This window comes from Nocardia sp. NPDC003726 (genome assembly GCF_053586955.1).
On sequence record NZ_JBSFNF010000001.1, the window covers coordinates 54,851 to 165,701 of the forward strand.

Sequence of the window (110,851 nt, forward strand, 5' to 3'; positions counted from 1 at the left end):
GTTGCAGTTGGATCCGGCCACCTCCGCGCCGCCTTCCGCCTCCGTCGAGGCGGTGACCGAGAGCTCGTTCCCGTTCGCTCGCAGGCTGATCGGCTTGGCGCGGGCTTCTTCCGGTTTGGTCTTGGCGGTGATCATCTGGCAGCTGGGCGCTCGATCCTGGCTGGGGGCGACCACTCCCGCGCCGACGGAGGTGCTCGAGGCGGGGTGGGAGCTGATCAGGTCGGGGGAGTTGTGGCAGCATCTGGCGGCCTCCGGGCGCCGGGTCGCGGTCGGGTTGGCCATCGGCATCGGCATCGGTCTGGTGTGCGGGGTGGCGGCGGGGTTGTTCCGTGTCGCCGAGGATCTGGTTAACGGTCCGCTGCAGGCGTTGCGGATGTTGCCGACGCTGGCTTTGGTGCCGGTGTTCATCATCTGGTTCGGTATCGGCGATTCGTTCAAGATCGCGCTGATCATCGTCGCGCCGATCTTCCCGATCTATCTGAACGTGCTGGCGGGGATCCGGGGCGTGGACCGGCGGCTGGTGGAGGCGGCGGAGTCGCTGGGGCTCAACAGGTTCGAGTTGACCACGAAGATCATCCTGCCCGGAGCGTTGCCGCAGATCTTCGTCGGTTTGCGGCAGGCGCTCGGCATCGGCTGGCTGACCTTGGTGGTCGCGGAGATGCAGACGACGCCGGTCGGTCTCGGGTTCTTGATGAACGATGCCAAGGAGTTCCTGCGGACCGACCAGATCTTCCTGGTCCTGGTGATCTACGCGGTGCTTGGGTTGCTCACCGATCTGTTCGTGCGCGTGCTGGAACATCGGTTCCTGGCGTGGCGCACCGGATACGAGGGGAAGTAGATGACCGCCACCATCGGAACCGGTGTCCGCATCCGCGGGGCGGCGCGTGCCTTCGGCGGGCGCACGGTACTGCGCGGGGTGGATCTGGATATCGCGCCGGGTGAATTCGTCGCGCTGCTCGGTGCCAGCGGCTCGGGCAAGAGCACGCTGCTGCGTGGAATCGGTGGTCTCGACCGCGGCTTCAGCGGGTTGTTCGAGGTGCCCGGTTCGAAGGCGATCGTGTTCCAGGAGCATCGGCTGATTCCGTGGATCAACGTGTGGCGCAACGTCGTTCTCGGCGTCCACGGGGCCGGTAAGGCGCGGGCGTTGACGGCGCTGGAGGAAGTGGGGCTCACCGCGAAAGCGGATGCGTGGCCCGCGACGCTGTCGGGTGGGGAAGCGCAGCGTGTCGCACTGGCCAGGGCGCTGGTCCGCAATCCGGAGCTGCTGCTGCTCGACGAGCCGTTCGGTGCTCTCGACGCGCTGACCCGGTTGAAAGTGCAGGCTCTGGTGGCGCGTCTGTGGACGCTGCACCGGCAGTCGGTGCTGCTGGTGACTCATGACGTGGAAGAGGCGCTGCTGCTGGCGGATCGTGCGCTCGTGCTGCGTGCGGGCCGCATCGCCGAATCCTTCGCTATCACCGTCGCCCGCCCGCGTTCGGTGGTCGACCCCGAATTCTCCGACCTTCGCCGCCGGTTGCTGCTCGCACTCGGCGTGAACCCCGAGGCACCGACAGGAGCAGACGCATGAGTGAACCGTTGCAGATCAGTACCGACGTCTTGGTGATCGGCGGCGGGCCCGCCGCCTGCTGGGCGGCGATCCATGCCCGCGAGGCCGGCGCCGAGGTGACGTTGGTGGACAAGGGCTACTGCGGGACCAGCGGCGCCACCGCCCCTTCCGGCACCGGCGTGTGGTACGTGGCGCCGGAGGCGACCGCGCGGGCGAACGCGAAGGCCAGCCGGGAGGCGTTGGGCGGGCATCTGGCCGACCACTATTGGATGGACCGGGTACTCGATCAGACGTACGCGAACATGAATCGGCTCGCGGTGGAGGGGCGGTATCCGTTCCCCGTCGATCCCGCTACGGGTGAGCAGATCCGCACCGGTGTGCAGGGGCCGGAGTACATGCGGCGGATGCGGGCGTGGGTGAAGCGTGCCGGGGTGCGCGTCCTCGATCACTCGCCCGCGCTGGAATTGCTGGTGGACGGCGACGGTGTGGTGCGCGGCGCCGCGGGCTACCAGCGTCAGGCCGACCGGGACTACCGCGTGGTGGCCGGTGCGGTGGTGCTGGCCACCGGCGGTTGCGCGTTCCTGTCCCGTGCGCTGGGCACCAATGTCGATACCGGTGACGGCGCGCTGATGGCGGCCGAGGTGGGTGCGCGGTTCTCGGGGATGGAATTCTCCAACGCTTATGCGATCGTGCCGAAGGGCTCGACGATCACCAAGACCGCCTACTACGGGTATGCGACGTTCTTCCACGAGGACGGGCGGGTGCTGGAGGGGGCGGGCTCGACCAAGGGCCGTTCGGTGATCGCGCGGACTCTGTTGCGGGAGAGGGTGTTCGCGCGGCTGGATCGGGCCGATGCGGCGGTGCAGGCGCAGATGCGGCTGGGTCAGCCGAATTTCTTCCTGCAGTTCGATCGGCGCGGGATCAATCCGTTCACCGATCGGTTCGAGGTGGACCTGCTCGCCGAGGGCACCGTCCGCGGCACCGGCGGCATCGATGTCGTCGACGACGACTGCGCCACCACGGTGCCGGGACTGTACGCCGCGGGTGACGCGGCGACCAGGGAACGGATTTGCGGTGGTTTCACCGGTGGGGGCAGCCACAATTCGGCGTGGGCGATGTCGTCGGGCAGTTGGGCGGGCCGTGGCGCGGCGTTGTTCGCGTTGGGGGCGGGTCGGGTCGGGAGTGCCGATGTGCGGGGCGCGGGGCGTACCGGGTTGCGGCCGGAGCACGCGGAGTCGGTGTCGGCCGCGGATGTGGTGGCGGCGGCGCAGCAAGAGGTGATTCCGTTCGAAAAGAACTACTTGCGCCATGGTGACCGGATCCGGCCCGCGGTGGAGCGGCTGGACGATGTGTGGGCCGACGCCAGCCGTGGTTTGGGCGGCGGTACGGGAGACGAGCGGGTGCGTGCTCGGCAGGCGGCGGCCATGACCGCCGTGGGGCGGCTGATGTATCGGTCGACGCTGGCGCGCACCGAGACGCGGGGGATGAGCAAACGCGCGGATCACCCGGATCTGGACCCCAAGCAGCACCATCACATCCTGTCCGGCGGGCTCGACGAGGTGTGGACGGCGACGTCGGCGGCGGCCACCACCCTGGCGGTGGCGTGATGATCGAAATCCTGCGCGCGGGTGACTGCATCGCCTGCGACAAGTGCGTGGAGGTGTGCCCGACGAATGTGTTCGACCGCACCGACAGCGGCATTCCGGTCATCGCGCGGCAATCGGATTGCCAGACCTGTTTCATGTGCGAGGCCTACTGCCCGACGGACGCGCTGTACGTCGATCCGGAGGCGACGCCGCTGGCCGATCACGACGCCGTGCGCGGCGAGCACATCGGCCGCTACCGCAAGGAGATCGGCTGGGGCCGCGGCCGTAAACCGGGCAGTCTGGTCGCGGTGGGACCGCGTCTGCCGCACGGCACTGCGCCGCCGCGGTTGTCGGAACTGTGAACTACGAAAGCGAATCATGCGCAAACTTCGGCTGATGGTGCCTGCTGTCGCGTCCGCCTTGCTGCTGGTCCTCACCGGCTGTGGGTCGGACGACGCGGGTTCGGCGACTCGCGCCGAGATCAAGACCCTCCGTATCGGCACGATCGGCACCGGCAACGTGCTGACCGGGCCGGTCGGCTTCGCTCATCAGCGTGGCGCTGTGCTGCCCGCGCTGAAGCCGCTGGGGGTGGACGCCGTCGAGGTCTACAGCTTCCCCAACGGGCCGGACTTGAACCAGGCTCTGGTCGGTGGGCGCCTCGATGTCGCCACCTACGGTGACACCCCTGCGCTGGTGGGCGCGGCAGCGGGTTGAAGACGCGGTTGCTGGCCATCGCGGCGGTGAACTACAACGCCGGTGTGGTGGCCAAGGATCCGGCGATCCGTACGCTGAAGGATCTGGCGGGCAGGAAGATCGGTGTGCAGTCGGGTTCGTATATCGATCGCTATCTGCAGGGTGCGCTGAAGGCAGAGGGTATTCAGGCGCAGCTGGTGCATCTGCTGGCCACCGACGCGGAGGCGCCACTCAACGGCGGTGACGTCGCGGCGGTCGCGTTGCCGGATGTGAACCCGTCGTCGTTCTTCCACGCGTTCTTGGCCAAGGGTTTCCACCAGGTCGACTCGATTCACGACAATCATCCCGATCTGGCCGGCACCAGCTCTTCGGTGAGCAGCCAGGACTTTCTCGACAGTCATCCTCGGTTCGGTGCCGCGTGGCAGTCGGTGATCGCCGAGGCCAACCGGTATGCCAAGCAGCACTGGGACGAATACGTGAACTACGAGGTGTCGCAGTCGAAATCGCCGGAAGCGGTGGTGCGTGCGACCGCGCGGCAAAGCTACATTCCCGACGAGATCTTCGCGCCGCAGGGCGTCCAGTTGCTGACGGGTACCAAACAGTTCCTCGTGGAGCAGAAGAAGATCCGGGAGGATTTCGGTGTGGAGGAGTGGTTCTACCGGCCGGAGCGGCCCGGACAGGGCTGAGCCGATCCGGGCCGGCATCGTCCGGAAGTATCGACCGGGGTCGCGTCGCGGTGGCCACCGAGCTCGACAGCAGCGCGGTGGTGCCGGTTTCGACCGACGGAGCGTTCGTCGATGCCGCAAGGTGACACCGAAGCGGTCGGTGTCAGCGGTGGGGTGCGATCAGTCCGATCGCTGATTCGACCGCCACGTCGACGATGCTCGCGATGTCGTCGCCGTCTTCCACGGTGGTGGCGATGAGTTCGCGGAAGCCGCCGAAGAGGATCGTGGCCACCTGGCGCGATGGCGGCCGCAGTCCGGCGGCCGCGAATTCCGGTGTGTCGGCGAGTTTCTGGATGAGCGTCACGAATGCCGCGCCGACCTCGCGCTGCAGCTGCCGCGTGTCGTCCCCGAGAGCGGGGATGACACGGATCCAGCTGAGGGTGAGGGAGGGTTCTTGTTCCGCGGTGCGGATCCAGGCTTCGATGGCCTGGCGTACTTGGGTGCGCCAGGGCAGGTGCGGGTCGACGGCGGCCTCGATCCGTTGGATCATGTCCTTGTTGTGCTCGGTGAGCAGGGCGATGAAGCAGTCCTGTTTGCTGGTGAAGTGCTCGTAGAAGGTGCGGCGCGAGGTGCGGGCGTAGCGGACCACGTCGGCGACGGTGGAGTCCTGGTAGCCGCGCTCGCGCACCGCGGTGGCCATGGCGTCGAGCAGGCGGCGGCGGAACCCCGGATCCTGGCCGTTGTCGGCGGCGGTGCGGGGTACGGGCGCGGCGCGGGTCACGAGAATCAGGGTAGTTACTCCCTTCGGTTCGCCGCGTCCGGCCCGAGCGTCGCAGGGCGGTGGTCGGGCCGTGCATTGCCCAGCACCGGGTCGCGATGTCTTGGCCTTTCCCGTGGTCGGGCAGAGCGCCGCCACGGGGGACGCGATGGTGCCGTCATCGGTGCGACCGTAGCGCAGGGCGTGCACGTCGTGGGCGTGGCTCGTGCACAGCCGCCTGGGGGCGGGTCGATGTCACGCAGTACGTAGCCGCCGACCGGCTGGCAGGTGGGCGCGGCGACGATAAGGACGTCGAGATGTGCGCTCATGCCGTGGCCTCGACGGCGCGCTCGAGCGCTTGCCCGCTGGGTGTCCGGCGATGCACCACGGCGCGGCCCTTCTGCGCCGGGACCAGTGCGACGCCGCGGAAGTGGGTGCGCTCGTCGCGGGCGGTGGTGGGTTCGAGTGTGAAATCGCGCAGCAGCGTGCGCAGGACGACGTTCATCTCCAAGGTGGCGAAGGCGGCGCCGATACAGCGGCGGCTGCCGCCGCCGAACGGGATCCAGCTGAACGTGCCGGGACGGACACCGACGAACCGGTCGGGGTGGAAGGCGCGGGCGTCGGGGAAGAGTTCCTCGTTGTCGTGCATCAGCCGGATGTTGGCCACGATCTTCTGCCCGCGCGGCAGGGTCCAGCGGCCCAGCTGCACGGTTTCGGCCCGAACCTGGCGGAACGTCGCGTCGATCACAGGCCGCACTCGCTGCACCTCCAGCAGCGTGGCTTCGCGCAGTTGCGAACCCCCGGCGTCGGCTTCGGCGACCAAGCGGCGCAGCACGTCCGGGTGCCTGCGCAGCCGCTCGATCGTCCACGCCAGCGTCGTGGCGGTGGTCTCGTGCCCGGCGGTGAGCAGGGTCAGCAGTTCGTCGGCGATCTCACCGCGCGACATGGCCGAGCCGTCGTCGTAGCGGGCTTGCAGCATCATCGCCAGCACGTCGTCGCGCTCATCGATGCGGTTCTCGGCTGCGGCGCGGTCGATGAGCTGGCCGACGATCTCGTCGTAGCGGCGGCGGTGGGCCGCGAAGCGCGCCCAGGGGCCGAATCTGCCCAGCGTCCGCTGGGGGACCGGGACGGCGGCGAGGGCGGAGGCGATCAGGACCAGTTTGGGCAGTAGTCGGCGTAGTTCCTCGAACTCCGCTCCCTCGGCGCCGAAGACCGCGCGCAGGATCACGTTGAGGGTGATGCGCATCATCGAGTCCATGGTCGCGAACTCCCGGCCCGAGGGCCAGGAGGACATCTCACGGACCGCTTCGTCTTCGATGAGCGCTTCGTACACCGTGAGTCTGCGGCCGTGGAAGGGTGGGGTGAGCAGTTTGCGCTGCTTGCGGTGTTCGGCGCCGCTGAGGGCGAACAGTGAACCGGGGCCGAGGAACTGGCCGAGGTTGACGTCGATGTTGTCGACGAGGTCGGCGCTCGTGGTGAACAGGGCTTTGATCTCGGCGGGGTCGGCGAGCACGACGGCGCGTCCGAATCGGGGCATGTGGATGGTGAAGGCCGATCCGTAACGGTCGTGCAGGCGCCGCCATGTCCGGGTGCGTCCGGTCAGGACCTGCAGGTTCTGCACGATCGGCGGGGTGGATGGCCCGTCGGGAAGTCGCACAGCGGGCATGCGCCCACCTCCTCGTGTGGTACTTCGATGTACCACCCGTACGGTACGCGTACGTACCACGCTGTGGCAAGGATTACACACCGTCGTCACGAGATGTCCCACAACCGGGCACTGGGGGCGGCGAGCGCGGCGGCGATGCGGTCGAGTGCTTCGGCGGCGGGCAGCGAGCCCGGGCGGCGGCCATCGCGCAGCCGCAACGCCACCTCACCTGCGGCGACCTCCTGCGCGCCGATGACCGCCTGATACGGCACGAGCCGGTGTTCGCGGATACGCGCGGCGAGGCTGCCGCGATCGGCCGGCGAGATCGCCACCCGTAGCCCGCGGTCACGGCAGCGGCTTTCCCACCGCGCGGCCTCCGGATGCTGAGCCTCGGTCACCGGCAGCACAACCACCTGGGTGGGCGCCAGCCAGGCCGGGAACCGCCCGCCGTGACATTCGATCAGGTGGGCCACCGCCCGCTCCAAGCTGCCGATGACGCTGCGGTGCACCATGACCGGCCGGTGCGCGGCGCCGTCGGCGCCGGTGTAGCGCAGATCGAACTGCTCGGGTTGATGGAAATCGACCTGCACGGTGGACAAGGTGGATTCGCGTCCCGCGCTGTCGCGCAGCTGCACGTCGATCTTCGGGCCGTAGAACGCGGCTTCGCCCTCCACCGCGTCGTAATCAAGGCCGCAGTCGTCGAGGACAGTGGTGAGCAAGGTGATCGAGCGCTCCCACAAGCGCGCGGCGGCGGCATATTTCCCGCCGGTGCCGGGCAGCGACAACCGATAGCGGGCGGCGCGGATACCCATCGCGGCGTAGGCGTCGGCGATCATCGCCAGCGCCCCGGCGACTTCGGCTTCGGCTTGCTCGAGGGTGCAGAAGATGTGCGCGTCGTTGAGTTGGATCGCGCGCACCCGGGTCAGCCCGCCCAGCACGCCCGACAGTTCCGAGCGGTACATGCCGCCCAATTCCGCGATGCGCAAGGGCAGTTCGCGATAGCTGCGCGCCCGCGAACGGAACAGCAGCGCGTGGTGCGGGCACAGGCTCGGGCGCAGCAGCACTTGCTCACCGCCGAGAATTATCGGCGGAAACATTTCCTCCCGGTAATGCCGCCAGTGTCCGGACAATTCGTAGAGCTCACGCTTGCCGAGTACCGGCGAATACACGTGCTGGTAGCCCGCGCGGCGTTCGGCGGTGCGCAGGTAGTCCTCCAGGGCTTGGCGCACGGCCGCGCCGTCGGGTAGCCAGAACGGCAGTCCCGCGCCGATGAGCGGGTCGGTGTCGAACAGATTCAGCGCACGGCCGAGGATGCGATGGTCGGGCATGGTGGTCTCCTCGTCGAGGGGGCGAGTGACCACGAGAAGAAGGCCCGGGGCACTCGCCCCGGGGCTGGCATGAACGTGGATCAGCGCGCCGGGACGAATTCCGGCGTCGTCGTCACAGCAGCGCGCTCCATGCCGGCGACGGTAGCAGAGGCAGCCGCGCCGGCGCACCGGAGTTTTCCAAGACGCCCCCGGCGTGACGATTCCGGCGCATAATCGAGTCCGTCTGGAACACAAGGACATCGGGGGTCGATGGGGACACGCAGAGCGGTGCTGCAAGCGGGTATGGTTCTCCCGCTGGCCGCCGCGTGCGCGCCGGAGCTGTTGCTGGGCAGTTCGGACGCGGTGCGCGTCGGTGTGTCCTGGAGCGGGCAGGAACTCGCGGCCTTCCACGCCGTTCTGGACGGGCTCGACCTCGAGTTCGAGGTCGAGGTGATCCCGCTGGGCGACAACACCGACACCGCGTTCACCGCAGGTGGCCGGTCCGCGCCGGACGTGGTGTTGCTTCCGCAGGCCGGGCGGGTGCGGGAACTCGCCGAAGCGGGCAAGCTGCGGCCCGTCGACGAGACGGTGTGGGCCGACGAATCCGGCAGCCGCTACGCCCAACCCTGGCAGCTGTTGCTGCGCCACGAGAGTCGGCTCTACGGTGTGCCGTTCAAGGCGGCGGACAAATCGCTGGTCTGGTTCGACCGGCAGCAGTTCGCCGCCCACGGCTTGGGCGAACCGGCGGCATGGACGCTCGGTGGCTGGGTCGACCGGATGGAGGTGCTCGCGCAGACGCCGATCCGCCTGCTGGCGCTGGCCGCGGCCGACGGCTGGGTGCTCACCGACTTCTTCGAGAACGTGCTGCTCGCCGAATCACCGCGCATCTACGACGATCTGGCCTCCAAGGACAAGCCGGAGTGGGACAACCCGGCGGTGCGGGCCGCCTTCGGGCATCTGGGCGTGCTGTGGGGGCAGCGTCACGCGTTTCCCGGCGGGGTCGGCGTCGCGTTGACCAGGCAGTTCTCCGACGCCGTCCGGGAGGTGTTCCAGCATCGCCGTGCCGCGGCGGTCGTCGCGCCCGACTTCGCCGAACCGATCGTGCGCAGCGCCGTCCGCGCGTCCGGGCGAGCGATCGCCGACGCTGTCGGGGTGGTGGCCTTCCCGCCGGTGAACGCCGCGTCGCTGCCGCCGAAGATCGTCGGCGGCGACGTGATCGTGGTGACCAAACAGGCGAACCCGCGCGCCGAGGACCTGGTCGAGAAACTGGCCGGCGCCCGCGCCCCTCTGCCGTGGATCGAGCGCTACGGCGGTTTCCTCGCCCCGAACCTGCGCACCGAGGCGGACTACTCGCCGTTGCTGGCGCCCTCGGCGCGGGAGCTGGCCGCCCGCAGCACCTTCGATCTGTCCGACCGGATCGGGCCGGTGGGCGGCCGGGAAGGATTGTGGCGGGTGCTGACGGAATTCCTCATCGCGATCGGCGACGGCGCGCAAGCGGGAACGACCGCGGCCACCGACCGCGCGATCGCCGCGCTGGACGACGCGGACCGGCGGCGCCGATGACGCGGCAGGATTTCGACGTCAACGGTCTGCGCATCGAGTTGGCCACCCGCCGCATGCGCGGGCCGCTGGTCGCCGGCGGCAGGCCACGACGCTGGCTGGGCCGGCTGGCGGGACTGCCTGCGACTCTGCTGACGGTGGCGCTGCTGGTGCTACCGGCCGGGTGGACCGTGCTGATCGCCGCCAGGGCCAGCCCGTTGTCGGTGCTCGGCTGCGCGGTCGCCGCGACCGGTGCATTGCTGCCCGCCGCGCTGCGCAGGCGGCTGGGTGTGCCGTGGATCCGGATCCTGGTGTGGCCTGCGTCGATCGGCGCCACGATCGGCGGGCTGTCGCTGCTGGCAGGCACCATGAGCGCCGACGGGCGCGGTGCGTACCTGCGCACGCTGCTGTGGGTGGCGTTCGGGATCGGGCTGCTGCTGGTGGCGCTGACGATCGCCTGGTGGGGGCGGGCGGCGCGCTGGCTGTGGCTGCCGCTGATCGTGCCGTTCGGGGTGTCGGCGTTCGTGTCAGGGGTGGCGTTCCGGGTGATCTTCGGCAACGGCGCGCGATGGCTGGACATCGAGGACGTCACGCTCTACCGATGGTGGCTGGCGGCGATGCTGGGGTCGGCGTTCCTGTGGACCTGGCTGGGTTTCCTCACGGCGCTGTTCCGCGCGGGAATCCATGCGATCGAAGCCGATCCGGCGCGCGCCGGGTACCTGTATCGCGACGACGGCAGGCCGCTGGCGATCCGGCTGTACGAGTTGCTGCGGCCGGTGCTGTTGATCGCCGGACTGGCCGTCGGCGTCGCGGCGGCGCGGGTGTTCGATGTGGTGTTGATCGGAGTGCCGGGCGCCCTCGAGTACCAGGTCGACAGCGCGACCGTGCACTGGTGGCGGCTGGCGGGCGACGCCGAACCCGGCGTCGCGGCCGCCTACGCGCTGCCGTTGGCGGTACTGGTCGGCGCGGTCGCCTGGCTGCTGCAAGTCGACGTACGCCGCCACCGCGCGAGTTGGTCCGCGGTTCGGGTGTTCTCGGTGGCGGGACGACGGCGCATCGGTCCGGTGCGGGCGGCGGGCATCGTGCTGGTCTCGGTGCTGGTGCTGTACCCGATCGGCGTGCTGGCCTACACCGGATTGCGCGGGCACGACGGCTTCGGCTTCTCGGCGCTCGCGCTGGTGTGGGGCGACGACGGACTGTGGCGTTCGCTGCAGACCACCGCCTGGGTCGCGGGGATCGTCACCGTGGTCGTGGTGACCGCCGCCGCTCCCGTGGCCTACCGGTTGGCCGCGCTGCGGCCCAACGGCACCGCCGCCCGGCTGGCCGTCGCCGCGCTGGTGGTGCTCGCGGTGATCCCGGCGCAGACCTACCTCGGACCGATCGACGGTCTCATCGACGCCTATGAGCTGTCGGGCACCAGGATTCCCCTGATCCTGGTGCACGCGGCCGCCGGACTGCCGATCGCCATCCTCGTGCTGCGCGGCGCGATGCTCGCCCCGCCGGGCAGCGCCGCCGCGGACGCCCTGCACGGTCTGGCCAGTCCTGGCACCATCGCCCAGCGCGTGCTGGCCTCCTCCGGGCCCGCGCTGGGTGCGGTGGCGGTGCTCGAATTCGTCCAGGTGTGGAACGACTTCTTCCTCGGCCTGGTGGTCAGCGGAGCGGGAGCGAGCCCGTGGTCGCTGCTGCTGTGGGGCGAAGCCAGGCAGTTCGGCGAGAACAGCGCGCAACTGGCCGCGGGATCGCTGCTGTCGGCCGTGTTGCCGGTGGCGCTGCTGCTGGTGACCTGGCGGCGCTGGGTGGTGCCGGGCCTCACCGGCGGAGTGCTGCGATGACCAGGGCCGGTGGCCGCGAGAGAGGACTCGGGTGAGCACATCGACCGACCACACCGAACCGGTGGGGCAGACCGCCACACCCAGATCCTCGATCTGGATCGGGTTCCTGGGCACCGCGTCGCTGGTCGCCTACACGGTGCTGTTCGAGTTGGTGCGCACCCTGGTGGTGAACTCGTTCGGCGAGAACGCCGTCGTGCAGTTCTTCAACGGGCCGCTGCGCTGGTTGTCGGTGCTGTTCATCGCCGCGGCGGCGACCTACGCGCTGTACCGGTTCGCGCGCGGGTACCGCACCAAGGTGCGCACCGCCCGCGAAATGGACCTCATCGCCGGACTCATCGAGCCGGGCCCCGCGCTCGCCGACCGCGGACCGCGGCAAGCCGCGCCGCCACCGCGGCCGGTCGCGGAGCTGAACGGGCATCTGATCGCCGCCGTGCTGCGCGACCTGCCGGTGCACGACTACGAAACCGTCGCGCTGCTGGCGGTGCTCAACGCCATCCGGGACACGCCGGGCCGGTTGCCGCTGGCACGGGAACCCTCGGCGCGCACCGCGGCGAAGCTGCTGGAAGGCCTGCTGCGCCGCGGGATTGTCGCCCAGGACGGCGCCCAGCGGTGGAGCGTGCGGCAGGTGCCGAGGCTGCCGGATCGAGCGACGGTGACAGACGGACCGCAGTGGGCGGCGGCGCTGACCGCGCTGTTGCACCATTACGCCGACCGTGCGCGCCGCTGGGCCATCGCGCTGGAGTCACGGCGCTTCGCCGTGGGCGCTCGCCGGTGGTTCGAAAGCGAGGAACCGTACCTGCGCGCTCTGGTGGCCGCGTGCGCGAATCCCGGCGTGGATTTTCCCCCGGCGGCGGTCGCATACCTGATTCGCCTCGGCAACGCCCTGGACGTGTGGTACGCGCGTATCGGGCTGGGGGAGAACGAGCGCGGTGTGGCCGACGACCTGTGCTCCCTTCCGGGAATCGACGAACTGAACCGGGATCTTGTGCGGCTGCGAGCAGGACGGCTGACCGAACGGCCACGCGGCTACCGGCCACGGCGGTTGTCGACGAGTCTGGCCGCCCGCTGGGAGCATCAGGCGGCGCTGCGGAAACTGGACGCCGCGTCGCCGCCGCTGGAGGAGGTGGCCGACCAGCTGGAGGCCGCGTGGTGGCTGCTGCCGCGTGACGACGTCGCCGGTGAGGTGTGCGCCCTGATCAACCTCGCCGTCGTGCACATCCGGCAAGGACGACCAGACGCCGCGCAGGACCGTCTCGAACTCGCCGAATCCCTCACCCGCACCGGCCTCGATCCCGACGGACGCGCGCAGACCCACGAGACCATGGGCACGATGTGGTGGGCTCGCGGCGAACCCCGCCGAGCCCTGCGCTGCTGGCAACTCGCCCTCACCGCCTACCGAGCCATCGACGACGACCTCGGCATCGGCCGCTGCCTGCAGCACCTCGGCTCCGCGATTGTCGCCGACCCAGGCCACGCCACGCTGCTGCTGCCCACCGACCCGCCCCTCACCCGCACCGAAGCCCTCCGCCAAGCCAGCGGATGGCTCGCAGAAGCCCGGCGCAGGCATCCAACGGCTCGCCATGCCGGACACTACGCGGCGCGAGCGCGTACGGACCTCCGCGCCGATCGCGGCGTGCGTGATCTCCTCACGCCCCGCCGCCGCACCCCACTGACTCGCATAGATCAGTGGCCCGCGTCCGTCGAAGACCACGCCCACCGCCCGCAACCCACCCGCTGATACCCCGCCGCCCGCCCGCTCGAGTTCGCAACCGCGGCAGTGGAAGTACCGAACCCGACCGCGCAGCCCGCGCGTTGTCGCGAAGTTCGTTGTGCGACACTGCGACACCGTGCCGGAACTTCGCGTCGCGGTGATCGCCTCCCACGCCGGATCCGATCCGCGCGCGCTGCACCGCGCTTCCCTCCTCGCGGACGCACGCTTCCGCATCGTGCTCGTCATCAGCAACAACAGCGACTCCGGGGCGCTGCGCTACGCCCGCGACAACGCGATTCCCGCCCGGCACCTGGCCGGGCGCACCCACCACGACCCGGATGAAGCCATCCGCGCCGCAGTCGTCGAACACTCCACCATGTGCACCGAGCCGTCCTCGACGCCGGAGATCCCGTCAGCGGCGCATCCGTCCACTTCGTCTCCGGCGATTGCGACACGGGGCAGGTCATGGGCCAGGTCGAGGTACCGGTCCGGCCGGGTGACACCCCACCGTTGCCGTACACACCGAGTACGGGGCTCTTGTGCTGGGCCGGGCGCGAATTCGGGTGTTCCGGCAAGGCAGGCCGCTGAGTGGCGCCGATGACCGTGCGATCCACCCTCGTTCTGGTCCGTCATGCCGAGCCCTTCATCCCTCGCGCCGGTGGGCCGGGTGACTACGAGCGGTCCCTGACCGCAGCGGGCGGACAGCAAGCCGAGCGGCTGGTCACCGAACTGGCCGCCCTGCAGCCCGCGGCGATCTTCTCCAGCCCGTTCCTGCGCGCCGTGCAAACGGTCCTACCGCTCGCACGCCGCACCGGCCTGCGCATCGAAACCCACCCCGACCTGCGCGAGTGGCAGTCCGGGATCGGCCCGAGACCCGACTATGCGCGCTACTACCGCGAGAGCTGGGCCGCCCCCTCGCTCGCCAGGCCCGGCGGTGAGAGTCTGCGGCAGGTGTCCGACCGAGCCGCGGCGATCCTGACGACGCTGGCGCACCGGCACCGCGGCCGGACCGTCGTCATCGGCAGCCACGGGACGTTCGTCTCCCGGGCTCTGGTCGCGTTCGGCCGCAGCGAGGTCGACTGGGCATTCAGCCACGCGATGCCGATGCCCGCGGTCTACCGGCTGGATGTCGAGGGCGACCGCGTCCAGGCCACGGGTCCCGGGTTGCGAACGTGAGTTGTTGCGGCGGGGTCACTTCGAGTGGTGTCCACCTCGCGTTGGGCGGGCCCGGCCCTGAGGCACCGCCGTATCCGCGGTGCGTCTGATCCTATGAAGGAACCTTCGCGTCATGCGGAGACTTGTCGGGGCGCAGGCCGCGCCAGCTGGGGTGGCGTAGACCCTCGGAGGTGACCTCGCGATACTCGATATCGCCGACGAGGACCGGCTCGACCCAGTGGGCGGAGGCGGCGAGCGCCCGCGGCGGCGGAACGTCGAAGGGCGTGTCAGGACGGGACAGCTCGTTGAGGCGAACTTGCAGCGAACGGCGGTCGTGCATGGTCCAGCCGGTGCCGACATTGCCCACGTGCACCAGCTGGTCTTCGTCGTCGTAGGCGCCGAGCGCCAGCGAGCCGAAGGTCGCCGAGAAACGGCCCGTACCGGGCAGCCAGCCCGCGACGACGACCTCGGTCGTCTTGCGCAGCGGCGTCTTGATCCACAACGGAGAGCGACGCCCGGGGTAGTAGGCCGAATCGAGCCGCTTGGCGACGATGCCCTCCAGGCCGTGTTCGCCGGCGATGCGCAGCAGCGTGTCGGCGTCGATGTCGCGGTAGAACGGCGGCGTCCGCACGAGCGGCCGGTCCAGCGCCAGTTCGGCCAAACGCTCCCTGCGCTCGGTGTAGGGCAGAGTCATGATGGATGCGCCGCCGACCGCCAGCAGATCGAACGCGAGATACTGCGCCGGGAATCCGCGCAGCAATTCCGCGCTGGGCGCGACCACATGCATCCGCCGCTGCAGGCGACCGAACGACGGCGCCCCCGTCTTCGGGTCCGGTGCCACGATCTCCCCGTCCAGAATCAGCTCACCGGCCTCGGCCAGTTCCGCCAGGACCGCCGTGAGTTCGGGAAACGAACCGCTGAGATCCCGATTGTTGCGACTGTAGAACCGGCATTCCCCCGGCCGGCAAAGCGCGATGGCGCGGATGCCGTCCCATTTCATCTCCAACGCCCACCGGCCACGCTCCCGCGGTGGCCGTCCGGAGACGGCCAGCATCGGCGCCGGCGCTGACAGCACACGATCAGCATATCCTCAGCTTCTCGGCGCTCCCCCATTACGCACGAGCTTGAGCAGGCTCTATTCCATACCGGCGTGAAGATTGGTCGCTCATAAATCAGCACTGGCAATTCTTCAGCTGACTCGGATCTGGCTGCCGTCCCTGGTGGTCGACGGGTCGACCAACGGGCGGTGACCCCGTCGAACGTAGTGAAATGGCGATCACGTGCGTTCGAGGGGTCGCCCACGATGCTGAGCTACTCGGCGTGGCGGCTGGTGAAGTCGAAGGATCCGCCGTCGATACCCCAGGAGATGACCCGTTCGGGGTGGATCCGGATGACCGCGCGTTCTTGAGAAGGGAACGGCGGCTCCTGATCCTCGAGCGCCTCGGCCGTGCCGCGCACCTCGATACCGCGAATCACATACGGCTCCAGTGAGACCTGCTCGTCGACCACGAACGACACCCGGCTACCGGCCCGGACATTGCGGTACTTACGGCTGTTGCGCATGCCCATACCGCCGATGTCGATACTGCCGTCGGCGTTGACCCGATAACCGGTCGGGTTGTTCTGCACCACCCCATCGGGCGACACCGTGGCCAACCGACCGATTCCCGCCTCGGCGAGAAACTTCCGCTCATTGATGGTGAAAATCATGTCGACAACTCCTTCGTGAATTCGATATCAGATAAGCCCCGGCGATGAGCCGGAAGTCCTCGAGCGCGGCGAGCGCAAGCCCTCGCCTGCCGCTCGTCTTGTGCCGGCGGTTCAGCCGGACCGCGACACCGCGCAGGACGGCACACCCCCGCGCTGCGTGATCAGAACAGGATCAACGCGGCGCACAGTCCGGCAATGGCAACGAACTGCAGAGCAACCCGGTATTTCAGAATGCTGTCCCACTTGTCCTGCAGCGCACGGGCATCCGCCGGGATGATGCCGCTGCGCGCCGCGGCGGTCTGCCGGGAATTGATCGGCTTGGCGACACGGACATAGAAAACAAGCCAAGCCGCCAGCGCCACCACCGTGACCCCCGCCGACACAGCCGCCCCCATCCGCCCGGCCCCCAACGCGATCAGCACCGTCAGCACCGCGGTCACCACACCGACCACACCGACCACCGGCATCCGCCTGTCACCGTAGTAGTGACCCCACCCCGCGCTGATGGTCACTGTCGCGTCATCCAGCCTGCGATACACCGACCGGGTGATCAACGCCACCGAGACATCGGTGCCATAGACGATGGCATTGGACACAACGGCCACGGCGGCCATGATCTGGCCGGCGACAATCAGCATTTCCGTTTCCTTCCGCACATCTAGCATCGCTAGAACCTGGAGCAACGGTAACACTGGGGCGCTAGCTTGTCTAGCTTTGCTAGATCAAGTCGCACCCGCAGGGTCCGGCCCGAATCACGCAAACTGTTAGCGAACTCATCGTCGGCTGCGCTGGAGTGGCCATGCTCGATCGGCCGTGCCGGCCAAAGCCGTTGTCGAGGATCGGGTGTCGCTGATCGACAACGCGCGGCACAAGATGAAACGTGTCCAGCAAAGGAGCGAATGTGAATGGCGGCTGCCTGTGCGGCAATATCCGGTTCTCCGCGACCGGCGACCCGGATTTCCCTCACCTGTGCTCGTGCGAGCACTGCCAACGGCTTTCAGGCGCTCCGGTGATGTCGTGGGTGTCCTTCCCCGCGCAAGGATTCACCTGGACCGGTCCGGGCGGGGAGCCGACCTGGTACGAAACGTTCCCGCAAATCTGCCGCGGGTTCTGTCCGAAGTGCGGTTCCTCGGTCGCGTCCAAGGGTGACGAAGCCGGCTCGGTGGGGGTCACGATCACGGCGTTGGACGATCATGCCGACCTGGTCCCGGTCAAGCAGAGTTTCGCCCACAACGCAGTTCCGTGGATGCCTCCGCTGCGATGAGGCGCGTTGGCCGGAGCACCGCCGCCGACGCACTGGTCTGCCGCGGTGCGCGCACTACGGTGCCCGGAAGCCGCCGATCTTCTGTTCGAGCAGTTCGGCCAGCCGCAGCGGGGTTCGGTCCTCGAACATCGGACCGATGAGCTGCACGCCCACCGGCAGGCCATCGGGGCAGCGGCCCGCCGGTATGGCGGTGGCGGGCAAGCCGGGCATGGTGGCCACACCGGCCCAGACGAGCTGGTCGAAGTACGGGTAAGCGACACCGTCGATGTCGATCCGGCGTGCCAGTGGATCAGGGTGGTGGTCGTGCGGGAACGCGGGAGTCGGCGTGATCGGACACATCACGGCATCGAACTCGGCGAACAGTTGCCGCCAGCCGTGGCGGTGTAGCTCGCGACGATTGTTCACCGCCAGCCAGTCGCGGTGATCGAACACCATCGCGCGCAGCCGGGCCGCGTCCAAACTCTGATCGTTCGCGCTCAGTTCGGCTGCGCGGCTGCGCAGTTGCTCGTACTCGTCGACGGGGAAGTATGCCACGGAGCCCGAAAACAGCAGCTGCATGTAGAGCGCCGCGGCTTCGGTCATATCGGGTAGCAGTGGACTGTGTCGTTCGACGCGGGCGCCGCCGTCGGTGAGCGCGTCGGCCACCCGGTTCACCCCCGCCCGCACCGCGGATCCGGTCGGGATGAGCGGATGCTCCTCGAGGACCAGAACCCGGAAGTCGCAGAGCCGTTCGTGACGAGCCGGCGGCAGAGCCAGATCGAACGCCACGCCGCGTGTCAGGGGGTCCGGTCCGGCCATGACGTCGAGCAGCAGCGTGAGGTCGCGGGCGGTGCGCGCCATCGGACCGACGACGGCCATGTCGAGATCGACCGGCAAGGCCGGCGCGGACGGCGGGACCATCCCGCGCGGCGCCGCCAGCCCGAGTGTCGGCTTGTGCGCGTAGACCCCGCAGAAATGCGCGGGGGTGCGCAGCGAACCGGCCAGGTCGGAGCCGATGGACAGCGCGCCGAATCCAGACGCCAGCGCCGCCGCCGACCCGCCGGAGGAACCACCCGACGTGCGACCGTGATCCCACGGGTTGTTGGTGGTGCCGTAGATCTCGTTGAAGCTCTGTATATCCTGCAGACCGAGCGGCACATTGGTCTTACCGAGCACAACGGCGCCCGCCGCCTCGAGCCGCGACACCTGTAGCGCGTCCTCGGCCGGCAGATAGTTCCGGTGCTCCGGCATGCCCCAGGTCGTGGGCAGCCCGGTGATGTTGTAGCACTCTTTGACCGTCACCGGTATGCCGAGCAGTGGTCGGTCCTCGCCGCGGGCGCGCGCTTGGTCGGCACGGTGCGCGGCGGCCCGCGCACGGTCGAAGGTCCGCACGCAGATCGCGTTGATCGACTTGTCTTCCCGCTCGATACGGGTGATCGCTTCGCCGGTCAATTCCACCGAGGTCACCTCACCGGCACGCAATGCGGCCGCGAGCTCTTCGGCCGACCGAAAATTCCACTCCATGAATCGGACGGTATCGGCCTGCCGTGACGGACATAAAATGCCGGTTCGCGCAAACGGGAAACTCCGACGGGTGACCTCCGGTGCGAATCAACCCACTCGTTCTCTCCTGTCCCAGGTCATGCTGTCGGCACAACCAGAGCGATTGGCACAGGCCATGAAACGCAGTTTCGATCAACGGGATACATGTCACCATGGCTGCCGTGTTCCCGATCCGACCGCAGAGGGTTCTACCGGCCGGTCAGGGCGGTTTGCGGCGAGATGGGCTACCGGGAAATGCATTGAGATGTGCCTGCGAGGCAGGCGTGCCCCGGGCGCGCCCGAATGTGCGATTCATCTCCGGAAATCGGTGAAGTAGCGGTATCGCATCCTTGCTCGAATTGTCGTTCGAAAGGCATTCGTGATGGGGAGCTTCGCCGGGCTGTGGTTACTTGTAGAACGAGGACAGCCATCACTCTCGGCCTGCGTCGCAGCTTTCATTGGAAGTGCTCAGCTTTGTAGACAACGCAAATCCAGTTCTGGGGCTCACAGTCCGAGTTTGGTGACCGCGTTGTCTTCCAACGGGTTGGCGGTGCGGATGTAGCCGTGGACGGTGCGCGGGTTGCTCCAGCGGCCCTGACGCATGATCTCGCGGTCGCTGGCGCCGCCGAGCGCGGCCTGGGTGGCGAATCCGGCGCGTAGCGAATGACCGGAGAACAGGTCGGGGTCGAGCCCGGCGCGGGCGGCATAACGCTTGACCAGTTCGGCGATCGCCCGGCCGGACATCGCGCGGTCGCCGATTCCGCCGTGCCGATTGACGGTCGGGAAAAGCGGCAGGTCCGCGTCGGTGAGCGTGGTGCCGGTGAAGCCGTGGCAACGGTGGATGTCGGCCGATTTCGCGGGAAGCTCGGCCAGCCAGGCCCGGACACCGGAGGTTCCTGCGCTGGCATAAGTTTCCCGCAGGCGTAGCCAGTCGGCGAAGGCGCAGACCGGGCAGGTCGCGGGGCGGCGGCCGCGGGGCAGAGCCACGCGCTGTTCGGCCGCGCCGGTGGGGTCGGTCTTCGTCATGGGCAACCGGATCAGCAGGATCGGTTCGCCGGTCGTGTGGTCGACGCCCACCTCGACGTCCCCGATGCGTAAACCGGCCAGTTCACTGCGACGCAGGGCGCCCGCGAAACCGATGAGCAGTGCCAGCGCATCCCGGCGGCGGGCTGGTTCGGTGGGCCAGCCCGGTGCGGGCAACTCGCCCAGTAGTTGATCGAGGGTGTGCAGCAGGACCGGGCGTTTGCGGCGGGGTTGTGCCCGCCGGGTGCGGCGGATGCCGCGCAGGGTCAGGCGCACCACATCGGATCGAGTGGGGGACGGCAGACCGTTGGCCGCGTGCACCGCGGCGATGGCGGCCGACTTGCGTTCCAACGTCGCGGGACTGAACGCCCATGCGCCGCCTTCGCGGCGCGCGTCGGCGGCCGCGGCGAGATAGACGGCGACGTCCAGCGCGTCGGCGGGCAATGCCTGACGGCCTTCGGCGGCGCACCATGCCGACCACGCCACCCAATCGGACCGATAGGCGCGCAGCGTGTTCGCCGATTGCGACGCTTCGAGATACCGGCGCAGCGAACCGGCTTGACCGTCGTCGAAACGGTCACGCACCAGCCGCAGTGCCGCCGCGTCGACCAGCACGCTGCCCACCCCGCGGCGCAGCTCGGTGCGCACCGACTCCGGAACCGCGACCACGCCGGATCGATCGTCCATGACTCGGGCTCCCGCGTTTCGGTGACGGAACTGTTCAGCGCCACGGCCTTCGGCGCAGGCAGTCAGCCTACTTCACCGAGACGGCATCCTCGCGGGGTCTGTCGGGTGGCGGACCGGCCCCGCACGGATGCCCGTCGGCCACCAGTCATGGAGCGTCACAGTGACGGTGCGCAAGGCAGTCGGGGAGATGGGCCAACTCGCAGTCAGTGACGAACTCTTCGCGTCTGCTCTTCGGCCACCTCCGTTCGGCGACTTCCTCCGGCTGCCGTCGAACCGTGCCTCGTCCTCGAGACGCTCATGGGTCTAGGGCCCAGTAGTCAGCGAGGGGGTGCCCAGTTTTCCATTAGTTGCGTAGCAGTTTCGTTTCGTCACTAATGACGAAACGAAACTAAACGCACACACCACAGGGTGTTGGAGCCCGCACATCTGACCGTCGATAAGGTTCACTTATCGGCGGTCAGGAGTAGGAGGTTGTATCTAGCGGCCGTGGGGCGGAATGGAGGTTATTTCGTCTGGATACATCGCAGGCCAACGAAACAAACGCTACGGTTCTCTCGTTTCGAAGGGGAGTGCAACCCTGTCGGCTACGGCCGGTCTCCGAGAACCGAGGGTCAACGGTTCGCCGCTCGGGGCACCCGGACCCGCGGAAGAAAAGAGGGTTGCCCCGTCCCGAAACCTTGACGCGGTCGAGATCGCCTCTCCGGGTCCAGGACATTCGGCGCAGTGCCTGGTAGTTCGTCGTGATGGGCGGTGGGGCGGAAGCATTGCCCGCCCGGCGCGCTGACCCCTCGCTCAGCGGTCACCCCTCCGGAACGGATCGAACGCTACGATCTGGCCGTGTCGAAGGTGTGCAACTATCCGGGCTGTTCCCGTCCGATCACGAGCGGGGCGGGTCCCGGTCGTCCCTCGGAGTACTGTGACCGGCCCGATCACACGCGCTGGCGTGCGTGGCGCGAGCGGCAACGGCAACAACAGGAATCAGAGGCCGCGACCGCTGCCGTCACTGTGACGCAACCGGGCCCGGTGACGGCCGCGCGATTGCGGGCCGATGAACTGCTCACCCAGTTCCGGGGACTCGCCGAGCAGTTGAACACCACACTGAACGCGGCGGTCGCGGAGTTGTCCACACTGGCCGATCCGGCGGTCGCGGAAGCCCAAGTGCAGGCGGTACAGGTGGACGCGGCCCGGCGGATCGCCGAGGCGGAGGGCGCGGCGGTGGCGGCCGAGCAGGCGCGGCGGGAAGCGCAGGAGGCACGGGCACTCGCCGAGTCCGCCGCCGACGACGCGGCCGGCGCCGCCGAACAGGCCGAAGCGCAGATCGCCGAGGCGAATTCCGCGCGCGACGACGCGCTGCGGGAGGTCGAACGCGTCACCAAGCAGGCGGCCGACGACGTGTTCGCCGCCCGCAGCGCCGCGGAATCCGAAGTCCGCGCGGTGCGCCGCGAGACCGCCGAGCAGATCGAACGCATCGAACAGCAAGCAGCCGAACAGGTCGAGCGGGCCGAGCGCCGCGCGGACACCGATATCGCGCACGCTCGGCGTGAGGCCGAAGCACTGGTCGCGGCCGCGCATTCCGAGCGCGATCTCGCCGTGCAACGCGCGGCGGACGCCGAACGTGCGGCCGAACGAGCGGAGCGCGCCGCCGCGGAGCGCGCCGAAGCCGCCGACGAAGCGCGTGCCGAATGGCGCCGAGTACGTGCCGAACTCGACACCACCCGCGCCGAACTCGCCGAGGCCCGTCGCGCCGCGGCAGCGGAACTGGCCTCCGTCCGTGCCGAAGCCGCCGCGGCTGTCGAGAAAGCGCGCGCGGAAGCGGATTCGCGACTGGAAGCGCTCGATGAAGCTCGCCTGCAGACCCTCGCACGCGCCGAACGCGCCGAAGCCCAGCTCGACGCCCTTCTCGCCGAACCTCGCAAATCACCCGCTATCCAGGAGCCCGGTCGGCGCGACGACATCTAGAGAGGCAACTGCTGGCCTCCTGGCTGCCCGGCCGCGCCTGGTATCGCGGTGGGAAGGTACCGGATCCGCAGAAGGCCGGTGGTTTCCGGCTCGACGACCCGGACGGGGAAGTCGGGATCGAATTCATGGTGGTCACCGAGCACTCCGGCACGCAGCCGCACACCTACCACGTGCCGCTGACCTACCGTGGCTCGCCGCTACCCGACGCCGCCGAAGCACTCGTGGGCACTTCCGAACACGGTGTGCTCGGCACCCGATGGGTATACGACGCCACCCGGGACCCGGTGGCGATGGCCCAGATCGTCGCATTGCTCACCGGACACGCGCGGCCCCAAGCCCAGAGCGCAAGCGACACACCGGACCCCTCGGTCACGGTGCATAGCACGGACACGCTGTCTGCCGCAGTAGGATTCGGTCCGGTGCGAGACGGGTCGTCCTCCACCGACATCACGGTGGGCAGTCGGATCATACGCATTCATCGCCTTCTGCAAGCGCCGATCTCGCCCGCGGAGCCGGCGGTAGCCGGCCGCGTCAGCGCGCCGTGGCGGCTGGGCGCCGACGTCATCGGCAAGGGTGTATTGATCAGCGTGGCTGCATAATTCGGGAGCGGCGGCGGCGCCACGCGCACGACGATGACTGTGATCGGGCAAACCAATCGCTAACGGCGCCTCTGGTCATATCATGTAGCTATGCCCGAAACCGAGGTCGAAGGGCGTACGGAACCACTGGCCGGCGCAGCCCGGCAGACGGTACTGGTGGCCGGTGCCTGCTCGATGATCATGGGTGTGGCCTTAGCGGTGTGGCCGCACAAGTCGCTGCCGACAGCGGAACTGCTGTCCGGCGGCTACCTGCTGCTCAACGGCGTCCTACAACTGGTGGTGGCGTTCGGCGCGCGCTTCGTGACCCCGTTGCGAGTGCTGGTGCTGGTCAGCGGGGCGCTGTCGGCGCTACTGGCGGTGCTGTGCTTCGCGGGCGGGAATTCGGCTCCGCTGCTGTCGTTCTGGATCGGGTTGGCGTGGGCGATCCGAGGGATCTGTCACGCCACCGTGGCGGTCTGGGTCGACGACCTGGCCGGGCGCGGACGGCAGGAGCTGTTCGGACTGGTCACGCTGGCACTCGGTGTGCTGGTGGGTTCGGTGCCGTTCGAGTCACCCGACACGCTCGGTTGGGTGGCCGGCTCGTGCCTGATCGCGATAGGAACGCTGGAAGCCCTGTTCGCCGTGGGCTCCCGGCGCGACGCGGTCGCGCTGCCGGGCATGGTGGCGACCCTGCGCCTGGATGGCTGAGCGCGACGACGCATCCGGTGGCGAGCCGGATGGCATCCCGGTTGACTGGGCGCCATGGCATCCCAGCAATCCGAACTCCGGTCGCCGGCCGAACTCGTCGTGGTCACCCACGGCACCGGCACCGCGATCACGCCGATCGCGCTGAGCGACAGTCGCAGCGCGCAAGCACGTCTGACGGAACTGCTTCCGGCCGGGGGCGAACTCGTGCGCATCTTCGGGCCGGCCAACCGTTTGGAGCGCAGGCTCACCGCCACCCCATATCGGGAGACCGGAGCGGAATACCTGCGCTACTTCTACGTCCGCGGTGTCACCGGCCGACTCGACGAGCTGGCCGCGCGGTTGCGTACCGCCGAGGACGTGGCGGCGGCATATGTGAAACCGCCCGCGGAACCGCCGATCGCGCCGGAGGGCGCGCGAGCGATCACAGGCCGCTCCGCCGCCGAGGCGCCGCCGGTCACGCCGGATTTCACGGTGCGGCAGGGATATCTGGATGCCGCTCCGCAGGGGATCGACGCCCGGTGGGCCTGGACGGTCCGCGGAGGCCGCGGGACCGGCGTGCGAGTGGTGGATGTCGAGGGCGCATGGCGGTTCACCCACGAGGATTTGCAGGTCAACCAAGGCGGGGTGATCGGGGGCAGCCCCTCGCCGCAACAGGGTTGGCGCGACCACGGCACGGCGGTCGCCGGGGTGATCAGCGGCGACGTGAACGCCTACGGCATCACCGGCATCGTGCCCGAAGCCCACATCCGCGCGGTGTCGATCTTCGGGTCCGGATCGGCGAGCGCTATCCGCTCGGCGGCGGACGCGCTCGGGCCCGGCGATGTGATGTTGCTGGAACTGCACCGTCCCGGACCGCGTTTCGACTACGCCAACCGGCCCGATCAGCGCGGCTATATCGCGGTCGAATGGTGGCCCGATGACTTCGCGGCGATCCGGTACGCGGTCGGCAGAGGCATCGTCGTCGTGGAAGCGGGAGGCAACGGCGGCGAAGACCTCGACGCCGCGCTCTACGACGCCCGCCCCGCGGAGTTCCCGAGCATATGGCGCAATCCGTTCCGCGGTGGCGACGCCGACTCCGGGGCCATCATCGTCGGCGCCGGCGCACCCCCACCCGGCTTCCACGGCCGCGACAACGGTCCGGCCCGCTCACGCTTGCCGTTCTCCAATCACGGAGAGCGGATCGACGTGCAAGGCTGGGGCCTGGAGGTCACCACCACCGGATACGGTGACCTGCAAGGCGGTCCCGACGAGGACCTCTGGTACACCGACGTGTTCAGCGGAACTTCGAGCGCGTCCCCGATCGTGGTCGGCGCGGTCACGAGCTATCAGGGCATGAGCGCGGCCGCGGCCGGACGCAAGACTCCCGCGGAAGTGCGCGCCCGGCTACGGGAAACCGGCACGCCGCAAACCGATGCCCCGGACCGGCCCGCATCTCAGCGCATCGGCAACCTACCGGATCTGAAATCGATGATTCTGCCTCGGTAGGACGCCGAAGGCGGTCATACTCCGAACTCCGGGAATTCGGCATGACACCCGATTATCCGCCCGATTGCGATCAGTGGAATCTACTCATCGCATAGTTGCTTCAGGTGGAATCCACGCGAAGGAGTTCCAGCCGTCCGTGGCCGCAGTCGGAAATTCCGCGGACGTGAGGTGCTATCGGCCGTCTTATTGGGACGGGGCGGCGAGTGCGCACTTCTCCTCCTGCGCGGAAACGCTGTCGGGGAACCGACCTGAGTTGCCTGCTCCTGGCGCGCGGATCACTCCACGCGTGCCGCGAGCAGCAACTCCAGCAGCAGCTGGGCGAATTCGGCAGGCGCGTCGGTGAATCCGCTGTGTCCGCCGGGGAACTCGATGAGCGGGATACCGATCCGGCGGGCGAGCTCCTCGGCGGGACGGTGGGGGAGCTTGCCCTTGGTCTCGCGGCCCGCGCCGAGCACGAGGCGGTCGGCGACCGCCGCCAGCGCCGCGACGTCGGGCAGATGCGAGGTGATCGTGCGCAGTTCGTGCGCCATATTGCGCGGCGCGTTGGCGTGCAGGCGTTCGATCATCGCCGCGGCGCGCGGGGAGAGTCCGGCGGGATCGGGCATGCGCACGCCTCCACCGATCCCTTCGAGGAAGCGGGCGCCCGCAGCGGCGAGGCCCTCGGTGACGAACAGTTCGTACACCTCGTCGACGAACGCTTTGTGCTCGGCGGCATCGGGCAGCACTGCGAAAGACGGCGGCTCGTGCGCGATCACCAACCGCAACCGGTCCGGGTGCCGGGCGAGCAGGTCGAGTGCCACCACCGCGCCGCCGCTGCCGCCGAAGACGTAGGCATCCTCGCCCGCAGGGGTGAGATGTCGCAGGAGTGAGTGGGCGTCCTCGCTTTGCGCCTCGACCTCGATGTCGGCCGGTGGTCCAGGGTCGAGCACGCTGCGCGAGTATCCGCGCGGGTCGATGGTGACCACGGTGAAGTGCTGGGCGAGCGGGTCGAGGATGGGGTCGAACACCGCCGCGTCGCCTCCGCTGCCCGGCAGCAACAGCAGCACCGGCCCGGCGCCGCTCACCTCGTAGTACAGCGTGGCTCCCGGAACTGGCAGCGTGCCGGATCTCATGGTTTCTCCTCGTTGTCGGTCGGCCACTGCTCGAGGGCTACGTGCAGGGCATCGATGATGCGTTCCCAGGACTCGGCGGTGGAGCGCGCGTGCCCGAAGCCGCCGGTCGCCTCCAGAACGCTGTAACCGTGAAAGGTGCTGCGCAGCAACCGGACCGCGTCGGTAAGGTCGGGTTCGGCCAGACCGTAGGCGCGCAGTACGCCATAGGTCAGATCGATGGCGCGCAGGGCGCCGGTCGCGGTGCGCGCCCCTTCCGGATCGAACGGCAGCTGGGTCGCGGCGTAGCGGCCGGGGTAGCGCAGTGCGTAGTCCCGCCAGGCGTGGGCGTAGGCGGCGAGCGCGTCGCGTCCGGCGCGACCGGCCACGGCGGCCGCGATCAGTTCGGTCTTCTCCGTGGCCGCCAGAACGGATATCCGGGCCCGCAGGTCGCGCAGATTCTTCACGTGCGAGTACAGGCTCGCGTCCTGGACGCCGAACTTCTTGGCCACCGCCGACATGGTGACGTGCTCCAATCCGATCTCGTCGGCGAGATCGGCGGCGACTCGCGTGATCCGCTCCGCGGTCAGTCCCGCTCGGGCCATCATGCGCACACCTCCATAAACTCGGACTATTAGTTAGTATCCTAATTGCCCTAGGTTTCGCAATCGCGGCTGCTCGCGATGAATCCCGGTCGTGCGCATCGTCTCCATTGCGGATACGAGAACCGACTGCACGAGGAGAACTCATGACCCCACTGCCGTCCGCGGTCAGCGCGCGGACCCTCGACGTTCCCGGCGCCCACCTGTACTACGAATTGCGTGGCGCGGGACCGCTGGTCGTGCTGGTGGGCGCGCCGATGGACGCCGCCGCGTTCGCGCCACTGGCCGATCTGCTCGCCGCCGACCACACCGTGCTGACCACCGACCCGCGCGGGCATCAGAACTCCACGCTCGACGACGCCGAACAGGACTCGACGCCGGAACTGCGCGCCGACGACCTCGCCCGGCTGATCGCGCACGTCGACGCCGGACCCGCCGTGGTCCTCGGTTCCAGCGGCGGCGCGGTGACCGCGCTCGCCTTGGCCCAGTCTCGTCCCGAGCTGGTCACCACGGTCATCGCGCACGAACCGCCGATCAACGCACTGATCGCCGACCGGGACGCCCACCGTGCCGCGACCGAAGACATCGTCGCGACCTACGCCAGGGGTGACATACCCGGCGCCTGGCGGAAATTCTTCGCCGCCGCGAACATCGCGATGCCCGAGCCGGTGCTCGAGCAGATGTTCGGTCCGGATCGCGACCCGCGGCAACTGGCTGGTGAACGTTACTGGTTCGCCCACGAGATCCGCGGCACCACCACGTGGGAGCCCGACCTCCGCGCTCTGCGCCACGCGCCCACCCGTCTCGTCGTCGGGATCGGCGCCGAATCCGCCGGACAATTCTGCGATCGCACCTCGCGCGCACTCGCCGCGGCACTCGGTTCGGCACCGGCGCTGTTCCCGGGCGGACATACCGGATTCGTCGACGACCCTGGCGCTTTCGCCGACCGGCTGCGCGAGGTCGTCAGCGTGTCCTGAGCCGGGAACCACCGAGGTCTCGGCTCACAACGTGAATCTGCGTCCCTTCGCCGCCCACTCACCACGACCGCGCGGCGTGATGGCCCAGCGGCCGCGGTGCTGGCAGTCCATGATCAAACCGCGCGACTGCAGGCGCAGCAATGCGCTGCGCACGGACCAGGCGGTCAATCGCGCCTGCTGCGCCAGTTGCTCGACGGTGAGCAATCCACCCGGCGCCAGCACACCCAGCACCGCGAAATCGGCGGCAGTCCTGGGTCGTCTCATCATGTTCGCAGCCCTTTCCCTCGCGGAGAACGCAGCCCGGGATCGACATCGGCGCGGCGGCCCGAGTTGCCGAATCGACGGTAGAAGCCACACCGATGCCGCCGCCCACATTTTGCGCGACTTTGCGAAGTGCGTTGACCGGCATCGGGTCCGGTGGGGACGATTGCACGACATCGTCCGCCCGCTCTCGCAAAGGATCAGCTATGAACCTGCGACTTCTCGGATCCGGATCCGACCATGGAGCTTGCCCCGCCGTGTATGCGACCGACACCGGCGTGCTCGTGGTGCAGGGCGATGCCACCGACCGCACGGGCACCGTCCGCGTACCGCACCAACTGCTGGACTGGCTGGAGCCGGGCATGTGGCTACGGGTGGAGGCCAGCGGAACCTGCGGTTCGGTGCTGGTGGCCGGTGAACCGGTCACCGACCCCGAACTGCTCGCCCAATTGACCCTCGACTGTCACGAAACCGCTGTGGTGGTGCGCTGATGCTGCACGTCGCAGGCGATCGCTGTTTCGAGCCGCTGTTCCGGGCGGCTCGATTCCGCGCCTTTCACCTGGAGGTTCGAGATCACTACGTCATGGAGGACGAGCAGGAAGCATTGCGCCGCTTCGATGCCGGAGTAGCGTACGAGCGAGAGGAACAGCCCGAGTCATGGAAATCCTGGGATGCCCTGATGGTCGAGTCGGCCGCCCGCGGAGTCACCCTCGAACGACTACGTGTCGTGACGGTCCCGCACACCGGCTACACCCGGTGGCTGTTGTCGGCCACCGACGACAACATCGCCACCGGTGAGGCGGTGCGCTGGCTGCCGCGGCATCTGGTCGACCCCGCCGATCTGCCGCACGACGACCACTGGCTGTTCGACACCCACACCGTGGCCTTCAACACCTTCGCCGAGAACGGGTCGTTCACCGGCCTGTCGATCACCACCGATCCGGCGCTGGTCAGCAGGTACCTGGGTGTGCGGGAACGGCTGTGGCCCATGGGAATCGAGCACCAACGATATTACGAGAGTGAGCACGTACACGAGTGAACGGTGTGTCGGACGCACGTGAGGTGCTGGGCGCCCGCCTGCGTGAACTTCGTCGCGCCGCCCACCTCACCGGCCTGGAGCTGGCCGCGAGGTGCGGGTGGCATTCGAGCAAGGTCTCCCGGATCGAGGGCGGCAAGCAGACGCCCTCGGAAGCCGATCTCGCCGCCTGGTGCGAAGCGTGCGGGAATATCGCCGTGCTGGACGATCTCGTCGCCAACGCACGCAATCTGCAATCGATGTACCTGGAATGGCAGCGCACCGTCGCCTCCGGGCACGCGCGCAGGCAGCGGCAGTCGATCGACCTGGAAGCGCAGACCACACAGATCCGCTGGTACGCGCCGGATACGTTGCCGGGGCTGCTGCAAACCGAGGGCTATGCGCGCGCGATCCTGACCGCCTGCATCGCCGTCACCGGCGGCCGTGACGACCTGGAAGAAGCGGTGGCCGCGCGCATGACCCGCAAGCAGGTGCTCTTCCGGGCGAAACACCGGTTCCACTTCGTGGTCAATCAGGCCGCGCTGTGGCGCACGGTCGGTGACAGCGCCGTCATGGCCGAGCAGCTCGCCCACCTGCTGGCGGTGATGGCCAACCCGAGCGTCCGGCTGGGCATCATCCCGATCTGTGCGGAGTACCGCGCTCCGGCAACGAACTTCGTCATCTACGACCGGGCGCAGGTGCTGACCGAGACGGTCTCGGCGGAGCTGACCATCACGCGGCCCTCGGAGATCGCGCTGCACGAGAAGACCTTCGCGATCCTCGCCGAGCAGGCCGAGTACGGCGATCGCGCCCGCGCGCTGATCGCGAAAGCGCTGGAACGCCGGCGCGGCGCCTGAGTACGTCCAGCCGCAGGTGCCGCCGCGATGGGGCGGCGGCACCGGGGCGCGTCAGCGCACGAAGGTCGCCGCGCGGTCGGCGAGGTCGAGCACCGGCTGCGGAAAGACGCCGAGCGCGAACGTGACCGCCGCGGTGATCGCCACGATCGTCGTCGTCAGCGGCGGGCTGACCAGCACCGGCGCGTCGGCGGGCGGATCGGTGAAGAACATCAGCACGATGACCCGCAGGTAGAAGAACGCCGCGATGGCGCTGCAGATCACGCCGATGATGACCAGCGGTGTGGCGCCGCCCGAAGCGGCGGCCTCGAAGACGGTGAACTTGCTGACGAAGCCACTGGTGAGCGGCAATCCGGCGAAGGAGAGCAGGAACAGCGCGAACACCGTCGCCAGCCACGGCGAGCGGCGGCCGAGCCCCGCCCAGCGCGGCAGGCCGGTGGCCTCGTCACCGTCCGGCTCGCGGACCAGGCTGACCACGGCGAACGCGCCGAGCGTGCCGATGCCGTAGGCCAGCAGATAGAACAACACCGCCGCGACGCCGCGGTCGTTGGCCGCCACCGGGCCGGTGAGCAGGAATCCGGCGTGGGCCACCGAGGAATACGCGAGCATCCGTTTGACGTCGGTCTGCGTGATGGCCATGACCGCGCCGACGGCCATGGTGGCGATGGCGACGGCGGCGAGGATGGGACGCCAGTCGTCGCGCAGGCCGGGCACCGCGACCTGCAGCACGCGCACCAGCGCGCCGACCGCCGCGATCTTGGTCGCCGCGGCCATGAACCCGGTGATCGCGGTGGGAGCGCCCTGGTAGACGTCGGGCACCCAGGATTGGAACGGCACCGCGCCGATCTTGAACAACAGCCCGACCGCGAGCATCGCGATCCCGAGAACCGCCAGCGTCGCGTTGTCCGGCTGCCGCGCGATCGCCTCGGCGATGCCGCCGAGGCGCACCGTGCCCGCCTGGCCGTACAGCAGCGCGACGCCGTAGAGGAAGAACGCCGAGGAGAACGCGCCGAGCAGGAAGTACTTCAGCGCCGCTTCCTGGGAGAGCAACCGCCTGTGCCGGGCCAGACCGCACAACAGATACAGCGGCAGCGACAGCACTTCGAGAGCGACGAACATGGTCAGCAGGTCGTTGGACGCCGGGAACAGCAGCAGCCCGCCGACAGCGAGCAGCGTCAGGGGAAACACCTCGGTGGTCGCGACACCCGCGCGCAGCGCCGCCGCTTCGTCCGCGCTGCCCGGCACCGCGGAGGCCTGCGGCGTGAAGGCATCGACGCCGCGTTCGAGGGTGGCGGCCGCCCGGCTCCAGGTTCCCGGGCCCGACCGCGCCCGCTGACGCGGCTGCGCTCCGCGCTCGGCGATGAACAAGATCCCCAGCAGCGACACCACCAGGATCGTGCCCTGCAGGAACAAGGTCACGCCGTCGATCGCGACCGCACCGGCGACAGCCGCGGTTTCGGTGCCCGCCAGCAGCGCCACGGCGATCAGCGCGGCGATCAAGCCCGCCACGCTCAGCACCAGATGGGTGGCATAGCGGTAAGGCCCCGCGACGAACGCTTCGGCCAGGACACCGAGCACGGCAACGCCGAACACGATGAGCATGGGCGACAGGGCGCCGTATTCGATGCTCGGCGCGGGAACGCTCGCGGCGAGCGTCGCGGTGGAGGCGAGGTCGGTCATTTGTGGGCACCTCCGGGATGGTTCGCCGATCCCGCCTCCGCCGGTGGCGCCGACGGCGCGGGATCGCTGCGGCCGATGGTGGTGAGCGTCTGGCTCACCGCGGGATCGATGAAGTCGGTCAGGACTTTCGGGTAGATGCCGAGGAACAGCAGCGCGGCGATCAGCGGGATAACGACGGCGAGTTCACGCGGAGCGAGATCCCAGATCCGTTCGTTGCCCTTCTTCACCGGTCCGGTCATCATCCGCTGGTAGAGCCACAGCACGTAGAGCGCCGCGAGCACCAGCGCGCTGGCGGCGATGACGGCGGCGAATCGGTAGCGGGTGAAGGTGCCGATCAGCACGAGGAATTCGCTGACGAACGGCGCGAGGCCGGGGAGCGACAGCGTCGCCAGACCGGCGATGAAGAACGTGCCTGCCAGCACCGGGGCCACCTTCTGCACGCCGCCGTACTCGGCGATGAGCCGGGTTCCGCGCCGCGAGACGAGGAATCCGGCCACCAGGAACAGCGCGGCGGTGGAGATGCCGTGATTGACCATGTACAGCGTCGCGCCGGTTTGCCCCTGGCTGGTCATGGCGAAGACACCGAGGATGATGAAACCGAAGTGGGAGATCGAGGTGTAGGCGATCAGGCGCATCACGTCGGTCTGCCCGATGGCCAGCAGCGCGCCGTACACGATGCCGATCACCGCGAGCGTGATCACCAGCGGCGCATAGGTGTCCGACGCGCCGGGGAACAGCAGCAGGCAGTAGCGCAGCATGCCGAAGGTGCCGACCTTGTCGACCACCGCCATCATCAGCACCGCGCTCGACGGCGTCGCGGCGACGGCGGCGTCGGGCAGCCAGGTGTGCAGCGGCCACAGCGGCGCCTTGACCGCGAAGGCGAACATGAATCCGAGGAACAGGGCATTGAGCACCGCCGGACCCGCGCCGAGCTGCCCGGCGTTGGCGGCGGCGACCACCGCGCGGAAATCGAACGTGCCCGCCGATCCCTCGCCCAATCCCTCGCGGGCGGTCAGCACGTACAACCCGATGACCGCGGCGAGCATGATCAACCCGCCGAACAGGTTGTACAGCAGGAACTTCACCGCCGCGCGTGACCGCTGCCTGCGCAGCAGCGCGTCGCCGGTGCGTGGACCGAACCCGCCGATGAGGAAGTACATCGGGATGAGCATCGCCTCGAAGAACACGTAGAACAGCAAGATGTCCAAGGCGAGGAAGGAGATCAGCACCATCGCCTCGACGAGCAGGATGAGCGCCACGTAGGTGTGGGCCACCCGTCTGCCGCTGCCGACTTCGCGTTCGTCGTGCCAGCCCGCCAGGATCAGCAGCGGCACCAGCGCCGCGGTCAGCAGCACCAGCACCAGCGCGATGCCGTCCAGTCCGAGGGTGTAACCGGCGCCGAACGCCGGAATCCACTGATGGGATTCGACGAACTGGTATTGCGCGCCGCCGGGATCGAAGCGCACCGCGAGCGCGATGCCGATACCCAGCGCCAGCACCGAGAAGCCCAGTGCCACCGCGCGTGCGAGGGTGCGCCGCGCGGCGGGCAGCGCCAGCACGATCGCCGCGCCGACCACCGGCGCCAGCCACAGCGTCGTCAACCAGGGGTATTCGTTCACCACAACCTCACCGCCAGCAGGGCGGCGGCCACGAGGGCCGCGCCGGTGAACATGGACAGGGCATAGGAGCGCACGAATCCCGACTGCACTCGCCGGGCCCGCGCGGACAATCCGCCGATCAGCGCCGCGGTGCCGTTGACGATGCCGTCGATACCGCGGTTGTCGAGGAAGACCAGCGCCCGGGTCAGGTACTGTCCCGGCCGCATGAGCGCGGTCTCGTTGACCGCGTCGCCGTACAGGTCGCGGCGCGCGGCGACGGTGAGCGCGGAGACAGCGTCGGGCGCGGTCTCGGGGACCTCACGCTGCGCGTACTGCGAGTAGGCCACCCAGACCCCCACGGCGACCACGCCCAGCGCGAGAACCGTGACCAGCGCCGCGGGAACGGTTTCGGTGCCGTGGTGGGCGCCGACGACCGGTTCGAGCCAGTTCTGCAGCGAGGAGCCGAAGACGAACACGGCCCCGGCCCCGATCGAGCCGACGGCGAGCAGGATCATCGGCCCCGTCATCACCGCGGGAGCTTCGTGCGGATGGGTGTCCGGTTTCCAGCGGCGTTCGCCGAAGAACGTCATCAGCATGACCCGCGTCATGTAGAACGCGGTCAGGCCCGCGCCGAGCAGCGTGACCAGCCCCAGTGCGACCCCGCCGAGGCCGCCTTGGTTGAACGCCGCCTCGATGATCCGGTCCTTGGAGAAGAATCCGGCGAACGGTGGCACGCCGATGATGGCGAGGTAGCCGAGGCCGAAGGTGACGTAGGTGATCGGCAACAGCGTGCGCAGTCCGCCGTAGCGGCGCATGTCGGTCTCGTCGTTCATCGCGTGCATCACCGAACCGGCGCCGAGGAACAGCCCGGCCTTGAAGAACCCGTGGGTGAGCAGATGCATGATGGCGAAGGCGTACCCGGCGGGACCGAGGCCGGCGGCCAGCACCATGTAGCCGATCTGGCTCATGGTGGAGGCGGCGAGCGCCTTCTTGATGTCGTCCTTCGCGCAGCCGATGATCGCGCCGAACAGCAGGGTGACCGCGCCGACCAGCACCACGCCGAGGCGCGCGTACGGTGCGAGATCGAAGATCGCGTTGGAACGCGCGATCAGGTACACGCCCGCGGTGACCATGGTGGCCGCGTGGATGAGCGCCGACACCGGGGTGGGGCCCTCCATCGCGTCACCGAGCCAGGATTGCAGTGGCACCTGCGCGGACTTGCCGCACGCGGCCAGCAGCAGCAACAGGCCGATCGCGGTGAGCGTGCCCTCGCCCGCGCCGGACGCGGCGCCGAACACGACGTCGAAGTCGATGGATCCGAACGTCGCGAACATGACCATCATCGCGATCGCCAGGCCCATGTCGCCGACCCGGTTGACCACGAACGCCTTCTTCGCCGCCGTTGCCGCCGACGGCTTGTGGTACCAGAACCCGATCAGCAGGTAGGAGGCCAGGCCGACGCCTTCCCAGCCGAGGTAGAGCACCAGGTAGTTGTTCGCCAGGACCAGCAGCAGCATGGCCGCGAGGAACAGGTTCAGGTAGGCGAAGAACCGCCGCCGCGCCGGATCATGGCTCATGTAGCCGATCGAGTAGACGTGGATCAGCGAGCCGACACCGGTGATCAGCAGCGCGAAACACATCGAGAGCTGGTCCAGGCGCAGCGCGAAGTCGACCTGGAGCCCGGCCACTGGGACCCAGCTGAACAGGTCCTGGTGCACCGCGCGGTCGGCGGTGTCGCGCCCGAGCATGTCCGTGAACGCCAGCGCGGCGACCACGAACGAGGCCAGGGCCAGCGCGGTGCCGAGCAGATGACCCCACTTGTCGGCGTGACGTCCGGTCAGCAGCAGGACGATGGCGCCCGCCAGGGGGAGGGCGGGCAGCAGCCACAGCGTCGCGGTGTCCACGTCAGAACTTCAGCGCGCTGGCGTCGTCGACCGAGGTCGAGCGGCGGGTACGGAAGATGGTCATGATGATGGCCAAGCCGACGACCACCTCGGCCGCCGCGACCACCATCGTGAAGAACGCGAACACCTGTCCGTCGAGGTTCTCGTGCATCCTGGCGAAGGTGACGAACGTGAGATTCACCGCGTTGAGCATCAACTCCACGCACATGAACACGACGATGGCGTTGCGCCGCAGCAGCACTCCGGCCGCTCCGATCGTGAACAGCAGGGCGGACAGGAACAGGTAGTTCTCGGGATTCACCGGTTGCCTTCCTCGTCGCTGGGTGTGTCGGTCCCGTCCGGTGCGGGCGTGGTGCCGACCGAGATGACGGCCGCTTCGGTGAGCGCCCTGGTGCGGCGGTGCCGCAGGATGGTGCTGACCGACAGTTCCTCGAACGACCCGTCGGGCAGCCGCGCGGGGATGTCCACCGCGTTGTGCCTGGCGTAGACGCCGGGGGTGGGCAGTGGTGTGGCGCGGTGGCCTTGCTCGCGGAACCTGCGCCGCGACAGCTCGCGCTGGTCGGTGCGGGGGCCGAAGTGCTCGCGGTGGGCGAGCACCATGGCGCCGATGGTGGCGGTGATCAGCAGGGCGCCGGTGAGTTCGAAGGCCCACACGTAGCGCAGGAAGATCAGTTCGGCCAATTCGGCGATCACGTTGCGTCCGGGAAAACCCCTGGCGGGGAGAGTGATGCCGGATTCGCGCACGCCGTGGGCGATGCCGCTGCTGAGCAGCAACCCGAAACCGACGCCGACCGCGGCGGCGGCGAGCCGCTGGCCGCGGATGGTCTCCTTCAAGGATTCGGCGGAGTCGACGCCGACGAGCATCAGCACGAACAGGAACAGCATCATCACCGCGCCGGTGTAGACCACGATCTGCACGATGCCGAGGAACAGGGCGTCCTGGGCGATGTAGAACGCGGCCAGCGCGATCATCGTGGCGGCCAGGCACAGTGCGGAGTGCACCGCCTTGGGGGCGAACACCATGCCGAGGGCGCCGAGTACGGCCAGCGGGGCGAGAATCCAGAACTGGACGGTCTCCCCGGTGGAGGCGCGGGTCAATGGCTCCGCGGCCAGGATCAGTTCGGTCACCGTGTCGCTCCTTCCACACCGGCGGCGGCAGGTCGGCGGGGCACATCGGTCGCCGTGGCTCCGTTGGGGGCCGGCGCGGCGCCCGGCACTCGGCCGAGGTAGTAGTCCGCCTCGTCGGCGCCGGGGTGCATGGCGTGCGGCGGCGCGGTCATTCCCGGTTGCAGCGGGGCGAGCAAGCGGTCCTTCTCGTAGATCAGATCGGCCCGGTTGTCGTCGGTCATCTCGTAGTCGTTGGTCATCGTCAGCGCCCGGGTGGGGCAGGCTTCGATGCACAAGCCGCAGCCGATGCAGCGCAGGTAGTTGATCTGATAGACCCGGCCGTATCGTTCACCGGGCGAATACCGTTCGGTCTCGGTGTTGTCGGCGCCCTCGACATAGATCGCGTCGGCGGGGCAGGCCCACGCGCACAGCTCGCAGCCGATGCACTTCTCCAACCCGTCGGGATGCCGGTTGAGCTGGTGCCTGCCGTGGTAGCGCGGCGCGGTCGGCGTCTTCTGCTCGGGATAGAACTCGGTGTTCGGCTTCTTGAACATGGTGCCCGCGGTGACGGCGAACCCGGCCAGCGGCTCGAACAGCCCGGCTTTGGCGCGGGTGGCGTCGCGGGCGTGCGCGTCGGCGGGCAGCGGCGGAACCGGGAAGCCGAGGAAGACCGTCGAGTCGGTGCCGTCCGCTGCCACGGGTTCCTCGACCGGTGGTGGCGCCGCCTGCGCTCGGCCGGCGCGCAGGAACTGCAGCACCAGCAGGCCGGTGACCACCAGGCCGCCGATCACCAGGATGGGGGTTTGCACCCGGTAGCCCTCGGCTTGCAGCACCCGCGCGGTGGCCACCACCATGACCCAGGCCAGCGAGGTCGGGATCAGCAGTTTCCAGCCGAGATTCATGAACTGGTCGTAGCGTAGCCGTGGCAGCGTGCCGCGCAGCCAGATGAACACGAACAGGAACGTCCAGACTTTCGCGGTGAACCACAGCACCGGCCACCAGCCGGAATTCGCGCCGTCCCACATGTTCAACGGCCATGGCGCGTGCCAGCCGCCAAGGAACAGGGTGGTGGCCAGCGCGGACACCGTCCCCATGTTGACGTACTCGGCCAGCATGAACATCGCGAACTTGAGCGAGGAGTACTCGGTGTGGAAGCCGCCGACCAGCTCGCCTTCGGCCTCGGGCAGGTCGAACGGCGCGCGGTTGGTCTCGCCGACCATCGAGACGCAGTAGATCAGGAACGACGGCAGCAGCAGGAACACATACCAGGTGCCTTCTTGCGCGGACACGATGCCTGAGGTGGCCATGGTGCCCGTGAGCAGGAACACCGTCGCGAAGCACAGCGCCATCGCGATCTCGTAGGAGATGACCTGCGCGGTCGAGCGCAGCCCGCCCAGCAGCGGGTAGGTGGAGCCCGAGGACCATCCGGCCAGCACGATGCCGTAGACGCCGATGGAGGTGATCGCGAGGATGTACAGCACCGCCACCGGCAGATCGGTCAGCTGCAGCGGAGTGGTGACACCGAAGAAGGACACTTCCGGTCCGAACGGGATGACCGCGAAGGCCATGAAGGCGGGCACCACCGAGATGACCGGCGCCAGGATGTAGATCGGCTTGTCCACGATCGCCGGGACGATGTCCTCTTTGAGGGCCATCTTCACGCCGTCGGCGATGCTCTGCAACGAACCGAACGGCCCGGTGCGGTTCGGGCCGATACGCATCTGCATGCGCGCCACGATCTTTCGTTCCGCCAGCACCGCGACCAGCGGGATCAGCATCAGGTAGACGAAGACCGCCAGCGCTTTGACGATCACCAGCCACAGGGGGTCGTGCCCGAAGCCCGCGGGTGCGTAGGGATCGGCGGCGGTGTCGGTCACCGTGGAGGCCAGGACGAGCGTGGCGAGATCACTCATGGCGGTGCTCCTTCATCCTCTCGTCGGCGTGCCGCAGCTGCACGATCGCGCCGGGCTGGACGCCGAGTTGCTCGGCGATGGAGCAGCCGGGCGAGTGCTGCGGCAGCCAGACCACGCGGTCGGGCAGGTCGCTGATCAGCAGGGGAAGCGTGACCGCGCCGCGGCTGGTGGCGACGGTGACCGGATCGTCGGGCTGCACGCCGATCTCGGCGGCGGTGGCCGCCGACAGCCGCACCACCGGAGGCCGGGCGATGCCGGCCAGGTTGGGTTCGCCGTCCTGCATGCGCCCCTCGTCCAGCAGCATGCGCCAGCCGGCGAGCACCGCCGTTCCTGGTTCCGGCCGCGGCAGCGGGTTCGGCGCATGGGTGGGTGCGGTGACGGGCGTGCCGTCCCACGCGCCGAGTTCGTCGAGTTCGGCGCGGGCGGAGTCGATGTCGGGCAGACCCAGGCGCACCGACATCTCGGCGGCGATGGCGTGCAGCACGCGCTGATCCGACAGCGGCGCGGCCTGGCGGCGCACCATGTCGTCGCCGAGCGCGGCGGCGAACGGGCGCGGCCTGCCCTCCCAGGTGCGGAAGGTGCCGGATTTCTCCATCGCCGTGGCCACCGGGAACACCACGTCGGCGCGTTCGGTGACGGCGCTGCGGCGCAGTTCCAGGCTCACCACGAATCTGGCGGCGTCGATGGCGGCCAGCGCGGCGGCCGGGTCGGGCAGGTCGGCGACGTCGACTCCGCCGATGACCAGCGCGCCGAGGCCGGGCGCCGCCTCCAGGATGGCCGTCGTGTCGCGGCCGGCGCCCACCGGCAGTTCCGGCACGTTCCAGACGGTCCTGACCTGTTGGCGGGCGCGGGGATCGGCGACCGGCCTGCCGCCGGGAAGCAGGCCGGGCATGGCGCCCGCTTCCACCGCGCCGCGTTCGCCCGCCCGGCGCGGCACCCAGGCGAGGGCGGCGCCGGTCTCATCGGCGAGCCGCACGGCGGCCGACAACGCGCCCGCGACGGCCGCCATGCGCTCGCCGACCATGATCACCGCACCCGGTTCGCGCAGCAGCCGGGCCAGGTCGGCCAGCTGGGCGGGATCCGCACCGGGCGTGGTGATCTCGCCGGTGCGGATCGCGTCGAGCAGATGCGGTTCGGCGCCGGGCACGGTGCGCATCAGCCGTCCGGACATGCGCTCGAGCCCGCGCGATGAGTACGGCGCCAGCGCATAGATCGGCAGGCCGCGCTTGCGGGCGGCCTTGCGCAACCGCAGGTAGACGATCGGTGACTCTTCTTCGGGTTCGAATCCGACCAGCAGCACGACCGGCGCGGCTTCCATGCTGTCGTAGGTGACCGCGGGGTCCTGGCCCGCGACGCGGGCGGCGAGGAAGTCGGCCTCCTCCGCCGAATGCGCCCGGGACCGGAAATCGATGTCGTTGGTGCCGAGGGCGACTCGCGCGAACTTGGCGTAGGCGTAGGCGTCCTCCTCGGTGACCCGGCCGCCGACCAGGACCCCCGCGTTACCGAAGGACGCGGCCAGTCCCTCCGCTGCCGCGGCCAGCGCCTGCGACCACGAGGCGGGGGTGAGTTCGCCGTCCCAGCCGCGCACCAAGGGGGTGGTGAGCCGGTCGGGCTCGGTGGCATAGGTGAAGGCCCACCGGCCCTTGTCGCAGTTCCACTCCTCGTTGACCTGCGGGTCGTCGCCGGCCAGCCGGCGCAGGACCTTGCCGCGGCGGTGGTCGGTGCGCTGGGCGCAGCCGGAGGCGCAGTGCTCGCAGACGTTCGGGCTGGACACCAGGTCGAACGGGCGTGCCCGGAATCGGTAGGCGGTGCCGGTGAGCGCGCCGACCGGGCAGATCTGCACGGTGTTGCCGGAGAAGTAGGAGTCCAGCGGTTCGGCCTGCGCGGTGCCGACCTGTTGCAGCGCGCCGCGATCCATCAGCTCGATGAACGGATCGCCGGCGATCTGCTGGGAGAAGCGGGTGCAGCGGGCGCACAGCACGCAGCGTTCGCGGTCCAGCAGCACGGCCGTGGACAGCGGAATCGGTTTGGGGTAGGTGCGTTTGCGGCCGTCGAATCGGGATTCGGCGCGGCCGGTGGACATCGCCTGGTTCTGCAGCGGGCACTCGCCGCCCTTGTCGCACACCGGGCAGTCGAGCGGATGGTTGATCAGCAGCAGCTCCATCACGCCCTCCTGCGCCTTGTCGGCGGCGGGGGAGGTGAGCTGGGTGCGCACCACCATGCCGTCGGCGACGGCCATCGTGCAGGAGGCGACCGGTTTGCGCTGCCCTTCGACGTCGACCAGGCATTGGCGGCAGGCGCCGACCGGGTCGAGCAGGGGATGGTCGCAGAAGCGGGGGATCTGGATGCCGATCAGTTCGGCGGCCCGGATCAGCAGCGTGCCGGGCGGCACGCTGACGGCGGTGTCGTCGATGGTCACGGTCACCAGGTCGGTGGGCGCGGGGCCGCCGTTGTCGTCACGCACGGTGGCGGGCCCGCTCGCCGCACGGCCGCCACCCCTGATCGCATCGCTGCGCGATACCGGTTTCATCGGACCTCTTCTCCTGACTCCGCCCATGCCGTGCTGCGCGCCGGATCGAACGGGCAGCCGCCGAGCCGCAGGTGTTCGGCGTACTCCGCGCGGAAGTACTTCAGCGAGGAGACGATCGGGCTGGCCGCGCCGTCGCCGAGGGCGCAGAACGACTTGCCGTTGATGGTGTCGCTGATGTCGAGCAGCTTGTCCAGGTCGGACGCGACGCCGGTGCCCGCCTCGATGCGTTGCAGCAGCTGCACCAGCCAGTAGGTGCCCTCCCGGCACGGGGTGCACTTGCCGCAGGACTCGTGGGCGTAGAACTCCGTCCAGCGCAGCACCGCCCGCACCACGCAGGTGGTGTCGTCGAAGATCTGCAAAGCCTTGGTGCCGAGCATGGATCCCGCGCCGGCGACGCCTTCGTAGTCGAGCGGCACGTCGAGGTGTTCCTCGGTGAACAGCGGCGTCGACGAGCCGCCCGGCGTCCAGAACTTCACCCGATGCCCGGCGCGCACGCCGCCCGCGTAACCGAGCAGCTCGCGCAACGTGACGCCCAGCGGCGCCTCGTACTGCCCCGGCCGCGTCACGTGACCCGACAGCGAGTAGAGGGTGAAGCCGGGCGATCGCTCACTGCCCATGGACCGGAACCACGCGATGCCGTTGCGGATGATGGGCGGCACGCTGGCGATGGACTCTACGTTGTTCACCACGGTCGGGCAGGCGTACAGGCCTGCGACGGCGGGGAACGGCGGGCGCAGCCGAGGCTGGCCGCGGCGGCCTTCCAGCGAGTCCAGCAGCGCGGTCTCCTCACCGCAGATGTAGGCGCCCGCTCCCGCGTGCACGATCAGTTCCAGGTCGTAGCCGGAACCGAGGATGTCGTGACCGAGGAAACCCGCTTCGTAGGCCTGGGCCACCGCGGCCTGCAGCCGCCGCAGCACCGGAACGACTTCGCCGCGCAGGTAGATGAACGCGTGCGCCGCGCGGATGGCGTAGGCGGCGATGACGACGCCTTCGATCAGCGCGTGCGGCGCGGCCAGCATGAGCGGAATGTCCTTGCAGGTGCCGGGTTCCGACTCGTCTGCGTTCACCACCAGGTAGTGCGGTTTGGTGACGCCGTCGGGCCCGGGGCCCTGCGGGATGAAGCTCCATTTCATGCCGGTGGGGAAGCCCGCGCCGCCGCGCCCGCGCAGGCCCGCGTCCTTGACCGTCTGGATGACCTGATCCGGCTCCATCCGCAGTGCGGCGCGCAGCGCTTGATAGCCGTCGTGGCGCAGGTAGGTGTCCATCGTCCAGGACTGCGGGTCGTCCCAGTAGGTGCTCAACACCGGGGTGAGCGTCATCGCGTGCCCTCCGCGTCCGTCTCGGCCGCGGGGGCACGCATGCCCTGCTCGCGGGCGACCCGCAGACCGGCGAGCGTCGCCTCACCGGCCGCGCCGTCGAGCACACCGGGGCGCTCGTCGGGGAACCCGGCGAGGATGCGCGCGGTCTGCTTGAACGTGCACAGCGGCGCGCCCCTGGTCGGGGTGACCTGTTGCCCGGCCCGCAGCGCGTCCACCAACGCTCGCGCGGACTCGGGGGTCTGGTTGTCGAAGAACTCCCAGTTCACCATGATCACCGGCGCGAAGTCGCAGGCCGCGTTGCACTCGACGTGCTCGAGCGTGATCGACCCGTCCGCCGTGGTCTCGCCGTGCCCGATGCCGAGATGGCGCTCGAGCGCGGCGAGGATTGCGTCGCCGCCCATGACCGCGCAGAGGGTGTTGGTGCAGACGCCGACGTGGTAGTCACCGGTGGGTGTGCGCCGGAACATCGAATAGAAGGTGGCGACCGCGGTGACTTCGGCGCCGGTCAGGCCCAATTGCTCGGCGCAGAACTCGATTCCGGTGCCGGTGACGTAGCCCTCCTCGGACTGCACCAGGTGCAGCAGGGGCAGCAGCGCCGAACGCGGATGCGGGTAACGCGCGATGATCTCCTTGGCGTCGGTCTCGAGCCGTTCGCGCACGAAGGGCTGATAGGGCTCGGGGCGGGTACTGAGCTTCAGCAGGACTTGCGTCCCGCCGGTCGCGTAGCCGCCGTTGGGGGTGTCGCCGTGCGTTGCCGGGTTCATCGGTCCACTCCGCCCATGACGGGGTCGATGCTGGCGACCGAGGCGATGACGTCGGCGACCATGCCGCCCTCGCACATCGCCGCGACCGCTTGCAGATTGGTGAACGAGGGGTCGCGATAGTGCACCCGGTAGGGCCTGGTGCCGCCGTCGCTGACCATGTGCACGCCCAGTTCGCCGCGCGGTGACTCCACGGCCGCGTACACCTGGCCCGCGGGCACGCGGATGCCTTCGGTGACCAGCTTGAAGTGGTGGATCAGGCCCTCCATGGACGTGCCCATGATCTTGCCGATGTGCGCGGGGGAGTTACCCAGTCCGTCGGCGCCGAGTTGCAGGTCGGCGGGCCAGGCGATCTTCTTGTCGTCGATCATCACCGGTCCCGGCCGGAGCCGGTCCAGGCACTGCTCGACGATCTTCAGCGATTCCTTCATCTCATCCACCCGGATGACGTAGCGGCCGTAGCAGTCGCATCCGGTGGTGGTGGGGACGTCGAATTCGTAGTTCTCGTAGCCGCAGTAGGGCTGGGCTTTGCGCAGGTCGTGTGGCAGGCCGGTGGCGCGCAGCACGGGGCCGGTGATGCCGAGGGCCATGCAGCCCTGCAGGTCGAGATAGCCGATGTTCTGGGTGCGTGCCTTCCAGATCGGGTTGGCGGTGAGCAGGTGCTCCATGTCGCGCAGCCGTTTGGGCAGCAGCGCGAGCAGTTCGCGCACTTTGGTGACGCCGTCCTCGGGCAGGTCCTGGGCCAGGCCGCCGGGGCGGATGAACGCGTGGTTCATGCGCAGACCGGTGATCGTCTCGAACACGTCGAGGATCAGCTCGCGTTCGCGGAAGCCGAACAGCATCGGCGTCAGCGCGCCGAGCTCCATGCCGCCGGTGGCCAGGGCGACCAGGTGCGAGGAGATGCGGTTGAGCTCCATCAGCAGCACGCGCACGATCGTGGCGCGCTCTGGGATCTGTTCGGTGATGTCGAGCAGCTTCTCCACGCCCAGGCAGTACGCCGTCTCGTTGAAGAACGGCGACAGGTAGTCCATCCGGGTGACGAAGGTGACGCCCTGGGTCCAGTTGCGGAATTCGAGATTCTTCTCGATTCCGGTGTGCAGGTAGCCGATGCCGCAGCGGGCTTCGGTGACGGTTTCGCCTTCGATCTCCAGGATCAGCCGCAGCACGCCGTGGGTGGACGGATGCTGCGGGCCCATGTTGACGACGATGCGTTCTTCGCCCGCGCCGGACAGCGTCTCGGCCACCTGGTCCCAGTCCTGCCCCGCGACGGTGACCGTGGCGGGCTCGGGGGAGGTGACCTCGGGTTCGGTGTCGGTGTCGTGCATCAGCTGTATGCCCTCCGCTCGTCGGGCGGCGGGATGCGCGCGCCCTTGTATTCGACCGGGATCCCGCCGAGCGGGTAGTCCTTGCGCTGGGGGTGGCCGCGCCAGTCGTCCGGCATGGTGATCCGGGTCAGCGAGGGGTGCCCGTCGAACCGGATGCCGAAGAAGTCGTAGGTTTCGCGCTCGTGCCAGTCGGTGGTGGGATACACCTCGTAGAGCGAGGGGATGTGCGGATCGGCGTCCGGCGCGGCGACCTCCACCCGTAGGCGGCGGTTGTGCGTGATCGACATGAGGTGGTAGACGGCGTGCAGTTCACGGCCGGAATCCTCCGGATAGTGCACGCCGTTCACACCGAGGCAGAGTTCGAAACGCAAAGCGGGGTCGTCCCGCAGCGCGCGGGCCACCACGGGCAGCTGCTCCCGGCGCACGTGCAGGGTTAGCTCGCCGCGGAAGACGATCACCTTCTCCAGCGCCGCCTCCGGACGGGAGCCGGCGGCGGTGAGCGCGGCGCGCAGCGCGTCGACGACCTCGTCGAAGTACCCGCCGTAGGGTGGCGGCGTGCCGCCGGGCAGGGTGACCGGGCGGACCAGGCGGCCGTAACCGGAGGTGTCGCCGGTGCCGGTGACGCCGAACATGCCGCGGCGCACGCCGATGACGTCGGCCTCAGGCGGTACGGAATCCTCCTCCGGCAGTGTGCCTTCCGGCCCCGCGGTGGCCGCGGCATCGATCGCGTCGTGCGCGGGCGGGGTCTCGGTGTCGTCGGGGGTGTCGAAGGTCATCGCAGCAGACCCTCCATCCGGATGGTCGGCGTCGAGGCGAGCGCGGCCTGTTCGGCGGCGCGGACGGCTTCCTCGCGGTTGACGCCGAGCGGCATCTGTTGAATCTTGGCGTGCAGTGCCAGGATCGCGTTCAGCAGCATCTCCGGCCGGGGCGGGCAGCCGGGCAGGTAGATGTCCACCGGCACCACGTGATCGACGCCCTGCACGATGGCGTAGTTGTTGAACATCCCTCCGGATGAGGCGCAGACGCCCATCGCGAGCACCCATTTCGGTTCGGTCATCTGGTCGTAGACCTGGCGCAGCACCGGAGCCATCTTCTGGCTCACCCGGCCCGCGACGATCATCAGATCGGCCTGCCGCGGCGAGGCGCGGAAGGCCTCCATGCCGAAGCGGGCGATGTCGAATCGGCCCCCGCCGGTGGCCATCATCTCGATGGCGCAGCAGGCCAGCCCGAAGGTGGCCGGCCACAGGGAGCCCTTGCGCAGGTATCCGGCGAAATCCTCGACCGTGCTCAGCAGGAAGCCGCTGGGCAGTTTTTCCTCGAGACCCATGTTCTACTGACTCGCTTCCATTCGTCGGCTACGAAATCGGCTGCCGGGCGGTCACTCCCAGCTGAGCCCACCCCGCCGCCATTCGTAGGCGTAGGCCACCGAGACGTTGACGATGAACAACGCCATCGCGGCCAGACCGAAGAGACCGAGCGCATCGAAGTGGACTGCCCACGGGTAGAGGAACACGATCTCGATGTCGAAGATGATGAACAGCATGGCGGTGAGGTAGTACTTCACCGGAAAGCGTTGCCCGGTAACGTTTCCCGGCCCGCCCGCGACGGCGTGGGGCGTCGGCTCGATACCGCATTCGTAGGGTTCGAGCTTGGCCCGGTTGCGTCGTTTCGGACCGACCAGGGCGGACAGGACGATGGAGAACAACGCGAACGCCGCCGCGATCGCGCCGAGTACAAGCGTCGGCACCTCGATGTTCACGACTGCACTTCCCCTCCTTGCGAGCGGCAGATAACAGCGTCCGAGGCGGGCTGACGTCGTTGTCCGCCTCGGCCAGACTCGCCCCTCGGCTCCACCCGGGGACGGTCATTACCGGATCCGTCTCCGTGTGAGATAGGGCACAGCCTACAACTGAACGGGCGGCCCGCAGCGCGTTTGGCGACGGCGTTTGATCGAATTCAGTACAAGCATTTATGACCGAAACGGTGGTAATCCGCGCGGAGCGTCCGCAGGGTTGGGTGAACGGTCAGTTGGAAGCCTGAGATGTCGGGTTTCGCGACGTCAAATGTGGTCCCGAGCGGGTTCGCAGTCGGGAAGGGCGACAATTGTGTGACACACGGGGCCGTGGGCGCGCAGGGCGTCCGCCAGGAGCCGGCACGCCCGAGCAAACTAATTCATGATCGCTATGAATGGCCGGTGCGATCAGGCTGCCGTGCGGTTGCGCAGCAGAGCGACGACGGCCTCGGTGAGCCGCAGTGGATCGATGGGATGCGCCACCGCCGCCTCCGCCCGTGACCAGCTGGCCAGCCATGCGTCGTCGGGCCTGCCGGTGAGCACCAGCAGCGGCGGGCACGGATCGACTTCGTCCTTCAACTGCTTGGCGATGCCGAGCCCACCTGCCGGGGAGGCCTCGCCGTCGAGCACAGCCAAGTCGATGCCGCCTGCGTCCAGTTGCGCGATCACCACGGGGGCGGTGGCGACCTCCAGATACTCGAACTCCGGTAGCTCCGCGCTCGGACGCTTGCCCAAGGCCTGGATCACCTGGCGCCTGGTGTCGGCGTCGTTGCTGTACACGAGAACCCGCAGCGGGGTGGAACGAGGAGAATCGGCCACGAACGGCATGGTACGTCCGCGACGGCGCACCGCGTGGCAGGTTCGGCGCAGATGATTCGCGCGCGTCGTGCACCGCGCGTCACCAGTGCAGTCGTCCCCCGAAAGCCGATGGCAAGCAGTTGACAAGAATCTGCCGGTAGAGTCCGGCCAATGCGGGGAGACATCACGCAGGCCCTCGTCGACACCGACGTTTGGACCGATGAAATGCTTGGCGGCGCCGGGATTCCGGTGATCGACGTACCGTTCGTGACCATCGGCAGCGGGATCGGGTCCTTCGTCACCTACGACACGCTCCGGATCTTCGGCGTGCCCGCGGAGGCGATGGCGGTGCTCGGTCCCCAGGAGCACCCGTGGGCCTCCTACGAGTATCTCACCAGGGTGTCTCAGATCCCCCGCGGCGAGCGCCTGCGCAGCGACTCCGCCTCCACCCCGGACAACATCTGGGGCTTCCCGTCCTACGCGGTGCGGGAGGCGATCGCCGACAAGTCGATCAAGGCGCTGTGGAACGTTTTGGTCGAGCCGATCTTCGCCAACTACTACACCCCGCGGGCGGGCCAGGCGTTCGAGTCCATGGAGCGGGAATTCCACCGCATCGGCTACGCCCGCTCCTTGCACCGCGGGCACGTGCGCATGGTCCGCAAGCGCCACGGCGGCGGGTACTTCACCATCCTCACTCCACCCGCCGGATCGACGCCGACCAAACGCGTCGCATTCCGCAGTACGTATGTCCATGTGGCCGTGGGCTATCCGGGCCTCAAGCTGCTGCCGGACCTGCAGGAGTATCGCGAGACCCATCGTGACCCGACGCGTGTGGTCAACGCCTACGAGCCGCACGAGCACGTCTACCAGGCGCTGCAACGGCGGCCCGGTACCGTGCTGATCCGCGGCAGCGGGATCGTGGCCAGCCGCGTCCTGCAACGGCTCATCGACGATCGGGACAAATACCGCCTCGACACCCGGATCCTGCACCTGTTCCGCACCTATATCGCCGGACCGCACGGCAAGAACGTCTTCAGCAGGCGCAAGGGCGGCGACGGGTGGGCCTACCAGGGCTTCAACTATCCGAAGTCGGTGTGGGGCGGTCAGCTCAAGCAGAAGGTGCGGCGGCTGCAAGGCGAGGAACGGGCGCGGGCGTACAAGGAGATCTCCGGCACCAACACCCCCATCCGCGACAACTGGCAGGAACAGTTGCGCCGCGGTCGCCGGGAGGGGTGGTACCAGGTGATGGCGGGCACGATGCGTGCCCCGCGTCCGGCCGCGGGACGGCAAGGCGTGGTCGCCACGATTCTCCCGGACGCCGGTGCGCCGCTGCCGTTTCCCCCGCCGACGCAACCGTTCGACACGACCGTCGACTACATCATCGACTGCACGGGCCTGGAAGCCGACATCCGCGAGCACCGGCTGCTGGCAGATCTGCTCGATCACGCCGGCGCGGGTCGCAATCCGCTCGGCAGGCTCGACGTGGACACGACCTTCGAGCTGATCGGCACCCGCAGCGGGGCGGGACGGATGTACGCCTCCGGCAGCGCGACGCTCGGCGGGCCGTTCGTGGGCGTGGACACCTTCCTCGGCTTGCAGATCGCCGCGCAGGAGATCGCCGACGACCTGGCCGCGGTCGGGTTCTGCCGGAGGATGGGTCCGCTGCGCTCGACGCGGCAATGGTGGCTGTGGGTTACGAACGAGAAGATCTGAACAATGCTCCCAACTTTGAACGGGCGAATCCAGACCCGCCTGCTCGCGCTGAGCGTGATCGGCTTCGTCGTCGCGCTGCTGATCACCCCGTTGCTGCCGACCGGCTCGCTGAGCATCGGGCAGGCCTACCGGGTGACGCTGTCGGTGCTGCTGGCCACCGTTCTGGTCGGTGTGCTCTGGGAACTGCTCTACCATCTGCTGCAGCAGTTCCGCTGGGAAAAGGACTGGCCGACCCTGTTCGGTCTGGTCACCATCCTGAATGAAGGAGTGCTGATCTGGGTGCTGGTGCGCTACACCACGATGGTGCTGCCCGAGCATCTGCGCCCGTCGCTCACCGCCTTCCTGCTCCAGTTCGTCATCACGTGGATCGTCTTCTGGCTGATCGTGAACGGGCCGATGCGGGTGGTGTTCCATCGGTGGCGCTTCCAAGGCGGCCGATTCCTGTGAGCGCGCAGATCGAGGTGTTACCGGGCGCCCACCTGGTGGCGAGCGCCAGCGGCGCCGTAGTGGTCGTCGCGCACCGGAGCGACGGACCGGTCACGGCGGACACGGTCGCGGCCCGCACGATGACGGCGCTGCTGGACATCGTGGGCGAAGCCGTCGCGCGTGACCGCCGTAGCGGGCGGGCGGTGGCGCGGCTGGCCACGACCTGGCTGATGGGCTTGTCCAACGGCGAGGAGGACGAGGTCGAATTCGGCGTGATCACGCCGGTGGACGACGGACTCGCGGTGTTCCTGCACGGGGGCATCACCGCGGTGCTCGCCGGGCCGGGCCACACGGAGGTGCTGCGCGGCCGGGACGCCGGATTCACCGTCGACCGGATGGTGACGCCCGCACCCGGCAGCGGCGCGGGACTGTTCGTGGACGAGGCGGGTTGGGCCGCGGAATCGCTGCCGGAGCGCGGGATCCTCTCGCTCGGCGCCGGGACCGCACCTGGATCGGGAGCGGTGTTGTGGTCGGCCGCGATCGGTGACGAGCCGCGCGGCCACGGCGTCACCGAGGGGCTGCGGCACCCGCACGCTGGATCCACACCGCACGCCGAACCGGAGCCGACCGGTGAACCGCGGCGAACCGCGGAGCCGCCGCACGCCGCGCCACGACCGGCGTCCGAACCGCATCCCGTTCAGGCCCCGCCGCCGATGCCGGGTCCGAATGTGACCGCCGCACCGCAGGCGGCGCCGCAATCACACCGTTCCGGTGCGCAGCCGGGTTCCGACACGCCCGCGGCCCAACCACGGCGAGCGCCGAGCTTGCGTAAAGGCGAGGACTCCGTTGATGCCGCGACGGAAATCGATCTCCATGCGCCGTCGCGGCGCGCCACGCCACGCGATGGCGTGACACCCGCCGCGCAGCCGATTCCGCCGGCGCCACCGCCCGCACACCGCACGGATCGGGATCACGCGATCGCCAACGACGCGAACCTCGCCGAGACCGTGGCGCCCTCGGCCGGAGTCGTCGCGGCCGCGCTCGGTTCGACCGGATCGAACACGATGGGGCATCGGGTGATCGTGCAGGGTTTCCAGTGCGCCCGGCGTCATCACAACGATCCGCGAGTGTCGTTCTGCGCGGTGTGCGGCATCCGGATGGATCAGCTCACCTGCGTGCTCAGCGCAGGGGTGCGCCCACCGCTCGGTGTGCTGCTGCTGGACGACGGCACGTCGTTCGTCCTGGACAGCGACTGCGTTCTCGGTCGCGAGCCGGAACATTCGGAGGCGGTCGCGCGTGGTGCGCGGCCGGTGCGGCTGGAGGACAGCTCGGGCGGAATGTCACGGGCGCACGCGGAGATCCGCCTGCTCGACTGGGATGTCACGGTCGTGGACGGCGGCTCGACCAACGGCACCCACATCCGTCATCCCGGCCGCCAGGACTGGGTCCGGGCGGTGCCGGGCCAGCCGATCGTCCTCGCACCGGGCGCGCAGATCCAACTGGGCGGACGCGTCCTGACCTTCGACTCCCAGCACGGCCAGCTGTAGCGGCGGGCGGCGGCGATCGGCGCGCTCAGATGCGGCGGAAGCGGATGATGCCAGACCACGGGTTGCGCATGGGTTTGCGGGGGTCGGGCTGGGGCAGGTAGGTGAACGGCCGCAGGTACCACGGCGCCCGGCGGAACTTGCGGGCGTGCAGCAGCAGGCTCTCGAGCTCGATCGGCTGCCAGCCCAGGTCTTCGAAGAAGCGGACGCCGTTGGCGGGCTCGAACTTCATCGGGGCGTTGGCGAAGGTGTCCCCGGAGCGCATCTTGCGCATCCCGAGACTCAAATCCAGCAACCACCAGGCGATCTCGGGGCGGGACAGTGCGGCGGCAAGGTCGGTGACCGTCGGCGGGTCGAGGTACATCAGCAGGCCCTCGGTGAGTACCAGGGCTTTCGACGCGGGGGCGGTGACCGGGCCGATCGCGCCGAGCGCCTCGTCGAGGAACTTCGCCCGCGCGTCCGGATCGGCGAGATCGACCGCTCGGCGGATGAGCACGCAGTGCGGCGTCTCACCGGCGAGGGCGCTGTCCTTCTCCGCGACGAGCTCGGGCAGGTCGGCCTCGATCCACAGCAAATCGTCGGGCAGCGCGAGCCGATAGGGGCGGGTGTCCAGGCCTGCGGCGAGGTTGAGGACGCGGTCGCAGCCTTCGCCGATCGCGGTGGCGACGAGGTCGTCGATCAACTTGGTCCGTGTGACGATCGGCCACCCGCCGCGCATCACCGGGGGTGCGTTGTCGGCGATGGCGTGGCCGCGTTCGCCGGCCAGCCGGTCGGCGAGCGGGTCGCGGAACAGCGCGTCCGGGCGCTCGGTCTCGCGTGCCCGGTAGGCCGCGACCCAGCGAGCGGTGTCCGAGACGTTGGACGGTACTTCCCCTCCGGTCATGCGAGCCAGTCTGTCACATCCAGCCAGCGGATTCCGCGCCGATCGTGGGCTTGTCGGTGGCGGCTTCAATGGGGGTGGAATGCGGCGGAGCCGGCCTCGGCGGCGTCGAGCAGGTGTGCCAGGAACAGGCGGGTGGTCGGCGTCGGGGTGCGGGTGGTGACGGCGTGCCACGGACGATCCAGCGGGGTGCCATCGACCGGGAGCACGCGCAGCACGCCGTTGTCCAGGTCCTGGGAGATGGCGTCGCTGTGGATCAAGGTCACGCCCAGTCCTTCGCGCGCGGCGGCCAGGACGGCGCCGTGGGATCCGAGGGTGAGCGTGGGCGGTTCGATCCGGAGCTGATCGAGCAAGCCGAGGGTGGCCTCGCGGGTGCCGGAACCGCGCCCGCGCAGCAGCCAGGTGGCGTGCAGCGGGTCGAGTTCGGGCAGGCCGACCACGACCAGGCTGCTCGGCCGACGGGCGCGCACCACCAGCCCGGTGTCGCGCGGCGGGCGCCCCGCGATGACGAGATCCGTTTCGTGATGCTGCAATTCGAGGAACAGCGCGTCGCGCGGATGCACCGACAGGCTCAGTTCGATGTCGGGGAACCGGCGGCGGAACGACGCGAGCGGCCGCAGCAGGATGTACTCGCCCGCGGTGGCGACCACGCCGATCCGCAGGCGCCCGGTCTCGGCGCGGCGCACGGCGGCCTGCGCCTCCTGCATCAACCCGAGGATGCCGCGGCAGTACTCGGCGTAGACCCGCCCGGCCTCGGTGAGCGCGATGCCGCGCCCGGCCTTCGCGACGAGCTTGGCCCCCAGCTGTTTCTCGACGTGTGCGACGGCCGCGGAGACGGCGGCCTCGGTGATGTGCAGTTGCGCCGCGGCGCGGCGAACGCTGCCGTGGCGGGCGACGGCCAGGAAGGTTTCCATCCGAGCCGCGGTCACCATACCCACCGGAAAACGGTAACAAACTCAACGAATACGTTGAATATCGCGAGGAACAATCAAATTGTTTGTCGGAATGCGGCCGGTCATCCTGGAAATCTCGAGGCACGCCCGTTCACCCGGGTGCGGGTGTCCCGCAGTGGCACAGCAGGAGGAACGATGGCCGAAGAAACCGAACGCGACCGCTGGGATCCGGGTGTCCAGTCCTATGCGTCGATGGGGTATTACGCGCCCGACTATCGACCGTCGGACACCGACGTGCTCGCCGTGTTCCGTGTGACTCCGCAGCGCGGCGTCGATCCGATCGAGGCGGCTGCCGCGGTGGCGGGTGAGTCCTCCACGGCGACCTGGACAGTGGTGTGGACCGACCGGCTCACGGCGCACTCGCGCTACCAGGCGAAGTGTTACCGCATCGACGAGGTGCCAGGACGGCCGGGGGAGTACTTCGCCTATATCGCTTACGATCTCGACTTGTTCGAAGAAGGGTCGATCACCAATCTGACCTCTTCGATCATCGGCAACGTGTTCGGGTTCAAGCCGCTGCTGGCGCTGCGGCTGGAGGACATGCGCATCCCGGTGGCTTACGTGAAGACGTTCCAGGGGCCGCCGCACGGCACGGTGATGGAACGCGAATATCTCAACAAATACGGCAGGCCGCTGCTCGGCGCGACGGTGAAACCGAAACTCGGGCTATCGGCCCGCAATTATGGCCGCGTCATCTACGAGGCGTGCAGAGGCGGTCTGGATTTCACCAAGGACGACGAGAACATCAACTCGCAGCCGTTCATGCGCTGGCGCGACCGCTACTTGTTCGCGATGGAAGGCGTCAACCGCGCGATGGCCGAGACCGGCGAGATCAAAGGCCATTACCTCAATGTGACCGCGGCGTCGATGGAGCAGATGTACGAGCGCGCGGAATTCGCCAAGGAACTCGGCAGCGTCGTCATCATGATGGACCTCACCGTCGGCTTCACCGCGATGCAGTCGATGTCGCACTGGGCGCGCCGCAACGGGGTGCTGCTGCACCTGCATCGCGCGGGGCATTCCACCTACACCCGGCAGAAGACGCACGGTGTCAGCTTCCGGGTGCTGGCCAAGTGGTGCAGATTGATCGGCGTCGACCATCTGCACGCGGGCACCGTGGTCGGGAAGCTGGAAGGCGACCCGGCGACGACCAAGGGGTTCTACGACACGTTGCGGGACAACCACATCCGCACCGAGCCGGCCAACGGGATCTTCTTCGACCAGTACTGGGCCAGCCTGCCCGGGGTGATGCCGGTGGCTTCCGGCGGCATCCATGCCGGGCAGATGCATCAGCTGCTCGACCTGTTCGGCGACGACGTGGTGTTGCAGTTCGGCGGCGGCACGATCGGGCATCCGCTCGGCATCGCCGCGGGCGCGGAGGCGAACCGGGTCGCGCTGGAGGCGGTCGTTCAGGCTCGCAACGAAGGCCGCGACCTGCTGAAGGAAGGCCCCGAGGTGTTACGGAAGGCGGCCGAGATCTGCCGTCCGCTCGACGTCGCGCTGGCGACCTGGGGCGATGTCACCTTCGACTACACCTCCACCGACGCGCCGGACGCCGTGCCGACGGCCAGTCGCTGACCGTTCAGGAAGGAAAACCGATGTATCTCAGGCACGGAACGTTCTGCTACTTGCCGCCGCTGACCGATGAGCAGATCGCCGCCCAGGTGCGCTACGCGTTGCTCAACAGCTGGCCGGTGTCCATCGAGTACACCGACGATCCGCACCCGCGCAACGCCTACTGGGAGATGTGGGGGCTGCCGCTGTTCGACCTGGACGAGCCGGATGGCGTGCTGGTCGAGATCAACGCGTGCCGGGCGACGTTCCCCCGGCACTACGTGCGGGTGCTCGCCTACGACGCCCGCTACACCAGGCAGACGACGGCGGTGAGTTTCCTGGTGCAGCGGCCGCCCGACGAGCCCGGCTTCGTGCTCACCCGCACCGAGGGCCCCGACCGCAGGCAGACCTACGGCCTGCACTCGTATGCCACGACCGTCCGGCCGGGACAGCGGTATGGCGGCTGAGCGCAACGGCTCCGGATTCCGTCTGCACCGGCCGGGGGCCGAGGTCCCCGGCGCGGTGCGGACGGCGCCCGCCGAATCGGAGGAGCCGCAGATCCTGGCCGAGGACGCGGTGCTCGACCTGTCGAGCGACGTCGCCGGGCACGACGTCGAGGAGACGTTGCGCAGGCTGGACGCGGAGCTGATCGGGCTCGCTCCGGTGAAGCGGCGGGTACGCGAGATCGCGGCGCTGCTGCTGATCGACCGGGCCCGGCAGCGTTTCGGGCTGACCTCGTCGCGGCCGACCATGCACATGAGCTTCACCGGCGGGCCGGGCACGGGCAAGACCACGGTGGCGTTGCGGATGGCGCAGATGCTGCACGCCCTCGGCTACATCCGCAAACCGAAGGTGCACACCGTCACTCGCGACGATCTCGTGGGCCAGTTCATCGGGCACACCGCGCCGAAGACGAAGGAGGCGCTGGCCAAGGCTGCGGGCGGGGTGCTGTTCATCGATGAGGCCTACTACCTGTTCCGGCCGGAGAACGAACGCGACTACGGGCAGGAGGTGATCGAGATCCTGTTGCAGGAGATGGAGAACGAACGCGCCAGCCTGGTGGTGATCTTCGCCGGCTATCCCGACCGGATGGACCGGTTCTTCTCCGCCAATCCGGGCCTGTCCTCGCGGGTGGCTCATCACCTGGAATTCGCCGACTACACGCACGCGCAGCTGCTGGGCATCGCCGAACTCATGGTCGCGGCGGAGAATTTCCACTTCGACGACGCGGCGCGCACCGCTTTCGGGGAGTACCTCCAGCGCCGGATGGCCCGCCCGCGCTTCTCCAACGCGCGCAGCGTGCGCAACGCGCTCGACCGCTGCCGGTTGCGGCAGGCCAAACGTCTCGTCGAACTGCGCAGACCGCTGACCAGAACCGATTTGATCACGCTGACCGACGAGGATGTCTACGGCAGCAGCGTTTTCACCGACCCGGAGCCCGCGGGCGGGCCGACCGTGTGACCGCGGTGACGAGATCGAGGCGTTATGCCAGAAGGACTGAAGACCCTCACCCGCTACACCATCGAGCAGGAGCATCGGCATCCCGGATCGTCCGGTGAGTTCTCCGCCCTGGTGAACGTGATCGCGACCGCGACGAAGATCGTCGCCAACCAGGTCACCAGGGGTGCGATCGCCGGCTCGATCGGCGCGTCCGAACCGGACAATCTGCCGCCGACGGTACATCGCAAGCTGGACGCGATCTCCAACGACATCATGGTCGCCCAGACGCAATGGACCGGCCATCTTTCGGCGTTGCTTTCCGAACAGATCAGCGAGATCCATCCGGTGCCCGCCACGCATCGGCGGGGAAAATACCTGCTGGCCTTCGACCCACTGGACGGTTCGTCGAACATCGACGTCAATCTTCCGGTGGGCACCATCTTCAGCGTGCTGCGCGCGCCCGCGCAGGGCACGGCCCCGTCCGCGGCCGACTTCCTGCAGCCCGGCATCGAGCAGGTGTGCGCGGGCTTCACCCTGTACGGCCCGGCGACCATGCTGGTGCTGACGACCGGCAGCGGGGTGGACGGGTTCACCCTGGACCGGGAGATCGGCGCGTTCGTGCTGACCCACCCGCGGATGCGCATCCCCGAAGACACCTCCGGTTTCGCGATCAACGCGGCCAACGAGCGGTTCTGGGAACGGCCGGTGCGCCGTTACGTGCACGAGTGCCTCGACGGCGTCGACGGCCCGCGCGAACGCGATTTCAATATGCGCTGGGTTGCCTCGCTGGTGGCCGACACGTTCCACATCCTCACCCGAGGCGGGGTGTATCTGTATCCGCGCGACACCCGTCCGCCCACGCGTCCGGGTCGGGTGGCATTGCTGTATGGCGCCAATCCCATCGCGTTCATCGTCGAACAGGCCGGTGGCGCGGCGACCACCGGCAGCGAGCGGGTGCTGGAAGTGGAGCCCCGCGACGTCCATCAGCGGGTGCCGCTGATCTTCGGCTCCCGCAACGAAGTCGAGCGCATCGAGCGGTATCACCGTGAACCCGACGAGGGCCCCAGCTTCGACACCTCGCTGTTCGGCAGGCGGTCGCTGTTTCGCCCGGCCCAGCGCTGAACAGGAGAACCATGTCGGTCAAGCATCCGGTCGTCGCCATCACCGGATCCTCTGGGGCGGGGACCTCCAGCGTGACGCGGACGTTCCAGGAAATCTTTCGTCGCGAAGGGATCAACGCGGCCGTCGTCGAGGGCGACGCGTTCCACCGCTACGACCGCAACGAGATGAAACTGGCCATGGCCGAGGCCGAGCAGAACCGCAATGTTCGGTTCTCCCATTTCGGTGAGGAAGCCAACCTGCTGAAGGAACTGGAGACGCTGTTTCGAGACTACGGCGAGACCGGCGTCGGAACCGTGCGCCGCTACCTGCACGACGAAGCCGAAGCCAAACCCTACGGTCAGCCGCCGGGCACCTTCACGCCGTGGGAGGAACTGGCGCCGGGCAGTGATCTGTTGTTCTACGAGGGCCTGCACGGCGCGGCGGTCACCTCGACCGTCGATGTGGCGCGCTACACCGATCTGCTGGTCGGCGTCGTGCCGATCATCAATCTGGAATGGATTCAGAAGGTCATCCGGGACAAGACCGAGCGCGGGTACTCCAGCGAGGCCGTGATCGATACGATCCTGCGGCGGATGCCCGATTACGTCACCTACATCTGCCCGCAGTTCTCCCGCACCTACGTCAACTTCCAGCGGGTGCCGACCGTGGATACGTCCAATCCGTTCATCGCGCGCACCATTCCGACGGCGGACGAGAGTTTCGTGGTGATCCGGTTCGCCGACCCGAAGGTGATCGACTTCCCCTATCTGCTGTCGATGCTGCACGACTCGTTCATGTCCCGGTCGAACTGCATCGTGGTGCCCGGCGGCAAGATGGAGCTGGCCATGCAGTTGATCTTCACGCCGCTGATCCTGCGGTTGATGGACAAGCGGCCGAAACGGTCGTACTGAGCGGCGGGGCAGCGCTAGTCGGGCAGCAGCGGCACCGAGAGCCCCTCACCGCGGTGCAGCAGAGCCGCGCGCGTGACGGCGGCGGAGCCGAAGCGCCTGCGCAAGTCGTCGAGGGTCGCGTCGAGGCTGCCCGCGGCACGGGGCTCGAAGGGCAGGGTGAGCTGGACGGAGTCGGCGTCGTCGAGGTTGGTCAGCGCGAGGCCGATCAGGGTGAGGCCGCGTTCCTGGATCAACGGCATCGCGCCGGTGAGCAGGGTGCGGGCGGCGAGCAGGATGGTCTCGGTGTGGTCGGTGGCTTCGGCCAGGGTGTGCGAGCGGGTGGCGCGGGTGAAGTCGTCGAAACGCAGGCGCAGCACCACGGTTCGGCATACCCGGTCGGCGGTGCGCAGGCGCCTGCCGAGCCGATCGGTGAGTCCGTGCAGATAGGCCTCGATCTCCTCCGGCGGCCGGTGCTTGCGGCCGAGTGCGCGCTGGGCGCCGATCGAGCGCCGCCGCCTGCCGGTCTCGACCCGGCGTGGGTCACGTGCCCAGGACAAGGCGTAGAGGTGGCGGGCCGCGGCGGGACCGAGGATCGCCCGCAGCGGGCGCTCGCCCAGTTCGGCCAATTGACCCACGCGGGTGATGCCGTGCTCGCGCAACGTGCGCGCGGTGACATCGCCGACGCCCCAGAGTCTTTCGACCGGCAGCGGATGCAGGAAGTTCAGTTCGCCGTCCGGCGGCACCAGCCGCAACCCGTCGGGTTTGGCGACGGCGCTGGCGACCTTGGCGAGGAACTTGGTGCGGGCGATGCCCACCGAGATGGGCAAGCCGACCCGGTCGCGAACTTGCGCGCGCAGCCGCGCCGCGATGGCGACCGGTTCGCCCGCGATCCGGCGCAGGCCGCCGACGTCGAGAAACGCCTCATCGATCGAGATGCCTTCGACCACGGGGGTGGTGTCGCGGAAGATCTCGAAGACGGCTTTGCTCGCCTCGGCGTAGGCGGACATGCGCGGCGCCACCACGATCGCGTGCGGGCACAACCGGCGCGCCTGCCCGCCGTTCATCGGGGTGCGCACGCCGAACGCCTTCGCCTCGTAGCTGGCCGCCAGGACGACGCCACCGCCGACGATCACCGGCTTTCCGCGCAGTCGCGGATCGTCACGTTGCTCGACCGACGCGTAGAACGAGTCGAGGTCGGCGTGCAGGATCGATGCTTCCGGCCGCGCGAGGATCCGAGGCCTTCGGGAGCGGGGCGCATCGGACACGAACATATGTTCGCACAGGCCTCCGACAGGTGAATCGATCTACTGGTTGCCTCCGTAGTAACCCGCCTCAACCGGTAACCTGTTCCCACGACGGGGCACAGCTCGGATGAGGGAGTCGGTACGGTGCGTGGATTCGGGGATCTGGAGGCGGTGATCATGGACCGCATCTGGGATCAGGACGCAGAGGACACAACGGTGCGTGAGATCTTCGACGAACTGTCGGCCCAGCGCGACATCGCGTATACGACGGTGATGTCGACCATGGACAACCTTCATCGCAAGGGGTGGCTCGCGCGCGAACGCGCAGGTAAGGCCTATCGATATTGGCCGACGCTGACCAGGGAGGAGCACAGCGCCAGGCTCATGCTGGAAGCGCTCGGTTCCGGCGGACGCTCGGATCTGGTGCTCAGCCATTTCGTCGATCGGATCAGCGCCGAGGAGTCGGCCGGGCTGCGTGCCGCGCTCCGCAGACTCGCGGCGCGCAAGTCACCAGAAGTCCCGTGAGCCTGGCCCTGGCACTGACGTTGTACGGCGGCGTCGTGGCGACCTTCGGTCCGCCCGTGCTGCGCAGACTGACCCACCGCGGGATCGCGCCGCGACTGGGCGTGATCGCCTGGGTGGTCGCGATAATCGGCGCGCTGAGCGCGTGGGGCGTGGCAGCCGCGGTGCTGACCGTCGAGTTCGCCACCTACTGGGGACATCCGAAGGACGCGTTGCGCGCCTGCGCGTCGTTCCTGTGGGCCCCCGCGGATGCGCACGGCGCCGCGGCAGGCCACGCGGCGACATTCGCGGTGGCGGCGCTGGTGGCCACCGGCACCGTCGCGCTGATCGCGCGCGCCGTGGGTGTCGTGATGGACATGCGCAAGCGCACCAGCGTCCACGCGCGAGCGGTCCGCTTGGTCGGCAGACCGGTGCCGGGTATCGGGGCGGTCGTGCTCGACTCACCGGAACGGCAGGTGTACTGCGTGCCGGGACGACCCGACACCATCGTGGTGACCACCGCCGCGCTGGATGCGCTGGACGACGACCAGCTCGCCGCGGTGCTCGCGCACGAACGCGCGCACCTGTCCGGCAGGCACGCGGCGCTGACAGCGGTGCTGCGCGCGGTGGCCAGCACACTGCCCGGCCTGCGGTTGTTCACCGGCGGTGCGGCCGAGATCGCCCGTCTGCTGGAGATGTGCGCCGACGACAAGGCCGCCGACGAGCACGGTTCGCTGCCCCTGCTGGGCGGCCTGCTGGCGATCGTCGGCATCGCCGAACCCGCGCCGCCGGGTGCGCTGGCCGCGGCGGGCACGGCGGTACTGGCCCGCGCCGAGCGGCTGGCCGACCCGGTCGGCGCGATCCGGCGCGCCACCACCCGCACCGCCCTGCTCGGCGTCATCGCGATGACGGTCACCGGGTCTGCGCTTGCCGCCGCGACGGTGGCCTGCGCGGGCACGCTGCTGAACTGACCACGAGTAAGGAGCACGAGTGCGGGCCACCTGGGATCAGGTCTTCGCCTGGCGGCTGGACCGGCAGTACGTCCGGTCGCGGACCGACGAAGGCGCGGTAGCGGTGGCCGGGCGTCTGTGCGGCGTGCAGGCTCAGGTCACCTCGGCGGCGGAGCTGGCGGTGGCACTGCGCAGCACGAAGCCCGAATCCGGCGCGCTGGTTCGCGCGCTCGACGACGGTGCGCTGATGAAGACCTGGGCGATGCGCGGCACGTTGCACGCGCTGCCGCCGGAATCGGCCGCCGCCGTTCTCGCGCTGATCGGTTCCGCGCGCACCTGGGAGAAGCCTTCGTGGCAGAAGACCTTCGGCGCGTCGCCCGCGGAGGTCGCGGCGCTGACCGAGGCGGTCGCCGAGGTGCTCGACGCCGCCGTGCTCACCAGAGATGAGCTGGTCGACGCCCTGGTGTCCGCGCCGGAGTTCCACCGGCTGGGGGAGGAGCTGCGATCCGGTTGGGGTGCGCTGCTCAAACCGCTGGCCTGGCAGGGCGCGCTGTGTCACGGCCCGGCACGGGGGACCAAGGTGACGTTCACCAGCCCGGCGCACCTGGTGCGCGACTGGCCCGGCCTGCCCGAGCCCGATGCCGCGGCGCCTGCGGCGATCCTCGGCTATCTCGGCGCCTACGGCCCGGCGACGCCGGAGACCTTCGACGCCTGGCTCACCCGCGGCAGCCTGCGCAAGACCACGGTGCGCCGCTGGTTCGCCGACTTGGGCGACCTGATCACCGAAGTCGACGTGGAGGGCCGTCGCGCCTTCCTGCCGACCGACCAGGTCGATGCCATGGCCGCCACCGCGCCGAGCGCGACGGTCCACCTGCTCGGCGCGTTCGACCAATACGTGCTGGGTCCTGGCACCGGCGACACCGACCTGCTGCCCGCCGCCCACCGCGCGAAGGTGAGCCGCGCCGCGGGCTGGATCTCTCCGATCGTCGTGGTGGGCGGACGCATCGCGGGCGTCTGGGAACTCACCGGGGACGCCGTCCAGATCACCATGTTCGACGGTGCGCCGTTGCCCACGCAGGGGCTGGAGGCGGCCGTCGCCCACGTGGCGCTGGCGGCCGGACGCCAGAGCCTCACGGTGCGTGCCGCGTAGCGGCGCAGTGCGGCGGCCACCCGGCGTTCCAGGGCGTGGAGGATGCGCTGCACACCAGAGTGGGCTGCTGGTGCTTCGACCCCGGAACGGGCGGGTCGCGGCGCAAAGGGCGTCGCGACCCGCACTGCCGGACCCGACCGCGTCGTCCGGACGCGGTGGCGCGTACGCACCGAGACGATCCCGGGTCAGGCGACGGCCGAGTCGGCGACCGATTCTTGCGGCACGACAGCGGGTTTCGGCGTGCGCGCGACCGCGCCGACCAGTCCCGCGATGACCGCTACCGCGGCGGTCGCATACCATCCGCGCCGGAACGCGTCGAGCGTCGCCTCGGGGCCCGCGGGTGAGCCCAGTACCGCGACCAGGCCCGCGACGCCGATCGCGAGACCGATCTGGCGCGCCATGCTCAGCACGGCCGACCCGGTGGCGAACCGCTGCGGCGGCAGTCCGCTGGTGCCCGCGGCGAAGGCGGTCGGCAGGGTGAGTCCGACGCCGATGCCGCTGACCACCATGCCGCCGAGCAGGCCGCCGATGTAGTCGGGTGTCAGGCTGATCGCCCGCGCCCACCACAGCATGCCCGCGCCGAACACGATCCCGCCCGCGGCGATGACCGGCCCGGCTCCGATCCGGCCGATGAGCCGCCCCGCCGAGGCGGCGACCACCGGCACCATCAGCGGGCCCGGCGCGATGGCCAGTCCGGTGCGCAACGCCGACCAGTCCCACACGTTCTGCGCCCACAGCACCACCGACAGCAGCATCGCGCCGAAGGCAACGTTGAACAAAACCGCGTTACCGGTCATCCAGGCGAAGTTCGGCGCGCGCAGCAGCGCCGGATCCACTACCGGGCTGTGGTGCCGGGCCGAGGAGACGACGAACGCCACGGTCAGGATGGCCGCCAGCGCGAACGCGCTCAGCACCCGCGCCGAAGACCAGCCCCAGTCCTCGCCCTCCACCAGTCCGAGCACCAGGCTCGCGATCGCCCCGACCAGCAGCGCCGCGCCGAGCAGGTCGGGCAGCCGCCCACGGTCGCCCTCGGGGTCGGGCAGCGTCCGCAGACCGATGATCACGGCGGCCAGGCCGATCGGCACGTTGACCAGGAAGACCCAGCGCCAGCCGATTTCGACGAGTAGGCCGCCGAGCACGGGGCCGAGCGCCGCGCCGAGCCCGCCGAAGGCGACCCACAGCCGCACCGCGGCGGCGCGGCGGTGCGGCGGGCTGGCCGCGAGCACCAAGCCGAGCGAGGCGGGCGTCAGCAGCGCGGCGCCGACGGCCTGGAGGACGCGGAATCCCACCAGCGACCCGACGTCCCATGCGGTCGCGCACAGCGCCGATCCGGCGACGAAGATCGCCAGTCCCAGCAGGAAGGTGGTCCGGATGCTGCGGCGGTCGCCGAGCCGTCCCGCCGGGACCAGCAGGGCGGCGAACACGATCGCGTAAGCGTTGAGCACCCAGGACAGGCCCGAGATGCGCGCTCCGCCGAGATCGGCGGCCATGTCCGGCAGGGCGACGTTGACGATGAACAGGTCCAGGCTCGACAGCAGGACGCCGATCGAGACGACGGCCAGCACGACTCGGAAGTCGGTCCGCTCAGGCGGTGTAACAGAGGAATTCACGATCGTCTCCTTCAGCCGAGCACGCGGCGGGTCTGGCGGGCCGAGGCGAGCAGCAGGCCGCTCCGGTCCCAGATCGAGGTGTCGTCCACCGACCAGCCGCCGCCGGTCGAGGCGTTCACCGTGCGTACCAGCACCGGGGAGCCGCCGGTCGGCACGTGGTGCAAATGGATCGACAACGCCACGGTGGGGATCGCGACGGGCGCGCGCAGCGTGGGGAAGACGGCGGGCGGCAACGCGTCGGCGAGGATGGCGAGGGCCGCGGCATCGGTGGGCGGCTCGGGGACGAGTTCGATCCACGCGCACATCATCGGTTCGTCCGCGCCGGTCAGCGGCAGCGGGCCCGCTGCGGGGCGGATGTCGAAATGAGCGCTCGCCGGCACGATTTCCGGCGGCAGGGCGAAGCGCGCGCAGGACTCGGGTTCGGGTACTCGTGGTGCGGGCGCGCCGGCGTAGTCCGCGACGCCCGATGCCGTGGTGCGACCGAGTGTGACGGACGCTCCCGCGACGGGCCTGCCGTCCTGCTCCGCGCCCACCTCGACCACGACGGTGCTGCGGCCGACGGCGCGCTCGGTCGCGTGGAAGGTCAGCACGCCGTCCGTGGGGCGGCCGAGGAACCGGAGGTCGACGGCCCGCACCGGCAAGGGTTCGGTCGCCGCCGCGCGCGCCACCTCGATGAGCAGTGCCGCGATCACGCCGCCGTGCGGGCCGGTCCAGCCGCGCCAGGACCGGTCGACACGAGCCCGCCACCCGGCACGGGACTCGGTGAGCGCGAACTCCTCGGCGAGGCTCCGCTTAGTGAGTTGTTTCATGCAACGCACCATAGGGTAGTGAGTTTTATGACGCAACCGACTATGCTGACGACCATGCGCAGGACGAGCTTCGAGGAGATGAACTGCTCACTGGCCCAGTGCCTCGAGGTGGTCGGCGAGTGGTGGACGCTGCTGATCGTGCGCGACGCTCTGTTCGGCGTGACGCGCTTCGACGACTTCCGCGCCCGCCTCGGCATCGCCCGCAACGTGCTCACCCAGCGTCTCGAGCACCTGATCGAGCACGGAGTGCTGACCAGGGAGCCCTACCAGGACAACCCGGTGCGCTACGACTACCGGCTCACCCCCAAAGGCCGCTCGCTGTGGCTGGTGGTCACCGCGATGCGGCAGTGGGGAGACGAATGGGCCGCCCCGGACGGTCCGCCGGTGCAAACCCTGCACACCACCTGCGGGCACCTCGCGACCGTCGAGCCGGTGTGCTCCGTGTGCGGTGAGCGCATCGCGGTGCGCGATCTGCGTCCGGTGCTCGGTCCCGGCGCCAAGGATCCTTCGCTGCTGCCATCGAGCTGAGGCCGGTTCGACCGATTCCGTGTTCGCCGCCGCGCGGCGCTAGGCTGCGGCGGTGGCGGACGGGCGAGTGCGGCAGCTGATCGACACGGTGGCATGGGTGCGCATCGAGAAGGGGCGCATTCTCTGCGCCAGACCCCGCGGCAAGGACGTCTTCTACATCCCGGGCGGCAAGCGTGAGGGCGAGGAAACCGATCTGCAGACGCTGCTGCGTGAGATCGAGGAGGAACTCACCGTCGCACTGCTGCCGGAGACCGCCGCGCACGTCGGCACCTACGAGGCAGTGCACGGCCCGCAGGACGGGGCGCTGGTGCGGATGAGTTGCTACACCGCGGAATATCGCGGAACGCTCGCCGCCAGCAGTGAGATCGAAGAGGTCGCCTGGTTCTCCTATGCCGACCGCCCCCTCGTGCCCCCGGTCGATCAATTGCTGTTCGACGATTTGGTGCACGCGGGCCTGCTGCGGTGAATCGCGGGCCGGACAGCGCTACCGTCGGCGGTATGTCCTGGTTTCGGGCGCTGCTGCGTTACGCCGCCTACGCACTTCGCGCGCTGCCGCTGGCGGCGCGGCGGATTCCGACCCGGCTGCGCGCGCCGCGGCGAATGCTCGGTGAATCCGTTCTGCCGCACCGATTCTCGGCTCTACGGTCGGTGTCGCACTCGGTGCTCAGCGGCGGCGTCGGCCTGCTGACGTGGTTCCTGGCGTTCCTCGCGGTCCTCGCCGCGTTCCGTGGCGTCTGCTTTCCGCTCGTCGCAGGCCACGATCTCGAAAACTCGTGGGGCGGTCCGACTTTGGCGGGAGCATGGGCGGTCCACGCGGCGCTCGGTGTCGGACTGCTACCGGTGTGGCTGTTGATCCTGGCCGGGCTGGGCGCGTTCCAGTTGCGGCTCACCCGCGGCCTGCTCGGCCGGAACGGGCCGCGCTGGCCCGCCCCGGCCGCGGTCGCGATTGTCGCGGGCGGCGCGCTGCTGTTCGTCGCGTGGATCCGGCAGGTGTGAGGACCCGATCACGGCAGCGGCATCCACCATGAAGGACGATGGGAACGTGAACGCTCCCGCTCCCGGCCCTGTTTTCGACGTGATCGCTGTGTTGAACGGTGCGGTGGACCTGCGCTCCTATCCGCGCAGGAACCTGGTCCTGAGCTCGCTTCAGGGCGGTGGGTTCGCGTTCGGCTCGGCCGGTTACCAGCGTGCGATCTTCGAGCCGGTCGTCCACCTGGTCAACGGCATCGAACTGCTCGAATCCCAGGGTTGGGAGCTGGTCAGCGTGCTCGACCGGAACATCTCGAACGTCAACTACACGTTGGCGTTCATGCGCCGAACCTGACGAGGCGGCCAGCGAGGGCGGCTTGTTCGAGCAAGCCTGCGGTGGCGAGGACTCTCTCCGCGTAGGTGACGGCCACCGATCGATCATCGATGTCCGGCACCCACGTACGAAGCGGCCACCGCCCTGGCGGCCCTATGCACGAATTCCTCGCTCAGGTGGTGGCGTGTGCGCGCTGCGCCCGCTGGATGAGGTGCTCGACGAGGGTGAGCAGGACGTCCTTGCAGGAGCTGCGCTCGCGGGCATCGCACAGCATGACCGGGGTCACCGAGTCGAGATCGAGGGCGTCGCGCACTTCGTCGATGGTGTACCGCGGTGCGCCGTCGAAGCAGTTGACGCCCACCATGAACGGCAGGCCGCGCCGCTCGAAGAAATCCACGGCGGCGAAGGAGTTGCCCAGCCTGCGGGTGTCGGCCAGCACGACGGCGCCCAGCGCGCCGCGCGCCAGTTCGTCCCACAGGAACCAGAACCGATCCTGGCCCGGCGTGCCGAACAGGTACAGCACCAGGTCGCGGTCGATCGTGAGCCTGCCGAAATCCAACGCGACCGTGGTCGTGGATTTCTGCTCGACGCCGGACAGATCGTCGATGCCGGTGCTCACTTCGGTGATCAGCTCCTCGGTGCGCAGTGGCGCGACTTCGCTGATCGCGGAGACCATCGTGGTCTTGCCGACGCCGAACCCGCCGGCGACGAGGATCTTGACCGAGGCGGCCAGTTGCGGTGTGCCGCTCGGATCAAAGTTTTCGGATTCCATCCAGTACCGCTCGCAATATGTTGAGGTCATCGGGTCCGGCCTCCGTCGGGACGGGAGCACGGAAGATCAGTTGCCCGTCGCCGATCAGATCACCGACGAGGATCTTCGTCACCGCCAGCGGCAAACGCAACTGTGCGGAGAGTTCGGCGACGGTCTGCGAGACCCGGCACAGGCGAAGGATTTCGGCGTACTCGGGTTCGCTGCGTCGCAGCGCGGTCGCGGACGGGTCCGCCACCACGGTGGTGAGCATATCCAGTTCCGGCCCGGCGCCGCTGGTGCGCCCGCGTGTCAGCGCGTAGGGGCGCACCAGCGGGCCGGCCGCTTCGTCGAACCAGGGCTCACGCGGATTGGTCATGGCGGTCGCTACTCGACATGCCCGACGAGGTCTTGGCGCGGGGTCGTGGACAGGTAGTTGCCCACGCGCTGGACGGTCAGGTTCATCTCGTAGGCCACCATGCCGAGATTGGCCGATTCGGCGGCTTGCAGTGCCAGGCAGGCGTTGTCGCCCGCGGAGGTCACGAACAGCACCGCGCGGTCGAGTTCGATGACCGCTTGGCGGACGCCGCCGCCGTCGAACCGGTTGCCCGCGCTGCGCGCCAGCCCGTAGAGCGCCGAGGACATCGCGCCGAAGTGTTCGGCGTCCTCGCGGTTCATTCCGCCGGAGCGGCCCAGTAGCAGCCCGTCGGTGGACAGCACCACCGCGTGGCGCACGCCTGCCAGCCGGTCGACGAGATCATCGAGCAGCCAATTGAGATCACCTGCGGGAGAAGCGGACACACCTAGCCTTCCTGTTCGTCGGAGATGACAGCGCGACGGCCCTGTCTGGTTCCGTTCTCGATGGCGGACATCAGATCACGGGCTTGCTCGGCGGAGCGGTGCGACTGCACGGATGCGGCCTGCTCCTGGACCGGCTGCGCCAATTGCGGTGCGAGGTTGGTCTGTCGATGCCTGCGGGGCAACGCCGGACGCCCGTCCGGCGTGACCTGCGTCGGCGCCTCGGTGTACGGGCGGGGTCCGTAGCGGGGGAGTTCGGCGGGTTCGGCAGGCAGGGTCGCCACCGGCGACGGCGCGGTCTGCGTGGGATTTCCCGTGTCCGCCACCGCCGGACCGGCGACGAGCTTGCGCCGGCTGCCGGGATCGGTGAGCTCCGCCGGAGTCTGCGCCGGGGCGGAATCGGCCGCGATGAGCGCGGACGGGATGATCACGATGGCCTTGATGCCGCCGTAGTCGGAGTCCGACAGCCGTACCGTGATGCCGTGGCGGGTGGCCAGCTGCGCGACCACGAACAGCCCGAGCCGGGAGTCCGCCGACAGGGCCGCCACGCCGAAATCCGGTGGGTCGCGCAGCATGTCGTTCATCTTGGCCAGCTCGGGTTCGGACATGCCCATGCCTTGGTCGCCGATCTCCACCACGACGCCCTTGCCGACCACGTTGCCGGTCACCTCCACCCGTGACTGCGGCGGGGAGAAGGAGGTCGCGTTGTCCACCAGCTCCGCGAGCAGGTGGATGAGGTCGGCGACCACCGTGCCGAGCACATGCACCTCGGGCAGCCGCGACACCCGGACCCGCGCGTAGTCGAGGGTCTCGCCGACGGCGCTGCGCACCAGATCGATCAGCGGCACCGGGTTGCGCCACTGCCTGCCCGGCTTGCCGCCGCCGAGGATGGTGAGGTTCTCGGCGTTGCGCCGCTCGCGGGTGGCGAGATGGTCGAGGCGGAACAGGGTGTCGAGCAGGATCGGGTCCTCCTGCCGCTGCTCGGCTTCGTCGAGGATCTCCAGCTGCCGGTGCACCACGATCTGGCTGCGGTGCGCGATGTTCAAGAACACCGCCCTGACGCCTTCGCGGGTACGAGCTTCGGCCACCGCCGCGGAGACGGCCGCCGAATGCGCGTGCTGGAACGCCTTGGCGACCTGGCCGATCTCGTCGCTGCCGTAGTCCAGATTCGGGGATTCGGCCGCGGGATCGACATCCTCGCCCGCACGCAACCTGCGCAGCATCTCCGGCAACCGCTCATCGGCCAAGGCAAGGGTTTCCCCACGCAACCGCTTCAGCCTGCGGATCACGCGGTTGGCCAGGACGACCGCCACGACGAGCACCAGAAGGCCCACCAGCAGCATGCCGCCGCCGGTGACGGCGGAGCTGGTCGCGGTCGCGGCGGCCTGGTCCTCGGCGGACCGCTGCACATTCCGGTTGTCCGCCGCCCAGGTGTCGAGCAACGTGCGACCGACCTCGGTGGCGGCGCGGTGCCATTCCTCCGTGCTCAGTGGCAGCGGCGGCACGCTCGTTTGCCGTGCGCCGCCGCTCTGGCCCGCGGCGGTGGCGCGCTGGATGATGGCGTTCTCCATCGCGGTCAGCTGTTGCCAGGCGGAGCTGGTGGTGAGCGCTTGCAATCGATCTTTGGTCGGACCGCTGAGTTCGGTGATGAGGTTGGCCAACTCCGAGTGGTAGAAGCCGGTCTGGTGAATGTACTCCTCGATCGGAATGGGTGGCGGCGTGGCGCCGTTGACGTACACCGCACCCAGGGCGTTGCTGCGGGCCATGGCCTCGCTCACGTAGTACAACCGGACACCGGCCACGGCCCGCACCGCGGTGTCGCTGTCCGGCGCGCCCTGCACGGCGTCCATGGCGCCTTTGGGAATCGGCTCGAGCAGCCGGTTGTAGAACATGTACGCGTCCGGGATCGGCAATGCCCCCGCGTCGGCGGCGGAGCGCACCATGATCATGTTCTGCATCAGGACATCGAAGTCGGCGTCCTTGCCGGTGATCTTCGTATCGTCGACGTTGCGCAGGTTGCGTGACGCCGTGAGCAGGCGGCGCACCGCCGCGTCCACCCGCAGGCGCACGCTCGCGAGCGAGGAGGAGAGGGTGTCGTCACCGGACAGCTGGGCGATCGTGAGGTGGCGTTCCTGCTGCACCGCGTCCATGACCTCGCTGGTCACCGCGATGGCGTTCTGGCTCTCGGCGGCCCAGTCCTTGGCCTTGGTCCCTTCTGCCACGAGATAGCCCGCTGCGCCCACACCGACCAAGAGCAGAGTCAGGCTCGGAATGAGCGCGATCGCCAGAATCCGGGTGCGGACCCCGAGCCTCGCTCTGAACATCGGCACAACGTAAACCACGAACCCGGCGATCCGGACGTCCTGTCCCGGTGAGCGGGACTGGATTTGACGTGACATGCTTTCCTGTGATTCCGCGCACGATCTGCCGAAGATTATTGCGTTGCCGCATAACTGGGAGTCAGCGGGGTCCGGTGCGGCCCGCCTGCGCGATCACTCGTGCGGCGATACCGTGAAATCATCCCGTAGCCGGTTCATGGCGCCTCGTACGCGGCGTAGATTGTCCGTATCCCTTGGTTACTCACAAGTAGGAGGCAACGATGCCCGCGCCGGAAGCCGATGTATTCGACCGCCTCAGCGCGCTGGCCGCGATCGAGGCGCCCGCGGAACGTCAGAGCAGGACGATCGCCGAAACCTTCACCGGAAAGCCGCTCGGCAGTGTGCCGGTCGGCACCGCCGCCGATGTCGCCGCCGCCTTCGACAAGGCCAGGGCAGCGCAGCAGCGCTGGGCCGCGCGGCCGGTGGCCGAGCGCGCCGCCGTGCTCGACCGCTACCGCGCGCTGGTGGTCGAGCACCGTGACTTCCTGATGGACGTGGTGCAGGCCGAGACCGGCAAAGCGCGCTGGGCGGCGCAAGAAGAAATCATGGGCCTGATGTTCGCGGCCCGCTATTTCGGCAGAATCGCGCCCGGCGTGCTGGGCGGCCACCGGGTACCGGGCGCGTTTCCCGTGCTCAACCGCGCCTCCGTGCGTTACCAGCCCAAGGGCGTGGTCGGCGTCATCGCTCCATGGAACTACCCGCTGTTGCTGTCGATCGGCGATTCCATACCGGCGCTGGTCGCCGGCAACGCCGTGGTGGTCAAACCCGACAGCCAGACTCCGTTCTCCACGCTGGCCGGTGCGGAGTTGCTCTACCGGGCCGGTCTGCCGCGGGAGTTGCTCGCGGTCGTCCCCGGGGCGGGCGGCGTCGTCGGCACCGCGATCGTCGATGCCTGCGATTACCTCATGTTCACCGGTTCGTCGGCGACCGGCCGCACCCTGGCCGAACAGTGCGGCCGCAGGCTGATCGGCTTCTCCGCCGAACTCGGCGGAAAGAATCCGATGATCGTGACCGCGGGCGCCGATCTGGACAAGGCCGCGCGGGCGGCCGTGCGCGCCTGCTTCTCCAACGCGGGGCAGCTGTGCATCTCGATCGAGCGGTTGTATGTCGAGCGGCAGGTGGCGGCGGCGTTCACCGAGAAATTCGTCGGCGCCGTGAACGCCGCGAAACTCGGTGCGGCCTACGACTATTCCACCGACATCGGCAGCCTGATCTCCGAGGCGCAACTGGAGACGGTGTCCAAGCACGTCGCGGACGCCACCTCGAAGGGGGCGAAGGTGCTCACCGGCGGCACCGCCCGCCCGGATCTGGGGCCGCTGTTCTTCGAGCCCACGGTGCTCGCCGAGGTGACCGACGAGATGGAATGCGCTCGCAACGAAACCTTCGGCCCGCTGGTGTCGATCTATCCGGTCGACGATGTCGAGCAGGCCATCCGCCTGGCCAACGACACCGACTACGGATTGAACGCCTCGGTCTGGGCGGCGAGTAAGTCCGAAGGCGAGCGGATCGCGGCGCGGCTGCACGCGGGCACGGTCTGTGTGGACGAAGGCTATGCGCCGGCCTGGGGCACCACGGGCGCGCCGATGGGCGGTATGGGCATCTCCGGTGTCGGGCGCCGCCACGGGCCCGACGGCCTGCTCAAATTCACCGAGCCGCAGTCGATCGTGGTCACGCGTTTCCTGAATCTCGACGCGCCGAAGTTCTTCCCCAAGGGCAAGTGGCAGCCGTTCCTGATGACCGTGGCCCGCAGCCTGCGTTTCCTGCCCGGACGCTGAGGCACGCGTCCGTCCGGGTGGTCGTGCCCACCCGGACGGACGGCCCGCCGGTTCCGTGCAGGGGTCACGCCAACCGGTCGGCTCCGGTGCGCGGCGGCCCGCCCGCCGCCAGCGCCGCTGCTTCCTCGTCGGTGAGCAGCCGTGATCTGATGACGAAACGCATGTCCTCGAGCGTGTCCGAAGCATCGCCGCCGGGGTCGTCGGTCACGTCCACGGTGAGGTGGGCGTGCTTCCAGCGCTCGTACTGTTCCCCGCTGATCCACAACTCGGTGTGCCAGGGCAGGTTCCCCAGCAGAACATCCCCGCCGCCGATCCGGGACTCCCGGATGGGCAGGCAGCGCGGCGAGCCGCTGTCGCGGTGTCCGCCGGACTGGTGCAGCAGCACGGCCCCGTGCTGGTCGATCACATGGCGCAGCACGGCCCTGGCGCGGTCGGTGATGTCCACCCGCCGCGTTCGATGCGCCACCGCACCGCGGGGACGACGGATCCGGACGTCGGGTAGTCGGCGGTGCCGGAGTCCCGCCCCCGGTCTGGTGTAGCTCATGGTTCCTCGCAGATATCTCGGACCGAACCAACTATGGTCCGGGGAGGTTGGTGCGAGGTTGGTGGAAACCTCAGTCCCGCAACGCCGTATGCAGCCGAGCCGCGACAACGGCGCGGCGCACGTCGTCGGAGGGGAGCAGCCGCAGCGCGTGCTCGTGCACCGCGATGTCACGGGGCACGCGTTCGCCGAAGGCCACCGCGTGCTCGGCGCGGTCACCGGCGAGCACGGCGGTGCGCACACCCACGTCGAGATGGTCGCGCCACTGCAGCACGGCCGGCGCTTCCGAGCCGGGCAGCAGCGGCCCCCGGTACAGCCATACCGCCGAGGTGGTGTCGCCCGCCGTGACGGCGGCGAGCAGGTCGACCGCGTCGCAGGACACCGGGCCGGTCAGCACGTAACGGCGATTGCTGATCTGGCCGCCGATCGCGCGGCGCAGATGCGAGACGTCGGCCTTGAGCGTGCTGATGGACACCGCACGGTCGCCGTACAGGGCGGCATGCAATTGTTCCGGCGAGAAGCCGTCCGGCTGCAGCGCCAGCAGGGCGAGGATCTCCAGTTGCCGAGGCGGCAGCGGCAGCGGCGCCCCCTCGCGCACCAGTCGAGCGGTGCCGAGGCATTCCAACCGGATCCCCCGCGAGGGCACGGGCGCGGCCGTGCGCAACATCGTCTCCACCGCCGTCACCAGCGCCCGCACCGACGTGCGCACCGCCGGATGGGAGCGGTCCCAGGAGCTGGACAGGTCCAGCGCGCCGACCTGCCTGCCATCGGGTCCGTGGATCGGCGCGGAATAGCAGACCCAGCCGTGCAGGGCGGCGACCAGGTGCTCGGCGGAGAACACGGTGGCGGGGCGATCGGTGTGCAGCGCGAGGGCGACGCCGTTGGTGCCCATGTGGCTTTCGTCCCAGCAGCCGCCGGGCGCGAGGTTGACCTGCTCGGCTCGTCTGCGCAGGGTGCGGTCACCGCAGGACCACAGCACGGTGCCGGCGCTGTCGGTGACCACGGCCAGGTAACCGGAGTCCTCGGTGACGGCGCGCAGTTCACCCGCCAGCGCCGTCACCGGTTCGCGCAGCGGGGAAGCGGCCCAGCGGTCGCCGATGTCGTCCACTCCCGGTGCGACGGTGGTACCCGGATCGACGGTGTGCAGCGACCGCCGCCAGGATTGCGCTACTTCGTTGCGCAGAACGGTGTTTCGTGGCTCCGGCATCGGCGGAGCCGTCGCCCATCGCTCCCATTCTCTTTCCAGTTCGACCCGCTGCTGGGTGAGGGTGCGGAACAGCGCCACGTGGAGGACCCATCGTCGTGTGAGCTCGTATTCGCACTCTCATTCTGGCGGACGCCGCTGACGGTGGCGAACCGTTCGGCCGCTACCCGCCGGTCGCGTCATAAGCTGACGCCATGGCGACCGGTTCTGCGCGGGCATGCCTCGCCGACGTCCACGAAATGGCCGCGGACATGCCTAAGGGCATCCCTCGGTCCTGGTGCGCGCGGCCCGGCTCGGCGAACTGAGTCGTCGCGAACTCGCCGAGGTCGTCCAGGACGCCTGGCTGTCGCGGGCCTCGCGCAAGCGCGCGGCGGACTGGCTGGCCGCCCATCCACCGCGCTGAGCGGTCACTTCCGAATGAAAATGCCCGCGACGTCGGCGTTCTTGATCGGGGTGTCGGCGTTGGCCTGGGCGCCGCACAGCAGGTCGACCGACACCATCGTCGCGTCCACCACGGTTCCCGCGGGCTCGCGGTCGTCGTTGCTCTGTTGCTTGACGAACTTGGTGATCGTCGTGCGCTTGGTGTCCTGGTCCTGCTTGATGTACTCGCTGCACGGGGTGTCGCCGCCGCGGTTGAGCGCGCGCTCGATGTCGGTGCAGCCCGCCAGCGCCATGGCGACCATCGCGATCCCGAGGCCGGTTCGGCCGGTTCGTGACAGCGTGGCGTTCATGGGACTCCTCCTGACGGTTCGGCGGCGCTGCCCGCCGCGATCGGACTCCAGACTAGTGGTAGGAGGCCGCGCCGTCGGTGCCACGCTGACCCGACAGGCGGCCCTCAGTCCGTGATCACCGCGGCGTCTTCGCCGCGGGTTCCGCGCGGCGCGCGGGTAGCCGTGGCGGTCAGCAGCAGGCCACACATGGTCAGGCTCGCGGCTACGAGGTAGATGGGCCTGGGGCCGGCGGGGGAGTCGGCGATGAGTCCGCCGAACAAGCCGGCGCAGGCGGCCGCGACCTGGTAACCGGACGCGTTGACGGCCATGGCCAACGTGGGCGCCTCGACGGCGGCCGTCATGACGCGTGCTTGCATGCCGGGGATGATCGCGAAGCCGAGCATCCCGATCACCACGACCGCCGCCGCCGTGAGTGCGGTCGAGGTGGCGACGAACCAGGTACTCGCCAGGATCACGGCCAGCAGTCCGAGCAGGGCGGGTTGGAAGAAGCGCGGATTTCGGTCATGGAGCGTGCCGCCGACGAGATTGCCGATCGTCGCACCGACGCCGTAGGCGAGGAGCAGGACCGGCAGCCGGGTGGCGGGATGACCGCCGAGATCGGTGAGCAGCGGGGCGAGATAGCTGAACACCATGAGAACACCGACGTTGCCGACCGCGGTGATGGCCAGCGCCACCAGCACCGGCCGCTGTCGCAACACCCGCAACTCCGCGACCGCCGAGGTCCGGCCCGCATCGCTCGGTGGGCTGAGCAGCCAGAACACCAGACCCAGGCCGATCAGGCAGATAACCGCGATCGCAGCGAACGTCGCGCGCCAACCCGACTGATGGCCGATCCAGGTGCCGATCGGCGCTCCGAGAATCATGGCGGTATTCATCCCGAACGCCAGCCGGGCCACCATCGTCCCGGCTCGTTCTGCGGGCGCGGACCGCACGGCGATCACAACGGCTTGGGCGAAGAAGGTGGAGCTCACCAGCGCGGTGAGCACGCGGGCGGCCAGCAGCACGGGGAACCCGGAGGCCAGGGCGGAGACCGCGTTTCCGACGACCGCGACAACCAGCAGCGCCAGCATCAGCCGCTTCCGATTGATCCCGGCGGTCGCCGCGGTGAGCACCGGGCCGCCGATGATCATGCCGATGGCGTAGGCCGTGACCAGCAGGCCCGCGGTGCCGACAGCGACCCCGAGATCGGTGGCGACCTCGGGAAGTATTCCGGCCACGACGAACTCGCCGGTCGTGATGCTGAAGACGCAGAACATGAGGACCGTAATTCGAAGCATGCCGGCACGCTAAACTCTCACGTCGACGTGAGAGTCAAGCCCGGGTAGCGAACGGAGCGGCCCGATGAAGATCGGCGAGCTGGCAGATCGGACCGGCGTCAGCGTGCGAGCGCTGCGCTACTACGAGGAGAAGGGGGTCCTGAATCCGGATCGAACCCACAGCGGATACCGGATCTTCACCGAAGCCGATGTCCGCACGGTGGCGCACATCCAGACCCTCCTCGCGGCGGGTCTCGGCATGGACCTCATCGGCCAGATCCTGGCCTGCCTGTCCGGCGAATCCTTGTTACTGGACAGCTGCCGCGAACGTCTCGAAACAGAACGCCGCCGGATCACCGGCGACATCGACCAACTGATCCACACTCGGTCGCTGCTGGACGACTTGCTCGCCACCGCCAAACCTCCGGCCCGGTACAACCTCGCGGAGTCGGCCACCACATAGTGGCGCCAACTGCCCGACCACCGCGGTGGGTCCGCCGGTACTGCATCCAAACGATCACCGCCACCGCGGCGATCTTGGATCGTATCCTGAGCGCCGTCCGGGCGAAGGGCCTCGCCGACGGCGCACTCGGTACCGCCCGGGCCGAGGTGCAGCGAGCGATCGCCGCCGGCTACGGAGCCGACGGATTCGGCAGGCTCGCGGCACTCGATCAGGCGCGGAAGACGCACAGCGGGACGTCGATCTCCGCCGGGGTCAGCGAACCGTGGTGACCGACCAACCGCGACTGCAGCGGTTCGGCGCCGGTCCGGATGACGCCGCGCCGCCCGCGCGCGACGACGACCAGATCGCCGATGCGCTGGGCGACCGCGGGGTCGACGGTGGGGCCGAACCAGCCGCGTCCCATGGTCTCCGCCCTGGTCAGCACCTCGAAGTCCGCGCCGAGCGTGGCCTCCCACGCCGCGGCGACGTCGGATTCGGCGTCCGGCTCGGTGTAGATGTGCCTGGCGCGGGCCTCGCCGCCGAGCGCTCGAACGCCCTCTTGCAGCACGGGGGTGGTGTCGAAGTCGATACGGTCGTCCAAGTGCACCATGCCGTGGTCGGCGGTCACCAGCAGCGCCGCTCCGGCGGGCAACTCCTCGGCGAGCGCGGCGGCGAGCCGGTCGGTGTTCGCCAGTTCCAGCTCCCAAGAACGGGATGCGGGCCCGCGCACGTGCCCGGTGAGGTCCAGATCGCCGTGATAGGTGTAGACCAAGGAACGCGGACCGGCGCGCAGCGCGTCGCTCACATTGGCGACGAGATCGCCGAACGAGAACTGGGGGCGGAACTCGCAACCGCGCAGCACCGCCTCGGTCAATCCCGATCCCGCCTGATCGCGCGGCGATACCTGTGCCACGGCGATGCCGTCGGCGACGGCCCGCTGGAAAACCGTTGTCCGGGGCTGGAATTCCGTCGGAACGAGTTCCTTGCGCAGATCGGATTTCGGCACGCCGTGCAGCCGCCAGGACAGCGGCGTGAACAGCGGGTCGTATCCGGGCACGTGGAACAGATAGCCGACGATGCCGTGCTCGCCAGGGGGAACGCCCACTCCGAGCGAGGCGAGGCTGGTGGCCGTCGTGGTCGGGAAGCCGGCCGTGAGCGAGATCGGAGCGAGACCGGACAGGAAGGGCGCAGCAGCGGGATTGGCGATCAGATCGTGGTAGCCCAGCCCGTCGACCAGCAGCACGCAGACCCGGTCGGCGTCGAGCCCGAGCCCGAGGCGGTCGGCCTCGCCGGGCACGCCGAGACCGGCGAGGACGGAGGGCAGCAGGTCGGCGAGAGAACCGGTACCGTAGCGCGGCGCGACGAACACGAGGGTCAGGATGTCAACGCGGGCGGCGAGCTGGCAAGGGCTTTCACGCCTGTCCGGTCTCGAAACGGCTCACTTTGCCTTCCCGCAGGACGAACCGCCAGGTGGTTCGCATCGAGCCCCAGCGCGAATTGGTGTAGTCGGCGACCAGTTCGGTGCCGTTGTCGCCGACCGACTCGACGCGCATGCGGCCGTTGCTGTCGAAGATCTCCGCTTCGGTCCACTGGGCGAGGTTGCGCTCCACGCCGTCGTCGGACATGGTGGCGTCGTCGGTGAGAACCGCGTAGAAGCGGTCTTGATCATTGGCGTTGAGAGCGTCGACGAACTCCTGCACCGTCGGATCCAGCTGCGCGGTCATCCGTGTCGTCCTCTCGGATCGGTGTGGGAAGCATCGGAGGAGCAAACGTCTGGCGTTTACTCTAGGGCAGCGGTGGCTCGCCGGGTTCGATCAATGTCGCGAAGGTCCGCATCACATCGTCCACCAGCGCAGTGGCGGTGGAGCCGAACTGTTCGGCGCGCTTCTCCAGCTGTCCGTCCAGCCACAGCGAGGCAAGGCCGTGGCCGAGTCCCCAGAACATGACGGCCAGTGTGTCGGCTTTGTCGGCGGGCAGCGCGCCCGCGCGCACGCACTCCGCGATCGCGTCGGCCAGCACCGCGAAAGCGGCGTCGCCCGCGGCCATGGTGTCGGGATGCTTGTCGGGCTGGGAGAGTTCGGGCCGGAACATCAAGCGGAAGTAGGCCGGTTGCTCGCGGGAGAACCGCACGTAGGTGTGCGCCAGCGCGGTGAGGGCGGCCATGGGCGTCTCCGCTCCGGCGCGGGCGGCCGCCAGTCGCGTTCCGAGCATCTGGAATCCCTGGGTGGACAGCGTCGCCAGCAGGGCGGCTCGGTCGGGGAAGTGATGGTACGGCGCCGCGGTGCTCACGCCCGCCTCGCGGGCCACCCGGCGCAGGCTGACCGCCGCGAGCCCTTCGGTTTCGATCAAACGCAGGCAGGCGGCCAGCAGCGCGTCGCGCAGGGCGCCGTGGTGGTAACTGGTCCGCGTCACCGTCCGAGCGTATGCGACGCCTCCTGGACAACCTAACTATGCGATGCTTAGATTATCTGAGCGGCGCTCAGATGACTGCCGCCTCAGCCAATCCACGAGACGGATGAACTAATGAGCACACGGGTATCGGTCACCGGCGCAACGGGATTCGTCGCCGGTCACGTCATCGCCGAATTGCTGGAACACGGCTACGCCGTGCGCGCGACGGTTCGTGACCTCGCCGCCACCGGCAAACGGGCACACCTTGTCGAGCTGGCCCGGCGAACCGGGGGCGAACTGGAGTTCGCGCAAGCCGACCTCAACGGCGACGACGGCTGGGCGGCCGCCGTCGCGGGCAGCGCGGCGGTGCTGCACGTCGCCTCCCCGTTCCCCACCACGCCGCCCGACGACGAGCGAGAACTCATCGATACCGCGGTCGAGGGAACGCTGCGCGTGCTGCGCGCCTGCGCCGCCGCGGGCACCGTCCGCCGGGTGGTGCTCACCTCGTCGATCGCGGCGATCGTCGCCGGTCACACCGATGAGGGCCTCCGCACCGAGGCCGACTGGACGGTGGTCGAGCGCAGTCCGGCCTACCAGAAGAGCAAGACGCTGGCCGAGCGGGCGGCCTGGGATTTCGTCGCGGGGCTTCCGGCGGGCCAGCGCTTCGAACTGGTCGTCGTCAATCCGGGCATGGTGCTGGGGCCGCTGCTGTCCGCCGCGACGAGCACCTCGCATGAACCGGTGCGCAGATTGCTCGCCGCGGACGCGCCCGGCATGCCACGCGTCGGCTGGGCGCCGGTGGACGTGCGCGATCTCGCCGTGGCCCACCGGTTGGCGCTGGAGACGCCGGAAGCCGCGGGCAACCGATACATCTGCGCGGGCGAGCACCTGTGGATGGGGGAGATGGCGCGCATTCTCGCCGAGGAATACGGGCCGCGCGGATTCCGGGTGCCGACCAGGCAGCTGCCGAACTGGCTCGTACGCTGCGTCGCGATCTTCGACAAGAGTCTCCGGCTGACCGTGCCGACCCTGGGGCGCACCGAGTCGCTCAGCGCCGACAAAGCCCGGCGCGAACTGGGCTGGACCATGCGGCCGGTGCGCGAAACCGTCTTGGACACCGCCGAAAGTCTGCTGCACCACCGGATAGTCGCGCCGCCGCGCGGCAAGTCCGCCCCCCCGCGCCACCGCGCCGCACGCCGTGTGGGTCTGAGGGTGCGGACATGCTGATCGCGACGCTGATCATCACCACGGTCGCCATGATCCGGCGCCGGTCCGCCCGTCGATCCCCGCGCGTGAACCCCGCCGGGCACACCGCTCCCGGCCCGGTCGGGCGAGCGCTGCGACGGCCGGTGCCGGCGGCCGCCACGGTCGTCGCACTGCTGGGCGTCGTAGTTGCCGCGGGTGCGCTCGCCCAGTGCTGACCCGGCCCCGGAGTACGGCGGCCCGGCCCGGTTCGCTAGACAGGACACGTGACTGCACAGCACCCTTTCCGGTTCGGTGTCAACATGGTGGTCCCCGAATCACGTTCGGGTTGGATCGAAAAGTGCCGTCGGGCAGAAGAACTCGGCTTCGACGTGGTGGGTGTCGCCGATCATCTCGGCCTGCCCGCGCCGTTCCCCGCGTTGATTTTGGCCGCCGAGGCGACCGAGCGGGTGCGGTTGAACACCTTCGTGCTCAACACCGCGTTCTACAACCCGGTGTTGCTGGCCCGCGACGTGGCCGGCGCCGATCAGTTCACCGACGGGCGGGTGGAACTCGGGCTCGGTGCGGGCTATGTGCAGGCCGAGTTCGAGGCCGCGGGCATCCCGTTCGAGAGCGGGAGCAAGCGCGTCGAGCACTTGGAGCAGACGGTGATCACCCTGCGCAGGCTGTTCGCCGATCCGGAGTATCAGCCGCAGCCCGCGCAGCCGTCGGGGCCGCCTGTCCTCATCGGCGGATGGGGTGATCGTCTGCTCGGCGTCGCCGCGCGGCACGCCGACATCATCGCCTTCACCGGCGCGGCGGCCGCGCGCAACGGCGGGCCGCTGCAGATGGCCGGGCTCGCCGAGATCGAGGAGCGCGTCGCCTATGTGGGGCAACTGCTCGGTCCACGGCTGGACAAGGTCGAGTTCAACATCCTCGTGCAGCGGGTGGTGCCGCCGCGCGAACGCGCGAGCGTGCTGGAACTCTTCGGTCCGGCGCTGCCGCCGGACGTCGCCGACTCCCCGGAGGAGCACCCGCTCCTGCTGATGGGCACACCCGAGGAGATGGCCGACCGCCTGCGCGACCGGCGCGATCGCTACGGCATCAGCTACGTCACCGTCCTCGAGGACAGCATGGAGAAACTCGCCCCGGTCATCGAGTTGCTGCGCTGAGCCGCCGGGTGCGGGTCAGGGCAGCGGATCGATGATGACGCGCGGATCGATCTGCCGGAGCCGTCTCGGACGGCTGGTCAGGCAGGGCCAGGTGCGGGCGACCGCTTCGCGGGTGACATGCCCCGCGGCCGCCAGGATGTCATCGCCGAATGCCGGCAGCGGCGGGCCGGTGCGGTCGAACGTCGGGACGACGGTGTGCGGCAAGCCGACCAGCACGGCCAGGATATCGAGCCGGTCGGCCGGGATGTGCGTGCGCGCCGCCGCGAGCACGGTGCTCGGAACGACGATGGTGCTTCCCGCCTCGACCGTCGCCCAGACGACCGCCTGGGCGTAGTTGGCGCGGTTGGCGAACGCGACGACCGCCGCGGCGTCGAAGACGACACCGCCGAGGGCCCGGGAGGTCACGCCGCGCCGGCGAGCCGTGCGCGCACCTCCTCCCCGGATAGTAGCGGGGGCATCGGCACGGCGTGGCCGGGCAGCGTGCGGATGGCCTTTCGCGGTCTGTGCTCCCGAAGCGGCGGCATGCCACGACTCTAGCCGGGTGCGTCCTCGGGACCGAGGATCACGCGGGCTTGTGCCACAACAGTGTGTAGCGCCACATGAGCCGCCGCCGTACGCGCGCGCCGGGCAGGAGTTCGGCTGCGGTGGAACGGATTTCGGTGAATCCGTCGATGGGGTCGCGCGTTCGCGCGTTCGGCCCGCCGACACGGTGGGAAAGGTGGATCGCCCAGATGAGCGGGAACAGCGGGAAGTAGTGGAAGTCCGTGCGCGGCGACATCTTCCACAAGCCGACCACGGCGAGCACGCCACCAGGTGCGACCAGACGGCGCAGCGCCGTGAGCCCCGCCCGCAGGGGAACGTGGTGCAGCGTGGCCACGGTGGTGACGACATCGAACGAGCCCCCGTAGTCGAGGAAGTCGGCCTGTTCGAGGGACACCCCCGCCACGGCGGGCGCTCGGGCGATGATGGCGGGGTCGACGTCGATTCCGGTGACCGTCAGCCCGCGTCCGGCCAGCTTGCCCGCCAGCAAGCCGTCCCCGCAGCCGATGTCGAGGGCGGTGCGCGCCGAGCGTGGCACCTGCTTCAACAACCAAGGGTGGTAGTGAGTGTTGTGATTCCAGTAGGGATCATCGCGCACGCTGTCACTGTAGTGCGGTGGTCAGCCGGAGGGCTCCGTGACCGTGAACCGCTGAACGCCGGTCACTCGGAGCAGTTCCAGGGCCGACGCTTCCTTGCTGCCGGGCGCCGCCGAATAGACGACGACGGCTTGGTCGGTGTCCGGGACGAGCAGGGTGTCGCAGTCCAACCGCAAGCAGCCCAGCTCCGGATGATCGATCGTCTTGGTCGCGCTACGCCACTGACCGGATCGTCGCGCGTTCCACAGCTGCTCGAAGCGTGGACTGCGCGAGCGCAATTCGGAAACCAATCGCAGCAGTCCGGGATCGTCGGGGTAGCGGGCGCGGGCGCTGCGCAGACTGGCGACCGAGAAAGCGGCGGCATTGTCCGCCTCGGCGGGTGTCATCATCACCCGTCCGGGCTCGGTGCCGAGGAAGCGCTGCCAGATGATGTTGCGCTGGGCGGGCGGCCACGCGGAGAAATCGCCGAGCAGCGCGGTCGCCATCGGATTCCAGGCCAGCAGATCGGCTTTCGCCGACAACACCAGCGCGGGCAGATCCGCCATCCGGTCCAGCAGACGCAAGACGCTGGGCCGCACCACCATGTCGATCCGGCCTGCCTGCGGAAGCGCCGCGCCCGCGAGCTGGAACAGCAGTGCGCGGTCCTCGTCGTTGAGCCGCAGCGCGCGGGCGAGCGCGGCCAGCACCGAGCTGGACGGCCGGGGGCCGCGCCCCTGCTCCAGCCGCACCACGTAGTCCACGCTGACCCCCGCGAGCTGCGCGACCTCCTCGCGTCGTAATCCCGGCACCTGCCTGCGCGCGCCCGCGGGCAGCCCGACATCCACCGGACGCACCCGGTCACGCGCCTGCCGCAGCAGGGCGGCCAGCTCGGTTCGATCCACATCCCGATCATGCCGCAGCGGTTCGGTGCGGGGGTGGGATCGCTGCTCCCAGGAGATGGCATCCCTGGCGCGGGGTTGCCGGAACCGTGACGCTGGCTCCGTGAACGACACGACTACGGCCCTGGTGACCGGGGCGAACAAGGGCTTGGGACGCGAAACTGTCCGCAGGCTGGCGGATTTGGACTGGCGGGTGTTCCTGGCCGCTCGCGATGAGAAGCTGGGCGAGGCGGCCGCGGCGGAGTTGACCGCGACGGGGGTGTCGGTCGAGTTCGTCCCGCTCGACGTCACCTCCGCCGCATCGATCGCGGCTGCGGCCGAATACGTCCGCCAGCGCACCGCGCGGCTGGACGTGCTGGTCAACAACGCGGGTATCGGGGGCACCAGGAAGACGCCGGATCTCGTCGATGCCGCGGACATGCGCGCGGTGTTCGAGACCAACGTCTTCGGTCCGGTGCAGGTGACGAACGCGTTCCTGCCGCTGTTGCGGGCCGCGGCTCAGCCGCGGATCGTGATGGTCTCCAGCGGTATCGGCTCGCTGGCGCGGACCTCCGACCCGAGCCGGATCGAATCCACGTTGCTCGGCCTGCCGTATCCGGCGTCGAAGACGGCGCTGAACATGATCACCTCGCAGTACTCTCGGGCACTGCCCGGCTTCCAGGTCAACGCCGCCGACCCCGGCTACACCGCCACGGACCTGAACGGGCACTCCGGCTTCCAGACCGTCACCGAGGGGACCGACGCGATCGTGCGGCTGGCCACGCTTCCGCAGGACGGGCCGACCGGCGGCTTCTTCGACCGCGTCGGGCCGGTCCCGTGGTGAGCCGCCGACGGGACCGGCGGCCGGGTCGCTGGGGCGCGTGCGCATCGAGCGATGCCACGTGCGGTCACGGTGGAGCCGCTCTGGTCAGCGCGCGCCGCCGTTGACATACAGCGTCTGGCCGCTGACGTAGCTCGCCTCGTCGCTGGCGAGGAACGCGATGACCGCCGCGACCTCTTCGGGCTGTCCCACCCGGCCCAGCGGCGTCCGGTCCGCGGCGGCCTTCTGGTGGTCTTCGGCCGTCAGGCCGACCCGGTGTGCGGTGGCGGCGGTCATGGCGGTGGCGATATAGCCGGGCGCCACCGCGTTCACCGTGATGCCGTAGGGCCCGAGTTCGAGCGCGAGCGTGGCGGTCAGCCCCTGGATGCCCGCCTTGGCGGCCGCGTAGTTGGCCTGCCCGCGATTGCCGAGCGCCGACCGGCTCGACAGCGAGACGATCCTGCCGTACCGCTGGGCCACCATGAACGTCTGCGCCACCTGCGCACAGTGGTAGGCGCCGGTCAGATTGACCGCGAGCACCGCGTTCCAGTCCTCCTCGGACAGGCGGAAGAACAGGTCGTCGCGCGTGATCCCCGCGTTGTTCACCAGAATCTGCGGGCTGCCCAGATCGGTGGCCACGCGATCGAAAACCTGCCCCACCGAGCCGCGGTCGGTGACGTCGCAGACATAACCGCGCGCCACGCCGCCCGCGGCGGTGATCCGCGCGGCGGTCTCGTCGGGCTCGTTGCGGTCCAGGACGGCCACGGCCGCGCCCTCGGCGGCGAGGCGCAGCGCGGTGGCCGCGCCGATGCCCTGAGCCGCGCCGGTGACGACCGCGACGCGGTCGGTGAAGCGGTGCATCGGAAGTTCTCCTGTCAGAACGCGGCGACGCCGGTCAGGGCGCGGCCGATGAGCAGTTTCTGGATCTGGCTCGTGCCCTCGTAGAGGGTCATCACCTTGGCATCGCGCAGATACTTGCCCACGGGGAACTCGTCGATGTAGCCGTAACCGCCGAACACCTGCACCGCGCGATCGGCCGCACGGACCGCGGCCTCGGAAGCGAACAGCTTCGCCTTCGACGACGCCAGCGCGAATTCTTCGCCGCGGTCGATGAGATCGGCGACCCGCCATACCAGCAGCCGCGCCGCGTCGACGTCCAGCGCGATGTCGGCGAGCAGTTCCTGCACCAGCTGGTGGGCCGCGATCGGCTTGCCGAACTGTTCCCGCTGGGTGGCGTAGCCGACGGCGGCGTCCAAACACGCCTGGGCCAGCCCGACACACCCCGCCGCGACCGACATGCGGCCTTTGGCCAGCGCTGCCATCGCCACGGTGAAGCCTTTGCCTTCGTCGTGCAGGCGGGCGCTGTCGGGTACGCGCACCCCGTCGAGGACGAGTTCGGCGGTGGCCTGGCCACGCAGCCCGAGCTTGCCGTGGATCTCGCGCGCCGCGAAGCCGGGGGAGTCGGTGGGGACGAGGAACGCGCTGATGCCCCGGTGTCCTTCGCCGCCGGTACGCGCGAACACCAGCGCCACATCGGCCCAGGTGCCGTTGGTGATGAACATCTTCGTGCCCGACAGCACCCAGTCCGCGCCGTCGCGCGTCGCGCGGGTGCGCAACTGGGCGGCATCGGATCCGGTGCCGGGCTCGGTGAGCCCGAAACAGCCGAGCGCCTCCCCCGTGACCAGCCGCGTGAGCCAGGTCTGCTTCTGCTCCTCGGTGCCGAAATGGTGGATCGACTTGGCGACCAAGCCGAGCGAGACCGAGACGATGCCGCGCACGGAGGAATCGCCCCGTCCCAGTTCCTCCAGGACCAGGCAATAGGTGAGGTGGTCGCCCGCGCTGCCGCCGTACTGCTCGGGGATGGTGAGCCCGAGGAAGCCCAGTTCACCGAGCCGGGCGACGATCGAACGGTCCACCTGTTCGTCGCGATCCCATCGCGCGGCGTGCGGCGCGATCTCCCGGTCGACGAAATCGGAAGCGAGCCGCCGTGCCGCCGTCTGCTCGCCGGACAGTTCGAGGTTCATGCGCAGTAGGCTAGCGACCGGTAAACTAACGGTGCAAGTTTTTGGCACGAAGCGGCGATCCACCGCGGCACCACTGAGGTGGACTTGTCGGTGCGCCGGGCGAGGTTGTTTCGAGAATGGGAGTTCGGCACCGGCCGGGGGCGGTCCCGACAAGCCGACGTCGCGACCGGAGCGGCCTAAGCGGTGACCGCGCCGAACTCTGTCGCCAGCCAGGCGGGGAATTCGGTGAGATCGGCCAGCACCACGTCCGCGCCCGCCGCGCGCAGTTCGTCCGCCGTGCACGGCCCGGTGCTGACGCCGACCGCGAAGACGTCCGCGGCGCGTGCGCCGTTCATGTCGCCGACGTGATCGCCGACGAACAAACTCGCGCCCTGTTCGCGCAGCGTCGCCGCCTTGCCCGCCGACCACAGGTCACCCGCGAGATGATCGACGCGCCAACCGAGTTCGGCGATGTGCAGCTGCGCGAGCGGGGCGTGCTTGCCGGTGACCACGAGCACTCGGCCGTTGCGGGCCTCGACGGCCGCCAGCGCGGCCTGTGCGCCCGGCATCGGGGGGATGCTCGAGACAATCGTCGGATACAGCGCGCGATAGCGAGTCACCAGCGCCGGAACGAGATCCTCCGGCGCGCCCGCCTCGACGAGCAGGGTGGCCAGCGGCGGGCCGAGCCGATCGGCGAAGGTCGTCCCGCACAGCGGCAGATCGAATTCGACGCCGAGCAGGTCGATGGCGCGCGCGACGCCCGGCCGCGAGTCGATCAGCGTCATGTCCAAGTCGAAGCCCGCGGTCCAGGTCACCTGACCGACCCTAACCGCCCGTGCCGCGGCGTGCCGGTGCGGCTGTTGTGATTCACAACTCCGCCGCGCGAGTGGCGGGATCGTCCGAACTGTGGGTGTGGCCGTCGTGATCCACGTGGAACCGCCGATGCACTCGGTGCCGGGTAAGAGACTGTGCCGCTGGGAAATTCAGCAGCGAATGCAAGCCGGCGTCAGGTGTATCGCGGCGGCGCGGCGCGCTTGGCGTATCCGCTGACCGGGCTGATCTCCATCCGGTCGATCCCGCTCAGCGCCCCGATCCGCTCCGTGGTGTAGCGGAACAGGTCGTCGGCATCACGACAGACGACGCACACCAGCAGATTGTGCGGTCCGGTGATGACGCCGACGAACGCCGCCTCCGGATCGGCCGCCAGCGTGGTCGCGACGGCGAGCAGGTGGGCGGGGGAAACCGTGAGCCACAGCAGGCTCTGCACGGTGAACCCGAACAGCGCGGGATCGATCTCGACGTCGAAACCGAGCACCCGGGCGTGGCGCAGTTCCTCCACTCGCCGCCGCACGGCGGATTCCGACCGACCGACAGCTCGCGCCAGCCGTGGATACGCTGCCCGTCCATCGGCGGCAAGCGCGAGAAGCAACCGCCGATCCAGTTCGCTCGGCGCCACGGTCGCGGCCGGACCGGTGTGGGGTGTGCCGAGCGCCGCGCTCTGTTCGGCGGACAGCGCCGACATCCGTCCCCGCCAGCGTCGTCGCATGACGTGCCGCAGCACACGCTGGGCGTCCACCGCGCCGACTGCCGGATGGCGGGCCAGTTCGGGCAGGGGAGCGTCGCCGGGCACGCGGAACAGGCACGTCAGCTCGGTGCCGCCGCCGATGACGGTCACCCAGGCGGTATCGGCGCGGCGCGCCAGCGCGCGGGCCATGGCCGCGGTGGCATCCGGTCGGACGCGAAGACGGACCAGCCACTCGCTGTGGCCCACCCGGCCGGTGTCGGCGACCCCGGTCACCCGCAAACCGCCCGTGTCCAGCAGCCGCCGGTAGCGGCGGGCCAGCGTGCGCTCCGAGACGTCCAGCACCGGGGCGAGCCTGCTGAACGGCGCACGGCCGTCGAGCTGCAACGCGTGCAGCAGGCCTCGGTCGACGCCGTCCAAAGTGACCGAATCCACCACGTCAGCGTAGGTCAGTGCCGGAATCCGGCGAATCGTCCGTGCTGACGGGCGGCGCGGCGGGTGCCGCACGAGCATCGTCGGCATGCAGAAACCGATCGACGCCATCCACCACACCGGAATCCTGACCCGCGATCTGGACGGCTTGGAACGCCGCTACCTCGACCTCGGATTCACGCTGAGTCCCCGCTCGCGGCATCTGCTGAGCGCGCGACCCGGTGAACCGCCGACGCCGGGATGCACGGCCAACCGGTGCGCGCTGTTCGGCGGCTCCTACCTCGAGCTGCTCGGCATAGTGGACGAGTCCGCACCGGACCCCTGGCATACCAAGGCGATGGCCGACGAATACGAAGGTTTTCGTCTGCTCAACCTCGAGACCGGTGACGCCGAGTCGGCGCGGCGGCAACTCCTGGCCGCGGGCCTGCGCGCCACCGGTGTGCTCGACCTGGAGCGCGACGTCGAGACCGAGGACGGCGTGCGCACGGTCCGCGCGCGGGCGGTGCACGTGGACCCGAGTTCGACACCGGAGGCGCTGCTCGGCGTCGCCCAGCATCTCACCCGCGGCTACGTGCACCAGCCGCGCTACCTGTCGCACCCGAACGGCGCCGTTGCCATCGCCGCCGTGCTGATCGTCGTGGCCGATGCCGACTTCGACGCGGTCGTCGAACGCTACTCCCGCATTCTCGACGTCGCCGCCGTGCACAAGGCACCGCTGACCGTGCTGGAGATGGGCTCGGGCCGGCTGGAACTGGTGCGCGCGTCGCAGGTCGCCGCTGTGTTGCCGGGCGAACCGGCACCCGCACCGTCGTACCTGGCCGCCATGACCATCGCCGTGCGCGATCTCGCCGTCGCCCGCGAGGTCATCCGGAACGCGAATGTGCCGGTTCGTGAGACGGACGAGGGTTTCCACGTCTCCGCGCGCGACGCCTACGGCGCCGGACTGTTCTTCGTCGCGGGGTGAGTCAGGGGCCGGTCGGCGGAGCGCTGGGCGCGGTCTCGGCGAGGGTGGAGCGCTTGCGTCCGTATCCGAGGTAGACCGCGATGCCGACCAGGACCCACACACCGAATCGCACCCAGGTCAGGGCATCCAGCGTGGTCGCGAGCAGCACGCAGCCGATCAGCGCCAGCAGCGGAACCACGGGCACCAGCGGGGTGCGGAACGGGCGTTCGCGCTCGGGTTCGACCCTGCGCAGCACCAGCACGCCCACGCACACCACTGCGAACGCCGACAGCGCGCCGATGTTCACCAGTTCGACCACGATGTCGATCGGCAGCAGGCCCGCGATCGCCGCGCCGAGCGCTCCCAGCAGCAGCGTCAGGCGCACCGGGGTCGACCGTTTGCCCGTGGTCGCGAGGGAGTAGGGCAGCAGCCGGTCGCGGCACATCGCGAACATCAACCGCACCTGCGCGTACACGATCAGCAGCAGGCCCTTCGTCAGCGCGATGATCGAGGCGATCACGATGACGTCGCCGATCCAGCCGATGCGCACCGCCCCGAACGCGGTGGCGATCGGCGCGCTGTTGTTCAGTGTGGCGAACGGCACCATGCCGGTGAGCACGGCGCTGACCAGCGCGTAGAGCACGGTGGCGATGAGCACCGTGCCGATGATGGCGAACGGCACGTCGCGGCGCGGGTTGCGGGCCTCCTCCGCCGAGGCGGCGACCACGTCGAAACCGAGGAAGGCGAAGAACGCGATGGCGGCGCCGCCGATGATCCCGCCGACCCCGAACGGCGCGAACGGTGTCCAGTTGTCCACGCTCACGTGCGGGGCGCCGACGGCGATCACCAGCACCAGAACGCCGATGGTCACCGCGACCAGCGCCTTGGTGATGCGCGCGGTGAACGACACCTCCCCGACCAGCACCGCGACGACGGCGGCGACGATCAGCAAGGCGGGCAGGTTCACCACGCCGCCTTCGGCGGGTCCCGCGACGAGGGCATGCGGGATGGTGATGCCCAAGAGCGAGTCGAGTGCGGACACAGTGGTCGCGGACCAGCCGATCGCCACCGCGGCGCCGGCGATGACGAATTCCAGCAGCAGGTTCCAGCCCACCAGGAACGCCGGCGCTTCGCCGAGGGTCGCGTAGGTGTAGGTGTAGGCGCTGCCGGAGACCGGGACCATCGCCGCGAGTTCGCTGTAGCACAACGCCACCAGCACGCACACCGTTCCGGCCAGGGCGAACGACAGCACGATGGAGGGCCCGGCCTTCTCCGCGGCCGCAACACCGGTGATGACGAAGATTCCCGCGCCGACGATGGTGCCGACGCCCATGGCGGTGAGATCGAGCCTGCCGAGTCTGCGCGCCAGCGTGGGCGCGCCCGCCTCGGTCGCGGTGTCGGGCAGGCGGCGGCGCCAGCGCCGGGCTGAAGCGGTGGTCATGACTCCCTCGGAATGGTCCATCGGTCGCGGCCGGTGTGCCGGACCGATAGACCATTCTCGCCGCGTCGCAGCGCGTGGGAATAACTGGGGTGTTGCTCTCAGCTGCTGGATGACGTCGCGAAGGGCGTCGAGGCGGCCACGCGGGTGGTGCGGTTGGGATGGCGCCACAGGCCCTTGCGCTCCAGGATCGGCAGCACGCCCTCGCCGAACCAGTACGCCTCTTCCAGGTGCGGATAGCCGGAGAGGATGAAGTGGGTGATGCCGAGGCGCGCGTATTCGGCCAGCCGTTCGGCGACTTCGGCGTGCGAGCCGACCAGCGCGGTGCCCGCGCCGCCGCGGACCAGGCCCACGCCCGCCCAGAGGTTCGGCGCGATCTCCAGCCGATCGGTGCTGCCGCCGTGTAGTTCCAGCATGCGCCGCTGGCCTTCGGATTCGCTGCGCGCCAGATTGGCCTGCACCCGTTCGATGTCGGCGGGATCGATGCCGGCCAGCAGGCGGTCGGCCTCGGCCCAGGCCTGCTCGGAGGTGTCGCGGCTGATCACGTGAACGCGCAGGCCGTAGTCGAGGACGCGGCCGTGGTCCACCGCCAGACGCCGGATCCATTCCAGCTTCCTGCTCACCGCCAGCAGCGGCTCGCCCCAGGTCAGGTAGGTGTCGCTGTAGCGGGCCGCGACCGGGCCCGCCGGTTCGGAGGAACCGCCGAAGAACACCGGCGGCGCCGGGTCCGGCCGGTTGCTCAGCAGAGCCCGATCGACCCGGATGTGTTCGCCCTCGAAGGTCACCGGCTCGGTGGAGTTCCACAGTTCGCGCACCACGTGCAGGAATTCGCCGGTGCGTGCGTAGCGCTGGGTCTTGTCCAGGAAGTCGCCGTAGGCCTGCTGCTCGTGCGGCTCGCCCCCGGTCACCACGTTGAGCAGCAACCTGCCCTTGGAGTGCCGCTGGAAAGTGGCCGCCATCTGCGCGGCGAGCGTCGGGCTGATCAGGCCGGGACGGAAGGCCACCAGGAACTTCAGCGTCTCGGTGGTCTCCACCATCATCGCGGTGGTCAGCCACGCGTCCTCGCACCACGCGCCGGTGGGGGTGAGTACGGCCTCGAAACCGTTGTCCTCGGCGGCGGCGCCGATCTGGTTCAGGTACCGCAGGCTGGCCGGTCGGTCGCCGGACATGAAGGTGCCGTGCCCGCCCGCGATCAGGCCGCGGGAATCGCCGTAGGTGGGGAGAAACCAGTGGAACGACAGACTCATACGAGCCAACTCCCTTCCGGGGACCGCGCCCGAGCCACCGTGGTGACCAGCGCGCACGCGAAGCCACCCGAACCGGCGCCGTAGCCATCACGGGCCCGCGGCGCCTCGGGTAGCGGGACAGATCGGGCGGTGCGCCTTGTGGGCGCGCCGCAGTGATCCATGCTGGGCGCTGGACCGGCCGAGGTCACGATTTGGAACCAGGCCGGTTTTTATTCCGGTGCCGATCCGTGTCACCATTCGGACTAGACGTAACCACGAATAACACGTAATCTGGCCTCAGCACGCACCCTCAGGTGTGCGAGGCGGACCGGACGAAACGAGTACCTCAATGACGCGGCATGTCGACGTAGTGATCATCGGCGCTGGGCTGTCCGGAATCGGCATGGCCTGCCATCTCACCAAAGAGCGGACCGGACGCAGTTACGCGATCCTGGAACGCAGAAGCGCCATCGGCGGCACCTGGGACCTGTTCCGTTACCCCGGCATCCGCTCCGATTCCGACATGTACACCTTCGGTTACGGCTTCCGGCCGTGGAACGGCACCAAGGTCCTCGCCGACGGCCCGCACATCCGCCAGTACATCGAGGAGACGGCGGCCGAGTACGGCGTCACCGAGCACATCCGCTTCGGCCGGAAGGTCACCACGGCCCGCTGGTCCAGCGAAAAGGCCACCTGGACGGTGGAGGCGCTCGACGAGCGGACCGGCGAGACCGAGATCTACACCAGCGACTTCCTCGTCGGCTGCACCGGCTACTACGACTACGACAACGGCTACCGGCCCGAGTTCCCCGGTGAGGAGGACTTCGGGGGCCAGATCGTGCACCCTCAGCACTGGCCCGAAGACCTCGACTACTCCGGCAAGCGTGTGGTGGTGATCGGCTCCGGCGCCACCGCGATCACGTTGATCCCGGCCATGAGCGACGCGGCGGCGCACGTCACCATGCTGCAACGCTCGCCGACCTACATCACCGCGCTGCCCGCCGACGACCCGGTGGCGGTGGGGATGAAAGCCGCCAAGGTGCCCGAGAAGCTCGCCTACCGAATCGGCCGGGCGCGCAACATCGCTCTGCAGCGCGCGAGCTTCCAACTGTCGCGCACCAACCCGGAGGCGGCCAAGAAACTGCTGCTGGCCGCCGTGCGAATGCAGGTCGGCCCCGGCATCGACATGCGGCATTTCACGCCGAACTACAACCCGTGGGACCAGCGGCTGTGCGTGGTGCCCAACGGTGACCTGTTCAAAGTGCTGCGCAGCGGCAAAGCCTCGATCGTCACCGACCGCATCGAGACCTTCACCCAGAACGGCATCCGCCTGGTCTCGGGTGAGGAACTGCCCGCCGACCTGGTCATCAGCGCCACCGGTCTGAGTGTGCAGATGCTCGGCGGCATGACACTGGAGATCGACGGCGAACCGGTGGTCACCCGCGAGCGAGTGGTCTACAAGGGCGCCATGCTCGACGGCGTGCCGAACGCGATGATGGTGCTCGGCTACACCAACGCGTCTTGGACGCTGAAAGCCGACCTGGCGGCCGAATACTTCTGCCGGGTGCTCAACCACATGAAGAGGAACGGTTTCACCCGGGTCGAGGCAGTCGCCACCGACCGCGACCGGGGCGCCGACTCGGTGATGGGCGGGGCGCTGACCTCCGGCTATATCCAGCGCGGTGACGCGGTGATGCCGCGCCAGGGCACCAACGGCCCGTGGCAGGTGATCAACAACTACTTCCGCGACCGCAAGCTGCTGCGCAAGGGCGCGCTCGAAGACGGGGTGCTGACCTTCAGCCGTGCCGAGAAGTCCGCCGTCACACGGCCGCTGGAAGGCACGCGCAGCGCCTGAGCGCCGCTGTGCGCCGCACCGCGGCGGGCACGACGAGGTGCCCGCCGCGGTTTCCCGGTCGGCGTCCTTTTGGAATCTCCCCGAAGACAACTATGGACATGAAATAGCGAATGCTCAACGATCGCTGCACTGCGACGCGATGGCGCGTCGGCGGATGTATCGAGGGAGAGTATGAGCGTGATAGCGCGCGGCAGATTTCTGATAGGCGCGATAGTCGCCACAACTGTGGCAATGCTTTCGACCGCGTGCGGTGGTGGTGAAGTCCGCACTTCCGGCGGCGTGCCGGTCTTGCGGTATCAAGGCTGGGCTTCGCAAGTCGTCATTCCCGAGCTCGCGGAGGATCTCGGCTTCTTCGACGGCAAAGTGAAGCTCGAATGGCAGGGCAATACCATCAGCGGCCCGCAGGACATCCAATCGGCGGCGACCGGGCAGGTCGACTTCGGTGGCGCGTTCGGGGGCGCGGTCGCCAAACTAGCGCAGGGCGGCGCGCCGATCACCGCGGTGGTGAATTACTACGGCTCCGATGAGAAGACGTTCACCGGATTCTATGTGCCCGACAACAGTCCGATCAGGACTCCGAAAGATCTGCTGGACAAGAAGATCGGCGTGAATACGCTGGGTGGTCAGTCCGAGGCGGATATCCACACCGCGCTGAAGAAGGCCGGATTCACCGAACAGCAGATCAAGTCGGTGCAGCTGGTCGTGCTGCCCCCGCCGAACACCGAGGACGCCGTGCGGCGCGGCCAGGTCGACGTCGCAGCGCTGAGCGGACAGTTCCAGCAGCGTGCGATCGCCAACGGCGGCCTGCGTCCGGTATTCACCGACTACGAAGAATTCGGCCCGTTCAACGGCGGCCAGTATGTATTCCGCAACGACTTCATCGCCAAGAATCCCGACAGTGTCCGGGCATTCGTCGACGGGGTCGCCAAGGCCATCGAGTGGCAGAAGACCACCCCTCGTGACCAGGTCGTCGCGAAGTTCACCGAAATCATCCAGAAGCGGAAGCGTTCGGGCGAGGACGCTGCGTCGGTGAAGTACTGGCTTTCGGTCGGGGTTCCCGCCGTCAACGGCGCGATCGTCGACGCCGACTTCCTGCGCTGGGAGGATTGGCTGCGCGATACCGGCGCGATCACCGGTTCGTTCGAGCCGTCGAAGTTCTACACCAACAAGTACAACTCGCAGGCTCCGAAGTAACCCGGCACCGCCGTCGCGGCGACGGCGAGGTCGAAGGCCGCCGTCGGCAACGGCACCGCCTCCGCTCCCGCGACGCGCGCATCGGCATCCGGGCACCGCAGGCGCAGGCGCTCGGCCGGCGAGCGGCCGGGTTCCACGGCCGTGACCGAGGCTCCTGCCCGCAGCATCGGTTCGGTCGCCAGTCCGGTTCCTGCGCCGAGTTCCAGCACCCGCACGCCCCGACGCAGCAATCCGCGCTCGGTCGACCGCGACCACAGCGCGTCCGGGTAAGGCGGTCCGGCGCGGTCGTAGATCTCGGCGTGCGTTTCGAAGTGCAGCGGGTCGGCCATTGGAGCCAGCCTGGTGCGGTCCGATCCCGTGCTCAGGAATCCGCGGGATCCGGTGTGCGGACGGCGATTTCGCCACTCAGCGCGTAGTCGCCGGACAGTCGCAGCCCGTCTCCGCTCCAGAAGCGGCCCGGGTCGTACCAGTCGGGGCTGCGGTGCTGCGGCAACAGTCCCATCGCCTGGTAGGTCGCGGCGACGATTTCGGCGCAGTACGCGTTCTCCAGCTCACGGGTGGTCGATCGATTCGCCTTCCGGCGGGGGAGTCGGGCACGCCCACGCAGCCAGCGCCGTGCCAAGCCCGCGGTGGAGGGAAACGGAGTGCCGTCGAGCCGTGCGATGGCGCGCAGCGCGCCGTCCTCCATCTCCCGGGTCGCGGGCGGGTTCAACTGGCGCAACCACGCCTGCTGACCGTAGCGGTGCGCCCACACCAGCACGGCATCGCGCAGGTTGTGCAACTGGGCGCCGCGGTGCGCGGTGCCCGACCACATATCGGGCAGGGAGCGTCCCAGCTCCGCGTGCCAGATCAGCGCGGGCAGGTCATCGATCACGACGGACATGCCGACATGGTTCACCGGACTGTTCGTCGTCATGCGGATCACCCGGTCGGCCGTGGAATGGCCACGGAAAAGCCAGATGTCACCCGTCCTGGTGATCTCGACCGCCCGGTCGAGATCGATGCCCGTCCCCGTCATGGTCGTAGCCTATGCGGTATGAGGTGGTGGAAGGCAGTGGGATTGGCGGGTGTGGCCGGTGTGGTTGCGACCGGTGTCGTGGTGGTGCGCGCCGAGCGCCGCCGCCGTGCCTACACCCCCGACCAGGTACGCGAACAACTGCATGCCCGATTCGCCGAGGCGGCATCGGCGGTCGACGAAACCGGCGATGCGCGGCCGCAACCTGTGCCGGGTCTCGGCGAGCGTGTCCGGCGATTGTTCCTTCGCTGGTCACGACGGGAGAAGTAAGCGAGGCCCGTGCCCGGCGGTTCACCAGCTGATCGGGGCCATCGGTGTGAGGCCGAGTTCGGCGAGGGCGGCCGCGCCGCGGGCAGCGTGCTCGCCACCGGCCAGCACGGCGGTCCGCGCGGACTGGTAACGGCATCCGGCGGCGTCGAACGCGGCCGCCGTGGCGAGCAGCCGCGTTCGGTCACCGGCGTGCAGTGCCGCGGCTCGTTCCACGATGGCGCCCGCGATGGGGTTGCCGGCGACGATGGTCCTGGCCTCGGCTACGCGGTCGCCCGCATCGGGCGCCCCGGCGAGCACGGCGGCTTCGGCCCGCAACGCCACGTACCAGTGCAGCCAGATCCACGTGACCCATCTCCACACCTCGCCCGGATCGGAGGACATCCGATCCAGCGCCTCGCGCACCTGCCCGTGGTGGATCATGGCGAGTGCGTCGAAGACCGCGCCGTAGCCGTGCGTATGCCCCGGCGGCGTGCCGAGCCTGGTTATGACAGCGTCCCATTCGGCCCGAGCGTCGTGGTCGCCGCGTAAGTCGTGGATCATCGCCACACCCGCGACCGCCGGGCCGAGAAGCGACTGGACGGGGCTGCCGGCCCGATGCCACGACTCGAGGAACCGGATGCTGTTGGCGCGTATCTCCTCGACATTGCCAGCCAGCGCGTCGGTCACCAGCAGCCAGCTCGTCGCACGATGCCCGACCTCGGCGAGCAGCGGATGGTCAGCGAGTCGCTGCGCCCAACGCCGAGCGCCCCGCAGATCACCCGCGCCGAGTTCGGCTTCGGCGGCCTCGCCGAGCGCGTCGATCAGTTCATGGGCGCCGTCCGGAGAATGCGGGGTGGACCTCAGCAGCGCCATGCGGCCGCGCGCGACGGCGGCCGCGGCGAAAGTGTCACCGGCCAAGCTGTGCGCGCCCGCGAGCGTGTCGAGCGCCGCGGATCGGGCCAGCGGGTCACCTGTGCGTTCGGCGAGTTCGACCGCGCGTTGAGCGCACGCGATGGTCTCCGGTACGACGTTGCCGGATGACGACTGGGCGGTGAGCGCATCGGTGAGCGCTCGTCCGGCGTCGGCCAGCGCCACGGCGGCCTGGGCGGCCGGATCATCATCGGCGAGCCGCCGTGCCTCGGTGATGAGCGTGCTCGCCTCCTCCGGCGACAGAGGACGGACGAACTTGCTCGCGAACCGGTACGCGTTGGCGGCGGCGGTCGCCAGATCGCGGGCGGCGCAGGCGGAGTCGCCGGACTCCAGCGCGGCGTCGGCGGCCGCGCGGGTCAGGCGGTGCATATCGTCCCCTCGCATCTGGCATCCGGCCGCCGCGGCGGCGTGGCGCAGCATCGAAGCGGCGGCGGCCGAGTCCTCCGCGAGTGCGGCCGCCTGTTCGTAGCGCATCTGGGATTCGCCGATCAGATTGCGGGTGAAGCACAATTGCGCCAGGTGCTGCGCCGAGCGGAAGGCTTCCACGCGCTGGGCGGGCTGGTCGGCCGCCCATGCCAGCGCGGCGCGGAGATCATCGGCCATCGCGTCGAACCGTGCCCGCCAATCCGCTCCCACCACCGACAGTTCGGCGGCCTCGGCCAGGCACCAGCGCAGGTGCCCGGCCCGGATGTCGGCCAGCTCCCCGGCCTGCGCCAACTGCTCCATGCCGTACTGACGGATGGTTTCCAGGGCCCGGTAACCGGTCCCGCCCGGACGGGGCGTCACCGCCAGCAGACTCTGCTCGGCGAGCCGGGCCAATCCGTCCGCGACGACGGCTTTCTCCGACGCCGCGACCTGCGCCGCCGCCTCGACGGTGAACGAACCCATGAACACCGACACCCGGCGCAGGAGTACTCGATCCTCCGGCTCCAGCAGGGCGTGACTCCAGTCCAGCGCCGCGCGCACCGATCGGTGCCGGTCCTCGGCGCGCGGGCCCCCGGCCAGCATGCGCAGCTGATCGGAGAGCCCGGCTTCGAGACCATCCAACCCGAGCGTGGTCCAGCGGGCGGCGGCCAGCTCGATCGCCAGCGCCACGCCGTCGAGTCGCGCGCAGAAGGCGGCGACCTGGTCGCGAAGCGCGTGATTCGGCGGCCAGCCGCCGGCCGCGGCGCGGTCCATGAACAACGCGACCGCGTCGGAGTCGCCGTCGCCCGCCAACGACATCGGAGCGACCGTGTAGACCCGTTCGAACGGCACCATCAGCCGGGCCCGGCTGGTCGCCAGCACCGTCAATCGCGGGCACGTCGCGAGCAGCCGCTCGATGAACGGGGCCACCCCGTCCCGCACGTGCTCGCAGTTGTCCAGCACCAGCAGGACGTGCCGGTCGGCCAGCGCGGCGGGCACCGACTCGTCCATGCCGCGGCCGGGCTGTTCGCCGAGGCCGAGGGCGAGGGCGACCGTACCGGCGACCACGCGGGTATCCGCGGCCGCGACCGGTACCAGGTCGACGAACCAGACCCCGTCGGAGTATTCGGCGGCCATGTCCGCGGCGACGGCCAGCGCGAGCCGGGTCTTGCCGACTCCGCCGGGGCCGACCGCGGTCACCTGCCGGTGTGCGCGGATCATCTCGGTCAGCTCGGCGCGCTCCCGGCCACGGCCGATGAAGGAGGTCAGCGGCGTCGGCAGCACCGGCGCCGGGTGCGGCCGGTCGGCGGGAGCGGAATCGGACGCGCGCTGGGCCAGCGCGCGGCGATCGGGCACGTCCAGCTTGCGCAGCAGCGAGGAGACATGGCTTTCCACGGTGCGCACGGAGATGAACAGTCGCGCCCCGATTTCCGCGTTGCTGAGATGGTCCCCTACCAGCGCCAGCACCTCGGCTTCCCGAGCCGAGATCTCCACTGTCGCCGCCATGGCGGCAATTCTGCCCTATCGCGTCATCTTCGAACTCTGCGGTCTGTTTCCGTGGTGGTGGGTGCCGCGGCCGTGGGCGGTCCGTGCGCGATCAGTGGACGGTTCCGTGGTCGCCACGGATGTGGGTTGCCTGTGCCGGGAGAGAAGCTGTGAACACGTCCGGTTCGCCCGACAGAACGGGCACCACGAGGACGACCAGACCGACGAATTCAGGAGTGATCATGACCAGCTCTTCCACCCAGGGCATCAAGACCGTGCTGCATCCGGTGTCCGATCTGGCGGCGGCCAAGGCGCTGTTCACCGCCCTGCTCGGCACCGAGCCGCAGACCGACTCGCCCTACTACGTCGGTTTCGAGGCCGAGGGGCAGCACATCGGGCTGGTGCCGAACGGCGGACCGCAGGGCATGACCGCGCCGGTGGCGTACTGGCACGTGCCGGACATCGAGGCGAAGCTGGCGGAACTGACCGCCGCGGGCGCCACCGTGGCCGAGTCGGCGCACGACGTCGGCGGCGGCCGCCTGGTGGCCACCGTCACCGACACCGACGGCCACGTCCTCGGGTTGATCCAGGACCGATGAGCAGCGTGACCAGCATCCAATCCACCCCCTCCGAAACGAAAGAGACCAGACTCATGACTACGCGGAAGTCCGCCACCCGCACCGGCGCCGAGACGAAGACCGCGGTGAAGTTCACCGACGAGGAACGCGCCGCGATGAAAGAGCACGCCCAGGAGCTGAAGACGGCCGCGCGCCGGGGTTCGCGCGCGACGAAGGCGGACGGGGAGCAGGACGTGCTCGCCAAGATCGCCGGGATGGCCGAATCCGATCGCGTCATGGCCGAGCGGTTGCACGCCGTCGTCCGAGCCAGCGCTCCGGAACTGTCGCCCAAGCTGTGGTACGGCATGCCGGCCTACGCCAAGGACGGCAAGGTCGTGTGCTTCTTCCAAAGCGCGGAGAAGTTCAAGTCGCGGTACGCGACCTTCGGTTTCAACGACCTCGCCGACCTCGACGACGGCGCCATGTGGCCGACGTACTTCGCGCTCACGAAGGTGACCGCCGTCGAGGAGGCGAGGATCGGTGAACTGGTGCGCAAGGCGGTGGGCTGAGCGCCCTCAGGTCACGATCCGAAGCGGATGTTCCAGCAGGTCTTTCAGCTCTTGCAGGAACCGTGCGGCCACGGCTCCGTCGATGGCGCGGTGGTCGGCGGACATGGTGACCCGCAGTATCTTGCGGGTCACCACCTGGCCGTCGTCCAGCCGCAGCTCGTCGGTGGCCGCGCCGACGGCGAGGATGGCGGCCTCCGGCGGATTGATGACGGCGGTGAAGTGCTCGATGCCGAACATGCCCAGGTTGGAGATGGTGAAAGTGCCGCCGCTCATCTCGTCGCTGCGCAGTTTGCGCTCGCGGGCGCGTTCAGCTTTGTCGCGACTGTCTGCGGCGATCTCCGACACGCTCTTGCGATCGGCGTCGCGCAGCACGGGGACGAGAAGGCCTGCCGGTGTCGCGACCGCCATGCCGAGATGGATTCCGCGGTGGCGCAACAGTTTGTCACCCGCGAAGGAGACATTGACCGAAGGGTTGCTCCGCAGCGTCACCGCGACGGCCTTCAACAGCAGGTCGTTCACGCTGACCTTCCCGCCTGCCTGCGCGAGCGTGGCGTTGACCTGTGCGCGGAAGCCGAACAGTTCGGTCACATCGATCGCGGTGGTGAGATAGATGTGCGGCGCCTGCTGTTTGCTCTCGGTGAGCCGCGTGGCCGAGACCCGCTGAATGGTGGTCAGCGGAAGTTCTTCGTAGTCGCCTGGGGCCGGAGCCGGGGGCTCGGGCGAGGCGGCGGCTTTCCCCGGCTGTTCGAGTTCGCCTGTGCGATGGGCGGATTCGACATCCTGCCGGATGACTCGCCCACCCGGGCCGGTGCCTGTGACGGTGGTGATGTCCACGCCGAGTTCATCGGCGATCTTGCGCGCCAGCGGCGACGCCTTCTTTCGCTCCGCCGTTGCCGGAGCGTCGGCGGTGGATTCGGGCACCACGCGGTTCGAGGCCGGCTCGGAGCCCTTCTCCGCAGCAGCTTGCTCGCCGGAGGCGGTCGCGGCCGGCGCGGGTGCGCTACCGCCGGAGCCGCTCGCGGTGGTGCCGCTGCCGTCGCCGATGAGGCCGATCGGCGTGCCGATCGGCACCCGCGCGCCCTCCGCGGCGAGGATCTGCTCGAGGACGCCGCTGTCGTAGGCCTCGAGCTCCATCAGGGCTTTGTCTGTTTCGATTTCGGCGAGGATTTCGCCTCGCTCGACCGGATCGCCCACCTGCTTGAGCCAGGAGACGACGACGCCTTCCTCCATGGTGTCGGAGAGGCGGGGCATGGTGATTTCGGGCATGGATGCGTCCTCTGGTGTCTCAGCGTCGCTTGCCGACCGCCGCGAGGGTTTCCAGCGCGGCGGTGTACAGCGAGTCGGCCGACGGCAGGGCGAGCCGTTCGAGCGGCTTGGCGTAGGGGAGTGGCACCTCGGCCATGGCCACCCGGCGCACCGGGGCGTCCAGGTAGTCGAAGGCGCCGTCGGAGATGGAGGCCGCGACCTCGGCGCCGATGCCGTAGGTGAGCCAGTCGTCCTCGCCGATCACGGCGCAGCCGGTCTTGCGGACGGACGCGACGAGGGTGGCGCGGTCGAGCGGACGAAGGCTGCGCAGGTCGATGACCTCGGCCGAGAATCCGTCGGCGGCGAGTCGTTCGGCGACCTCGGTGCAGATCGTGGCCATGCGGGAGTAGCCGATGAGCGTGATGTCGGAGCCGGTTCTGGTGACCGCGGCCTTGCCGATCTCGGCGCTCGGAAGGTTTTCCGGCACTTCGCCTTTGGTGTTGTACAGCGACAGGTTCTCCAGGAACAGCACCGGATCGTCATCCTCGATGGCGGCTTTCAGCAGCGCCCGCGCGTCGGCCGGAGTGCTCGGCGCGACCACCTTCAAGCCCGGCACGAACGCGTAGTACAACTCCACGTTCTGCGAATGCGTCGCCCCCAGTTGCTGCCCGCCGCCGCCCGGAGTGCGGATGACCATGGGCACGCTGGTCTGCCCGCCGAACATGCCGTAGATCTTCGCGGCGTGATTGACGATCTGGTCCAGCGCCAGCAGCGAGAAGTTGATCGTCATGATCTCGACGACCGGGCGCAGTCCGAGCATGGCGGCGCCGATGGCCGCGCCGACGAAACCCTCCTCGGCGATCGGAGTGTCGCGCACCCGCTTCTCGCCGAATTCGGCCAGCAGTCCCGCGGTGATCTTGTAGGAGCCTTCGAAGACGCCGATCTCCTCCCCGATGAGGAAGACGTCGTCGTCGCGCCGCATCTCCTCCCGGAGGGTCTCGCGCAGCGCTTCGCGATAGGTCATGACAGCCACGGTGATGTCCTTAGGTGGTGAACAGCGGGTCGGCGGGCAGGCGGCGCGAATCGCCCGCCACGGGTGTCGCGTAGTTGTAGTCGAACAGGCTCGACGGCTCCGGATGGGGACTCGCGTCGGCGAATTCGACCGCCGCGGCGACCGCGGCCGTCACGTCCGCTTCGAGTTCGGCCACGGACCGATCGTCCAGCACACCGGCGGCGAGCAGTGCGTCGCGCCAGCGCACGATGGGATCGTTGCTCCTGGCGATCGCGACGGCGTCTTCGGTGCGGTATTTCGCCGGGTCGACCACGGAGTGGCCTTTGAGGCGGTGACTGACCGCTTCCAGCAGCGCGGGCTTCTTCTCGCGCCGGGCCGTTTCGATCAGCTCACCGGCCACATCGCGGACGGCGAGCACATCGGTGCCGTCGACACGCTCCCCGCGCATGCGATAGGCGGCGGCGCGCTTCCACAGATCCGGTTCGGCGCAGGAGCGTTCGACCGTGGTGCCCATCCCGGTCTGGTTGTTGATCACCAGGAACACCACCGGCAGATCCCACAGCGCCGCGATGTTCAGCGCCTCGTGGAACGCGCCGATGTTGGTCGTGCCCTCACCCATCTGGCACACCACCACGTCGTCCTCGCCGCGGTAGTCGATGGCCAGCGCCGCGCCGACGGCCAGCGGAACCTGGCCGCCGACAATGGCGTAACCGCCCAGCATGCGGGTCGCGGTGTCGTACATGTGCATGGAACCGCCCCAGCCCTTGGACGTTCCGGTGGCGCGGCCGTACAGCTCCGCCATGACCCGGCCGGGCTCGATGCCCTTGGCCAGCGCGTAACCGTGCTCGCGGTAGTTGGTGAACAGATAGTCGGTCGGGCGCATGGCCGCGCCGAGCCCGACCACGGTGGCTTCCTCACCCAGGTTGAGATGGCAGTAGCCGCCGATCTTCGCCTGCTGGTAGCTCTGCGCGGTGCGCTCCTCGAATCGGCGTATGAACAGCATGTCGCGGAACAGCCCGCGCAGGCTGTCCGAATCCTCCGCGGCGATGCGCGCGTCCACCGGAGCGGCGTCGTTCCGCGTCCGCGCGGGTACGGCGTGGTCGCCGGCGACCGGGGCGGAGGCGCGTGCGGCCGTCTTGCGGCTCGGTTTACGGGAGGCGGTGCTGGTGGTCACGGCAGGCTCCTCAACGCTTCCGGGGCGGGATGTGCACGGGCAGGCCGAGTCCGGCCATGGCCGCCTCCATGCCGATCTCGCCGAGGGTGGGGTGGGCGTGGATGGTGTCGGCGAGTTCGTCGAGGGTCGCCTCCAGGGAGATGGCCAACGCGCCTTCGGTGATCAGGTCGCTGGCCGACGGGCCGATGATGTGCACCCCGAGCACTTCGCGATGACGCTGTCCGGCGACGACCTTCACGAAGCCCTCGGTTTCGCCGAAGGTCTTGGCCCGGCCCAGCGCCGCGAACGGGAACCGCGCGGTGACGACCTCGTGGCCCGCGGCGCGTGCCTTCGCCTCGGTGAGCCCGACGCTGGCGATCTCCGGGTGGGTGAAGGTGGCGGCCGGGATCGCGGAGTAGTCCAGGTGCGCCGAGTGACCGGCGATCACGTCCGCGGCGGTGAGTCCCTGATGGGAGGCGACGTGCGCGAGCAGGGCGCGCCCGGTGACATCACCGATGGCGTAGACGTGTTCTACGCCGGTGCGCAGCTGCTGGTCGACGGGGATGAAGCCGCGGGGGTCGGTGTCGATGCCCACGCGGTCCAAGCCCAGGTCGGCGGTGTTGGGACGGCGCCCGACGCCGACCAGCACCACGTCCGCGTCGAGGTCACCGGCGTGTTCGCCAGCGACGGTGACCCGCAGCGCGTCGGTCCGCGCGATGGCCTCGACGGTGCAGCCGGTGAGCACGGTGATGCCGCGCTTGGTGAACGACCGTTGCAGGGCGGCGCCGACGTCGGCGTCCTCCAGCGGCACCAGGGTGTCCTGTAGTTCGACGATGGTCACCCGGCTGCCGAAACTCGCGAACAGGCTGGCCCATTCCGCGCCGACCGCGCTGCCGCCGATGACGACCAGGCGTTCGGGCACCTCGGTCAGCCCGAACGCGCCGTCGGAGGTGATGACGCCCGGCAGGTCCGCGCCCGGAATCGCCAGCCGCGCCGGCACCGATCCGGTCGCGATGATCACATCGCTCGCGGTGATGGTCCGGGTGGCGGTGGCTGTGGGAGCGGCGGCGTAGCGGGGGCCGCCGGGGAAGATCGGCGACTGTCCCGCCTCGAAGACCTCGACGCTGGTCGGTCCGGTGAAACGGGCGTGTCCCTCGATCACCGTCACACCGTTCGCGGCGAGCAGGCTCGCCACACCGTCGGTGAGTTGCTTGACGATGCCGTCCTTGCGCTCACGCACCGCGCCGAAGTCATAGCGCACGTTGTCGGCGTAGACGCCGAAATCGGCTGCGGCCGCGACAATCTGGAAGATCTCGGCGGACCGCAGCATCGCCTTGGTCGGAATGCAGCCCCAATTGAGGCACACGCCGCCGGGGCGCTCCTTCTCCACCAAGCCGACGCGCAAGCCGCGCTGGGCCGCGCGGATGGCGGCGACGTACCCGCCGGGGCCGCCGCCGACCACCAGTAGATCGAAATCCGGCACTCGTGGTGCTCCTCGTCCTCGATGATTCGATCCGCCTCCGGTTGTGGGGCGGATCATCGCTATCGAGTGTTGCCGTGGCGGAGTGCACAAACAATCACCACGAAGCCCAGTAGTGCACTCGCCTAATTGGGCGCAGCGCCCAACCTGCTCAGGCTCTCTCCGGTATCCGGACGAGGTCGAGGGCGGTCAGGGCCAGCGACAGTTCCACATAGCTGCGCTGGCCTTCGAGCGGACGCCCGAGCAGGGTCGAGACCCGGTGCAGGCGATTGATGACGGTATTGCGGTGGCAGTGCAACCGGCTCGCGGCGTGGGCCGCCGAGCAGTCGTGCGCCAACCATGCCGCGAGCGTGTCCAGCAACGTCACGCGCTCGGCGGCGGGCAGGGCGAGCACCGGACCGAGGGTGTGCGCGACGAGCATGTCGGTCAAATCGGTCGAACGCATCAGCAGCGCGTGTCGGAAGCGCTCGTGCAGCGGCACGAGCCCCGTCGCGTCGTCGGGCAAGGTCTGCAGGGTGAGCAGCGCCCAGCCGTGCGCGACGCCGATCCGCGCCAAGCCGCCGACCGCGGGTGAGGCGCCCGCTCGGCCGCGCACGTGCGGTTCGATCCGGCGCAACACCGCGGCGACGTCGTGGCGCTCGACCGCTATCAACCCCACCGTCGAGTCGACGCGATCGTGCCACACCGATCGAATGCCGACCGCGGCCAAAGCGGCTTCCGTGCCGGTGTGCATCGCCTCGCCCGCGTCGCAGGCGACGACGACGAGATAGTCACTACCGGCAGGAAGGTTCAGCTCCCGGGCGGCGCGCGCGGCGAAGGTGGTGTCGTTCGCCCGGCCCGCGAGCAGGTCCTCGATCAGGGCGTGCCGACGGCGCTCGTCGCTGCGCAACTGCTCCAGTTCGGTATTGCGGTATGAGGTCACCAGCGCCGTGGACAGCCCATCGATCACGGCCCACAACGCGGTGCCCGCCGCGCGGATCTCGCCGGGAGCGAGGTCGTCCGCCTGGTCGAGCAGGGCTTCCCACACGATCCGTCCGCCGAGCCGGAAGGTGCGCAGCATGGCCTCCAGCGGCACACCCTGTTCGGCGCGGCGGCGGCCGATCGACGCGGCGACGTCGTCGTCGAGCGCGGTCGTCGGAGCGCCCAGCAGGTCGAGGATCCGGGTCACGTATCGGCGGCAGCCATCGACCAGATCCGCGCGGGCGACCCGCGAGTAGTCGGTCCATTCGGGGTTGTCGGTGAAGATCTCCGCGATCAGCCGATCGGTCAGGGCCGGGATCTCCGCGCGGCAGGCGGCCACCAGCGCCCGCGTGCAGGCGTCCGGAGTCGCCTTCTTCGATGTCGGCATGTCGCTCGGGGTCCTTCTGGTCGGCCGTTGCGCCACGACTTCGCGAGCGGTGGCGTACCACGACGGTATAGCCAGCGGAATGCCGCACCGGCGGCGACGCTCGGTCGGCCATCTACACGGCGGACGCCGTCGCACCGCGAAGCCGTACATTGACCACGCCGTCCGGTCATGACGGCGACCCCGTGCCGAGGCGAGGGTCGGGCGCCGGAGTAGTCGACATCGCGGACTGGATCGATTATCTATACCGCGTATGCGGCAATAAACTGTCACTCGTGTCGAATCTACGGATCAGTGAAGCCGCCGCGTTGCTGGGCGTCAGCGACGACACGGTGCGTCGATGGATCGACCAACGCCGTCTGACCGCGATTCAGCTGGACAACGGCCGCAAGGGCGTCAGCGGCCGTGAGCTCGCCGAGTTCCTGCGGGCCAACGCCGAGGCGCCGGAGCCCGGTGTGACGGTCGCGGCGTCGGCCCGCAACCGGATGCGCGGAATCGTGACCCGGGTGGTGAAGGACACCGTGATGGCGCAGGTGGAGATGCAGGCCGGACCGTTCCGGCTGGTGTCGCTGCTGAGCCGGGAATCGGTGGACGAGCTCGGTTTGGAGGTCGGCAGCGTCGCTGTCGCGTCGGTGAAGTCCACGCACGTCGTCGTGGAAATACCGGAAAGTTGACGAGGTCGAGGATGATTCGCAATCTGGGTGTCGCCACCACGGCCGTGCTGGCTGTCGTGAGCGCGACCGGCTGTGGTTCGGACGACGCGACCGAACACACCGGCGCGGGGCACGTCTCGGGCAGGGTGACCGTGTTCGCCGCCGCGTCGCTGACCGAGACATTCACCGAACTCGGCAAACAGTTCGAGGCCGCGCACCCGGGCGTCGAGGTGATCTACAGCTTCGGCGCGAGTTCCGCGCTCGCCGAGCAGATCAATCAGGGCGCACCGGCCGACGTGTTCGCCTCCGCCGCGCCGAAGAACATGCAGCAGGTCCAGGACAAGGGTGAGGTCACCGCCGCGCCGGTCACCTTCGCGCGTAACCGGCTCGAGATCGCGGTGCCGAAGGGCAATCCGGGCCACATCACCGGCCTGGCCGATTTCGGCAGGACCGAGCCGAAGCTCGCACTGTGCGCGGAGCAGGTGCCCTGCGGCGCGGCAGCGCAGACGGTGTTGGAGACCGCGGGCATCACACCGCGACCCGATACCCGCGAGCAGGACGTGAAAGCGGTGCTGACCAAGGTCACGCTCGGTGAAGTCGACGCGGCGCTGGTCTACCGCACCGACGTCGAGGCCGCGGGCGGCAAGGTCGATGGCATCGACTTCCCCGAGTCCGGCAAGGCGGTCAACGACTACCCGATCGCGCCGCTGGCGCACGCGCCGAACGCGGCGGCCGCCGCGGCGTTCGTCGACTTCGTGACATCGGAGCAGGCCAGGCCGGTCTTCGCCGCGGCGGGATTCGACACCCCGTGATGGCGCCTTCGCGGCGGCGTGCGGTGCTGGGGCGGCGGCCGGTCGCGCTGATGCTGCCCGCGGCCTGCGGCCTGGCATTCCTGGTCGTACCGCTCATCGGGCTGCTGGCGCGCGCGCCGTGGTCGGCCATGCCGGCTCGGTTGTTCAGCGTCGAAGTCGGCCAGGCGCTGCGGCTCTCGCTGTGGTGTGCGAGCGCGGCCACGGTGATCTGCGTGGTCTTGGGCATCCCGCTGGCCTGGGTGCTCGCGCGCGCCGAACTGCCAGGGCGCGGGCTGATCCGGGCCTTGGTCACGGTGCCGCTGGTGTTGCCGCCCGTGGTGGGCGGTGTCGCACTGCTGCTGGTGCTGGGACGGCGCGGCCTGCTCGGGCGGTATCTCTACGAATGGTTCGGCGTCTCCCTGCCGTTCACCACCGCCGGGGTGATCGTGGCCGAAGCCTTCGTGGCCATGCCTTTCCTGGTGATCTCCGTCGAAGGAGCCCTGCGGGCGGCCGATCCGCGTTTCGAGGAGGCGGCCGCCACGCTCGGCGCCACTCGCTGGTACGCCTTTCGCCGGGTCACGCTGCCGTCGGTGCTGCCGGGAGTGGTCGCGGGCGCGGTGCTGTGCTGGGCCCGCGCGCTCGGTGAGTTCGGCGCCACCATCACCTTCGCCGGCAACTTCCCCGGCCGCACCACCACCATGCCGCTGGCGGTCTATCTCGCGCTGGAGACCGATCCGGACGCGGCGATCGTGCTCAGCCTCGTGCTGCTGGCCGTCTCGGTCGCCGTCCTCGTGGCGTTGCGCGAACGATGGATCAAGGGGACGGTATGAGCTTGGCGGCCGACCTGCGGATCGTTCGCGGGCAATTCGCGCTCGAGCTACCCCTTGTCGCCGCGCCGGGCGAAGTGATCGCTCTGCTCGGGCCGAACGGGGCGGGCAAGACCACCGCTCTGCGAGCATTGGCGGGGCTGATCGCGCTCACCGGCGGGCACATCCGGCTGGACGGAACCACGTGGGATGCGCCGCCGGCGGCGTTCGTGCCCGCCGAACGCCGCCGGGTGGGCGTCGTGTTCCAGGACTATCTGCTGTTCGGGCACCTGTCGGCGCTGGAGAACGTGGCCTTCGGGCTGCGCGCCCGCGGCTGCGGGCGCACCGCCGCGCGGGCGCGGGCCGGCGAATGGCTCGAACGGGTCGGACTGGCCGATTACGCGCATCGCAAACCCCGGGCGCTGTCGGGCGGGCAGGCGCAACGGGTGGCCCTGGCCCGCGCGCTGGCCACCGAACCACAGCTGCTGCTGCTCGACGAGCCGCTCGCGGCGCTGGACGCGGGCACCAAGCTCCAAGTGCGCTCGGACCTCGCCCACCACCTGCGCGACTACCCCGGCCACACCGTCCTGGTCACCCACGACCCCCTCGACGCGATGGTCCTCGCCGACCGGCTGGTCATCCTCGAGGACGGCGCGATCGTCCAGCAAGGATCGCCCGCGCAGGTCGCCGCACGCCCGCGCTCCGACTACGTGGCCACTCTGATGGGCCTCAATCTCTACCGTGGCACCGCGCGCGGCACGACTGTCGACCTGGACGGCGGCGGCGTCATCACCATCGCCGAACCCGCGCACGGACGGGTGCATGTGGCCTTCAGCCCGAACGCGGTGGGCCTGCATCCCGAACAACCCGTCGGCAGCCCCCGCAACAGCTGGCCGGTCACGATCACCGGCATCGAGCAACACGCGCACGTCACCCGGATCCGTCTGGACGGGGTCCCACCCGTGCTCGCCGACATCACCCCGGCCACCGTCGCCGAGTTGCGCCTGCGTCCGGGTCAGCGGCTGTGGGCCGCGGTGAAGGCGACGGAAACCCGTTCGTACCCGGCGTGACGCACCGGCTGCGGCGATGCGGTAGCTGAATACCGCCCGGTCTGCTTCAATCGAGGGATGTGCAGGTGGATGGCTTATTCGGGTGAGCCGATCTGGGCCGAGGACCTCTTGTTCCGGCCGGTGCATTCGTTGATCGACCAGAGCTTGCACTCTCAGCTCGGTGCGACGACCACGAACGGTGACGGCTTCGGGATCGGCTGGTATGGCGCGGGCCCGCGTCCGGCGGTGTTCAAGAGCGTCGAACCGGCCTGGAACGACCGTAACCTGCGGGAGATCGCGGCGGAGGTGCAGACGTCGCTGTTCTTCGCGCACGTGCGGGCGTCGACCGGCAGCGAGGTGCAGCGCAGCAACTGTCATCCGTTCCGGCACGGGCACTGGTTGTGGATGCACAACGGAGCGCTGCGCGGGTTCCGGCAGTGCAAGCGCGATTTGGCGACGGCGGTCGATCCCTTGTTGTTCGCCGACATCGAGGGCTCCACGGATTCGGAGTTGTTCTTCTTCCTGGCCCTGACCTTCGGGCTCGTCGACGATCCGTTCGGCGCGGTCGCCCGTGCGGTCGGCTTCATCGAGGACGTCGGCCGCGCACACGAGGTCGAGGCTCCGGTGCAGATGACCGTCGCGACCACCGACGGCGAGTCCATGTGGTTCTTCCGGTATTCCACCGAACGGCGGTCGCGATCGCTGTTCTATTCCAACGATGTGGCGAAAGTGCGTGCCTTGCACCCGGAAGTGCAAGCGCTCCGCACGCTGGGGGCGGACGCCCGATTCGTGGTCTCCGAGCCGCTGCGCGATCTGCCCGGAGCGTGGAACGAAGTCGAGGAATCGTCGGCTGGTGTGGTGCGTCTCGGCCACGATGAAACGCGCCCCTTCGCACCGATCGCCCCCTGAGCGGTTCGCTCCTCGCCCCGATCGCCCCGTCAGCCCTTCGCGGCCGCTGCCTGCGCACCCGCGTGAGCTCACGGGCCCGCGCGACCGCCGCGCGCAGCGTCTCGGGGCAGGGCTTCTTCGCGAGACGGCACCTGGCGCACGGTGGCGCCGGCCGAACGAGTGCCGGAGTTGCGGAGGTCGTCGAGGAGGGCGCCTCGCTCACCTCGGCTGGATGCTGGCTGCGCGCGACCGATAGGCCGGCGGCCATTCGGCTCTCCTACGGGCGGAACACCCTTTCCACTGGCGGGAGGACGGTGGAGCCGGGCGCTCGGAGTTTCCGGGAAAGATGACGTGTCGTCGGTGCCAGCCTGACAGCTCGCCGTGAAAGGAGCCGAATTCGATGAGCATCAACCGTACACTTCGCCTCGGTATCGGAGCGATCGCCGTCGCCTTGGTCGCCACCGCCTGCGGTGGTGGCAGTGAAGCCGCGACCACAGCCGATCATGTGCGGGACGGCAAGCTGACCATCGGCATCAAATTCGATCAGCCGGGCCTCGGGTTTCGCGAAGCGGACGGCTCCTACCAAGGGTATGACGTCGAGATCGCCAAGTATGTGGCGAGCAAGCTCGGTGTACGGCCCGACGGCATCACCTTCAAGGAAGCGCCGACCGCTCAGCGGGAGAAGATGATCATGGACGGCGAGGTGGACTTCGTCGTCGCCACCTACTCGATCACCGACGAGCGCAAGCAGAAAGTGGATTTCGCCGGACCGTACTTCGTGGCCGGGCAGGCGCTGCTGGTGAAGAACGAGACCACCGATATCACCGGTGTCGAGTCGCTGAACGGCAACAAGAAGCTCTGCTCGGTCAAGGGCTCCACGCCGGCGCAATACGTCAAGGACCATCACGCCAAAGACGTTCAGCTGGTGGAACTCGACAACTACTCGCAGTGCATCGAAGCGTTGCGGCGCGGTTCGGTCGACGTGGTGACCACCGACGACATCATCCTGGCCGGTTTCGCGGGGCAGGCGTCCGGCGAACTGAAGCTGGTCGGCAACACGTTCACCACCGAGAAGTACGGCATCGGCCTGAAGAAGGGCGATCAGGAGACCCGCACCAAGCTCAATGACGCGATCGAGCAGATGATCGCCGACGGTTCCTGGCAGAAGGCGTTCGAGCAAACGATCGGACCGCTGCGCGACTCGACGTTGACGCCGCCTGCTGTCGAACGGTACTGATCCGGGCCAGCACTAGACGGGCTATCCAGCTATCAGTTTCCCCGGCCGTAACCCGGGTACAACAACCTCGTTGAATACGTGGATGTTAAGGGATACGGCATGGGTAAGCAATCTTTCCGCAAAGGTGACGAAGTCGAATGGAACAGCCACGGCAGTACCGCTGAGGGCACGGTCGAAGAAGTGATCACGTCCGATACCGAGGCGGCCGGACGGACCGTACGGGCCTCCGAAGAGCAGCCGCAGTATCGAGTCCGCAGCGCGAAAAGCGGTCGTGATGCGGTGCACAAGCCCGGCGCGCTGCGTCCGAACGACGATTGACATGGAATTCGGAGCCGCACCATGACGACGACGGACGACGAAGATACGCGCACGCAATTCGACCAGATCGTCAACATGACGCCGGCGGAGCTGCGCCGGTGGCTCGACACCGACGAATCGAAGTCGGTG

The 110,851-nt window shown here is 69.2% G+C and carries 115 protein-coding genes (2 of these 115 cut by a window edge); 56 read left to right on the forward strand and 59 right to left on the reverse strand.

Annotated elements, in window-relative coordinates; translation table 11 throughout:
• The 6 genes in view from ACWDMM_RS00270 to ACWDMM_RS00295 are tightly spaced (at most 16 nt apart) and all read left to right on the forward strand, a layout consistent with a single transcriptional unit that may run on beyond the window.
• On the forward strand, window positions 1–838 hold the 3' portion of the coding sequence (locus tag ACWDMM_RS00270) for an ABC transporter permease (protein WP_357206172.1). Its footprint begins 5 nt before the window's first position; only the last 838 of its 843 coding nucleotides appear in the window; its start codon lies beyond the left edge, outside the window; the stop codon is at window positions 836–838.
• Entirely contained in the window at window positions 839–1,567 is a 729-nt protein-coding gene (locus ACWDMM_RS00275; RefSeq protein ID WP_357104903.1) for an ABC transporter ATP-binding protein, read from the forward strand.
• Window positions 1,564–3,153 (forward strand): FAD-dependent oxidoreductase, encoded by a 1,590-nt coding sequence (locus ACWDMM_RS00280; protein WP_449935228.1) that lies wholly within the window; start codon window positions 1,564–1,566, stop codon window positions 3,151–3,153. Before ACWDMM_RS00275 ends, ACWDMM_RS00280 begins: the two co-directional genes overlap by 4 nt.
• Window positions 3,153–3,494 carry a 4Fe-4S dicluster domain-containing protein gene (locus tag ACWDMM_RS00285; RefSeq protein WP_195081151.1) on the forward strand — a complete coding sequence of 114 codons (342 nt, stop codon included), beginning with the start codon at window positions 3,153–3,155 and terminating at the stop codon, window positions 3,492–3,494. Before ACWDMM_RS00280 ends, ACWDMM_RS00285 begins: the two co-directional genes overlap by 1 nt.
• Window positions 3,495–3,510: 16 nt before the next feature.
• On the forward strand, window positions 3,511–3,846 hold the full coding sequence (locus ACWDMM_RS00290; RefSeq protein ID WP_449935230.1) for a hypothetical protein: 336 nt from the start codon (window positions 3,511–3,513) through the stop codon (window positions 3,844–3,846).
• Window positions 3,843–4,511, forward strand: coding sequence for an ABC transporter substrate-binding protein (locus tag ACWDMM_RS00295; RefSeq protein ID WP_449935232.1), 669 nt, complete (start codon window positions 3,843–3,845; stop codon window positions 4,509–4,511). The genes ACWDMM_RS00290 and ACWDMM_RS00295 overlap by 4 nt, the downstream gene beginning before the upstream one ends.
• 142 nt (window positions 4,512–4,653) lie before the next feature.
• Here ACWDMM_RS00295 and ACWDMM_RS00300 read toward each other — a convergent pair whose 3' ends face one another.
• The 3 genes from ACWDMM_RS00300 to thrS all read right to left on the reverse strand — a co-directional run bounded on the left by ACWDMM_RS00300 (window position 4,654) and on the right by thrS (window position 8,460).
• Complete coding sequence (locus tag ACWDMM_RS00300; RefSeq protein WP_449935234.1) at window positions 4,654–5,271, reverse strand: TetR/AcrR family transcriptional regulator; 618 nt, start codon at window positions 5,269–5,271, stop codon at window positions 4,654–4,656.
• A 301-nt stretch (window positions 5,272–5,572) separates the two neighbouring features.
• A complete protein-coding gene (locus ACWDMM_RS00305; RefSeq protein ID WP_449935236.1) occupies window positions 5,573–6,913 on the reverse strand; it encodes a cytochrome P450 in 1,341 nt (446 codons plus the stop codon).
• A gap of 86 nt (window positions 6,914–6,999) precedes the next feature.
• Entirely contained in the window at window positions 7,000–8,460 is a 1,461-nt protein-coding gene (thrS, locus tag ACWDMM_RS00310; RefSeq protein ID WP_449935238.1) for a threonine--tRNA ligase, read from the reverse strand.
• 9 nt (window positions 8,461–8,469) lie between these two features.
• Between thrS and ACWDMM_RS00315 the strand changes: the two genes are divergently transcribed.
• The 5 genes from ACWDMM_RS00315 (at window position 8,470) to ACWDMM_RS00335 (ending at window position 14,457) form a co-directional block, all read left to right on the forward strand.
• Entirely contained in the window at window positions 8,470–9,762 is a 1,293-nt protein-coding gene (locus tag ACWDMM_RS00315) for an ABC transporter substrate-binding protein (protein WP_449935240.1), read from the forward strand.
• Entirely contained in the window at window positions 9,759–11,570 is a 1,812-nt protein-coding gene (locus tag ACWDMM_RS00320) for a hypothetical protein (protein ID WP_357206160.1), read from the forward strand. The genes ACWDMM_RS00315 and ACWDMM_RS00320 overlap by 4 nt, the downstream gene beginning before the upstream one ends.
• Before the next feature lie 31 nt (window positions 11,571–11,601).
• Window positions 11,602–13,308 carry a hypothetical protein gene (locus ACWDMM_RS00325; protein WP_449935242.1) on the forward strand — a complete coding sequence of 569 codons (1,707 nt, stop codon included), beginning with the start codon at window positions 11,602–11,604 and terminating at the stop codon, window positions 13,306–13,308.
• 351 nt (window positions 13,309–13,659) lie between these two features.
• A complete protein-coding gene (locus ACWDMM_RS00330) occupies window positions 13,660–13,869 on the forward strand; it encodes a formyltransferase family protein (protein ID WP_195081157.1) in 210 nt (69 codons plus the stop codon).
• 9 nt (window positions 13,870–13,878) lie between these two features.
• Window positions 13,879–14,457: a histidine phosphatase family protein gene (locus ACWDMM_RS00335; protein WP_323124275.1), complete on the forward strand. Its 579-nt coding sequence runs from the start codon at window positions 13,879–13,881 to the stop codon at window positions 14,455–14,457.
• Between the two features lie 91 nt (window positions 14,458–14,548).
• Here ACWDMM_RS00335 and ligD read toward each other — a convergent pair whose 3' ends face one another.
• The 3 genes from ligD to ACWDMM_RS00350 all read right to left on the reverse strand — a co-directional run bounded on the left by ligD (window position 14,549) and on the right by ACWDMM_RS00350 (window position 16,784).
• Window positions 14,549–15,490: a non-homologous end-joining DNA ligase gene (gene ligD, locus ACWDMM_RS00340; protein WP_195081417.1), complete on the reverse strand. Its 942-nt coding sequence runs from the start codon at window positions 15,488–15,490 to the stop codon at window positions 14,549–14,551.
• A 257-nt stretch (window positions 15,491–15,747) separates the two neighbouring features.
• Complete coding sequence (locus ACWDMM_RS00345) at window positions 15,748–16,146, reverse strand: PPOX class F420-dependent oxidoreductase (protein ID WP_195081158.1); 399 nt, start codon at window positions 16,144–16,146, stop codon at window positions 15,748–15,750.
• A 161-nt stretch (window positions 16,147–16,307) separates the two neighbouring features.
• The gene (locus ACWDMM_RS00350) at window positions 16,308–16,784 is read right to left on the reverse strand and encodes a DUF1772 domain-containing protein (protein WP_195081159.1); all 477 of its coding nucleotides are present in this window, start codon (window positions 16,782–16,784) and stop codon (window positions 16,308–16,310) included.
• Window positions 16,785–17,047: 263 nt separating this feature from the next.
• Here ACWDMM_RS00350 and ACWDMM_RS00355 point away from each other — a divergent pair, with 263 nt between their 5' ends.
• Window positions 17,048–17,410 carry a GFA family protein gene (locus ACWDMM_RS00355; RefSeq protein WP_357104931.1) on the forward strand — a complete coding sequence of 121 codons (363 nt, stop codon included), beginning with the start codon at window positions 17,048–17,050 and terminating at the stop codon, window positions 17,408–17,410.
• A 54-nt stretch (window positions 17,411–17,464) separates the two neighbouring features.
• On the opposite strand, the gene ACWDMM_RS00360 is transcribed toward ACWDMM_RS00355, so the two are convergent.
• Complete coding sequence (locus tag ACWDMM_RS00360) at window positions 17,465–18,913, reverse strand: amidase (RefSeq protein ID WP_449935246.1); 1,449 nt, start codon at window positions 18,911–18,913, stop codon at window positions 17,465–17,467.
• Window positions 18,914–19,435: 522 nt separating this feature from the next.
• A complete protein-coding gene (locus tag ACWDMM_RS00365; protein WP_195081162.1) occupies window positions 19,436–20,641 on the reverse strand; it encodes a site-specific integrase in 1,206 nt (401 codons plus the stop codon).
• Between the two features lie 1,023 nt (window positions 20,642–21,664).
• Between ACWDMM_RS00365 and ACWDMM_RS00370 the strand changes: the two genes are divergently transcribed.
• The 4 genes from ACWDMM_RS00370 to ACWDMM_RS00385 all read left to right on the forward strand — a co-directional run bounded on the left by ACWDMM_RS00370 (window position 21,665) and on the right by ACWDMM_RS00385 (window position 25,371).
• Window positions 21,665–22,600: a coiled-coil domain-containing protein gene (locus tag ACWDMM_RS00370; protein ID WP_357206154.1), complete on the forward strand. Its 936-nt coding sequence runs from the start codon at window positions 21,665–21,667 to the stop codon at window positions 22,598–22,600.
• A gap of 23 nt (window positions 22,601–22,623) precedes the next feature.
• Complete coding sequence (locus ACWDMM_RS00375; protein ID WP_357419932.1) at window positions 22,624–23,199, forward strand: maltokinase N-terminal cap-like domain-containing protein; 576 nt, start codon at window positions 22,624–22,626, stop codon at window positions 23,197–23,199.
• A 90-nt stretch (window positions 23,200–23,289) separates the two neighbouring features.
• On the forward strand, window positions 23,290–23,886 hold the full coding sequence (locus ACWDMM_RS00380; RefSeq protein ID WP_195081164.1) for an HdeD family acid-resistance protein: 597 nt from the start codon (window positions 23,290–23,292) through the stop codon (window positions 23,884–23,886).
• A 54-nt stretch (window positions 23,887–23,940) separates the two neighbouring features.
• Complete coding sequence (locus ACWDMM_RS00385) at window positions 23,941–25,371, forward strand: S8 family peptidase (RefSeq protein ID WP_449935251.1); 1,431 nt, start codon at window positions 23,941–23,943, stop codon at window positions 25,369–25,371.
• A gap of 275 nt (window positions 25,372–25,646) precedes the next feature.
• On the opposite strand, the gene ACWDMM_RS00390 is transcribed toward ACWDMM_RS00385, so the two are convergent.
• A complete protein-coding gene (locus ACWDMM_RS00390) occupies window positions 25,647–26,483 on the reverse strand; it encodes an alpha/beta fold hydrolase (protein WP_357104943.1) in 837 nt (278 codons plus the stop codon).
• A complete protein-coding gene (locus tag ACWDMM_RS00395; RefSeq protein ID WP_323124273.1) occupies window positions 26,480–27,067 on the reverse strand; it encodes a TetR/AcrR family transcriptional regulator in 588 nt (195 codons plus the stop codon). Before ACWDMM_RS00395 ends, ACWDMM_RS00390 begins: the two co-directional genes overlap by 4 nt.
• A 140-nt stretch (window positions 27,068–27,207) precedes the next feature.
• On the opposite strand from ACWDMM_RS00395, the gene ACWDMM_RS00400 reads away from it, so the two are divergent.
• Window positions 27,208–28,038: an alpha/beta fold hydrolase gene (locus tag ACWDMM_RS00400; protein ID WP_449935255.1), complete on the forward strand. Its 831-nt coding sequence runs from the start codon at window positions 27,208–27,210 to the stop codon at window positions 28,036–28,038.
• 24 nt (window positions 28,039–28,062) lie between these two features.
• On the opposite strand, the gene ACWDMM_RS00405 is transcribed toward ACWDMM_RS00400, so the two are convergent.
• On the reverse strand, window positions 28,063–28,305 hold the full coding sequence (locus ACWDMM_RS00405) for a MarR family transcriptional regulator (protein ID WP_159929549.1): 243 nt from the start codon (window positions 28,303–28,305) through the stop codon (window positions 28,063–28,065).
• A 251-nt stretch (window positions 28,306–28,556) separates the two neighbouring features.
• On the opposite strand from ACWDMM_RS00405, the gene ACWDMM_RS00410 reads away from it, so the two are divergent.
• The 3 genes from ACWDMM_RS00410 to ACWDMM_RS00420 are packed head-to-tail and all read left to right on the forward strand — an operon-like array spanning window position 28,557 to window position 30,171.
• The gene (locus ACWDMM_RS00410; protein ID WP_051020738.1) at window positions 28,557–28,790 is read left to right on the forward strand and encodes a hypothetical protein; all 234 of its coding nucleotides are present in this window, start codon (window positions 28,557–28,559) and stop codon (window positions 28,788–28,790) included.
• Window positions 28,790–29,338 carry a DUF6879 family protein gene (locus ACWDMM_RS00415; RefSeq protein ID WP_357104950.1) on the forward strand — a complete coding sequence of 183 codons (549 nt, stop codon included), beginning with the start codon at window positions 28,790–28,792 and terminating at the stop codon, window positions 29,336–29,338. Before ACWDMM_RS00410 ends, ACWDMM_RS00415 begins: the two co-directional genes overlap by 1 nt.
• A gap of 5 nt (window positions 29,339–29,343) precedes the next feature.
• Window positions 29,344–30,171, forward strand: coding sequence for a helix-turn-helix domain-containing protein (locus ACWDMM_RS00420; protein ID WP_323124272.1), 828 nt, complete (start codon window positions 29,344–29,346; stop codon window positions 30,169–30,171).
• A gap of 51 nt (window positions 30,172–30,222) precedes the next feature.
• On the opposite strand, the gene nuoN is transcribed toward ACWDMM_RS00420, so the two are convergent.
• The 14 genes from nuoN to ACWDMM_RS00490 all read right to left on the reverse strand — a co-directional run bounded on the left by nuoN (window position 30,223) and on the right by ACWDMM_RS00490 (window position 46,925).
• Entirely contained in the window at window positions 30,223–31,848 is a 1,626-nt protein-coding gene (gene nuoN, locus ACWDMM_RS00425) for an NADH-quinone oxidoreductase subunit NuoN (protein ID WP_357104954.1), read from the reverse strand.
• Entirely contained in the window at window positions 31,845–33,467 is a 1,623-nt protein-coding gene (locus ACWDMM_RS00430) for an NADH-quinone oxidoreductase subunit M (protein ID WP_195081172.1), read from the reverse strand. The genes nuoN and ACWDMM_RS00430 overlap by 4 nt, the downstream gene beginning before the upstream one ends.
• Entirely contained in the window at window positions 33,464–35,350 is a 1,887-nt protein-coding gene (gene nuoL / locus ACWDMM_RS00435; protein WP_195081173.1) for an NADH-quinone oxidoreductase subunit L, read from the reverse strand. The genes ACWDMM_RS00430 and nuoL overlap by 4 nt, the downstream gene beginning before the upstream one ends.
• Before the next feature lies 1 nt (window position 35,351).
• Window positions 35,352–35,651: an NADH-quinone oxidoreductase subunit NuoK gene (nuoK, locus tag ACWDMM_RS00440; protein WP_195081174.1), complete on the reverse strand. Its 300-nt coding sequence runs from the start codon at window positions 35,649–35,651 to the stop codon at window positions 35,352–35,354.
• Window positions 35,648–36,478 carry an NADH-quinone oxidoreductase subunit J gene (locus tag ACWDMM_RS00445; RefSeq protein WP_195081175.1) on the reverse strand — a complete coding sequence of 277 codons (831 nt, stop codon included), beginning with the start codon at window positions 36,476–36,478 and terminating at the stop codon, window positions 35,648–35,650. Before ACWDMM_RS00445 ends, nuoK begins: the two co-directional genes overlap by 4 nt.
• Complete coding sequence (gene nuoH, locus ACWDMM_RS00450; RefSeq protein WP_449935263.1) at window positions 36,475–38,370, reverse strand: NADH-quinone oxidoreductase subunit NuoH; 1,896 nt, start codon at window positions 38,368–38,370, stop codon at window positions 36,475–36,477. Before nuoH ends, ACWDMM_RS00445 begins: the two co-directional genes overlap by 4 nt.
• Window positions 38,363–40,900, reverse strand: a complete 2,538-nt coding sequence (locus tag ACWDMM_RS00455; RefSeq protein ID WP_357104958.1) for an NADH-quinone oxidoreductase subunit G — start codon at window positions 40,898–40,900, stop codon at window positions 38,363–38,365. The genes nuoH and ACWDMM_RS00455 overlap by 8 nt, the downstream gene beginning before the upstream one ends.
• Entirely contained in the window at window positions 40,897–42,219 is a 1,323-nt protein-coding gene (gene nuoF, locus ACWDMM_RS00460; protein WP_195081178.1) for an NADH-quinone oxidoreductase subunit NuoF, read from the reverse strand. The genes ACWDMM_RS00455 and nuoF overlap by 4 nt, the downstream gene beginning before the upstream one ends.
• Entirely contained in the window at window positions 42,216–42,983 is a 768-nt protein-coding gene (gene nuoE, locus ACWDMM_RS00465; protein WP_195081179.1) for an NADH-quinone oxidoreductase subunit NuoE, read from the reverse strand. Before nuoE ends, nuoF begins: the two co-directional genes overlap by 4 nt.
• Entirely contained in the window at window positions 42,980–44,305 is a 1,326-nt protein-coding gene (gene nuoD, locus ACWDMM_RS00470) for an NADH dehydrogenase (quinone) subunit D (protein WP_357104964.1), read from the reverse strand. Before nuoD ends, nuoE begins: the two co-directional genes overlap by 4 nt.
• Window positions 44,305–45,081 carry an NADH-quinone oxidoreductase subunit C gene (locus ACWDMM_RS00475; RefSeq protein WP_357104967.1) on the reverse strand — a complete coding sequence of 259 codons (777 nt, stop codon included), beginning with the start codon at window positions 45,079–45,081 and terminating at the stop codon, window positions 44,305–44,307. The genes nuoD and ACWDMM_RS00475 overlap by 1 nt, the downstream gene beginning before the upstream one ends.
• On the reverse strand, window positions 45,078–45,632 hold the full coding sequence (locus tag ACWDMM_RS00480; RefSeq protein WP_067807367.1) for a NuoB/complex I 20 kDa subunit family protein: 555 nt from the start codon (window positions 45,630–45,632) through the stop codon (window positions 45,078–45,080). The genes ACWDMM_RS00475 and ACWDMM_RS00480 overlap by 4 nt, the downstream gene beginning before the upstream one ends.
• Before the next feature lie 51 nt (window positions 45,633–45,683).
• Window positions 45,684–46,064 (reverse strand): NADH-quinone oxidoreductase subunit A, encoded by a 381-nt coding sequence (locus tag ACWDMM_RS00485; protein ID WP_195081182.1) that lies wholly within the window; start codon window positions 46,062–46,064, stop codon window positions 45,684–45,686.
• 441 nt (window positions 46,065–46,505) lie between these two features.
• The gene (locus tag ACWDMM_RS00490; RefSeq protein WP_195081183.1) at window positions 46,506–46,925 is read right to left on the reverse strand and encodes an Rv3143 family two-component system response regulator; all 420 of its coding nucleotides are present in this window, start codon (window positions 46,923–46,925) and stop codon (window positions 46,506–46,508) included.
• Between the two features lie 141 nt (window positions 46,926–47,066).
• On the opposite strand from ACWDMM_RS00490, the gene ACWDMM_RS00495 reads away from it, so the two are divergent.
• From ACWDMM_RS00495 to ACWDMM_RS00505, 3 genes are read left to right on the forward strand one after another with little or no spacing between them, the layout of a single operon-like run.
• A complete protein-coding gene (locus ACWDMM_RS00495) occupies window positions 47,067–48,608 on the forward strand; it encodes a hypothetical protein (RefSeq protein WP_195081184.1) in 1,542 nt (513 codons plus the stop codon).
• Window positions 48,609–48,611: 3 nt separating this feature from the next.
• Window positions 48,612–49,055, forward strand: a complete 444-nt coding sequence (locus ACWDMM_RS00500) for a hypothetical protein (protein WP_357104972.1) — start codon at window positions 48,612–48,614, stop codon at window positions 49,053–49,055.
• A complete protein-coding gene (locus tag ACWDMM_RS00505; RefSeq protein ID WP_357104975.1) occupies window positions 49,052–50,581 on the forward strand; it encodes an FHA domain-containing protein in 1,530 nt (509 codons plus the stop codon). The genes ACWDMM_RS00500 and ACWDMM_RS00505 overlap by 4 nt, the downstream gene beginning before the upstream one ends.
• A gap of 25 nt (window positions 50,582–50,606) precedes the next feature.
• Here ACWDMM_RS00505 and ACWDMM_RS00510 read toward each other — a convergent pair whose 3' ends face one another.
• Entirely contained in the window at window positions 50,607–51,461 is an 855-nt protein-coding gene (locus ACWDMM_RS00510; RefSeq protein WP_357104978.1) for a class I SAM-dependent methyltransferase, read from the reverse strand.
• Window positions 51,462–51,526: 65 nt separating this feature from the next.
• A complete protein-coding gene (locus ACWDMM_RS00515; RefSeq protein WP_323124290.1) occupies window positions 51,527–52,390 on the reverse strand; it encodes a LysR family transcriptional regulator in 864 nt (287 codons plus the stop codon).
• A gap of 156 nt (window positions 52,391–52,546) precedes the next feature.
• On the opposite strand from ACWDMM_RS00515, the gene ACWDMM_RS00520 reads away from it, so the two are divergent.
• Genes ACWDMM_RS00520 through ACWDMM_RS00540 form a run of 5 tightly spaced genes read left to right on the forward strand, consistent with a single transcriptional unit; the run spans window position 52,547 to window position 57,417 of the window.
• Window positions 52,547–53,989: a form I ribulose bisphosphate carboxylase large subunit gene (locus ACWDMM_RS00520; RefSeq protein ID WP_195081187.1), complete on the forward strand. Its 1,443-nt coding sequence runs from the start codon at window positions 52,547–52,549 to the stop codon at window positions 53,987–53,989.
• Window positions 53,990–54,009: 20 nt separating this feature from the next.
• Entirely contained in the window at window positions 54,010–54,432 is a 423-nt protein-coding gene (locus ACWDMM_RS00525) for a ribulose bisphosphate carboxylase small subunit (protein ID WP_195081188.1), read from the forward strand.
• The gene (locus tag ACWDMM_RS00530; RefSeq protein ID WP_195081189.1) at window positions 54,422–55,426 is read left to right on the forward strand and encodes an AAA family ATPase; all 1,005 of its coding nucleotides are present in this window, start codon (window positions 54,422–54,424) and stop codon (window positions 55,424–55,426) included. The genes ACWDMM_RS00525 and ACWDMM_RS00530 overlap by 11 nt, the downstream gene beginning before the upstream one ends.
• Window positions 55,427–55,450: 24 nt before the next feature.
• Window positions 55,451–56,527, forward strand: a complete 1,077-nt coding sequence (locus ACWDMM_RS00535) for a class 1 fructose-bisphosphatase (RefSeq protein ID WP_195081190.1) — start codon at window positions 55,451–55,453, stop codon at window positions 56,525–56,527.
• Window positions 56,528–56,538: 11 nt separating this feature from the next.
• A complete protein-coding gene (locus ACWDMM_RS00540) occupies window positions 56,539–57,417 on the forward strand; it encodes a phosphoribulokinase (protein WP_195081191.1) in 879 nt (292 codons plus the stop codon).
• A 14-nt stretch (window positions 57,418–57,431) separates the two neighbouring features.
• Here the strand turns inward: ACWDMM_RS00540 and dinB are convergent, their stop codons facing one another.
• Entirely contained in the window at window positions 57,432–58,667 is a 1,236-nt protein-coding gene (dinB, locus tag ACWDMM_RS00545; RefSeq protein ID WP_195081192.1) for a DNA polymerase IV, read from the reverse strand.
• 117 nt (window positions 58,668–58,784) lie between these two features.
• On the opposite strand from dinB, the gene ACWDMM_RS00550 reads away from it, so the two are divergent.
• The 3 genes from ACWDMM_RS00550 to ACWDMM_RS00560 are packed head-to-tail and all read left to right on the forward strand — an operon-like array spanning window position 58,785 to window position 61,241.
• Window positions 58,785–59,165 (forward strand): BlaI/MecI/CopY family transcriptional regulator, encoded by a 381-nt coding sequence (locus ACWDMM_RS00550; protein ID WP_043691105.1) that lies wholly within the window; start codon window positions 58,785–58,787, stop codon window positions 59,163–59,165.
• Entirely contained in the window at window positions 59,162–60,112 is a 951-nt protein-coding gene (locus ACWDMM_RS00555; RefSeq protein ID WP_195081193.1) for a M56 family metallopeptidase, read from the forward strand. Before ACWDMM_RS00550 ends, ACWDMM_RS00555 begins: the two co-directional genes overlap by 4 nt.
• 19 nt (window positions 60,113–60,131) lie before the next feature.
• Complete coding sequence (locus ACWDMM_RS00560) at window positions 60,132–61,241, forward strand: DNA glycosylase AlkZ-like family protein (protein WP_449935275.1); 1,110 nt, start codon at window positions 60,132–60,134, stop codon at window positions 61,239–61,241.
• A 185-nt stretch (window positions 61,242–61,426) separates the two neighbouring features.
• Here the strand turns inward: ACWDMM_RS00560 and ACWDMM_RS00565 are convergent, their stop codons facing one another.
• Both ACWDMM_RS00565 and ACWDMM_RS00570 read right to left on the reverse strand, forming a co-directional pair.
• Window positions 61,427–62,851 (reverse strand): MFS transporter, encoded by a 1,425-nt coding sequence (locus ACWDMM_RS00565; RefSeq protein WP_449935277.1) that lies wholly within the window; start codon window positions 62,849–62,851, stop codon window positions 61,427–61,429.
• Window positions 62,852–62,862: 11 nt separating this feature from the next.
• Window positions 62,863–63,660 carry a thioesterase family protein gene (locus ACWDMM_RS00570; RefSeq protein WP_357206125.1) on the reverse strand — a complete coding sequence of 266 codons (798 nt, stop codon included), beginning with the start codon at window positions 63,658–63,660 and terminating at the stop codon, window positions 62,863–62,865.
• A 54-nt stretch (window positions 63,661–63,714) separates the two neighbouring features.
• Between ACWDMM_RS00570 and ACWDMM_RS00575 the strand changes: the two genes are divergently transcribed.
• From ACWDMM_RS00575 to ACWDMM_RS00590, 4 genes are read left to right on the forward strand one after another with little or no spacing between them, the layout of a single operon-like run.
• Window positions 63,715–64,188 carry a winged helix-turn-helix transcriptional regulator gene (locus ACWDMM_RS00575; RefSeq protein ID WP_195081196.1) on the forward strand — a complete coding sequence of 158 codons (474 nt, stop codon included), beginning with the start codon at window positions 63,715–63,717 and terminating at the stop codon, window positions 64,186–64,188.
• A 52-nt stretch (window positions 64,189–64,240) separates the two neighbouring features.
• Entirely contained in the window at window positions 64,241–64,654 is a 414-nt protein-coding gene (locus tag ACWDMM_RS00580) for an NUDIX hydrolase (RefSeq protein ID WP_323124269.1), read from the forward strand.
• Between the two features lie 32 nt (window positions 64,655–64,686).
• On the forward strand, window positions 64,687–65,184 hold the full coding sequence (locus tag ACWDMM_RS00585; RefSeq protein ID WP_449935281.1) for a hypothetical protein: 498 nt from the start codon (window positions 64,687–64,689) through the stop codon (window positions 65,182–65,184).
• A gap of 46 nt (window positions 65,185–65,230) precedes the next feature.
• Entirely contained in the window at window positions 65,231–65,512 is a 282-nt protein-coding gene (locus ACWDMM_RS00590) for a hypothetical protein (protein WP_195081198.1), read from the forward strand.
• 151 nt (window positions 65,513–65,663) lie between these two features.
• Here ACWDMM_RS00590 and ACWDMM_RS00595 read toward each other — a convergent pair whose 3' ends face one another.
• From ACWDMM_RS00595 to ACWDMM_RS00610, 4 genes are read right to left on the reverse strand one after another with little or no spacing between them, the layout of a single operon-like run.
• Window positions 65,664–66,263: a GTP-binding protein gene (locus tag ACWDMM_RS00595; RefSeq protein ID WP_067807418.1), complete on the reverse strand. Its 600-nt coding sequence runs from the start codon at window positions 66,261–66,263 to the stop codon at window positions 65,664–65,666.
• Window positions 66,244–66,618 (reverse strand): DUF742 domain-containing protein, encoded by a 375-nt coding sequence (locus tag ACWDMM_RS00600; protein WP_195081199.1) that lies wholly within the window; start codon window positions 66,616–66,618, stop codon window positions 66,244–66,246. Before ACWDMM_RS00600 ends, ACWDMM_RS00595 begins: the two co-directional genes overlap by 20 nt.
• Before the next feature lie 8 nt (window positions 66,619–66,626).
• The gene (locus tag ACWDMM_RS00605; protein ID WP_067807423.1) at window positions 66,627–67,040 is read right to left on the reverse strand and encodes a roadblock/LC7 domain-containing protein; all 414 of its coding nucleotides are present in this window, start codon (window positions 67,038–67,040) and stop codon (window positions 66,627–66,629) included.
• A 2-nt stretch (window positions 67,041–67,042) separates the two neighbouring features.
• The gene (locus ACWDMM_RS00610; protein ID WP_449935285.1) at window positions 67,043–69,361 is read right to left on the reverse strand and encodes a nitrate- and nitrite sensing domain-containing protein; all 2,319 of its coding nucleotides are present in this window, start codon (window positions 69,359–69,361) and stop codon (window positions 67,043–67,045) included.
• A 275-nt stretch (window positions 69,362–69,636) separates the two neighbouring features.
• On the opposite strand from ACWDMM_RS00610, the gene ACWDMM_RS00615 reads away from it, so the two are divergent.
• Window positions 69,637–71,190, forward strand: coding sequence for a succinic semialdehyde dehydrogenase (locus ACWDMM_RS00615; RefSeq protein WP_195081201.1), 1,554 nt, complete (start codon window positions 69,637–69,639; stop codon window positions 71,188–71,190).
• Between the two features lie 64 nt (window positions 71,191–71,254).
• Here ACWDMM_RS00615 and ACWDMM_RS00620 read toward each other — a convergent pair whose 3' ends face one another.
• Both ACWDMM_RS00620 and ACWDMM_RS00625 read right to left on the reverse strand, forming a co-directional pair.
• On the reverse strand, window positions 71,255–71,734 hold the full coding sequence (locus ACWDMM_RS00620) for a DUF779 domain-containing protein (RefSeq protein ID WP_195081202.1): 480 nt from the start codon (window positions 71,732–71,734) through the stop codon (window positions 71,255–71,257).
• Window positions 71,735–71,804: 70 nt separating this feature from the next.
• Entirely contained in the window at window positions 71,805–73,016 is a 1,212-nt protein-coding gene (locus ACWDMM_RS00625) for a transcriptional regulator (RefSeq protein WP_357206118.1), read from the reverse strand.
• Between the two features lie 196 nt (window positions 73,017–73,212).
• On the opposite strand from ACWDMM_RS00625, the gene ACWDMM_RS00630 reads away from it, so the two are divergent.
• The gene (locus tag ACWDMM_RS00630; protein WP_449935288.1) at window positions 73,213–73,338 is read left to right on the forward strand and encodes a hypothetical protein; all 126 of its coding nucleotides are present in this window, start codon (window positions 73,213–73,215) and stop codon (window positions 73,336–73,338) included.
• Between the two features lie 4 nt (window positions 73,339–73,342).
• Here the strand turns inward: ACWDMM_RS00630 and ACWDMM_RS00635 are convergent, their stop codons facing one another.
• Together ACWDMM_RS00635 and ACWDMM_RS00640 are read right to left on the reverse strand one after the other, a co-directional pair.
• On the reverse strand, window positions 73,343–73,666 hold the full coding sequence (locus tag ACWDMM_RS00635; protein ID WP_195081204.1) for a hypothetical protein: 324 nt from the start codon (window positions 73,664–73,666) through the stop codon (window positions 73,343–73,345).
• A 104-nt stretch (window positions 73,667–73,770) separates the two neighbouring features.
• Entirely contained in the window at window positions 73,771–74,943 is a 1,173-nt protein-coding gene (locus ACWDMM_RS00640; RefSeq protein ID WP_449935292.1) for an MFS transporter, read from the reverse strand.
• Window positions 74,944–75,007: 64 nt separating this feature from the next.
• Between ACWDMM_RS00640 and ACWDMM_RS00645 the strand changes: the two genes are divergently transcribed.
• Window positions 75,008–75,385 (forward strand): MerR family transcriptional regulator, encoded by a 378-nt coding sequence (locus tag ACWDMM_RS00645; protein WP_357206116.1) that lies wholly within the window; start codon window positions 75,008–75,010, stop codon window positions 75,383–75,385.
• Window positions 75,386–75,593: 208 nt separating this feature from the next.
• Here ACWDMM_RS00645 and ACWDMM_RS00650 read toward each other — a convergent pair whose 3' ends face one another.
• From ACWDMM_RS00650 to ACWDMM_RS00660, 3 genes are all read right to left on the reverse strand, one after another.
• Entirely contained in the window at window positions 75,594–76,733 is a 1,140-nt protein-coding gene (locus tag ACWDMM_RS00650) for an alkaline phosphatase family protein (protein WP_195081207.1), read from the reverse strand.
• A 43-nt stretch (window positions 76,734–76,776) separates the two neighbouring features.
• Window positions 76,777–77,088, reverse strand: coding sequence for a nuclear transport factor 2 family protein (locus ACWDMM_RS00655; RefSeq protein WP_195081208.1), 312 nt, complete (start codon window positions 77,086–77,088; stop codon window positions 76,777–76,779).
• Window positions 77,089–77,149: 61 nt separating this feature from the next.
• Window positions 77,150–77,776, reverse strand: coding sequence for a TetR/AcrR family transcriptional regulator (locus ACWDMM_RS00660; RefSeq protein ID WP_357105016.1), 627 nt, complete (start codon window positions 77,774–77,776; stop codon window positions 77,150–77,152).
• Window positions 77,777–77,887: 111 nt separating this feature from the next.
• Between ACWDMM_RS00660 and ACWDMM_RS00665 the strand changes: the two genes are divergently transcribed.
• The 3 genes from ACWDMM_RS00665 to ACWDMM_RS00675 are packed head-to-tail and all read left to right on the forward strand — an operon-like array spanning window position 77,888 to window position 80,109.
• Entirely contained in the window at window positions 77,888–78,982 is a 1,095-nt protein-coding gene (locus ACWDMM_RS00665) for an NAD-dependent epimerase/dehydratase family protein (protein WP_357105019.1), read from the forward strand.
• Window positions 78,976–79,176, forward strand: coding sequence for a hypothetical protein (locus tag ACWDMM_RS00670; protein WP_195081211.1), 201 nt, complete (start codon window positions 78,976–78,978; stop codon window positions 79,174–79,176). The genes ACWDMM_RS00665 and ACWDMM_RS00670 overlap by 7 nt, the downstream gene beginning before the upstream one ends.
• Before the next feature lie 48 nt (window positions 79,177–79,224).
• Complete coding sequence (locus ACWDMM_RS00675; protein WP_195081212.1) at window positions 79,225–80,109, forward strand: TIGR03621 family F420-dependent LLM class oxidoreductase; 885 nt, start codon at window positions 79,225–79,227, stop codon at window positions 80,107–80,109.
• Between the two features lie 15 nt (window positions 80,110–80,124).
• On the opposite strand, the gene ACWDMM_RS00680 is transcribed toward ACWDMM_RS00675, so the two are convergent.
• From ACWDMM_RS00680 to ACWDMM_RS00690, 3 genes are all read right to left on the reverse strand, one after another.
• The gene (locus tag ACWDMM_RS00680) at window positions 80,125–80,514 is read right to left on the reverse strand and encodes a hypothetical protein (RefSeq protein WP_195081213.1); all 390 of its coding nucleotides are present in this window, start codon (window positions 80,512–80,514) and stop codon (window positions 80,125–80,127) included.
• Window positions 80,515–80,671: 157 nt separating this feature from the next.
• Window positions 80,672–81,247: a class I SAM-dependent methyltransferase gene (locus ACWDMM_RS00685; RefSeq protein WP_357105024.1), complete on the reverse strand. Its 576-nt coding sequence runs from the start codon at window positions 81,245–81,247 to the stop codon at window positions 80,672–80,674.
• A 21-nt stretch (window positions 81,248–81,268) separates the two neighbouring features.
• Window positions 81,269–82,126 carry a helix-turn-helix transcriptional regulator gene (locus tag ACWDMM_RS00690; protein ID WP_357105027.1) on the reverse strand — a complete coding sequence of 286 codons (858 nt, stop codon included), beginning with the start codon at window positions 82,124–82,126 and terminating at the stop codon, window positions 81,269–81,271.
• A gap of 100 nt (window positions 82,127–82,226) precedes the next feature.
• Here ACWDMM_RS00690 and ACWDMM_RS00695 point away from each other — a divergent pair, with 100 nt between their 5' ends.
• Window positions 82,227–82,946 (forward strand): SDR family NAD(P)-dependent oxidoreductase, encoded by a 720-nt coding sequence (locus tag ACWDMM_RS00695; RefSeq protein ID WP_357206108.1) that lies wholly within the window; start codon window positions 82,227–82,229, stop codon window positions 82,944–82,946.
• A gap of 84 nt (window positions 82,947–83,030) precedes the next feature.
• On the opposite strand, the gene fabG is transcribed toward ACWDMM_RS00695, so the two are convergent.
• From fabG to ACWDMM_RS00715, 4 genes are all read right to left on the reverse strand, one after another.
• Window positions 83,031–83,783, reverse strand: a complete 753-nt coding sequence (fabG, locus tag ACWDMM_RS00700) for a 3-oxoacyl-ACP reductase FabG (RefSeq protein ID WP_357105033.1) — start codon at window positions 83,781–83,783, stop codon at window positions 83,031–83,033.
• Window positions 83,784–83,797: 14 nt separating this feature from the next.
• Complete coding sequence (locus ACWDMM_RS00705; protein ID WP_195081218.1) at window positions 83,798–84,946, reverse strand: acyl-CoA dehydrogenase family protein; 1,149 nt, start codon at window positions 84,944–84,946, stop codon at window positions 83,798–83,800.
• Window positions 84,947–85,122: 176 nt separating this feature from the next.
• Window positions 85,123–85,740: an HAD family hydrolase gene (locus ACWDMM_RS00710; RefSeq protein ID WP_195081219.1), complete on the reverse strand. Its 618-nt coding sequence runs from the start codon at window positions 85,738–85,740 to the stop codon at window positions 85,123–85,125.
• A 191-nt stretch (window positions 85,741–85,931) separates the two neighbouring features.
• Window positions 85,932–86,882: an Lrp/AsnC family transcriptional regulator gene (locus ACWDMM_RS00715; protein WP_195081220.1), complete on the reverse strand. Its 951-nt coding sequence runs from the start codon at window positions 86,880–86,882 to the stop codon at window positions 85,932–85,934.
• Window positions 86,883–86,967: 85 nt separating this feature from the next.
• Here ACWDMM_RS00715 and ACWDMM_RS00720 point away from each other — a divergent pair, with 85 nt between their 5' ends.
• Window positions 86,968–87,843 (forward strand): VOC family protein, encoded by an 876-nt coding sequence (locus ACWDMM_RS00720; protein WP_195081221.1) that lies wholly within the window; start codon window positions 86,968–86,970, stop codon window positions 87,841–87,843.
• A gap of 1 nt (window position 87,844) precedes the next feature.
• On the opposite strand, the gene ACWDMM_RS00725 is transcribed toward ACWDMM_RS00720, so the two are convergent.
• A complete protein-coding gene (locus tag ACWDMM_RS00725) occupies window positions 87,845–89,263 on the reverse strand; it encodes an APC family permease (protein ID WP_195081222.1) in 1,419 nt (472 codons plus the stop codon).
• A 98-nt stretch (window positions 89,264–89,361) separates the two neighbouring features.
• A complete protein-coding gene (locus ACWDMM_RS00730; RefSeq protein ID WP_449935300.1) occupies window positions 89,362–90,507 on the reverse strand; it encodes an LLM class flavin-dependent oxidoreductase in 1,146 nt (381 codons plus the stop codon).
• Between the two features lie 328 nt (window positions 90,508–90,835).
• Between ACWDMM_RS00730 and ACWDMM_RS00735 the strand changes: the two genes are divergently transcribed.
• On the forward strand, window positions 90,836–92,341 hold the full coding sequence (locus tag ACWDMM_RS00735) for a flavin-containing monooxygenase (protein WP_195081224.1): 1,506 nt from the start codon (window positions 90,836–90,838) through the stop codon (window positions 92,339–92,341).
• A gap of 231 nt (window positions 92,342–92,572) precedes the next feature.
• Window positions 92,573–93,535 (forward strand): ABC transporter substrate-binding protein, encoded by a 963-nt coding sequence (locus ACWDMM_RS00740; protein WP_323124266.1) that lies wholly within the window; start codon window positions 92,573–92,575, stop codon window positions 93,533–93,535.
• Here ACWDMM_RS00740 and ACWDMM_RS00745 read toward each other — a convergent pair.
• On the reverse strand, window positions 93,499–93,864 hold the full coding sequence (locus tag ACWDMM_RS00745) for a class I SAM-dependent methyltransferase (protein WP_449935301.1): 366 nt from the start codon (window positions 93,862–93,864) through the stop codon (window positions 93,499–93,501). The genes ACWDMM_RS00740 and ACWDMM_RS00745 overlap by 37 nt on opposite strands.
• 32 nt (window positions 93,865–93,896) lie before the next feature.
• Entirely contained in the window at window positions 93,897–94,553 is a 657-nt protein-coding gene (locus ACWDMM_RS00750; RefSeq protein ID WP_195081227.1) for a hypothetical protein, read from the reverse strand.
• Window positions 94,554–94,571: 18 nt separating this feature from the next.
• On the opposite strand from ACWDMM_RS00750, the gene ACWDMM_RS00755 reads away from it, so the two are divergent.
• Window positions 94,572–94,820 (forward strand): hypothetical protein, encoded by a 249-nt coding sequence (locus ACWDMM_RS00755; RefSeq protein WP_195081228.1) that lies wholly within the window; start codon window positions 94,572–94,574, stop codon window positions 94,818–94,820.
• Between the two features lie 21 nt (window positions 94,821–94,841).
• Here the strand turns inward: ACWDMM_RS00755 and ACWDMM_RS00760 are convergent, their stop codons facing one another.
• Both ACWDMM_RS00760 and ACWDMM_RS00765 read right to left on the reverse strand, forming a co-directional pair.
• The gene (locus tag ACWDMM_RS00760) at window positions 94,842–97,640 is read right to left on the reverse strand and encodes an ATP-binding protein (protein WP_195081229.1); all 2,799 of its coding nucleotides are present in this window, start codon (window positions 97,638–97,640) and stop codon (window positions 94,842–94,844) included.
• Between the two features lie 91 nt (window positions 97,641–97,731).
• Window positions 97,732–97,863, reverse strand: a complete 132-nt coding sequence (locus tag ACWDMM_RS00765) for a hypothetical protein (RefSeq protein WP_357105048.1) — start codon at window positions 97,861–97,863, stop codon at window positions 97,732–97,734.
• On the opposite strand from ACWDMM_RS00765, the gene ACWDMM_RS00770 reads away from it, so the two are divergent.
• Complete coding sequence (locus tag ACWDMM_RS00770; RefSeq protein WP_195081230.1) at window positions 97,862–98,218, forward strand: VOC family protein; 357 nt, start codon at window positions 97,862–97,864, stop codon at window positions 98,216–98,218. The genes ACWDMM_RS00765 and ACWDMM_RS00770 overlap by 2 nt on opposite strands.
• Window positions 98,219–98,271: 53 nt before the next feature.
• The gene (locus ACWDMM_RS00775; RefSeq protein WP_357105051.1) at window positions 98,272–98,745 is read left to right on the forward strand and encodes an iron chaperone; all 474 of its coding nucleotides are present in this window, start codon (window positions 98,272–98,274) and stop codon (window positions 98,743–98,745) included.
• 6 nt (window positions 98,746–98,751) lie between these two features.
• On the opposite strand, the gene ACWDMM_RS00780 is transcribed toward ACWDMM_RS00775, so the two are convergent.
• The 5 genes from ACWDMM_RS00780 to ACWDMM_RS00800 all read right to left on the reverse strand — a co-directional run bounded on the left by ACWDMM_RS00780 (window position 98,752) and on the right by ACWDMM_RS00800 (window position 104,983).
• Window positions 98,752–100,011, reverse strand: coding sequence for a dihydrolipoamide acetyltransferase family protein (locus ACWDMM_RS00780; RefSeq protein ID WP_357105054.1), 1,260 nt, complete (start codon window positions 100,009–100,011; stop codon window positions 98,752–98,754).
• A gap of 19 nt (window positions 100,012–100,030) precedes the next feature.
• On the reverse strand, window positions 100,031–101,014 hold the full coding sequence (locus ACWDMM_RS00785; RefSeq protein WP_323124265.1) for an alpha-ketoacid dehydrogenase subunit beta: 984 nt from the start codon (window positions 101,012–101,014) through the stop codon (window positions 100,031–100,033).
• 19 nt (window positions 101,015–101,033) lie between these two features.
• On the reverse strand, window positions 101,034–102,176 hold the full coding sequence (pdhA, locus tag ACWDMM_RS00790; protein WP_357105058.1) for a pyruvate dehydrogenase (acetyl-transferring) E1 component subunit alpha: 1,143 nt from the start codon (window positions 102,174–102,176) through the stop codon (window positions 101,034–101,036).
• Between the two features lie 10 nt (window positions 102,177–102,186).
• The gene (gene lpdA, locus ACWDMM_RS00795; RefSeq protein ID WP_357105061.1) at window positions 102,187–103,638 is read right to left on the reverse strand and encodes a dihydrolipoyl dehydrogenase; all 1,452 of its coding nucleotides are present in this window, start codon (window positions 103,636–103,638) and stop codon (window positions 102,187–102,189) included.
• 148 nt (window positions 103,639–103,786) lie between these two features.
• On the reverse strand, window positions 103,787–104,983 hold the full coding sequence (locus tag ACWDMM_RS00800; RefSeq protein ID WP_357105064.1) for a PucR family transcriptional regulator: 1,197 nt from the start codon (window positions 104,981–104,983) through the stop codon (window positions 103,787–103,789).
• A 272-nt stretch (window positions 104,984–105,255) separates the two neighbouring features.
• Between ACWDMM_RS00800 and ACWDMM_RS00805 the strand changes: the two genes are divergently transcribed.
• The 8 genes from ACWDMM_RS00805 to ACWDMM_RS00840 form a co-directional block, all read left to right on the forward strand.
• Window positions 105,256–105,654 (forward strand): TOBE domain-containing protein, encoded by a 399-nt coding sequence (locus ACWDMM_RS00805; RefSeq protein WP_195081237.1) that lies wholly within the window; start codon window positions 105,256–105,258, stop codon window positions 105,652–105,654.
• Window positions 105,655–105,665: 11 nt separating this feature from the next.
• Window positions 105,666–106,445, forward strand: a complete 780-nt coding sequence (modA, locus tag ACWDMM_RS00810) for a molybdate ABC transporter substrate-binding protein (protein WP_357105069.1) — start codon at window positions 105,666–105,668, stop codon at window positions 106,443–106,445.
• On the forward strand, window positions 106,445–107,254 hold the full coding sequence (gene modB, locus ACWDMM_RS00815) for a molybdate ABC transporter permease subunit (RefSeq protein WP_449935305.1): 810 nt from the start codon (window positions 106,445–106,447) through the stop codon (window positions 107,252–107,254). Before modA ends, modB begins: the two co-directional genes overlap by 1 nt.
• Entirely contained in the window at window positions 107,251–108,300 is a 1,050-nt protein-coding gene (locus tag ACWDMM_RS00820) for an ABC transporter ATP-binding protein (RefSeq protein WP_449935307.1), read from the forward strand. Before modB ends, ACWDMM_RS00820 begins: the two co-directional genes overlap by 4 nt.
• A gap of 69 nt (window positions 108,301–108,369) precedes the next feature.
• Window positions 108,370–109,188 (forward strand): class II glutamine amidotransferase, encoded by an 819-nt coding sequence (locus ACWDMM_RS00825; protein ID WP_195081241.1) that lies wholly within the window; start codon window positions 108,370–108,372, stop codon window positions 109,186–109,188.
• A 379-nt stretch (window positions 109,189–109,567) separates the two neighbouring features.
• Window positions 109,568–110,404: a glutamate ABC transporter substrate-binding protein gene (locus tag ACWDMM_RS00830; RefSeq protein ID WP_195081242.1), complete on the forward strand. Its 837-nt coding sequence runs from the start codon at window positions 109,568–109,570 to the stop codon at window positions 110,402–110,404.
• A gap of 99 nt (window positions 110,405–110,503) precedes the next feature.
• Window positions 110,504–110,722: a hypervirulence associated TUDOR domain-containing protein gene (locus ACWDMM_RS00835; RefSeq protein WP_195081424.1), complete on the forward strand. Its 219-nt coding sequence runs from the start codon at window positions 110,504–110,506 to the stop codon at window positions 110,720–110,722.
• Between the two features lie 21 nt (window positions 110,723–110,743).
• A protein-coding gene (locus tag ACWDMM_RS00840) for a DUF3140 domain-containing protein (RefSeq protein ID WP_195044781.1) crosses the window boundary here: on the forward strand, window positions 110,744–110,851 show its beginning. It continues 225 nt past the right edge of the window; the window shows 108 of its 333 coding nt (coding positions 1–108); it begins with the start codon at window positions 110,744–110,746; the stop codon falls past the right edge of the window.

Bases quoted from the DNA above. Each gene is read 5' to 3' on its own strand.
- ACWDMM_RS00275 (WP_357104903.1), top strand. From the start codon at position 839: ATGACCGCCACCATCGGAACCGGTGTCCGCATCCGCGGGGCGGCGCGT.
- ACWDMM_RS00280 (WP_449935228.1), top strand. From the start codon at position 1,564: ATGAGTGAACCGTTGCAGATCAGTACCGACGTCTTGGTGATCGGCGGC.
- ACWDMM_RS00285 (WP_195081151.1), top strand. From the start codon at position 3,153: ATGATCGAAATCCTGCGCGCGGGTGACTGCATCGCCTGCGACAAGTGC.
- ACWDMM_RS00290 (WP_449935230.1), top strand. From the start codon at position 3,511: ATGCGCAAACTTCGGCTGATGGTGCCTGCTGTCGCGTCCGCCTTGCTG.
- ACWDMM_RS00305 (WP_449935236.1), bottom strand. From the start codon at position 6,913: ATGCCCGCTGTGCGACTTCCCGACGGGCCATCCACCCCGCCGATCGTG.
- thrS (WP_449935238.1), bottom strand. From the start codon at position 8,460: ATGTCCTTGTGTTCCAGACGGACTCGATTATGCGCCGGAATCGTCACG.
- ACWDMM_RS00315 (WP_449935240.1), top strand. From the start codon at position 8,470: ATGGGGACACGCAGAGCGGTGCTGCAAGCGGGTATGGTTCTCCCGCTG.
- ACWDMM_RS00320 (WP_357206160.1), top strand. From the start codon at position 9,759: ATGACGCGGCAGGATTTCGACGTCAACGGTCTGCGCATCGAGTTGGCC.
- ACWDMM_RS00335 (WP_323124275.1), top strand. From the start codon at position 13,879: ATGACCGTGCGATCCACCCTCGTTCTGGTCCGTCATGCCGAGCCCTTC.
- ligD (WP_195081417.1), bottom strand. From the start codon at position 15,490: ATGCTGGCCGTCTCCGGACGGCCACCGCGGGAGCGTGGCCGGTGGGCG.
- ACWDMM_RS00345 (WP_195081158.1), bottom strand. From the start codon at position 16,146: ATGATTTTCACCATCAATGAGCGGAAGTTTCTCGCCGAGGCGGGAATC.
- ACWDMM_RS00350 (WP_195081159.1), bottom strand. From the start codon at position 16,784: ATGCTGATTGTCGCCGGCCAGATCATGGCCGCCGTGGCCGTTGTGTCC.
- ACWDMM_RS00360 (WP_449935246.1), bottom strand. From the start codon at position 18,913: ATGGAGTGGAATTTTCGGTCGGCCGAAGAGCTCGCGGCCGCATTGCGT.
- ACWDMM_RS00365 (WP_195081162.1), bottom strand. From the start codon at position 20,641: ATGGACGATCGATCCGGCGTGGTCGCGGTTCCGGAGTCGGTGCGCACC.
- ACWDMM_RS00380 (WP_195081164.1), top strand. From the start codon at position 23,290: ATGCCCGAAACCGAGGTCGAAGGGCGTACGGAACCACTGGCCGGCGCA.
- ACWDMM_RS00385 (WP_449935251.1), top strand. From the start codon at position 23,941: ATGGCATCCCAGCAATCCGAACTCCGGTCGCCGGCCGAACTCGTCGTG.
- ACWDMM_RS00390 (WP_357104943.1), bottom strand. From the start codon at position 26,483: ATGAGATCCGGCACGCTGCCAGTTCCGGGAGCCACGCTGTACTACGAG.
- ACWDMM_RS00395 (WP_323124273.1), bottom strand. From the start codon at position 27,067: ATGATGGCCCGAGCGGGACTGACCGCGGAGCGGATCACGCGAGTCGCC.
- ACWDMM_RS00400 (WP_449935255.1), top strand. From the start codon at position 27,208: ATGACCCCACTGCCGTCCGCGGTCAGCGCGCGGACCCTCGACGTTCCC.
- ACWDMM_RS00405 (WP_159929549.1), bottom strand. From the start codon at position 28,305: ATGATGAGACGACCCAGGACTGCCGCCGATTTCGCGGTGCTGGGTGTG.
- ACWDMM_RS00415 (WP_357104950.1), top strand. From the start codon at position 28,790: ATGCTGCACGTCGCAGGCGATCGCTGTTTCGAGCCGCTGTTCCGGGCG.
- nuoN (WP_357104954.1), bottom strand. From the start codon at position 31,848: ATGACCGACCTCGCCTCCACCGCGACGCTCGCCGCGAGCGTTCCCGCG.
- nuoH (WP_449935263.1), bottom strand. From the start codon at position 38,370: ATGAGTGATCTCGCCACGCTCGTCCTGGCCTCCACGGTGACCGACACC.
- ACWDMM_RS00455 (WP_357104958.1), bottom strand. From the start codon at position 40,900: ATGAAACCGGTATCGCGCAGCGATGCGATCAGGGGTGGCGGCCGTGCG.
- nuoF (WP_195081178.1), bottom strand. From the start codon at position 42,219: ATGACGCTCACCCCGGTGTTGAGCACCTACTGGGACGACCCGCAGTCC.
- nuoE (WP_195081179.1), bottom strand. From the start codon at position 42,983: ATGAACCCGGCAACGCACGGCGACACCCCCAACGGCGGCTACGCGACC.
- nuoD (WP_357104964.1), bottom strand. From the start codon at position 44,305: ATGCACGACACCGACACCGAACCCGAGGTCACCTCCCCCGAGCCCGCC.
- ACWDMM_RS00475 (WP_357104967.1), bottom strand. From the start codon at position 45,081: ATGACCTTCGACACCCCCGACGACACCGAGACCCCGCCCGCGCACGAC.
- ACWDMM_RS00480 (WP_067807367.1), bottom strand. From the start codon at position 45,632: ATGGGTCTCGAGGAAAAACTGCCCAGCGGCTTCCTGCTGAGCACGGTC.
- ACWDMM_RS00490 (WP_195081183.1), bottom strand. From the start codon at position 46,925: ATGCCGTTCGTGGCCGATTCTCCTCGTTCCACCCCGCTGCGGGTTCTC.
- ACWDMM_RS00495 (WP_195081184.1), top strand. From the start codon at position 47,067: ATGCGGGGAGACATCACGCAGGCCCTCGTCGACACCGACGTTTGGACC.
- ACWDMM_RS00500 (WP_357104972.1), top strand. From the start codon at position 48,612: ATGCTCCCAACTTTGAACGGGCGAATCCAGACCCGCCTGCTCGCGCTG.
- ACWDMM_RS00510 (WP_357104978.1), bottom strand. From the start codon at position 51,461: ATGACCGGAGGGGAAGTACCGTCCAACGTCTCGGACACCGCTCGCTGG.
- ACWDMM_RS00515 (WP_323124290.1), bottom strand. From the start codon at position 52,390: ATGGTGACCGCGGCTCGGATGGAAACCTTCCTGGCCGTCGCCCGCCAC.
- ACWDMM_RS00520 (WP_195081187.1), top strand. From the start codon at position 52,547: ATGGCCGAAGAAACCGAACGCGACCGCTGGGATCCGGGTGTCCAGTCC.
- ACWDMM_RS00525 (WP_195081188.1), top strand. From the start codon at position 54,010: ATGTATCTCAGGCACGGAACGTTCTGCTACTTGCCGCCGCTGACCGAT.
- ACWDMM_RS00530 (WP_195081189.1), top strand. From the start codon at position 54,422: ATGGCGGCTGAGCGCAACGGCTCCGGATTCCGTCTGCACCGGCCGGGG.
- ACWDMM_RS00535 (WP_195081190.1), top strand. From the start codon at position 55,451: ATGCCAGAAGGACTGAAGACCCTCACCCGCTACACCATCGAGCAGGAG.
- ACWDMM_RS00540 (WP_195081191.1), top strand. From the start codon at position 56,539: ATGTCGGTCAAGCATCCGGTCGTCGCCATCACCGGATCCTCTGGGGCG.
- dinB (WP_195081192.1), bottom strand. From the start codon at position 58,667: ATGTTCGTGTCCGATGCGCCCCGCTCCCGAAGGCCTCGGATCCTCGCG.
- ACWDMM_RS00570 (WP_357206125.1), bottom strand. From the start codon at position 63,660: ATGAAACAACTCACTAAGCGGAGCCTCGCCGAGGAGTTCGCGCTCACC.
- ACWDMM_RS00575 (WP_195081196.1), top strand. From the start codon at position 63,715: ATGCGCAGGACGAGCTTCGAGGAGATGAACTGCTCACTGGCCCAGTGC.
- ACWDMM_RS00585 (WP_449935281.1), top strand. From the start codon at position 64,687: ATGTCCTGGTTTCGGGCGCTGCTGCGTTACGCCGCCTACGCACTTCGC.
- ACWDMM_RS00595 (WP_067807418.1), bottom strand. From the start codon at position 66,263: ATGGAATCCGAAAACTTTGATCCGAGCGGCACACCGCAACTGGCCGCC.
- ACWDMM_RS00600 (WP_195081199.1), bottom strand. From the start codon at position 66,618: ATGACCAATCCGCGTGAGCCCTGGTTCGACGAAGCGGCCGGCCCGCTG.
- ACWDMM_RS00610 (WP_449935285.1), bottom strand. From the start codon at position 69,361: ATGTTCAGAGCGAGGCTCGGGGTCCGCACCCGGATTCTGGCGATCGCG.
- ACWDMM_RS00615 (WP_195081201.1), top strand. From the start codon at position 69,637: ATGCCCGCGCCGGAAGCCGATGTATTCGACCGCCTCAGCGCGCTGGCC.
- ACWDMM_RS00620 (WP_195081202.1), bottom strand. From the start codon at position 71,734: ATGAGCTACACCAGACCGGGGGCGGGACTCCGGCACCGCCGACTACCC.
- ACWDMM_RS00635 (WP_195081204.1), bottom strand. From the start codon at position 73,666: ATGAACGCCACGCTGTCACGAACCGGCCGAACCGGCCTCGGGATCGCG.
- ACWDMM_RS00640 (WP_449935292.1), bottom strand. From the start codon at position 74,943: ATGCTTCGAATTACGGTCCTCATGTTCTGCGTCTTCAGCATCACGACC.
- ACWDMM_RS00645 (WP_357206116.1), top strand. From the start codon at position 75,008: ATGAAGATCGGCGAGCTGGCAGATCGGACCGGCGTCAGCGTGCGAGCG.
- ACWDMM_RS00655 (WP_195081208.1), bottom strand. From the start codon at position 77,088: ATGACCGCGCAGCTGGATCCGACGGTGCAGGAGTTCGTCGACGCTCTC.
- ACWDMM_RS00665 (WP_357105019.1), top strand. From the start codon at position 77,888: ATGAGCACACGGGTATCGGTCACCGGCGCAACGGGATTCGTCGCCGGT.
- ACWDMM_RS00670 (WP_195081211.1), top strand. From the start codon at position 78,976: ATGCTGATCGCGACGCTGATCATCACCACGGTCGCCATGATCCGGCGC.
- fabG (WP_357105033.1), bottom strand. From the start codon at position 83,783: ATGCACCGCTTCACCGACCGCGTCGCGGTCGTCACCGGCGCGGCTCAG.
- ACWDMM_RS00705 (WP_195081218.1), bottom strand. From the start codon at position 84,946: ATGAACCTCGAACTGTCCGGCGAGCAGACGGCGGCACGGCGGCTCGCT.
- ACWDMM_RS00720 (WP_195081221.1), top strand. From the start codon at position 86,968: ATGCAGAAACCGATCGACGCCATCCACCACACCGGAATCCTGACCCGC.
- ACWDMM_RS00725 (WP_195081222.1), bottom strand. From the start codon at position 89,263: ATGACCACCGCTTCAGCCCGGCGCTGGCGCCGCCGCCTGCCCGACACC.
- ACWDMM_RS00730 (WP_449935300.1), bottom strand. From the start codon at position 90,507: ATGAGTCTGTCGTTCCACTGGTTTCTCCCCACCTACGGCGATTCCCGC.
- ACWDMM_RS00735 (WP_195081224.1), top strand. From the start codon at position 90,836: ATGACGCGGCATGTCGACGTAGTGATCATCGGCGCTGGGCTGTCCGGA.
- ACWDMM_RS00740 (WP_323124266.1), top strand. From the start codon at position 92,573: ATGCTTTCGACCGCGTGCGGTGGTGGTGAAGTCCGCACTTCCGGCGGC.
- ACWDMM_RS00745 (WP_449935301.1), bottom strand. From the start codon at position 93,864: ATGGCCGACCCGCTGCACTTCGAAACGCACGCCGAGATCTACGACCGC.
- ACWDMM_RS00750 (WP_195081227.1), bottom strand. From the start codon at position 94,553: ATGACGGGGACGGGCATCGATCTCGACCGGGCGGTCGAGATCACCAGG.
- ACWDMM_RS00755 (WP_195081228.1), top strand. From the start codon at position 94,572: ATGAGGTGGTGGAAGGCAGTGGGATTGGCGGGTGTGGCCGGTGTGGTT.
- ACWDMM_RS00760 (WP_195081229.1), bottom strand. From the start codon at position 97,640: ATGGCGGCGACAGTGGAGATCTCGGCTCGGGAAGCCGAGGTGCTGGCG.
- ACWDMM_RS00770 (WP_195081230.1), top strand. From the start codon at position 97,862: ATGACCAGCTCTTCCACCCAGGGCATCAAGACCGTGCTGCATCCGGTG.
- ACWDMM_RS00765 (WP_357105048.1), bottom strand. From the start codon at position 97,863: ATGATCACTCCTGAATTCGTCGGTCTGGTCGTCCTCGTGGTGCCCGTT.
- ACWDMM_RS00775 (WP_357105051.1), top strand. From the start codon at position 98,272: ATGACTACGCGGAAGTCCGCCACCCGCACCGGCGCCGAGACGAAGACC.
- ACWDMM_RS00780 (WP_357105054.1), bottom strand. From the start codon at position 100,011: ATGCCCGAAATCACCATGCCCCGCCTCTCCGACACCATGGAGGAAGGC.
- ACWDMM_RS00785 (WP_323124265.1), bottom strand. From the start codon at position 101,014: ATGACCTATCGCGAAGCGCTGCGCGAGACCCTCCGGGAGGAGATGCGG.
- ACWDMM_RS00800 (WP_357105064.1), bottom strand. From the start codon at position 104,983: ATGCCGACATCGAAGAAGGCGACTCCGGACGCCTGCACGCGGGCGCTG.
- modA (WP_357105069.1), top strand. From the start codon at position 105,666: ATGATTCGCAATCTGGGTGTCGCCACCACGGCCGTGCTGGCTGTCGTG.
- modB (WP_449935305.1), top strand. From the start codon at position 106,445: ATGGCGCCTTCGCGGCGGCGTGCGGTGCTGGGGCGGCGGCCGGTCGCG.
- ACWDMM_RS00820 (WP_449935307.1), top strand. From the start codon at position 107,251: ATGAGCTTGGCGGCCGACCTGCGGATCGTTCGCGGGCAATTCGCGCTC.
- ACWDMM_RS00825 (WP_195081241.1), top strand. From the start codon at position 108,370: ATGGCTTATTCGGGTGAGCCGATCTGGGCCGAGGACCTCTTGTTCCGG.
- ACWDMM_RS00830 (WP_195081242.1), top strand. From the start codon at position 109,568: ATGAGCATCAACCGTACACTTCGCCTCGGTATCGGAGCGATCGCCGTC.
- ACWDMM_RS00835 (WP_195081424.1), top strand. From the start codon at position 110,504: ATGGGTAAGCAATCTTTCCGCAAAGGTGACGAAGTCGAATGGAACAGC.